The 113515-nt window shown below is 60.6% G+C and carries 103 protein-coding genes, 3 pseudogenes and 2 riboswitches (2 of these 108 only partly in view); of the genes and pseudogenes, 65 read left to right on the top strand and 41 right to left on the bottom strand.

All coding sequences use genetic code 11. The features are described from left to right. Positions 1 to 465: the 5' portion of a hypothetical protein gene (locus tag OPU96_RS02780; RefSeq protein ID WP_498558606.1), read on the bottom strand. 405 nt of this gene lie to the left of the window's left edge; the window shows 465 of its 870 coding nt (coding positions 1–465); it begins with the start codon at positions 463 to 465; the stop codon falls past the left edge of the window. 255 nt (positions 466 to 720) lie between these two features. On the opposite strand from OPU96_RS02780, the pseudogene OPU96_RS02775 reads away from it, so the two are divergent. Both OPU96_RS02775 and OPU96_RS02770 read left to right on the top strand, forming a co-directional pair. Continuing rightward, positions 721 to 849 (top strand): annotated as a pseudogene (locus tag OPU96_RS02775) (oxidoreductase); the annotation flags it as partial. 29 nt (positions 850 to 878) lie between these two features. After that, positions 879 to 1289, top strand: coding sequence for an SRPBCC family protein (locus OPU96_RS02770; RefSeq protein WP_305392520.1), 411 nt, complete (start codon positions 879 to 881; stop codon positions 1287 to 1289). 75 nt (positions 1290 to 1364) lie between these two features. Here the strand turns inward: OPU96_RS02770 and OPU96_RS02765 are convergent, their stop codons facing one another. Further along, a complete protein-coding gene (locus tag OPU96_RS02765; protein ID WP_226457179.1) occupies positions 1365 to 2756 on the bottom strand; it encodes a sensor histidine kinase in 1392 nt (463 codons plus the stop codon). Further along, positions 2734 to 3417 (bottom strand): response regulator transcription factor, encoded by a 684-nt coding sequence (locus OPU96_RS02760; protein WP_010564812.1) that lies wholly within the window; start codon positions 3415 to 3417, stop codon positions 2734 to 2736. The genes OPU96_RS02765 and OPU96_RS02760 overlap by 23 nt, the downstream gene beginning before the upstream one ends. Positions 3418 to 3829: 412 nt before the next feature. On the opposite strand from OPU96_RS02760, the gene OPU96_RS02755 reads away from it, so the two are divergent. Beyond that, positions 3830 to 4714, top strand: a complete 885-nt coding sequence (locus OPU96_RS02755) for a hypothetical protein (RefSeq protein WP_498558605.1) — start codon at positions 3830 to 3832, stop codon at positions 4712 to 4714. Positions 4715 to 4813: 99 nt separating this feature from the next. Here OPU96_RS02755 and OPU96_RS02750 read toward each other — a convergent pair whose 3' ends face one another. Beyond that, a complete protein-coding gene (locus OPU96_RS02750; RefSeq protein WP_498558604.1) occupies positions 4814 to 6037 on the bottom strand; it encodes a multidrug effflux MFS transporter in 1224 nt (407 codons plus the stop codon). A 92-nt stretch (positions 6038 to 6129) separates the two neighbouring features. On the opposite strand from OPU96_RS02750, the gene pdxR reads away from it, so the two are divergent. From pdxR to OPU96_RS02735, 3 genes and pseudogenes are all read left to right on the top strand, one after another. Beyond that, a complete protein-coding gene (gene pdxR / locus OPU96_RS02745) occupies positions 6130 to 7581 on the top strand; it encodes a MocR-like pyridoxine biosynthesis transcription factor PdxR (protein ID WP_305392522.1) in 1452 nt (483 codons plus the stop codon). A 282-nt stretch (positions 7582 to 7863) separates the two neighbouring features. After that, a complete protein-coding gene (locus OPU96_RS02740; RefSeq protein WP_498558603.1) occupies positions 7864 to 8763 on the top strand; it encodes a hypothetical protein in 900 nt (299 codons plus the stop codon). Positions 8764 to 8847: 84 nt separating this feature from the next. Next, a pseudogene (locus OPU96_RS02735) lies at positions 8848 to 8946 on the top strand (MurR/RpiR family transcriptional regulator); the annotation flags it as partial. A 344-nt stretch (positions 8947 to 9290) separates the two neighbouring features. Here the strand turns inward: OPU96_RS02735 and OPU96_RS02730 are convergent. Then, positions 9291 to 10187: a hypothetical protein gene (locus OPU96_RS02730; RefSeq protein ID WP_498558602.1), complete on the bottom strand. Its 897-nt coding sequence runs from the start codon at positions 10185 to 10187 to the stop codon at positions 9291 to 9293. Positions 10188 to 10682: 495 nt separating this feature from the next. Next, positions 10683 to 10982: pseudogene (locus tag OPU96_RS02725) on the bottom strand (hypothetical protein); the annotation flags it as partial. Positions 10983 to 11073: 91 nt separating this feature from the next. Between OPU96_RS02725 and OPU96_RS02720 the strand changes: the two are divergent. Continuing rightward, positions 11074 to 11988 (top strand): hypothetical protein, encoded by a 915-nt coding sequence (locus tag OPU96_RS02720; RefSeq protein ID WP_498558601.1) that lies wholly within the window; start codon positions 11074 to 11076, stop codon positions 11986 to 11988. Positions 11989 to 12053: 65 nt separating this feature from the next. On the opposite strand, the gene OPU96_RS02715 is transcribed toward OPU96_RS02720, so the two are convergent. Then, a complete protein-coding gene (locus OPU96_RS02715) occupies positions 12054 to 12950 on the bottom strand; it encodes a MurR/RpiR family transcriptional regulator (protein WP_192299745.1) in 897 nt (298 codons plus the stop codon). 284 nt (positions 12951 to 13234) lie between these two features. Between OPU96_RS02715 and OPU96_RS02710 the strand changes: the two genes are divergently transcribed. From OPU96_RS02710 to OPU96_RS02655, 12 genes are all read left to right on the top strand, one after another. Next, a complete protein-coding gene (locus OPU96_RS02710; RefSeq protein WP_498558600.1) occupies positions 13235 to 15172 on the top strand; it encodes a bifunctional 5-dehydro-2-deoxygluconokinase/5-dehydro-2-deoxyphosphogluconate aldolase in 1938 nt (645 codons plus the stop codon). A 169-nt stretch (positions 15173 to 15341) separates the two neighbouring features. After that, entirely contained in the window at positions 15342 to 16235 is an 894-nt protein-coding gene (gene iolE / locus OPU96_RS02705) for a myo-inosose-2 dehydratase (protein ID WP_226457187.1), read from the top strand. Then, positions 16232 to 17020, top strand: coding sequence for a 5-deoxy-glucuronate isomerase (iolB, locus tag OPU96_RS02700; protein ID WP_192299742.1), 789 nt, complete (start codon positions 16232 to 16234; stop codon positions 17018 to 17020). Before iolE ends, iolB begins: the two co-directional genes overlap by 4 nt. Positions 17021 to 17030: 10 nt before the next feature. Next, positions 17031 to 18962: a 3D-(3,5/4)-trihydroxycyclohexane-1,2-dione acylhydrolase (decyclizing) gene (gene iolD / locus OPU96_RS02695; protein ID WP_305392527.1), complete on the top strand. Its 1932-nt coding sequence runs from the start codon at positions 17031 to 17033 to the stop codon at positions 18960 to 18962. A gap of 19 nt (positions 18963 to 18981) precedes the next feature. After that, a complete protein-coding gene (gene iolG, locus OPU96_RS02690; protein WP_192299740.1) occupies positions 18982 to 19992 on the top strand; it encodes a bifunctional inositol 2-dehydrogenase/D-chiro-inositol 1-dehydrogenase in 1011 nt (336 codons plus the stop codon). 158 nt (positions 19993 to 20150) lie between these two features. Continuing rightward, positions 20151 to 21179 carry a Gfo/Idh/MocA family protein gene (locus OPU96_RS02685; RefSeq protein WP_226457189.1) on the top strand — a complete coding sequence of 343 codons (1029 nt, stop codon included), beginning with the start codon at positions 20151 to 20153 and terminating at the stop codon, positions 21177 to 21179. Between the two features lie 128 nt (positions 21180 to 21307). Further along, complete coding sequence (locus OPU96_RS02680; protein ID WP_192299738.1) at positions 21308 to 21484, top strand: hypothetical protein; 177 nt, start codon at positions 21308 to 21310, stop codon at positions 21482 to 21484. Between the two features lie 48 nt (positions 21485 to 21532). After that, positions 21533 to 22462: a sugar ABC transporter substrate-binding protein gene (locus tag OPU96_RS02675; RefSeq protein WP_226457191.1), complete on the top strand. Its 930-nt coding sequence runs from the start codon at positions 21533 to 21535 to the stop codon at positions 22460 to 22462. Positions 22463 to 22518: 56 nt separating this feature from the next. Beyond that, complete coding sequence (locus OPU96_RS02670) at positions 22519 to 24072, top strand: sugar ABC transporter ATP-binding protein (RefSeq protein ID WP_192299737.1); 1554 nt, start codon at positions 22519 to 22521, stop codon at positions 24070 to 24072. Between the two features lie 27 nt (positions 24073 to 24099). Further along, complete coding sequence (locus tag OPU96_RS02665; RefSeq protein WP_192299736.1) at positions 24100 to 25122, top strand: ABC transporter permease; 1023 nt, start codon at positions 24100 to 24102, stop codon at positions 25120 to 25122. A 412-nt stretch (positions 25123 to 25534) separates the two neighbouring features. After that, positions 25535 to 25939, top strand: coding sequence for a TraR/DksA family transcriptional regulator (locus OPU96_RS02660; protein ID WP_010564800.1), 405 nt, complete (start codon positions 25535 to 25537; stop codon positions 25937 to 25939). 94 nt (positions 25940 to 26033) lie between these two features. Then, positions 26034 to 27704, top strand: a complete 1671-nt coding sequence (locus tag OPU96_RS02655; RefSeq protein ID WP_498558599.1) for a methyl-accepting chemotaxis protein — start codon at positions 26034 to 26036, stop codon at positions 27702 to 27704. Positions 27705 to 27732: 28 nt separating this feature from the next. On the opposite strand, the gene OPU96_RS02650 is transcribed toward OPU96_RS02655, so the two are convergent. Continuing rightward, positions 27733 to 27963 carry a hypothetical protein gene (locus tag OPU96_RS02650; protein ID WP_226457194.1) on the bottom strand — a complete coding sequence of 77 codons (231 nt, stop codon included), beginning with the start codon at positions 27961 to 27963 and terminating at the stop codon, positions 27733 to 27735. Between the two features lie 111 nt (positions 27964 to 28074). Beyond that, the gene (locus OPU96_RS02645) at positions 28075 to 28344 is read right to left on the bottom strand and encodes a hypothetical protein (RefSeq protein WP_226457195.1); all 270 of its coding nucleotides are present in this window, start codon (positions 28342 to 28344) and stop codon (positions 28075 to 28077) included. 416 nt (positions 28345 to 28760) lie between these two features. On the opposite strand from OPU96_RS02645, the gene OPU96_RS02640 reads away from it, so the two are divergent. Next, a complete protein-coding gene (locus OPU96_RS02640) occupies positions 28761 to 29210 on the top strand; it encodes a hypothetical protein (protein WP_064452050.1) in 450 nt (149 codons plus the stop codon). Positions 29211 to 29341: 131 nt separating this feature from the next. Continuing rightward, on the top strand, positions 29342 to 30358 hold the full coding sequence (locus OPU96_RS02635; protein WP_498558598.1) for an ABC transporter substrate-binding protein: 1017 nt from the start codon (positions 29342 to 29344) through the stop codon (positions 30356 to 30358). 47 nt (positions 30359 to 30405) lie between these two features. On the opposite strand, the gene OPU96_RS02630 is transcribed toward OPU96_RS02635, so the two are convergent. Together OPU96_RS02630 and OPU96_RS02625 are read right to left on the bottom strand one after the other, a co-directional pair. Next, a complete protein-coding gene (locus OPU96_RS02630; RefSeq protein ID WP_498558597.1) occupies positions 30406 to 32532 on the bottom strand; it encodes a TonB-dependent receptor in 2127 nt (708 codons plus the stop codon). Between the two features lie 95 nt (positions 32533 to 32627). Next, entirely contained in the window at positions 32628 to 33017 is a 390-nt protein-coding gene (locus OPU96_RS02625) for a DUF2946 domain-containing protein (RefSeq protein ID WP_498558596.1), read from the bottom strand. A 93-nt stretch (positions 33018 to 33110) separates the two neighbouring features. On the opposite strand from OPU96_RS02625, the gene OPU96_RS02620 reads away from it, so the two are divergent. The 3 genes from OPU96_RS02620 (at position 33111) to OPU96_RS02610 (ending at position 36604) form a co-directional block, all read left to right on the top strand. Continuing rightward, positions 33111 to 33548: a DUF3995 domain-containing protein gene (locus tag OPU96_RS02620; RefSeq protein ID WP_305392531.1), complete on the top strand. Its 438-nt coding sequence runs from the start codon at positions 33111 to 33113 to the stop codon at positions 33546 to 33548. Positions 33549 to 33695: 147 nt separating this feature from the next. Continuing rightward, complete coding sequence (locus tag OPU96_RS02615) at positions 33696 to 36194, top strand: TonB-dependent siderophore receptor (protein WP_498558595.1); 2499 nt, start codon at positions 33696 to 33698, stop codon at positions 36192 to 36194. 80 nt (positions 36195 to 36274) lie between these two features. Next, positions 36275 to 36604 carry a hypothetical protein gene (locus OPU96_RS02610; RefSeq protein ID WP_192299727.1) on the top strand — a complete coding sequence of 110 codons (330 nt, stop codon included), beginning with the start codon at positions 36275 to 36277 and terminating at the stop codon, positions 36602 to 36604. A gap of 5 nt (positions 36605 to 36609) precedes the next feature. On the opposite strand, the gene OPU96_RS02605 is transcribed toward OPU96_RS02610, so the two are convergent. After that, a complete protein-coding gene (locus tag OPU96_RS02605) occupies positions 36610 to 37509 on the bottom strand; it encodes a LysR family transcriptional regulator (RefSeq protein ID WP_226457200.1) in 900 nt (299 codons plus the stop codon). A gap of 107 nt (positions 37510 to 37616) precedes the next feature. On the opposite strand from OPU96_RS02605, the gene OPU96_RS02600 reads away from it, so the two are divergent. Together OPU96_RS02600 and OPU96_RS02595 are read left to right on the top strand one after the other, a co-directional pair. Beyond that, entirely contained in the window at positions 37617 to 38666 is a 1050-nt protein-coding gene (locus OPU96_RS02600; RefSeq protein WP_226457201.1) for an AbrB family transcriptional regulator, read from the top strand. Between the two features lie 93 nt (positions 38667 to 38759). Beyond that, the gene (locus OPU96_RS02595) at positions 38760 to 39020 is read left to right on the top strand and encodes a hypothetical protein (protein WP_305392533.1); all 261 of its coding nucleotides are present in this window, start codon (positions 38760 to 38762) and stop codon (positions 39018 to 39020) included. A gap of 277 nt (positions 39021 to 39297) precedes the next feature. On the opposite strand, the gene OPU96_RS02590 is transcribed toward OPU96_RS02595, so the two are convergent. Then, the gene (locus OPU96_RS02590; RefSeq protein WP_192299723.1) at positions 39298 to 40242 is read right to left on the bottom strand and encodes a GGDEF domain-containing protein; all 945 of its coding nucleotides are present in this window, start codon (positions 40240 to 40242) and stop codon (positions 39298 to 39300) included. Between the two features lie 243 nt (positions 40243 to 40485). Between OPU96_RS02590 and OPU96_RS02585 the strand changes: the two genes are divergently transcribed. Beyond that, positions 40486 to 40734 carry a DUF1652 domain-containing protein gene (locus OPU96_RS02585; RefSeq protein WP_498558594.1) on the top strand — a complete coding sequence of 83 codons (249 nt, stop codon included), beginning with the start codon at positions 40486 to 40488 and terminating at the stop codon, positions 40732 to 40734. Here OPU96_RS02585 and OPU96_RS02580 read toward each other — a convergent pair. Next, the gene (locus tag OPU96_RS02580) at positions 40731 to 40871 is read right to left on the bottom strand and encodes a hypothetical protein (RefSeq protein WP_226457204.1); all 141 of its coding nucleotides are present in this window, start codon (positions 40869 to 40871) and stop codon (positions 40731 to 40733) included. The two genes, OPU96_RS02585 and OPU96_RS02580, sit on opposite strands and share 4 nt — an antisense overlap. Positions 40872 to 41096: 225 nt before the next feature. Between OPU96_RS02580 and OPU96_RS02575 the strand changes: the two genes are divergently transcribed. The 4 genes from OPU96_RS02575 to OPU96_RS02560 are packed head-to-tail and all read left to right on the top strand — an operon-like array spanning position 41097 to position 42910. Continuing rightward, on the top strand, positions 41097 to 41408 hold the full coding sequence (locus tag OPU96_RS02575; RefSeq protein WP_226457205.1) for a YXWGXW repeat-containing protein: 312 nt from the start codon (positions 41097 to 41099) through the stop codon (positions 41406 to 41408). Positions 41409 to 41445: 37 nt separating this feature from the next. Then, a complete protein-coding gene (locus tag OPU96_RS02570; protein WP_226457206.1) occupies positions 41446 to 42024 on the top strand; it encodes an RNA polymerase sigma factor in 579 nt (192 codons plus the stop codon). Next, positions 42021 to 42452, top strand: coding sequence for a hypothetical protein (locus OPU96_RS02565; protein ID WP_192299719.1), 432 nt, complete (start codon positions 42021 to 42023; stop codon positions 42450 to 42452). Before OPU96_RS02570 ends, OPU96_RS02565 begins: the two co-directional genes overlap by 4 nt. Continuing rightward, positions 42449 to 42910: a periplasmic heavy metal sensor gene (locus OPU96_RS02560; protein ID WP_226457207.1), complete on the top strand. Its 462-nt coding sequence runs from the start codon at positions 42449 to 42451 to the stop codon at positions 42908 to 42910. The genes OPU96_RS02565 and OPU96_RS02560 overlap by 4 nt, the downstream gene beginning before the upstream one ends. A 3-nt stretch (positions 42911 to 42913) precedes the next feature. Here OPU96_RS02560 and OPU96_RS02555 read toward each other — a convergent pair whose 3' ends face one another. Then, complete coding sequence (locus tag OPU96_RS02555; protein WP_226457208.1) at positions 42914 to 43276, bottom strand: NUDIX hydrolase; 363 nt, start codon at positions 43274 to 43276, stop codon at positions 42914 to 42916. Between the two features lie 127 nt (positions 43277 to 43403). Here OPU96_RS02555 and OPU96_RS02550 point away from each other — a divergent pair, with 127 nt between their 5' ends. Both OPU96_RS02550 and OPU96_RS02545 read left to right on the top strand, forming a co-directional pair. After that, the gene (locus OPU96_RS02550; RefSeq protein WP_305392535.1) at positions 43404 to 44384 is read left to right on the top strand and encodes a Gfo/Idh/MocA family protein; all 981 of its coding nucleotides are present in this window, start codon (positions 43404 to 43406) and stop codon (positions 44382 to 44384) included. A gap of 36 nt (positions 44385 to 44420) precedes the next feature. Further along, positions 44421 to 45050, top strand: a complete 630-nt coding sequence (locus OPU96_RS02545; RefSeq protein WP_226457210.1) for a ribonuclease T2 family protein — start codon at positions 44421 to 44423, stop codon at positions 45048 to 45050. Between the two features lie 22 nt (positions 45051 to 45072). Here OPU96_RS02545 and OPU96_RS02540 read toward each other — a convergent pair whose 3' ends face one another. Then, entirely contained in the window at positions 45073 to 45771 is a 699-nt protein-coding gene (locus OPU96_RS02540) for an SDR family oxidoreductase (RefSeq protein ID WP_226457211.1), read from the bottom strand. A 108-nt stretch (positions 45772 to 45879) separates the two neighbouring features. Between OPU96_RS02540 and OPU96_RS02535 the strand changes: the two genes are divergently transcribed. Continuing rightward, complete coding sequence (locus OPU96_RS02535) at positions 45880 to 46314, top strand: winged helix-turn-helix transcriptional regulator (protein WP_226457212.1); 435 nt, start codon at positions 45880 to 45882, stop codon at positions 46312 to 46314. 88 nt (positions 46315 to 46402) lie between these two features. Continuing rightward, positions 46403 to 46990, top strand: coding sequence for a LysE family translocator (locus OPU96_RS02530; protein WP_192299714.1), 588 nt, complete (start codon positions 46403 to 46405; stop codon positions 46988 to 46990). Here the strand turns inward: OPU96_RS02530 and OPU96_RS02525 are convergent. The 8 genes from OPU96_RS02525 to gloB form a co-directional block, all read right to left on the bottom strand. Beyond that, positions 46932 to 47807 carry an AraC family transcriptional regulator gene (locus tag OPU96_RS02525; RefSeq protein ID WP_192299713.1) on the bottom strand — a complete coding sequence of 292 codons (876 nt, stop codon included), beginning with the start codon at positions 47805 to 47807 and terminating at the stop codon, positions 46932 to 46934. The genes OPU96_RS02530 and OPU96_RS02525 overlap by 59 nt on opposite strands. A gap of 359 nt (positions 47808 to 48166) precedes the next feature. Then, on the bottom strand, positions 48167 to 49768 hold the full coding sequence (locus OPU96_RS02520) for an ABC transporter ATP-binding protein (RefSeq protein WP_498558593.1): 1602 nt from the start codon (positions 49766 to 49768) through the stop codon (positions 48167 to 48169). Between the two features lies 1 nt (position 49769). Then, a complete protein-coding gene (locus OPU96_RS02515) occupies positions 49770 to 50789 on the bottom strand; it encodes an ABC transporter permease (RefSeq protein ID WP_192299711.1) in 1020 nt (339 codons plus the stop codon). Position 50790: 1 nt separating this feature from the next. Then, positions 50791 to 51864, bottom strand: coding sequence for a microcin C ABC transporter permease YejB (locus OPU96_RS02510; RefSeq protein ID WP_226457213.1), 1074 nt, complete (start codon positions 51862 to 51864; stop codon positions 50791 to 50793). Then, a complete protein-coding gene (locus tag OPU96_RS02505) occupies positions 51865 to 53697 on the bottom strand; it encodes an extracellular solute-binding protein (RefSeq protein WP_226457214.1) in 1833 nt (610 codons plus the stop codon). After that, complete coding sequence (locus OPU96_RS02500; RefSeq protein WP_226457215.1) at positions 53694 to 55523, bottom strand: extracellular solute-binding protein; 1830 nt, start codon at positions 55521 to 55523, stop codon at positions 53694 to 53696. Before OPU96_RS02500 ends, OPU96_RS02505 begins: the two co-directional genes overlap by 4 nt. A 236-nt stretch (positions 55524 to 55759) precedes the next feature. After that, positions 55760 to 57175 (bottom strand): lytic transglycosylase domain-containing protein, encoded by a 1416-nt coding sequence (locus tag OPU96_RS02495; protein ID WP_192299707.1) that lies wholly within the window; start codon positions 57173 to 57175, stop codon positions 55760 to 55762. A 98-nt stretch (positions 57176 to 57273) separates the two neighbouring features. Next, on the bottom strand, positions 57274 to 58041 hold the full coding sequence (gene gloB, locus OPU96_RS02490; protein ID WP_498558592.1) for a hydroxyacylglutathione hydrolase: 768 nt from the start codon (positions 58039 to 58041) through the stop codon (positions 57274 to 57276). A 65-nt stretch (positions 58042 to 58106) separates the two neighbouring features. Between gloB and OPU96_RS02485 the strand changes: the two genes are divergently transcribed. The 5 genes from OPU96_RS02485 (at position 58107) to OPU96_RS02465 (ending at position 63224) form a co-directional block, all read left to right on the top strand. Further along, positions 58107 to 58865, top strand: coding sequence for a class I SAM-dependent methyltransferase (locus OPU96_RS02485; RefSeq protein ID WP_192299705.1), 759 nt, complete (start codon positions 58107 to 58109; stop codon positions 58863 to 58865). Positions 58866 to 58894: 29 nt separating this feature from the next. After that, a complete protein-coding gene (gene rnhA / locus OPU96_RS02480) occupies positions 58895 to 59347 on the top strand; it encodes a ribonuclease HI (RefSeq protein ID WP_192299704.1) in 453 nt (150 codons plus the stop codon). Between the two features lie 70 nt (positions 59348 to 59417). After that, on the top strand, positions 59418 to 60158 hold the full coding sequence (gene dnaQ, locus OPU96_RS02475; RefSeq protein ID WP_226457239.1) for a DNA polymerase III subunit epsilon: 741 nt from the start codon (positions 59418 to 59420) through the stop codon (positions 60156 to 60158). A 220-nt stretch (positions 60159 to 60378) separates the two neighbouring features. Then, complete coding sequence (locus OPU96_RS02470; RefSeq protein WP_226457219.1) at positions 60379 to 62634, top strand: Orn/Lys/Arg family decarboxylase; 2256 nt, start codon at positions 60379 to 60381, stop codon at positions 62632 to 62634. An 8-nt stretch (positions 62635 to 62642) separates the two neighbouring features. Continuing rightward, positions 62643 to 63224 carry a GNAT family N-acetyltransferase gene (locus OPU96_RS02465; RefSeq protein ID WP_192299702.1) on the top strand — a complete coding sequence of 194 codons (582 nt, stop codon included), beginning with the start codon at positions 62643 to 62645 and terminating at the stop codon, positions 63222 to 63224. On the opposite strand, the gene OPU96_RS02460 is transcribed toward OPU96_RS02465, so the two are convergent. Continuing rightward, complete coding sequence (locus tag OPU96_RS02460) at positions 63221 to 64114, bottom strand: LysR substrate-binding domain-containing protein (protein WP_226457220.1); 894 nt, start codon at positions 64112 to 64114, stop codon at positions 63221 to 63223. The genes OPU96_RS02465 and OPU96_RS02460 overlap by 4 nt on opposite strands. Before the next feature lie 109 nt (positions 64115 to 64223). Here OPU96_RS02460 and OPU96_RS02455 point away from each other — a divergent pair, with 109 nt between their 5' ends. Continuing rightward, entirely contained in the window at positions 64224 to 64568 is a 345-nt protein-coding gene (locus OPU96_RS02455) for a hypothetical protein (RefSeq protein ID WP_226457221.1), read from the top strand. 61 nt (positions 64569 to 64629) lie between these two features. On the opposite strand, the gene OPU96_RS02450 is transcribed toward OPU96_RS02455, so the two are convergent. Further along, positions 64630 to 64866, bottom strand: coding sequence for a hypothetical protein (locus OPU96_RS02450; protein WP_122310093.1), 237 nt, complete (start codon positions 64864 to 64866; stop codon positions 64630 to 64632). 218 nt (positions 64867 to 65084) lie between these two features. On the opposite strand from OPU96_RS02450, the gene OPU96_RS02445 reads away from it, so the two are divergent. After that, entirely contained in the window at positions 65085 to 65642 is a 558-nt protein-coding gene (locus OPU96_RS02445) for an NADPH-dependent FMN reductase (RefSeq protein ID WP_498558591.1), read from the top strand. A gap of 114 nt (positions 65643 to 65756) precedes the next feature. Here the strand turns inward: OPU96_RS02445 and poxB are convergent, their stop codons facing one another. Together poxB and OPU96_RS02435 are read right to left on the bottom strand one after the other, a co-directional pair. After that, a complete protein-coding gene (gene poxB / locus OPU96_RS02440) occupies positions 65757 to 67481 on the bottom strand; it encodes a ubiquinone-dependent pyruvate dehydrogenase (RefSeq protein ID WP_498558590.1) in 1725 nt (574 codons plus the stop codon). Between the two features lie 77 nt (positions 67482 to 67558). Beyond that, the gene (locus OPU96_RS02435) at positions 67559 to 68791 is read right to left on the bottom strand and encodes an NADH:flavin oxidoreductase/NADH oxidase family protein (RefSeq protein ID WP_498558589.1); all 1233 of its coding nucleotides are present in this window, start codon (positions 68789 to 68791) and stop codon (positions 67559 to 67561) included. A 72-nt stretch (positions 68792 to 68863) separates the two neighbouring features. On the opposite strand from OPU96_RS02435, the gene OPU96_RS02430 reads away from it, so the two are divergent. Beyond that, positions 68864 to 69268, top strand: coding sequence for a MerR family transcriptional regulator (locus tag OPU96_RS02430; protein WP_226457224.1), 405 nt, complete (start codon positions 68864 to 68866; stop codon positions 69266 to 69268). A gap of 40 nt (positions 69269 to 69308) precedes the next feature. Here OPU96_RS02430 and OPU96_RS02425 read toward each other — a convergent pair whose 3' ends face one another. Together OPU96_RS02425 and OPU96_RS02420 are read right to left on the bottom strand one after the other, a co-directional pair. After that, positions 69309 to 69803, bottom strand: coding sequence for a DUF934 domain-containing protein (locus tag OPU96_RS02425; RefSeq protein WP_192299694.1), 495 nt, complete (start codon positions 69801 to 69803; stop codon positions 69309 to 69311). Continuing rightward, positions 69787 to 71445: a nitrite/sulfite reductase gene (locus OPU96_RS02420; protein ID WP_192299693.1), complete on the bottom strand. Its 1659-nt coding sequence runs from the start codon at positions 71443 to 71445 to the stop codon at positions 69787 to 69789. The genes OPU96_RS02425 and OPU96_RS02420 overlap by 17 nt, the downstream gene beginning before the upstream one ends. A gap of 423 nt (positions 71446 to 71868) precedes the next feature. Between OPU96_RS02420 and OPU96_RS02415 the strand changes: the two genes are divergently transcribed. Further along, entirely contained in the window at positions 71869 to 72936 is a 1068-nt protein-coding gene (locus OPU96_RS02415; RefSeq protein ID WP_498558588.1) for an ABC transporter substrate-binding protein, read from the top strand. Here the strand turns inward: OPU96_RS02415 and OPU96_RS02410 are convergent. Both OPU96_RS02410 and metH read right to left on the bottom strand, forming a co-directional pair. Continuing rightward, entirely contained in the window at positions 72933 to 73151 is a 219-nt protein-coding gene (locus tag OPU96_RS02410; RefSeq protein WP_192299691.1) for a DUF2970 domain-containing protein, read from the bottom strand. The genes OPU96_RS02415 and OPU96_RS02410 overlap by 4 nt on opposite strands. 216 nt (positions 73152 to 73367) lie before the next feature. Then, positions 73368 to 77078 carry a methionine synthase gene (metH, locus tag OPU96_RS02405; RefSeq protein ID WP_463983968.1) on the bottom strand — a complete coding sequence of 1237 codons (3711 nt, stop codon included), beginning with the start codon at positions 77076 to 77078 and terminating at the stop codon, positions 73368 to 73370. Positions 77079 to 77245: 167 nt separating this feature from the next. Here metH and OPU96_RS02400 point away from each other — a divergent pair, with 167 nt between their 5' ends. The 3 genes from OPU96_RS02400 to nfuA all read left to right on the top strand — a co-directional run bounded on the left by OPU96_RS02400 (position 77246) and on the right by nfuA (position 81293). Continuing rightward, positions 77246 to 79537, top strand: a complete 2292-nt coding sequence (locus OPU96_RS02400) for a fatty acid cis/trans isomerase (RefSeq protein ID WP_498558587.1) — start codon at positions 77246 to 77248, stop codon at positions 79535 to 79537. Positions 79538 to 79623: 86 nt separating this feature from the next. Further along, the gene (locus tag OPU96_RS02395; protein ID WP_226457228.1) at positions 79624 to 80649 is read left to right on the top strand and encodes an acyltransferase family protein; all 1026 of its coding nucleotides are present in this window, start codon (positions 79624 to 79626) and stop codon (positions 80647 to 80649) included. 59 nt (positions 80650 to 80708) lie between these two features. Continuing rightward, positions 80709 to 81293 carry a Fe-S biogenesis protein NfuA gene (gene nfuA, locus OPU96_RS02390; RefSeq protein ID WP_003190728.1) on the top strand — a complete coding sequence of 195 codons (585 nt, stop codon included), beginning with the start codon at positions 80709 to 80711 and terminating at the stop codon, positions 81291 to 81293. 129 nt (positions 81294 to 81422) lie between these two features. Here nfuA and cobM read toward each other — a convergent pair whose 3' ends face one another. The 4 genes from cobM to OPU96_RS02370 all read right to left on the bottom strand — a co-directional run bounded on the left by cobM (position 81423) and on the right by OPU96_RS02370 (position 83527). Further along, positions 81423 to 82169, bottom strand: a complete 747-nt coding sequence (cobM, locus tag OPU96_RS02385) for a precorrin-4 C(11)-methyltransferase (protein WP_226457229.1) — start codon at positions 82167 to 82169, stop codon at positions 81423 to 81425. Between the two features lie 70 nt (positions 82170 to 82239). Then, positions 82240 to 82632 carry a cobalamin biosynthesis protein gene (locus OPU96_RS02380; RefSeq protein WP_498558586.1) on the bottom strand — a complete coding sequence of 131 codons (393 nt, stop codon included), beginning with the start codon at positions 82630 to 82632 and terminating at the stop codon, positions 82240 to 82242. Further along, a complete protein-coding gene (locus tag OPU96_RS02375; RefSeq protein WP_498558585.1) occupies positions 82629 to 83327 on the bottom strand; it encodes a CbtA family protein in 699 nt (232 codons plus the stop codon). The genes OPU96_RS02380 and OPU96_RS02375 overlap by 4 nt, the downstream gene beginning before the upstream one ends. Positions 83328 to 83338: 11 nt before the next feature. Next, complete coding sequence (locus OPU96_RS02370; protein WP_192299684.1) at positions 83339 to 83527, bottom strand: CbtB domain-containing protein; 189 nt, start codon at positions 83525 to 83527, stop codon at positions 83339 to 83341. A gap of 97 nt (positions 83528 to 83624) precedes the next feature. After that, positions 83625 to 83825: riboswitch (cobalamin riboswitch) on the bottom strand. A gap of 700 nt (positions 83826 to 84525) precedes the next feature. Further along, positions 84526 to 84725, top strand: a riboswitch (cobalamin riboswitch). 93 nt (positions 84726 to 84818) lie between these two features. On the opposite strand from OPU96_RS02370, the gene cobW reads away from it, so the two are divergent. The 7 genes from cobW (at position 84819) to OPU96_RS02335 (ending at position 95705) form a co-directional block, all read left to right on the top strand. After that, a complete protein-coding gene (gene cobW / locus OPU96_RS02365; protein ID WP_305392550.1) occupies positions 84819 to 85880 on the top strand; it encodes a cobalamin biosynthesis protein CobW in 1062 nt (353 codons plus the stop codon). Positions 85881 to 85883: 3 nt separating this feature from the next. After that, positions 85884 to 89645, top strand: coding sequence for a cobaltochelatase subunit CobN (gene cobN, locus OPU96_RS02360; RefSeq protein ID WP_498558584.1), 3762 nt, complete (start codon positions 85884 to 85886; stop codon positions 89643 to 89645). Further along, a complete protein-coding gene (locus OPU96_RS02355; protein ID WP_498558583.1) occupies positions 89645 to 90643 on the top strand; it encodes a magnesium chelatase ATPase subunit I in 999 nt (332 codons plus the stop codon). Before cobN ends, OPU96_RS02355 begins: the two co-directional genes overlap by 1 nt. Positions 90644 to 90696: 53 nt before the next feature. Further along, positions 90697 to 91299 carry a vWA domain-containing protein gene (locus OPU96_RS02350; RefSeq protein ID WP_226457234.1) on the top strand — a complete coding sequence of 201 codons (603 nt, stop codon included), beginning with the start codon at positions 90697 to 90699 and terminating at the stop codon, positions 91297 to 91299. Positions 91300 to 91526: 227 nt separating this feature from the next. Beyond that, positions 91527 to 93563: a lipase family protein gene (locus OPU96_RS02345; protein WP_498558582.1), complete on the top strand. Its 2037-nt coding sequence runs from the start codon at positions 91527 to 91529 to the stop codon at positions 93561 to 93563. After that, complete coding sequence (locus tag OPU96_RS02340; RefSeq protein ID WP_498558581.1) at positions 93556 to 94614, top strand: hypothetical protein; 1059 nt, start codon at positions 93556 to 93558, stop codon at positions 94612 to 94614. Before OPU96_RS02345 ends, OPU96_RS02340 begins: the two co-directional genes overlap by 8 nt. A gap of 68 nt (positions 94615 to 94682) precedes the next feature. Continuing rightward, complete coding sequence (locus OPU96_RS02335; RefSeq protein WP_498558580.1) at positions 94683 to 95705, top strand: hypothetical protein; 1023 nt, start codon at positions 94683 to 94685, stop codon at positions 95703 to 95705. A 112-nt stretch (positions 95706 to 95817) separates the two neighbouring features. Here the strand turns inward: OPU96_RS02335 and OPU96_RS02330 are convergent, their stop codons facing one another. Then, complete coding sequence (locus OPU96_RS02330) at positions 95818 to 96765, bottom strand: DUF1853 family protein (protein ID WP_498558579.1); 948 nt, start codon at positions 96763 to 96765, stop codon at positions 95818 to 95820. 145 nt (positions 96766 to 96910) lie between these two features. On the opposite strand from OPU96_RS02330, the gene OPU96_RS02325 reads away from it, so the two are divergent. The 8 genes from OPU96_RS02325 to OPU96_RS02290 all read left to right on the top strand — a co-directional run bounded on the left by OPU96_RS02325 (position 96911) and on the right by OPU96_RS02290 (position 105179). After that, entirely contained in the window at positions 96911 to 97801 is an 891-nt protein-coding gene (locus OPU96_RS02325; RefSeq protein WP_003217892.1) for an NAD(+) kinase, read from the top strand. Further along, entirely contained in the window at positions 97801 to 98772 is a 972-nt protein-coding gene (locus tag OPU96_RS02320; protein WP_226457164.1) for a metallophosphoesterase, read from the top strand. The genes OPU96_RS02325 and OPU96_RS02320 overlap by 1 nt, the downstream gene beginning before the upstream one ends. Beyond that, positions 98769 to 99638, top strand: a complete 870-nt coding sequence (locus OPU96_RS02315; protein ID WP_226457163.1) for a rhomboid family intramembrane serine protease — start codon at positions 98769 to 98771, stop codon at positions 99636 to 99638. The genes OPU96_RS02320 and OPU96_RS02315 overlap by 4 nt, the downstream gene beginning before the upstream one ends. A gap of 13 nt (positions 99639 to 99651) precedes the next feature. Beyond that, positions 99652 to 99912 (top strand): YeaC family protein, encoded by a 261-nt coding sequence (locus OPU96_RS02310; protein ID WP_065927897.1) that lies wholly within the window; start codon positions 99652 to 99654, stop codon positions 99910 to 99912. Continuing rightward, positions 99909 to 100739 (top strand): DUF2797 domain-containing protein, encoded by an 831-nt coding sequence (locus tag OPU96_RS02305; protein WP_192299674.1) that lies wholly within the window; start codon positions 99909 to 99911, stop codon positions 100737 to 100739. The genes OPU96_RS02310 and OPU96_RS02305 overlap by 4 nt, the downstream gene beginning before the upstream one ends. A 13-nt stretch (positions 100740 to 100752) precedes the next feature. Beyond that, positions 100753 to 103410: an aminopeptidase N gene (gene pepN, locus OPU96_RS02300; RefSeq protein WP_498558578.1), complete on the top strand. Its 2658-nt coding sequence runs from the start codon at positions 100753 to 100755 to the stop codon at positions 103408 to 103410. 5 nt (positions 103411 to 103415) lie between these two features. Continuing rightward, positions 103416 to 104522 carry a cell division protein ZapE gene (gene zapE / locus OPU96_RS02295; protein ID WP_226457160.1) on the top strand — a complete coding sequence of 369 codons (1107 nt, stop codon included), beginning with the start codon at positions 103416 to 103418 and terminating at the stop codon, positions 104520 to 104522. Between the two features lie 165 nt (positions 104523 to 104687). Beyond that, complete coding sequence (locus OPU96_RS02290; RefSeq protein ID WP_226457159.1) at positions 104688 to 105179, top strand: GNAT family N-acetyltransferase; 492 nt, start codon at positions 104688 to 104690, stop codon at positions 105177 to 105179. Positions 105180 to 105276: 97 nt separating this feature from the next. Here the strand turns inward: OPU96_RS02290 and OPU96_RS02285 are convergent, their stop codons facing one another. From OPU96_RS02285 to OPU96_RS02270, 4 genes are all read right to left on the bottom strand, one after another. Next, on the bottom strand, positions 105277 to 105498 hold the full coding sequence (locus tag OPU96_RS02285; RefSeq protein WP_226457158.1) for a hypothetical protein: 222 nt from the start codon (positions 105496 to 105498) through the stop codon (positions 105277 to 105279). Between the two features lie 154 nt (positions 105499 to 105652). Beyond that, entirely contained in the window at positions 105653 to 107890 is a 2238-nt protein-coding gene (locus OPU96_RS02280) for a TonB-dependent siderophore receptor (RefSeq protein WP_498558577.1), read from the bottom strand. Between the two features lie 128 nt (positions 107891 to 108018). After that, positions 108019 to 109761 carry a phosphoethanolamine transferase CptA gene (locus OPU96_RS02275; RefSeq protein ID WP_498558576.1) on the bottom strand — a complete coding sequence of 581 codons (1743 nt, stop codon included), beginning with the start codon at positions 109759 to 109761 and terminating at the stop codon, positions 108019 to 108021. A 140-nt stretch (positions 109762 to 109901) separates the two neighbouring features. Then, the gene (locus tag OPU96_RS02270) at positions 109902 to 110078 is read right to left on the bottom strand and encodes a DUF6026 family protein (protein ID WP_268945373.1); all 177 of its coding nucleotides are present in this window, start codon (positions 110076 to 110078) and stop codon (positions 109902 to 109904) included. Positions 110079 to 110348: 270 nt separating this feature from the next. Between OPU96_RS02270 and gnd the strand changes: the two genes are divergently transcribed. The 3 genes in view from gnd to OPU96_RS02255 are tightly spaced (each overlapping or abutting the next) and all read left to right on the top strand, a layout consistent with a single transcriptional unit that may run on beyond the window. Then, positions 110349 to 111332 (top strand): phosphogluconate dehydrogenase (NAD(+)-dependent, decarboxylating), encoded by a 984-nt coding sequence (gene gnd / locus OPU96_RS02265; RefSeq protein WP_192299666.1) that lies wholly within the window; start codon positions 110349 to 110351, stop codon positions 111330 to 111332. Continuing rightward, complete coding sequence (gene zwf, locus OPU96_RS02260; RefSeq protein WP_192299665.1) at positions 111329 to 112852, top strand: glucose-6-phosphate dehydrogenase; 1524 nt, start codon at positions 111329 to 111331, stop codon at positions 112850 to 112852. Before gnd ends, zwf begins: the two co-directional genes overlap by 4 nt. Further along, positions 112849 to 113515, top strand: the 5' portion of a protein-coding gene (locus OPU96_RS02255; RefSeq protein WP_226457154.1) for an HAD family hydrolase. The gene runs 164 nt beyond the window's last position; only the first 667 of its 831 coding nucleotides appear in the window; it begins with the start codon at positions 112849 to 112851; its stop codon lies beyond the right edge, outside the window. The genes zwf and OPU96_RS02255 overlap by 4 nt, the downstream gene beginning before the upstream one ends.

Raw genomic sequence — 113515 nt, 5'->3', positions numbered from 1 at the left:
CGAAGGGGGGCTGCTTGGCGTGTTCCAGAATGCGGTTTGCCCTGTGTTCGAGGCCGTTCCCGGAAACACGCAGGTACCGACGAATTGGCCCTGATTATTCATGTCTACGGCAAAGCAGTAAGTGGCTCCTGCCGGTAATGCCGGTACAAGAAGGCTGTATCCTCCACCGCTCCACTTAGCAACCTTGATAACGGGCGGCCCGTCTGGTCCTGGGCAATTCATCAGAATAAGCGGGCGACCATCGAATAAGGTGTCGGTCAAATCAACTCCCGCGCAATTGTCGCCCCAGCCTGACACCCGTTCTGGTGTTGCGCTGCCAGCGGTGTAGGTCACCACCGTTGGGGCTCCGTTTGCGCTCAGGCTCCGCGCCAGAACCACGCCGTTCTGATTTTGTGCGGTGGGCATCGTTTGTTTGTCAGCCGGGCGCAACAGCGGGAACAGCAAGGTTCCTGGCAGCGGGCTCATAGATATCGGGGGCGCGGCTGGCGTAGCCGCGGTCCAAAAAACGGCGTAGAAGATACCGGCGTTGGCTGAAAGAATCATCTACTGAGGGGAAACCCCGCAGTCCCTGAACGCCAGTAAACGCCCGGATCGAAGGCGGCACAACTGTCACTTCTGACAGGTACAGGACGAGTTGCCACAAGGCTCGGTGAGTGCCTGGCGGAACCTCTCCACCCACCGCCACAGGTTCGCTTCGAAAACCCGCGAGCCAGCCCTGCAATCCTGCGGGCGACGAATGTGGGTGAAGTCGCCGATCGTGTGGCGTACATTGCTTCACGGCTTTTTTTTGCGACAACCGGTGCCGCGTTGCGGGGCGACGGCGGTGGGGGCGTCAGCATGGCGATCTGAATTGTTTTCCATTTTCTGGAGTATTTATCGTGGCAACAGCGTCTTCTGTGATTGAAATCCCTGTATCGGCCGATCAGGTCTGGCAATTGGTCGGCGGCTTCAACAGCCTGCCGGACTGGTTGCCGTTGATCGTCAAGAGTGAGCCGAGTGAAGGCGGGCGTCTGCGTCACCTGACGACCGCCGACGGTGGCGTGATCGTGGAGCGTATGCAGACGTTTGATAACGTCGGGCGTACCTACAGCTACACCATCGAACAATCGCCGTTCCCGGTCAGTGCTTACCTGGCGACGTTGCAGGTTGAAGCCTTGACTGACGCGTCGGCCAAAGTCACCTGGTCGGGTGTGTTCACGCCGGTGGACGGTGTGACGGATGCCGCGGTGGAAGAGCTGTTTGCCGGTGTCTACAAGGGTGGGGTTGAGGCGCTGCGGGCGAACTTCTGACCTGATCTAGCTGGCGCTGCAAGTCCAATGTGGGAGCGGGCAAGCCCGCTCCCACAGGGTTTTGTGGTGCCTGGGTTACTCGGGCATGAGCTGCTGCCGGCACTCCAGCACCAACCGCGCACCGCCGCTTTCACTGCTGCCCACTTCCAACTTGAACCCGTGCAAGTTGATGATCGCCGCGACAATCGACAAGCCCAAGCCAAACCCGCCTTGCTGGTCATTTTCATCCACGCGATAGAAGCGCTGGAACACCGCGTTGCGTTCGGCAATCGGGATGCCGGGCCCGGAGTCGTGCACTTCGATGCGGGTGCTGCCGGCGTCGTTCAGCGCACGCAAGATCACTTCGCCGCCTGGCGGGGAGAACTTGATCGAGTTGCTCAGCAGGTTGGCCAGGGCCTCGAACAACAGGGCACGGTCGCCGGTGATCCACGGCAGCGACTCCGGCGTATCGAGCACCAGTTGCAGCTCGCCTTCTTCGGCCAGCGGCAGGTAGAAGTCATGCAGTTCGCGCAGCAGCGGCAGCGGGTCCATCACCAGGAAGCCCGAGCGGCGCTGGTGGTCTTCCAGCTCCGAGATGCGCAGCAAGCCGCGAAAGCGCGCCATCAGGGTGTCGGTTTCGGTGATCGCATCGTCCAGTTTTACCGCGTAGTTGGAGTCCTGTTCGGCCTCTTGGCGGATGCGATAAAGCTGCGCACGCAGGCGGGTCAGCGGGGTGCGCAGGTCGTGGGCGATGTTGTCGCACACGCCCTTGACCTCGTTCATCAGCTTTTCGATGCGGTCGAGCATGGCATTGACGATGGCGGCAAGCATGTCCAGTTCGTCACGCCGATTCGACAGCGGCAGGCGGTGGGTCAGGTCGCCGGCGACGATGGCCTCGGCGCTGGCCTGAATGCCGCGAATGCGCCGCAATGGGCGGCGGCGCAGCAGGTGCCAGCCAGCGGCACCGGGGATGATGGTCAACGACAGCGCCCATAGCAGCGCATGCCAGATGATCCGGGTCACGCCAAACAGCGAACCATTGGCGCGCACCAGCACCAGCCAGCGGCCGTCGTCGGTGTGGGTGGCGACGGCGTCGCAGCTGTCCTTGGGCAACTTGGGGTCGTTGGAGTCGACGCAGTTGGCCAGGGTGTGGATCTTGCCGTCCAGCGGCAGGTCGGGCGGCACGGCGCGGATCGGGCCACTGAGCGGGTTGAATTGCTCGTCGAACAGGCCGTAGGCGTCCACGCCCTTCATGTCGAAGGTCATGCTGGTGGTCAGCGCTTCCACCAGTTCCTCACCGTCGAAGCGCTGGAACAGGTGCTGGCGTTGCATCAGCGAGTGGCGCGACAAGTCGCTCAGGTAACCGGACACTTCGTAATACAGCACCCCCATGAGGATGCAACTCCAGGCCACGAACAGCGAGCTGTACAGCGCCAGCAAGCGGCTGCTGGACGAGCGCCAGCCCTTAGAGGGGTTCAGCAATGACATAACCGGAACCTCGTACCGTGCGGATCAGCGGCGTGAGGCCCGGTGGATCGATTTTCTTGCGCAGACGGCCGATGTGCACGTCGATCAGGTTGGTGCCGGGGTCGAAGTGATAGCCCCAGACTTCCTCGAAAATCATCATCCGCGAGAGGATCTGCCCGGTATTGCGCATCAGGAATTCGAGCAACTTGTATTCGGTGGGCAGCAGGCTCAACGGCTGGTCGGCGCGGCTGGCTTCGCGGCTGATCAGGTTCAGCTCCAGGTCGGCCACGCGCAGTGCGGTTTCGAATTCCTTGACCGTGCTCTTGCGTCGCAGCAGCACCTCGACGCGGGCGGCCATTTCATCGGAGGCGAAAGGTTTGGTCAGGTAGTCATCACCGCCGGCGCGCAAGCCGCGCACACGCTCGTCGACGTCGGAGAGGGCGCTGATCATCAGGATCGGCGTCGACACCCCGATGGTGCGCAGGGTGGTGACGATGGCCAGGCCATCGAGCTCCGGGAGCATACGGTCGAGGGTGATCAGGTCGTAATCGCCGCTCACGGCGCGGACCAGGCCTTCGCGGCCGTTATCTACCCAATCTACGTCCAGTCCATGGCTACTCAGCTCGGCAACGATCTCGCGGGCTGTTACGGCGTCATCCTCGATGGTCAAAATGCGGGTCATAGGATTACCTGGTGAGCGATTCACACTAGAAGTGCGGACATTTTGCCAAGAAATGCCTGAACGCTTCCTAAATTAAACTTCATGTTGGCGCAACCAACGGGTTTTTTACTGGCTGGCGCTGGTCAATGTGGGAGCTGGCTTGCTCGCGAAAGCGGTCTGCCAGCCAACACACTTGTTTCCGAAAGACCGCATTCGCGAGCAAGCCCGCTCCCACACTGACCGAGTTCGGCTGGAGGTTGCATAACGCCTGCCCGGAGGAGGCTGTTCTTGCAAGTTGCATGGTCCTAGGAAGTTCAAGTTATTTAACTTGTTGAATATATTAGGTATTTAATTTTCAGGCGGCTGGCATGGTGCCTGCACTGTCCCTCCCGAGACATGTAACACCATTTTTCCTGCCGGGAGCAAAACAACAATGATCACATCCTCATCCACGTTGCAAGAATCGAGCACGCGCTCCGGGGTTTCCTGGGGCGCGATTTTTGCCGGGGCCGCCGCTGCGGCGGCATTTTCCCTGATCCTGGTACTGCTGGGCTTCGGCCTGGGCTTTTCGGCGGTATCGCCGTGGGCCGACAGCGGTATCAGTGCCAAGGGACTGGGCATTTCCACGATTATCTGGCTGGCCTTTACCCAGATCGTCGCGTCGGGCCTGGGCGGTTACATCGCCGGTCGGTTGCGGGTGAAGTGGGCCAATATGCATGGCGATGAGGTGTACTTTCGCGATACCGCCCATGGCTTCCTGTCCTGGGCCGTCGCCACGCTGGTGGCGGCAACCTTGATCGTCGGCTCCGTCAGCAGTGTCGTCGGCGGTGGCCTGAAAGCCGGTGCCAGCGTGGCCTCGGGCATGACCCAGGCGGTCGGTACGGCGGTGAAGGGCGACGACTTCGGCTATTACGTCGACAGCCTGTTCCGCGACAACCGCCCGGTTGCCGTCAGCGATGACGCGGCCCACGGCGTGGTAGCGCGCATCTTCGCCCGCACCCTGAGCAACGACGGCCAGCTCGCCGCCGAAGACCGTGCCTACCTGGCCCAGTTGATCAGCCAGCGCACCAACCTCAGCCAGGCCGACGCCGAAGCGCGGATCGACAAGGTCTATGGCGATGCCCGTAAAGCCGTTGAGGACGCCAAGCTCAAAGCCAAGCAGGCCGCGGATACTGCTGCGAAGGTGGCTGCCTATACCTCGCTGTGGACCTTCATTGCCCTGCTGATCGGCGCGTTCTTTGCCAGCTTCGCTGCCACCTACGGCGGTCGCCGTCGCGATGCCGTGGTGTACGTCGAAACCGAACACTTTGTCCGTTAATTCAAGGAGAACATCATGCGCTCATTACTGCTGTGGTTCCTCGGGGTGCCTATCCCGGTCATCATCCTGATTGCGATTTTCATGCACTAATCCTGAGCCTTACTCGCTCAAAATGTGGGAGCGGGCTTGCCCGCTCCCACATTGGGTTTTGCGCAGGGTCAGCCAACTGACCACCAGTAGTGCACTCGCCAAAGCGGTCATGATCACCAAGGGCTTGGATGTACCATCGGACAACATCCCCGTCGCCCAACTGCTCACCGCCGTCAACAACATCTGGGTAAAAAAGAACAATCCCGACGCCGTCCCGGCAATCGCGCCGTAAGGCTGCAACACCGCCAGCTGACAGGCTGGAATCACCATCCCCACCGACACCATTATCACCACCATCGGCGACACGATCGCCAGCCATTCGCCCGGCAACACGGTGGTCGCCGCCGCGAGCATCATGCTGCCCAGCACATTCAACGCGATGGCGCCAGCGATCAACCGGTCTGGTTCGAACCGTAGCACCAGCCGGCGAAACAGGTTCGCGCCGAGCATGTAGCCGCTGATGGTCGCCGCAAACACCAGGGCATAGGCCGTGGCAGACAGGCCGTAGCCCCGCTGCAACAACGCCGATGACTCTGCAATGAACGGGAAATATGTGCTGTACACGCAGCCGATGGCCAGGGAATAGCGCAGGAAATATCGGTCGCGCAGGAGTTGGCTGTAAATGCGCAACAGATTGCTCGGCGGCGCGGCGGCGACGGCTGGCGGACGGGTCTCGGGCAGGCGGCGATACACCGCCAGGCACAGCACGGCGCCAATCACGGCCAGCAGCACAAACAAGCCGCGCCAATCGATGAAGGGCAGCATCAGGCTGCCCAGCACCGGTGCGGCCATCGGCGAGACGGCCATGGCCATGGAGATCAGCCCCAGTAAGCGCGCCTGCTCGTGGCGGTCGAAGTAGTCACGCACGATCACGCGGCCGATCACCGTGGTGCAGCAACCGCCGAGGGCCTGGAACAGCCGGGCGATGATCAGCACCGTGAGGCTGTCGGCCAGGGCACAGGCCACGGTCGCGACGACATACAGCAGCAGCCCCGCCAGCAGCACCGGGCGGCGGCCGAAGTGGTCGGTGAGCGGGCCGGCCACCAGCAGGGAAATCGCCGAACCGAGGGTGTACAGGGTCAAGGTCAGTTGCAGTTGGCTGTCGCTGCTGTGGAAGTAGTCGGCCATGGCCGGCAGGGCAGGCAGGTGCATGTCCAGGGTGATGCGCGGCAGGGCGATCAGTACCGTCAGCAGCACCAGCCAGAAGCTGGTGGAAAGGGCGCGTTGGGTCATGGGAAGTTTCTTCGCAAGGGGGAGGACTAAAACTCTAGCGGCATTGTGGTTTAATCCTGAGAGCCACTTACGGCTGAACTGACTGGACCACTATGAGCCGCGGAAAAGCTGCACCTGCCCTGGACCTGCCGCGCCCCGACAGCCTGGACACCGGGAAACAGCAGGGCGCCTACGATGCCCTGCGCGCGGCGATCCTCAATCGGCAGTTGCCGGCCGGCAGCCGCTTGCCATCCACCCGCAGCCTGGCGCAGCGTTGGCTGGTGTCCCGTGGCACATTGGAAGCGGCATTTGATCGGCTGCACAGCGAAGGCTATGTGCAGCGGCTGGCCGGCTCTGGCACGCGGGTGTGTGCGGTGATCCCGGAGCAATTTATTGCAGCCCCCGTGACGAGTGCCGCGCCGCGCCGCGAGGCGGTGCCCGATCAACCGGACGCCGGCGTGCAAAGCCATGTGCCCTTCGTTGCCCGGCGCCCGGATGCCAGCCTGTTTGACTTGAAGGCCTGGGCCCGCTGCATTTCCCGTGGCGTGCTGACGGCGGGCCCGGGCGTGCTCGAAGCGGCCCATCCCGCTGGCCTGCCTGAGTTGCGCGCACAGATCGCCGCCTACCTGCGCAGCTATCGCGGCATGCAGTGCGAGGCGGATGAAGTGGTTGTCACCAGCGGTATTCGCCATGCCCTCGACCTGATTGCCCGCACCGTGCTCAAACCGGGTGACACCGCGTGTGTGGAAGACCCCGGTTATCCGCCGGCGCGACGCTTGTTCGGTCTGGCGGGCGCGTATGTCCACGGCATTCCCGTTACCAACGACGGTCTCGACACCGACCAACTCCCTGATACGGCACGCCTGGCCTACGTCACGCCTGCCCATCAGGCGCCGCTGGGCATGACCCTGTCAGTCTCGCGGCGCCTGGCCCTGCTGGACTGGGCCGCCCGCGCCGATGCCTGGGTGGTCGAAGATGACTACGACAGCGAATACAACTACAACGCCGCACCGCTGGCGGCACTCAAGTCCCTGGACAGTGGCGACCGGGTGATCTACTGCGGCAGCTTCAACAAGAACCTGTTCCCTGGGTTGCGGGTCGGCTTCATGGTGGTGCCCAAGCGACTGCGCCGCTCGCTGCTGCGCACGTTGCAACTCACCGGGCATTCGGTGGGGGCCACGGATCAGTTGGGGTTGGTGGAGTTTCTGCGCAGCGGCGCCTTTGTGCGGCATTTGCGTGCTTCACGCCAGGCGTATCAGGCGCGGCGCGATGCGCTGCTCGCGTGCCTGGTGGAGCATTGTACGGTCAGCGGCCAGCAGGCAGGGTTGCACTTTGTGTTGTGGTTGCCCACGGGTGTGCAGGAGGGCGTGTTTTGCACACGTGCCGCCGAGGCGGGTTTAACACTGCAACCGCTGGGCAAGTTCTGTCATGAAGCGGCATTGCCACCAGCGGTGATCATCGGCTACACCGCGTTGACGCTGGCGCAGATCCGTTTTCACGGCGATGCGTTAGCTCAACTGTTAAGAGGGGGTCAAGATTCACTTGGACCAGCTTGCGCGCCGTGATTGGCGGGATGTTAACGACATTCAAATTGTCATACCTATCAGGCCCTGGCCCTACGCCATGGCGCATCGGTGAGCTTGATCCCGGTACCGATGATCTACTGGGTTCGCGCACGGATTCTCGATCAGCTGCGCAATTTGTCATTCCAGCAGCGTACACCTGATGTGCCGCTGTAATACCTGTCAGGTTTCACAGTAGACACGTTTTACGGGGGGCTACTAGCATGGGCCGTAGGGTGATGTCCCCTACACAAAGGTAACTTACTGGCGGTAACGGAGGCGCAGATGACTCATTCAGCGAGTGTGACGAATAATCAAACCATCGGAACGGCACAGGCGGATATACACAATATTGAAATTTCGCCTCCCACCTATAAGTTTAAAGATGATGGTACTAATACACGGATGTGGAGGCGTGATGGAAGAATTTATATAAGTGTTCGGCAAAGCCTTTCGCATATTGGTATGACGGGTCATTTTTTGACGTTTAGGTTTCGCGACTTAAATCCCGGGGAAACTAATGTAACGTTTGATTTTTCAAGCCCGTCTGAGATTTTTTCCACCTACACAGTCAATAACCATCAATCCAGTAAACCCCACACGTTCGCCTCCGGAACGATGACGGTTTCGCTTGCCAGTAGCGGTGATCATTTGACAGCGACGTTTTCCGGCAAGGCCTACTCAGGATTGGGCAATGAGGTAACGATCACAGCTGGCGACTTGGATCTGAAAGGTTTTGAAGCAGTGCCGTCGAGTAGAATGACTCCGTCTGGATCAGTCATCGGAGAAGGGTACATAGCGGGTTTTATCGATGGAGGCCCGGATAGTGTCTCTGATTTTATAGCCACTGATGTGGAGCGGATTTACGTGCCCCAGTGGGGTTCTCAGCCGGCCTACTGGCTAGTTCGCGGGTTTTGGGTTGCCGGGCAACCCGCTGTCACGCGCGTCATCGTTATCACACTCGTTGAGGGTCAGGACGATCCCGAATACGATTTATCCAGTGATGACAAAGCGAGTGTCAGTTATACCATTCACAGCCATTCCCTTATTGGTTCGGCGTACACGGGTGTTTTGAAATTCAGTGCTCTCCCTGGAACGGGGGAAGCTCGAGGTTCCTTCGATTGCCGCATGCGTGGGAATGCCGCCACTGATTATCAAGTGATTGCAGAATTCTTAGTCCGGTAGTCATTTGGTTTTTATGGCAGCGGTGCTTAAGGATGCCGGGAGGTCGTCTCCCGTTGAATTAATCATCAAACCCAACTTGTTCATGCGACGTTGTGTTTGTGCCAGGCGTTGTTTATGGCGGTGGCGTACCGCTTGGAATTGAAGGTGGATGAGATTCACGAGCAGGTGGGATTCGAGAATTGATCGTCCTCAATCAATAAACGTCTGGCTTTGAATTTTCGTAGGAAAGCCAGGCTCATAAATCCGGTATACCTGGGTCGCATTGAAACCTGACCCCAACCTGGCCCATCCTTAAACATCGCGCTTAACGTAGTAATGACCAACCATCTGAGCAGGGTCCGAAAAGTCAAACGGCCGCGTCCCCCCCTGAGCCATATCCGCAATTGCTAGCGCACAACAATCCGACGCAGCCCCATTGAAAAACGGCCATGATCATCAACTATTATAGGACCGAGGATCCCACCCCATTGCAGACTTACTGCCATGAAGGATAACTCGGGGTGATCGGTAAAAGTATCAAACTGGCCTTATGAAATTTTAAACGTGAATTTTACCGAAAAATCCGGATAGCCAGCCCCGCTTAATGTGCAGTCAACCGTGCCTTCCGCTGTGCCGGTTTCGGGGCGCGTGACAAAATTGAGTATTCCACTGAAACTTTGGCCATAGTATGAATTGCTCCAGTTAAGGTAAGAAACATATACCTTGTCATTGGGAGATAAATCAAACGAACTGCCAGTTTGATCAGCGTCGAGTTTAATAGCGATAGAATTCACTGCGTGGGGAAAGGAGGCATTTTTCCATTGCCCGGTTATGGTCCACCGCGCCTTGTTTTCAGGCAAAGAAGTTTCCGGCCAGTACTTCAGTTCAACGTCAGTGGCCGTAAAGCTGGGATGAGGGAAGGGGCCACCTCCCACGCTGCCGTGCATAGTGCCTGTACCAGGAAGAGCGGCGCCTTGATAACCGAACGCTGAATCAGGCGTGATAAAACCCTTTAGACTTATCTGGCCAAAGGTAAAAACAGCGTGTTCCTCATTCCAACGAGCCACACCCTGAAAATTACCGTTTAAAGTGTCGCTTGGATCAAGTGCAACGCTCAACGTGCCCTCTTCGAACCTAAATGTTTTATACACCCCACCCCGAGTAGCAGCGTAACGCGCCCTGACGTCGGTGGAGTTTGAAAGGTCATAAGTGGCCTGTCCGCCGGGCAGCATATCGGGAACCTCAATGTAAATACTATGGGACTCCAAGTGACCGCTTGAAAAGCGCTCAATAACAAATATGTTTATATTTCCATTGTCACGATACATGCTCACTTCCGCACCCGATTTAAACTTGAAATAAGGCGGAATACTATTGGGGCTGTGAACGTCCGCGGTGACTAGACCTATTGTCTGTCCTCCCTTTTGGTTCGTTGACTGCGTCATCTCATACGTCCTCTATCAGGTTAAACAATGATGTGTCGTCCACACGTCAGATCAACGATACCCCACAAAGAAAACCAAAAGACACTGTCAACATTGACAGGTATAAAACTATCGGTTATCTCGAACGCCAGTTATAAGCCACCCTGCATGCAAGTTCGCATATCATTCAGCCCGGTTTTTGGGTAGAACCGTATGATCACGCCGAGCGCCGCCGCCGACATCAACCCTTTCAGGCGCTGAACCCTTTGTTTCACTCGCGGCTGCCTGTGTCATATCAACACCTCGCTTATGAGAGACTTAAATCCGCAACCTCAGCTCGACTATAGGGACTGCGGAAACCTCTGAATACTGCTAACTATGAAAGGTATGAGAAGAAGATTTTTTACTACCCATTGAACTAACAAACCGTTGTACGTTGGATTTCGTGCACTTGGGAATGGCCGTTTGAATCACTGGTGATAACTCCAAGGCTGCGTGGCCCCCTCCGCACCCAAAGGCAGCGATGCAGCCCATGAACGCGCCGATCAGCAGGGTAATGAAGGTCCACAGCGAGGCATAGGCAGCCACCTTCGCAACAGTATCCTCGGCCTGCTTGGCTTTGAGCTTGGCATCCTCAACGGCTTTACGGGCATCGCCATACACCTTGTCGATGCGCGCCTCGGCGTCCGCCTGGCCGGCCTGCACGCTGTCGCCAACGACACTGCTGACAGAACCGACGATCAGCGTTGCGGCCACCAACGTGGCAACGGCCCAGGCCAGGAAGCCATGGGCGGTATCGCGGAAATACACCTCATCATACCTGTCAGAGTTGACAGTAGGCACGCACGGACCTTGTTGATAGGTTGGAGATGAAACTCCAATGCTCCGGAACAGTGAGATTAATCCCATGAACCAGTCCAGCGTTGCTCAATCACTTGAAACTTCGGGCTATGTCAAAGCTCAGGTTGAAAATCTTCAAGTCCCTCCCGGCAGTCACCGTTTCGATTCGGCGACCGGGCAAAATTTTTTATGGCAATCGGGTAATTCGTTCACCGTGCTAAGCCGTCAAGTGTTTCCAGCAGGGCTGTTTAGTGCCCACACGTTCTTCTTTGAATTCTCAGACTTGACTCCCGGAGGAGGGAGTCGGGTATATGATTTTTCAGACTCGACGTCGGTGAAAGGTGATTACTCGGCCACTTATCTGGGTGAGCTGAAGATCTATACGTTCTATGAAGGCACCGTCACGGTAGCCCTGGACAACAATAATCATCTGACGGGCAGTTTCACTGGCGTAAAAGGGCGGTGGAATAATGAGGTGATCGCGAGTGACAACGGCACCTTGGATCTCGCCGGTTTGACAAGGTCGGTCGTGAGTCTTCCCTTCGGCGATCCATCCGTTCTAGGGGTGGGCCAGATGCATGGCAACTTTTCAGGCGGGCCCTTTCCGAGCCTGAGTTTCAGGTCCGATGAGGTGCAAATATCCCGGCTGGAGGGAGACCCAGATATTCCCCTTCCTCCCTACAGTTGGACAAAGGCCAGGCAATTTGATCAGGACCTACCGGTTTATAACACCCTTGTCGGCGTGTTCCTCTCCACGGATGCACTAGGCGATACATTTGATCTTGCGCAACCCGGCGGGGCGCGGATCGAGATTCATCGTATTGCAGACCGACTCTTCGCCCGAAGTATATCTGGGGTACTGAGCTTTACCTCGCGCCCAGAAAACGATAGGTCAGCGGGTAGTTTCGACGCATCATTCGAGCTGTCTGACGGCACTCGCTTTTCCATGAAGACGCAATTCGATATCTATGATCCTAAATGACGTTCTTGCGCTGACTGCGGGGAGGTGCAATATCTTCTTGCAGTCAGGCTGCAGTATCGCCAGGGTCAATCGTCGAACCCAACCTGCTCATGAATCTCATCCACCTTCAACTCCAAGCGATACGCCACCGCAATAAACAACGCCTGGCACAAACACAACGTCGCGCTCAATGAGCGGAAGGCAAATGACGACCCCTCATTCACCAGCAGCACCGCGTTCGCCCGCTTGGCCAGAGGCGACAGGTTGCTGTCGGTGATGATCAACGTCTTGGCCTGATGGTGCTGGGCGATACGCAGGCAGTGCTGGGTCTCTTTGCCGTAGGGCGTGAAGCTGATGGCGATCACCAGGTCATTGGCGCGCACGCTGCGCATCTGCTCGCGGTAGCTGCCGCCCAGGCCCGAGATCAAGTGGATGCGCTTGTTGGTGTGCTGCAGGTTGTAGACCAGGTAGTCGGCCACCGCGAACGAGCGGCGCACGCCGACCACGTAGATGTTGTCGGCATTCACCACCAGGTCCACGGCTTTTTCGAAGGCCGCGTCGTCCAGTTCCAGGCCCAGGCGCTCGATGCCGGACAAGGTCGCGTTGACGCACTCGCGCGCCAGGTCGCCGCCGCTGGCCTTCTGGGATTTGTTGGCGATCATGCTGCGGATGCGCTGCTGGTAGTTCTGTACCGGCGTGGTCTTGTGGGTGTAGGCCTCGCGGAACAACGCCTGCATCTCACTGAACCCGCTGAAGCCAAAACGCTGGGAAAACCGCACGATGGCCGAAGGGTGCACTTCGCATTCGCGGGCGATGTCGCTGATGCGGTCCACCATGATGCGGTCGCTCTGTTGGCTCATATAGCTGGCGATGCGCTTGAGCTGGCGCGGCAGGCTTTCGTATTCGTCGGTGATCAGCTGCAACAGGCGCTCGGCATTGATCGGAGGGCTGGCGAGAGCGTCTTGTGAAGGGGTCTCGGGCATGGGCAATCCTTCTGTCTTGTTCGTCTGTTGCGCTGATGGGTGGCGCAAGTCTACAGGGTAGGCGCAAAAAAATACCCCGGCATCACGGCCTGCGTGGCCTGCTGAAACGATGCACGGTGGCTGGCGTGCCCCTATGCTGACGTATTGGAAAAAATATTCCACTAAAAATAATTCTAGAATAAATATTGATTGCTGCCAGCGGACGTTCTAGTCTGCACCCACCAAGAGCGTTTGCCGTCGCCACGGCGGCACAACGCAGGCTGATAAAAATAACAGGAGCCAGCATGGGCCAGACTCGTTTTGCCAGTGGGCGTCAATTGGATCTGATTTGCCTCGGGCGCCTGGGCGTCGACCTCTATGCGCAGCAAGTAGGTGCGCGGCTTGAGGACGTGTCCAGCTTTGCCAAATACCTCGGCGGTTCCTCCGCCAATATTGCGTTCGGCACCGCACGGCTTGGGCTCAAGTCAGCGATGTTGAGCCGGGTCGGGGACGACCATATGGGTCGCTTCCTCGTGGAGTCCCTGGCCCGTGAAGGTTGCGATGTCAGCGGCATCAAGGTCGACCCGGAACGTCTCACCGCGCTGGTGTTGCTCGGGCTCAAGGATCGCGAGACCTTCCCCCTGGTGTTCTACCGCGAAAACTGCGCCGACATGGCCCTGCGCGCCGAAGACATCAACGAAGCCTTTATCGCCTCCAGCAAAGCCTTGCTGATCACCGGCACGCATTTCTCCACCGACAGTGTGTACAAGGCCAGCATCCAGGCCCTGGATTACGCGGCCAAGCACAACGTCAAGCGTGTGCTCGACATCGACTACCGCCCGGTGCTGTGGGGCCTGGCGGGCAAGGCCGATGGCGAGACGCGGTTTGTTGCCGACCAGAATGTCAGCGCCCATGTGCAGAAAATCCTGCCGCGGTTCGACCTGATCGTCGGCACTGAAGAAGAATTCCTGATCGCCGGCGGCAGTGAAGATTTGCTCACTGCGCTGCGCCGAGTGCGTGAACTGACCCCGGCGACCCTGGTGGTCAAGCTTGGCCCGCAGGGCTGCACGGTGATCCACGGGGCGATCCCTGCGCACCTGGAAGACGGTGCGATCTACCCCGGCGTGCGCGTTGAAGTGCTCAATGTCCTCGGCGCCGGCGATGCGTTTATGTCGGGTTTTCTCAGCGGCTGGATCAATGACGCCAGCGACGAACGTTGCAGCCAGTTGGCCAACGCCTGCGGCGGCCTTGTGGTGTCGCGCCACGCCTGCGCCCCGGCCATGCCGACTCCGGCCGAACTCGAATACCTGTTCAACAGCCCGGTGCCGATTACCCGTCCCGACCAGGACGAAACCCTGCAACGCCTGCACCGCGTCACGGTGCCGCGCAAGGCCTGGAAGCAGTTGTTCATCTTTGCTTTCGATCACCGCTGGCAATTGGTCGACCTGGCGCAACGCGGCGGCCAGGACACCACGCGCATCAGTGCGATCAAGCAACTGTTTATCCAGGCCATCGAACGCGTGGAGCGCAAGCTCGCCGAGCAGGGCGTCGACGCCGATGTGGGCCTGTTGGCAGACCAACGTTTCGGCCAGGATGCGCTCAACGCCGCCAGCGGTCGCGGTTGGTGGATCGCGCGTCCGGTGGAGGTGCAGAACTCGCGGCCCCTGGCGCTGGAACACGGCCGTTCGCTCGGCAGCAACCTGATCGCCTGGCCCCAGGAACAAATCATCAAGTGCCTGGTGCAATACCACCCGGACGACGAACCGCTGCTGCGCCTGGAGCAGGAAGCGCAACTCAAGGCGGTGTATGACGCGTCCGTGGTCAGCGGCCATGAGCTGTTGCTGGAAGTCATCCCGCCCAAGGATCACCAGTCCACTTACCCGGACGTGCTGTATCGCAGCCTCAAGCGCTTGTACAACCTGGGCATCTACCCGGCGTGGTGGAAGATCGAGGCGCAATCGGCCGAGGACTGGAAACAGCTCGACGAACTGATCCAGGAACGCGACCCGTATTGCCGTGGGGTGGTGTTGCTGGGGCTGAATGCGTCGGCCGAATGCCTTGCCGATGGCTTCCGGCAGGCCAGCCAGAGCAGCACCTGCCGTGGTTTCGCCGTGGGCCGCACGATCTTCCAGGAGCCGAGCCGTGCGTGGCTGGCCGGGGATATTGATGATGAGACATTGATTCAGCGCGTCCAGGCGACGTTCGAACAGCTAATTAACGCCTGGCGCAGTGCCCGAACCTGAACCCAGTTTCAAATGTGGAATGCAATCAAATGTGGGAGCGGGCTTGCTCGCGAAAGCGGTGTATCAGTCACAGCATCTTTATCTGACACACCGCATTCGCGAGCAAGCCCGCTCCCACATAAAGCAAATCTCACCCGGCTTAAGTTAGATAAAAACAAAAGGTGCAGCCATGCCCGCAATCCGAATTGGCATCAACCCGATTTCCTGGAGCAACGACGACCTGCCGGCCCTCGGCGGTGAAACGCCCCTGAGCACCGCGCTGAGCGAAGGCAAGGAAATCGGCTACGAAGGTTTTGAACTCAACGGCAAATTCCCCAAGGACGCCAAGGGCGTCGGCGATGTGCTGCGCCCGTATGACCTGGCGCTGGTCTCCGGCTGGTACTCCAGCCGCCTGGCGCGGCGCTCGGTGGCAGAAGAAATCGAGGCCATCGCCGGGCACGTCGAGTTGCTCAAACAAAACGGCGCCACGGTGCTGGTGTACGGCGAAGTCGCCGATTCGATCCAGGGGTCACGTATCCGCTTGATCGAACGCCCGCGGTTCCACAGCGAACAAGCCTGGCAGGACTACGCCGACAAGCTCACTGAGCTGGCGCGTTTTACCCTGTCCCAGGGCGTGCGCCTGGCGTACCACCACCATATGGGGGCTTACGTTGAATCCCCGGAAGACATCGACCAGCTGATGCAACGCACCGGCCCGGAAGTCGGCCTGCTGTTCGATTCGGGCCATTGCTACATGGGGGGCGGCGAGCCGCTGGAAGTCCTGAAAAAGCACATCGACCGTGTCTGCCACGTGCACTTCAAGGACGTGCGCAAGCCGGTGGTGCAACTGGCGCGCAACCAGATGTGGAGCTTCCCGGATTGCATCGTCAACGGCACCTTTACCGTGCCCGGCGATGGCGACATTGAGTTTGGCGAGCTGCTCGACGTGCTGCTGGCCGCCCGCTACGCAGGTTGGCTGGTGGTCGAAGCCGAGCAGGACCCGGCCGTCGCGCCCAGCTATATCTACGCGAAAAAGGGCTACGACACCCTGCGTGCGCTGCTCACCGAGAGGACAAAAGCATGAGCCTGTTGGTCAAGAGCCACAAACGCGGGCAAACCATGGTCGCCCTCGAAGACGGACGCCTGGAGTACGTGGGTTTCAAAGCCTACCGCTTGAGCTTGGGCGAAACCCTGCCGGTCAGTGCCGGGGACAAGGAGCTGTGCCTGGTGCTGCTCAGCGGCCGGGTGAATATCCAGGGCGAGGGCTTCAACTGGCAGAACCTCGGTGATCGCCAGTCGGTGTTTGAAGACAAATCGCCGTTCGCCGCCTACTTGCCACCCGGCACCGTGGCCCAGGTCACCGCGTTGAGCGATGTGCAGATTGCCGTGTGCGCCGCCCCCGGTGCCGAAGGTTACGAACCGCGCCTGATCCGCCCCGAACAGTGCAAGCGCAGTGTGCGTGGCAAGGGTGCCAACACCCGCTACGTGTGCGACATCCTGCCGGACAGCGAGCCGGCCCATTCGCTGCTGGTGGTGGAGGTGCGTACGCCGTCCGGGCATTCGTCGAGCTACCCGCCGCACAAGCACGACACCGACGACTTGCCGCACCAGAGCTTTCTGGAAGAAACCTATTACCACCAGATCAACCCGCCCCAGGGCTTTGTGTTCCAGCGCGTGTACACCGACGACCGCAGCATCGACCAGGCCATGGCCGTGGAAAACAGCGACCTGGTGGTGGTGCCCAAGGGGTATCACCCGGTCAGCGTGCCGTACGGCTACGAGTCCTATTACCTGAACGTGATGGCCGGCCCCAAGCGCGCCTGGCATTTCCACAACGACCCGCAGCACAGCTGGCTACTGGACCTTTAAGGGGCGCGACATGACCACAACCCGACTGACCATGGCCCAGGCCCTGGTGAAGTTCCTGGACAACCAATACATCGAAGTCGATGGCGTAGAGAGCAAGTTTGTCGCCGGTGTGTTCACCATTTTCGGCCACGGCAACGTGCTGGGCCTCGGCCAGGCGCTGGAGCAGGACAGCGGCGACCTGGTGGTGCACCAGGGCCGCAACGAGCAGGGCATGGCCCATGCCGCCATCGGTTTTGCCAAGCAGCACCTGCGGCGCAAGATCTACGCGTGCACCGCGTCGGTCGGCCCCGGCGCGGCGAATATGCTGACCGCCGCTGCCACTGCCACGGCCAACCGCATCCCGCTGCTGCTGTTGCCCGGCGATGTCTACGCCAGCCGCCAGCCTGACCCGGTGTTGCAACAGATCGAACAGTTCCATGACCTGAGCATCAGCACCAACGACGCGTTCCGTTCCGTGAGCAAATACTGGGACCGCATCAACCGCCCTGAGCAATTGATGACGGCGGCGATCCACGCCATGCGCGTGCTCACCGACCCCGCCGAAACCGGCGCGGTGACCCTGGCGCTGCCCCAGGATGTGCAGGCCGAAGCCTGGGACTATCCCGACTATTTCCTGCAAAAACGCGTGCACCGTATCGACCGTCGCCCGGCCACTGCGGCAATGATCGGCGATGCACTGGCCGCGTTCCGTGGCAAGCGCAAGCCGCTGATTATCTGTGGTGGCGGGGTCAAGTACTCCGGCGCGAATGCTGCGTTGCAGGCGTTCGCCGAGCGCTTCGCGATTCCCTTTGCCGAAACCCAGGCGGGCAAGAGTGCGGTGGTTTCCAGCCACCCGCTGAACGTCGGCGGCATTGGCGAAACCGGCTGCCTGGCGGCCAACCTGCTGGCACCGCAGGCCGACCTGATCATCGGCATCGGCACGCGTTATACCGACTTCACCACCTCGTCCAAATCGCTGTTCAAGCATGCCGATGTCAAGTTCCTCAACCTCAACATCAGCCCGTGCGATGTGTTGAAACTCGACGCGGTGCAAGTGCTGGGCGATGCGCAACTGGCCCTTGAAGCCTTGGCGGATGCGTTGGGCGATTACCGCAGCGGCTGGGGCGAACAGGTGCGCGAGGCCAAGGCGCAGCTCGACGCCGAAGTCGAGCGCGTGCATCAGGTGGAGTACAGCGGCGACGGCTTCGTGCCCGAAGTCGACGACCACCTCGACCGCGCCGTGCTGCGTGAATTCATCGAGCTGACCGGCTCGTGCCTGACCCAGAGCCGCGTGCTCGGTGTACTCAACCAGACCCTGGCCGACGACGCGATCATCGTCGCCGCTGCCGGCAGCCTGCCCGGCGACTTGCAACGCGCCTGGCGCAGCAAGGGCGTCAACACCTACCACGTCGAATATGGCTATTCGTGCATGGGCTACGAGATCAACGCCGCGCTGGGGGTGAAACTCGCCGAGCCAAGCAAGGAGGTGTATGCGTTGGTCGGCGACGGCTCCTACATGATGCTGCACTCGGAGCTGGCCACCTCGATCCAGGAGCGGCGCAAGATCAACGTGGTGCTGCTGGACAACATGGCCTTTGGTTGCATCAACAACTTGCAGATCGGCAATGGCATGGACAGCTTCGGCACCGAGTTCCGCTACCGCAACCCCGAGAGCGGCAAGCTCGACGGCGGCCTGGTGCCGGTGGACTTTGCCATGAGCGCGGCGGCCTATGGCTGCAAGACCTACAAGGTCAGCACCGTGGCGCAACTTGAAGCGGCGCTGGCCGATGCGCGTACGCAAACGGTGTCGACGCTGATCGACATCAAGGTGCTGCCAAAAACCATGGTGCACGGCTACCTGTCGTGGTGGCGGGTCGGCGTGGCGCAGGTATCGACCAGCGAACGCACGAATGCCGCGGCAAAGAAACTCAATGAACAGCTGGCGAAGGCCCGGCAGTACTAATAACAAGAGGAGTTTTTACATGTCGTTGAAGCTTGGAGTCATCGGTACTGGGGCCATTGGCCGGGACCATATCCGTCGTTGCAGCCAGACCCTGCTCAACAGCCAGGTGGTGGCGGTGACCGACATCAATCTCGAGCAGGCCGCCAAGGTGGTGGCCGATTTGAAGCTGGACGCCGAGGTGTACCCCGACGGCCACGCGCTGATCAACTCGCCGCAGGTCGAGGCGGTGCTTGTCACGTCCTGGGGCCCGAGCCACGAGGAATTCGTGCTCGCCGCCATCGCCGCCGGCAAGCCGGTGTTCTGCGAAAAACCCCTGGCAGTCACCGCTGCCGGCTGCCGCAAGATCGTCGACGCCGAAGTCGCCTACGGCAAGCGCCTGGTGCAAGTCGGGTTCATGCGTCCGTATGACGAAGGCTATCGCGCACTCAAGGCGGTGATCGACAGCGGCCAGATCGGCGAGCCACTGATGCTGCACTGCGCGCACCGCAACCCGACAGTGGGCGAGAACTACAAGACCGACATGGCGATCACCGACACCCTGATCCACGAGTTGGATGTGTTGCGCTGGTTGCTCAACGACGACTACGTGTCGGTGCAAGTGGTGTTCCCGCGCAAGTCGAGCAAGGCCCTCGCGCACCTGCGCGACCCGCAGATCGTGCTGCTGGAAACCGCCAAGGGCACGCGCATCGACGTGGAGGTGTTTGTGAACTGCCAATACGGCTACGACATCCAGTGCGAAGTGGTGGGGGAGACCGGCATTGCCAAGCTGCCGGAGCCGTCCCAGGTGCAGCTGCGCAGTGAAGCGAAGTTGTCCAATGCGATCCTGATGGACTGGAAGGATCGGTTTATCGGCGCCTATGACGTGGAGTTGCAGGCGTTTATCGACAGCGTGCGTGCCGGCCAGGTCGGCGGGCCGTCCGCGTGGGATGGCTTTGCGGCGGCGGTGGCGGCGGATGCATGTATCGAAGCGCAGAGCAGTGAGCAGATTGTGAAAGTCAGCTTGCCTGATCGCCCGCACTTCTACGGCTAACCCCAACCCCAAAGGTGGAATGCAGTCAAAAATGTGGGAGCGGGCTTGCTCGCGAATGCGGTGTCTCAGATACAAAATTTTGGCTGACACACCGCATTCGCGAGCAAGCCCGCTCCCACATTTAGATTGGGCTTTCACTTTGAAAAAGGAGTGTCTGTATGCGAATCGGACTAGTCGGCTACGGCCACGGAGGGCGCTTTTTTCATGCGCCGCTGATTGCAACCTTGCCCGGCGCCACGTTTGTCGGCGTCGTCACACGCTCCCCCGAGCGCCGCCAGCAGTTGGCGAGTGATCATCCCGGCCTCAAGGCGTTTGACTCCATCGGCCAGATTGTCGAAGCCGGCGTCGACACCCTGGTCATCTCCACCACCCTCAAGGGCCGCCCGGCGCTGGTGCTGGAAGCCATCGAGCACGGGCTGACGGTGGTCAGCGACAAACCCTTCGCCGCCAACACCGAACAGGCCCAGGCGCTGATCACCGCTGCCGAGCGCCATGGGGTGAAGCTCAGCGTTTATCAGAACCGACGTTGGGACTCGGACTACCTGACCCTGCGCAAACTGATCGACGCCGGCGCCCTGGGCACCATTACCCGCTTTGAATCCCGCGTGGAACGCTACGCCCCCCACGCCGTCGGCAATGCCAGCGGCGGCGGTTGGTTGCGTGACCTCGGCAGCCATCTGGTGGACCAGGCGCTGCAACTGTTCGGCCCGGTGGACCGGGTGTTTGCGCAATTGCAGTTCAGCCACGAACACCCGACCGTCGATCACGGCTTCTTTGTGTCCCTGACCCATGCCAACGGGGTGATTTCCCATTTGTGGGGCAGTGCCCTGCAAAACAGCCAGGCCCCGCGTTTTCGCGTGAGTGGCACCCTCGGTTGCTACACCGTCGAAGGGCTGGACGGCCAGGAGGAGGCGCTGTTGGCCGGCAAATCGCCGAAGACCGAAGGCGAGCACTGGGGCGCCGAAGAACATCGGCGCTGGGGCTGGTTCGAACAAGGCGAGGAGCGCGAGCGGGTGCCAGCGGAGAAGGGCTGCTGGACGCAGTTCTATCGCCAGTTGCAACGTGCCGTGGACAGCCAGGAAGCACTGCCGGTGGACGTCTATGACGCGCTGGAAACCACCCGTATATTGGACGCCGCACGCCTTAGCGCGGGGCGTCAGCAGGTGGTTTCAACAAAAATAGAATAAAATTCTAAAACAGGTTGATATGGAAATTATTTTCCAATAAAGTCTTTTCCAGGTTGCATAAAGTACGTCTTGGGCTCGACCCCGGCGACTCAACAAAAACAAGATCAAAAACAACCAGGTACCGTCAGATGAAAATCTTCAACGCTGTACTGCGAGTTTTACGCCCAGCCTCCACGCCACGCGGTCTGCCCCGCGCCCGGCCGTTCTACTTCTCTTTCCTCAATGTGTTGTGCGTCGAAAACCAAGGCGCGCTGGTGTGCTGCATTCCAGGTGCACCCGTCGTCCGGCTGCCTGCCGAGCTCTGATAAACGCAACGTCCAAAAAACCAACAAGAAAGTGGAGACAGACCGTTCATGAAGACCCCGATCCGTTTTACCGCGCTAGCCCTGTCGCTGTTGCTGGCCAGTGGTGCTGCTTCGGCTGCCGATCTCAAGATAGGTGTGAGTATGTCCGCCTTCGACGACACCTTTCTTACCTACCTGCGCGAAGACATGGACAAACAAGCCAAGTCCTACCCAAAGGGTGACGGCGTGCAACTGCAGTTTGAAGATGCCCGCGCCGATGTGGTGAAGCAACTTAGTCAGGTCGAGAACTTTATCAGCCAAAAAGTCGATGCAATCATCGTTAACCCGGTTGATACAGCCTCGACTGCGAACATTATCAAGGCTGCCACTGCGGCGAAAATCCCGCTGGTATTCGTCAACCGTCGCCCTGACAGCGCAACATTGGCCCCCGGCGTAGCGGCGGTAACCTCCGACGACGTCGAGGCGGGCAAGCTGCAAATGCAGTACATCGCGGAGAAGCTCGACGGCAAAGGCAATATTGTGATCCTGCTGGGTGACTTGGCGAATAACTCCACTTCCAACCGTACCAAAGGAGTGAAGGAAGTCCTGGCCAAATACCCTGGCATCAAGATCGAACAGGAGCAGACCGGGATATGGCTGCGTGACAAGGGCATGACCCTGGTCAACGATTGGCTGACCCAAGGGCGCGACTTCCAGGCGGTGCTCTCGAACAACGACGAGATGGCGATTGGTGCTTCCATGGCCCTGAAGTCGGCAGGTAAGAAAGGCGTGCTGATCGCCGGTGTCGATGGCACGCCGGATGGTTTGAATGCGATCACTAAGGGTGACATGACTGTGTCGGCTTTCCAGGATGCCAAGGGCCAAGCGGACAAGTCGGTTGAGACAGCGCGCAAGATGGCTAAGAACGAGCCTATCGAGCAGAACGTGGTGATCCCGTTCCAGCTGATCACCCCCGAAAACGTCAAAGACTTCAAATAACAACAATAAGCCAGCAGGGCAGCTGTGCGGTTGCCCTGCCGATGGAGTACCTCCCTATGCTTGCTCAAGCCACTCTCTCGCAGCCTCCCGGTATCCAGCCAGTAGAACTGGAAGAACCCTACCTGTTGGAAATCAGCAATATCAGCAAAGGCTTTCCCGGCGTCGTGGCCCTGGCCGATGTGCAACTGCGAGTGCGCCCGGGTACGGTGCTGGCGCTGATGGGCGAGAACGGTGCGGGCAAGTCGACGCTGATGAAAATCATCGCCGGCATCTACCAGCCCGACGCCGGGGAAATCCGCCTGCGCGGCAAGCCGATTGTGTTTGAAACCCCACTGGCGGCACAAAAGGCCGGGATCGCGATGATCCACCAGGAGCTCAACCTGATGCCGCACATGAGCATCGCCGAGAACATCTGGATCGGCCGCGAGCAGCTCAACGGCCTGCACATGGTCAACCACCGCGAAATGCACCGCTGCACCGCCGAGTTGCTGGCACGCCTGCGCATCAACCTGGACCCGGAAGAACACGTCGGCAACCTGAGTATCGCCGAGCGGCAGATGGTCGAGATTGCCAAGGCGGTGTCCTACGACTCCGACATCCTGATCATGGATGAACCGACTTCGGCCATTACCGACAAGGAAGTGGCCCACCTGTTTTCGATCATTGCCGACCTCAAGGCCCAGGGCAAAGGCATCGTCTACATCACGCACAAAATGAACGAAGTGTTTGCCATCGCCGACGAAGTGGCCGTGTTTCGCGACGGCCATTACATCGGCCTGCAACGCGCCGACAGCATGAACAGCGACAGCCTGATCTCGATGATGGTCGGCCGTGAGCTGAGCCAGTTGTTCCCGGTGCGCGAGACGCCCATCGGTGCGCTGCTGATGTCGGTGCGCGAGCTGAGCCTGGATGGCGTGTTCAAGGACGTTTCGTTCGACCTGCATGCCGGGGAAATCCTCGGCATCGCCGGGCTGATGGGCTCGGGCCGCACCAATGTGGCCGAAACCATTTTTGGCATCACCCCCAGCAGCAGCGGCCAGATCACCCTCGACGGCAAGGCGGTGCGCATTACCGACCCGCACATGGCGATCGAGAAGGGCTTTGCGCTGTTGACCGAGGACCGCAAGCTCAGCGGCCTGTTCCCGTGCCTGTCGGTGCTGGAGAACATGGAGATGGCCGTGCTGCCGCACTATAGCGGCAACGGTTTTATCCAGCAGAAAGCCCTGCGTGCGCTGTGCGAAGACATGTGCAAGAAGCTGCGGGTGAAAACCCCGTCCCTTGAACAGTGCATCGACACCTTGTCCGGTGGCAACCAGCAAAAAGCCTTGCTCGCGCGCTGGTTGATGACCAATCCACGCTTGCTGATCCTCGATGAGCCGACCCGTGGCATCGATGTGGGCGCCAAGGCCGAGATCTACCGTTTGATTTCCTTCCTCGCCAGCGAAGGCATGGCGGTGATCATGATCTCCTCGGAGCTGCCCGAAGTGCTGGGCATGAGCGACCGGGTGATGGTGATGCACGAGGGCGAACTGATGGGCACCCTGGATCGGTCCGAGGCGACCCAGGAAAAAGTCATGCAGCTGGCTTCCGGTATGACCGTAGTCCACTGACGTACAGAATAAAAAAGGTGATGGGTTATGAACGCAATAACGGATAACAAACCGGCCACTGTGCCGACCAAGACACGCCGGCGCATGCCGACCGAGCTGAGCATCTTCCTGGTGCTGATCGGTATCGGCCTGGTGTTTGAACTGTTCGGCTGGATCGTGCGTGACCAGAGCTTCCTGATGAACTCCCAGCGCCTGGTGCTGATGATCCTGCAAGTGTCGATCATTGGCCTGCTGGCGATTGGTGTGACCCAGGTGATCATTACCACGGGTATCGATCTGTCATCCGGTTCGGTGTTGGCGCTGTCGGCGATGATCGCCGCCAGTTTGGCGCAAACTTCAGACTTTTCGCGGGCAGTGTTTCCAAGTCTCACGGATTTGCCGGTGTGGATCCCGGTGGCAATGGGGCTGGGCGTAGGGCTGCTGGCGGGGGCGATCAACGGCAGCATCATCGCCGTGACCGGTATCCCGCCGTTCATTGCCACCCTGGGCATGATGGTGTCGGCCCGTGGGCTGGCGCGCTACTACACCGAAGGCCAGCCGGTGAGCATGCTCTCGGACTCGTACACGGCCATCGGCCATGGTGCGATGCCGGTGATCATCTTCCTGGTGGTTGCGGTGATCTTCCATATTGCCCTGCGTTACACCAAGTACGGCAAGTACACCTACGCCATCGGCGGCAACATGCAGGCGGCGCGGACCTCGGGGATCAACGTCAAGCGGCATCTGGTCATCGTCTACAGCATCGCCGGCCTGCTGGCGGGCCTGGCCGGTGTGGTTGCCTCGGCACGTGCGGCGACGGGGCAGGCCGGGATGGGCATGTCCTATGAACTGGACGCGATTGCCGCCGCCGTGATCGGCGGCACCAGCCTGGCGGGCGGGGTAGGGCGCATTACCGGCACGGTGATCGGCGCGCTGATCCTGGGCGTGATGGCCAGCGGGTTTACTTTTGTCGGTGTGGATGCGTACATCCAGGACATCATCAAGGGGCTGATCATCGTGGTGGCCGTGGTGATCGACCAATACCGCAACAAGCGCAAGCTCAAACGCTGACCTGGATGCGGGGCTAAATGGGGGAGCGGGCTTGCTCGCGAAAGCGGTGTCTCAGTACAGAATGTACCGGCTGACACGCCGCTTTCGCGAGCAAGCCCGCTCTCGCATGGGGTCTATCGCTGATCCGTTCCAACCGTTTGTCTTCTATATAGCTCCACAACACTGAATTTCTTGCTATAAACGCACTCCGATAACCAATCGCCAAGCCCGTCCTGGTGCTTTTAGGGGTTATCTCGGAAAAATTGCCTGTCTTTTCAGTTGCTGCGCCCTCAAGTCGGCCTTAGACTGCCGCCCCTCGTAAATTGAGTGCCGGGTGGCGCTTGAAATGGACGGCGCCCTTCCGAGACCTGCAGAGGTCGGCCGGAACGCTCCCTTATTCGCCTTAATGCACGTATTTTTTATAGAGAAATCAATGACAAAGGAAAAGTTGCTGGCCATGCCGGCGGATGACTACATGAATGCCGAACAGCACGCTTTTTTTGAGCAATTGCTGCAAGACATGAAAGTGGAACACCACGAGCGCATTGAACAGAACCGTATCGCCATTGAAAGCCTGGACACCCCGGCCGATCCGGCCGACGCCGCTTCGGTCGAAGAAGAGCGTACCTGGCTGGTGAACGCCATCGACCGCGACCAGCGCATGCTGCCGCAACTCGAACGCGCGTTGGAACGCATCAAGGAAGACTCCTTTGGCTGGTGTGACGACAGCGGCGAGCCTATCGGCCTCAAGCGCCTGCTGATCAGCCCGACCACCAAGTACTGCATCGAAGCGCAAGAGCGCCACGAGCAGATTGACAAGCACCAGCGCCAAGCCTGATGCGCTGAAGCTGGGGGGCGCGCCTGCGTCCCTCCAGGCGATACCCGTTACGCCCCGTCTATTGATCTGCTGCAACGCACCCCACTAAAGGCCCATGGATAATGGCCTGATAGTGGCGTCTAATGCAGTGACAATAATGACAAGCAGTGGGGTGACGAAGATGGCTGGAGACGGATCTCTGATGGGCGCAGCAGTACCACCGCAGACGGTGGTGCGCGGGCTGCCCGGTTGGCTGACGCCGCTCTTGCAGAGCACCGCCTTGGTGCTGGTCCTGCTGGGCCTGGCGTTTGCCGGCCTGTCGATATACCTCTGCCTGCCACTGGCCTTGCTGGTGATCTGGCTGCCTCGCCTGAAAACCCGCACGCCTGCGGTCGCACCTTCCACGGACAGCGACGCCATCGGTGAGCTCACGCGTGACCTGTCCCACACCACCAGCCATAACGCGCTGTCTGCCGCCGGCGTGGCCTATGCGGTCAAGCAACTGGCTGCGCGCCTGCAATCGCAGTTAAGTGCGGCCAAGCAGATCGTCAGCAGCGCCGAAGTGATGATCGGCACGGAGCAGGTCACCTCACAGCTCAGCCGTCAGGCGCTCGGTGCAGCCAGCCAGGCTCATCAACGCAGCACCGAAGGGCGTGAGGTGTTGGCGCAGTCGATCACGCGCATGCATCAGCTCAGCGACCGGGCCAACGCCAGTCGCGAGTTGATCGAAGCGTTGAGCCAGCGCAGCGAGGAAATCCAGCGAGTGACGTTGGTGATTCAGTCCATCGCCAGCCAGACCAACCTGTTGGCCTTGAACGCGGCCATTGAAGCCGCGCGTGCCGGCGAGCACGGGCGCGGGTTTGCCGTGGTTGCCGATGAAGTGCGCGGGCTGGCCGGGCGGACCGCCACCGCGACCGATGAGGTCGGGGTGATGGTCGCCGATATTCAACAACGCACCGCCCAGGTGGTGGAGCAGATTCGCCAACTGTCGACCGACCTCAATACGGGTGTGGAGCAGGTCGAGCATGCCGGTGAACAGCTGTCGAGCATCGCCAGCCTGGCGGCGGATGTGGAAGGGCAGGTCAATGAGATCGCCCAGGGCACCGACACCAACCGTGCCCAGTTGGACAGCCTGTTCCATGCCGTGGAACAAATGCGCAGCGACCTGACCGTGAGTGACCAGCAAACCCGTCAGCTGGCCGACGCCGCCGTACAGATGGAAGGCCAGGCCGAAATCATCAGTGAGCGCTTGGCCGAGGTCGGGCTGGATGACTATCACCAGCGCGTCTACGACCTGGCCCGTGAAGGCGCCAGCCGCATTGCCGCGCAGTTCGAGGCCGATGTGGAGCAAAACCGCATCAGCCTGGATGACCTGTTCGACCGTAGTTACACGCTGATCCCGAATACCCATCCGAGTAAGTACCACACGCGGTTTGACGGTTATACCGATCAGGTGTTGCCGGGGATTCAGGAGGCGTTGTTGCCGCGTCACGAAGGGTTGGTCTTCGCTATTGCCTGCACTCCCCAGGGCTATGTGCCGACGCACAACAAGGCGTTTTCCCAGGCCTTGACCGGGGATGCCCAGGTGGATGCGGTGCAGAACCGCACCAAGCGCAAGTTTGACGACCGCACCGGGATTCGCTGTGGCAGCCACCAGCAAGCGGTGCTGCTACAGACGTATACCCGCGATACCGGCGAATTGATGCATGACTTGTCAGTGCCGATCATGGTCAAGGGCCGGCACTGGGGTGGGTTGCGGCTGGGCTACAGGCCGGAAGGCGTGTAGGCGCGGGGAGGGGGCCGTCGAGCGGGGTTCAGGAGGTCAATGCCCCTGAATCGACGGCAGTCTTGAGGGCCAGGGCGGATTCTTTGCCCGCGACGGCGGCAGCTTCTGCAGTCTTGAACCAGCGGTCCTTTTCCACCTGATGCGTGGTGACCGTTTTCAGCGGTGGCTTGGCGCGCATCACGATGACCGCCTGGAATTCTCCGTCTATTTCCCTCGCATCGCCATGGATGAAAAACTCGCCAATATCAAATTCCGTCACGTATAGCCTTCCCTTCAAGGTAACTGCACAGATGAGACCTGACCCGCAGAGGGGCAAACTTCAATCGACGGGCCAGTATGGCAGTTGTTGGTGGGTGGCGGCGCGGTAAAGTCATCCAGGTGACGAAACGAGGCCGCCCCGTTGCAGTGTGGCTTCCAGTTCCTTGGCCAGTTGGCAGGCCTTGATATGGTCGCTGCGAAACCCCAGCACACGGCCGCTGGTGATTTCGCGGATATGAAAGAAGTTACGCCCCGCCGGCACAACTTGGTAAAGAACCGAATTCGAGTACCCGTATAGGCCTTGCACGCAGTAGTATTGGCGCTCGTCATGCAGTGTCGAGCGAGTGTGGCAAGACGTAGCATCGTGTTGACGTCGTTGCATGGTCAGCTCCTGTCGATCGATTGTGTTGATGCAACTGCAGCGTTTCGGGTGGTTTTGACCCGTGTTGCTGTTTTAGTATTGTCGTCGGCGAACGATGTCTGGTTCCCCACCTGGGTATTTTGTTTAAGGTGGGCTGTCGGAAACCGCGTTTTTTATTTGGGTTATTCTCTGAAGCGGTGCGGTCTCTATTCTCGAGCCGTCAAACCTGTGATCTGCTGTGATACATGGTGTCCTCGCCCGAGGTTCATTGGGTACGTCTGTACCAGCCGTATGGCTCAGCAGCGGGATCTTCTTCAGTTTTTCAATGAATGTGTTGTGTGATCGTGCCGTAACGGCCGGATTTTTGTGCTGCCCGCTGTGGCGGTCAGCACTTCTTTTGATGTGGGGGCGTTTCCTTGGCAGTCAGTAATCTGGATATGCACGCGTTATTCGTGCTGGGTGATTTACGCGCAAAGTTGGTCAAGCAGTTTCAATCCCGTTTTGTTTACATCACTGAACAAACGCCGGAAGGTATTTACATCGCCGAAATCGATACCGAAACCGCATTGGTTGTCGATGACAAACCGCGCCTGGAACTCAAGGTCGGCGACCATTTTCGTGCGGCCGTGCTGCCCAGCCGTGAAGGCGGCAAGTTTGAATTGAAGTTCCGCGACATTAAGTTGACGGTATATGGCCTGGGCGATTACGCCTTTGTTTCGTCGGCTGAAGGCCAGGGTATCGTGTTCAAGGAAGGCCATAGCGTCATGCTGGTGTTTGCCGCCAATGAACAATTGCAGGAAGGTCTGACCAAAACCCTCAAGGCCGTGACCGGCAAGGCCGCCAAGTGGCGCAAGGGTGAGCTGGTGACCTTCAAGGCCAGCGAGTAGTTTGTAAACGCAATGTGTAATCCGTTTCTCCCGGAACCTCTACTACAGTTGAGTTGACTTAACTATTCAGAGGCTTCGCGCGTTGGCAGCAAAGCCGTCCGCTATGGCTGCTAAACATGAGGTGCGAAGGCATGAAAGGATTGAGATCGCTGTTGGCCGTGTCGCTGGCGACACTGGGCCTGTCAGTTGCAGCATTGCCGGTGTCGGCGGCCCAGGCGCCGATTCATTTCGCCGACCTGAACTGGGAGAGCGGCAGCCTGATCACCGAAGTACTTCGGGTTATCGTCGAGAAGGGCTATGACTTGCCTACCGACACCTTGCCCGGCACCACCATTACCCTGGAAACCGCACTGGCCAAGAACGACATCCAGGTGATCGGCGAAGAGTGGGCCGGTCGCAGCCCGGTGTGGGTCAAGGCCGAGGCCGAAGGCAAGGTGGTGGGCCTGGGCGATACGGTCAAGGGCGCCACCGAAGGCTGGTGGGTGCCGGAATACGTGGTCAAGGGCGACGCCGCCAAAGGCCTCAAGCCCCTGGCACCGGACCTCAAGCGCGTGCAGGACCTGGCGCGCTACAAGGACGTGTTCAAGGACCCGGAGTCTCCCGGCAAGGGGCGCTTCCTAAACAGCCCGATCGGCTGGACGTCCGAGGTGGTCAATGCACAGAAGCTCAAGGCCTACGGGCTCAGCGACAGCTACGTGAACTTCCGCAGTGGCTCAGGCGCGGCGCTGGACGCCGAGATTGCTTCGTCGATCCGCCGGGGCAAGCCGGTGCTGTTCTACTACTGGTCGCCGACGCCGTTGATGGGGCGCTACAAGTTGATCCAGTTGGAAGAACCGCCATTTGATGCCGAGGCATGGAAGACGCTGACGGATGCGGACAATCCCGAGCCGAAACCGACACGGTCGTTGGCGTCCAAGCTGAGTATTGGCGTGTCGACGCCGTTCCAGAAAGAGCATCCGCAGATTGCCGCGTTTTTCAGCAAGGTCGAGTTTCCCATCGGGCCACTCAATCAGGCGCTGGCAAAAATGAGCGAAAACCACACGCCTCCACGGGACGTGGCCCAGGCGTTCCTCAAGGAGCACCCTGAGGTGTGGAAGGCGTGGTTGACCGAAGAGGTGGCGCAGAAGGTCGAGGCAAGCCTGAAGTAAGTGTGGGAGGGGGCTGGCCCCCTCCCGTATTGGCCTGTGTTCCGGGCTCAGAACTGAGTGTTTACGGCCAGTTCGAAGGTCCTTGGCGACCCCAGGTAATACGCCGGTGACACATGGGCAAACTCGGCATACACCTCATTCGTCAGGTTGCGCACCCGCGCCGTCACCGAGGTGTGCTGATCCACCTTGTAGCGCAGGAACGTGCCGAACAACGTGTAGGCTGGCACTGTCTGGGTGTTGGCGTTATCCGCATAAACCTCGGCGACATACCGCGCGTCCACACCCCCTTGCCAGTCCTCGGCAATATCGTAGGTCAGCCACAGGTTGCCCACGCGCTTGGGGACGTTGGTCGGCGTATTGCCCTTGCGTGACACCACGGCACCGCTGGCGAGCTTCTCGTTGAACTCGTCGTATTCGGCGTCCACCCAGGCGAAATTGCCTTCGGCGAGCAGCCGTGGAGTGATGCGCATTGAACTGGCCAACTCAATGCCTTTGGACGACTGCGCACCCACCGGGATGCTGTTGGTCGGGTCCAGCGGGTCGGTGACGGCGAAGTCCTTGCGTTCGATCCTGTAGGCGGCAACGGTGGCCGCGCCACGTCCATCCATATAGTCGAACTTGCTGCCCACTTCCCATTGCTTGCCGGTCGACACATCGAACACCTGGGTCGTGGTGCTTGGCTGCTCGGCGGCGGTGCTGTATTGCACGTACACATTCGCTGACGGGATGAACTGGTAGGTCAGGCCGACGCGCCCGGTGAGCGGCTCCCAGCTGCGCTTGAAATGCCGTGGACTGGTGGCAGTCAGCGTGCCGTGGTTGGTCACGTCCAGGTTGATGGCGTCATAACGCAGGCCGGTGAGCAGCGACAATTTGTCGGTGAGGCCCAGGCGGTTTTCCACGAACAGCGCCTTGGTGGTGACCTCGTTGGTCTTGTCCTTGTTGAAGCCGGGCCTGGTGCCGGGGATGGCATAAAAATGCCCGGGATCGAAGTTGTTCGGGTCGACCGCACTGTTGCCCGCCGCGCGCAGCGGGCTGTTGGTGGTGCTGTTGAGCTTGTACTCGAAACCGCCAGACCAGGTGGTGGAAAGGCCGAAGACGCTGGCGTCGTGGCGCAACTCGAACTGGTTGCCCTGCTGCTCGCCCTGATGGCGCACCTGATAGGCGGTCGAGCGGTTTACCGCGCTGTTATCGGCGTTGTACTGATAGGTCTCCAGGTTGCGGTAATCGCGCTGGCTGTCGAGGTGATAAAGGGTGTTTTTCAGCGTGGTGCTGTCGTTGAGTCGGTAGTCGATGATCGAGCGCAGCCACACCGTGCGTTGCTCGTAACGTCCGTCGCCGACGTTGTAGTTGTTGAAGCGGTTGTGCTTGTCGATCTTCAACTCGCCGGCCTTGGGGTTGAGCACCGGAGTGCCCCAGTAGGGACTGTCCTCATGTTCGTCCTGGTATTCCACCGCCAGGGTGTGGGACAGGTCCGGCGTGAGGTCACTGAGCAGGGAAAACGCCATGCTCCAGGCGTCCCGTTTATCACGGTCGATGTAGCTGTGGTTGGTGTTGCGGCTTACATCCAGGCGCGCGTAGTGCTGCACCTCACTGCCTGGCTCGGTCAGGGCGTGGTTGAGGCCCAGGGCCATGCCAGCGGTGTCGTAGCTGCCGTAGCTGAGTTGGCCTTGCGCGGCCTGTTCTTCCCGGCCGGCGAGCTTGGTCACGTAATTGAGCGAGCCGCCCACGGAGCCGGCGCCGTTGATCAGCGAGGAGGGGCCGCCGACCAGTTCCACGCGGTCATAGATCCAGGCATCCACCGGGCGTGCCAGGCCGGTGGCGACGTTGATGCCGTTGAACATCTGGGTGATCTGGCTGCTGGTAAATCCACGATAAGAGACAAACCCGCCAAACCCCGGCGGTGCACTGGCATTGACGCCGGGCAGGGTGTTGGCCGCATCGCGGAACGTCTTGGCACCGTGGCGTTCGATGTCGTTGCGCTTGGCGATGGCCACCGATGCTGGAGTTTCCCGGACGCTCAGCCCGAGCCTCGAGGCCATGCCGCTGGATTGATCCAGGGTCAGGCCGGGGTCGGCGCTTGGTTCGCCAGTGACAGTGGTCGGTGCCAGCTCGACGGCCCAGGCGCAGAAGGGCAGGCAGCCGAACAGGCCCGCCAACAGGGGTAAATGTTTCATGGTTGAATCCTGAAAAACTTGGCTTGAAAACAATGCACGACTGTCCGTCACCCCTTGGGGATGCGGTGGTCAGTGCTGATCAGATAGCGAAGGTGTCAGGCAACAGCGGGCGGCGCGCGGGGATGCGCCGTGGGCCAGGTAAAGCGGGCAGGGATGTCAGCGGCGAGTACCACGGCCGGTGGTGGCGCGTGGGGTTGTGGCAACACCGCCACATTCAGGCTGGAATTGAGCGCCGGGCCCATGCCTCCACTGGAACACAGCGGGCAACCGAACGCCTTGGACAGCGTCGGCAGGCTCTCATCCGTGGAGTTGGCAGGCGTGGGCGCCTGGGTGCGCGGGTCTACCGTGCAGAACTGGCCGTCGATGCCGTTGAGTTGCATCCCGACCATCTGCCCGTGACCGATACTGCAGGCGAACACATTGAACAGGACGCAGCAATAGAGCATCCAGGCAATGAGCGAGCGGTCGGTGCGGGCGAATTTCATGGGGCGGCACTTTACCATCAGCCACCGACGAAATACCTGCAAAAAAACGCAGGGCGACTATCCTTGTTCGCACATTTTCAGGGAGAGCCAGCCATGAGCTTTGTCATTGCACGATGGATCGTCGCTATTTTCACGGGTATCAGTATGGTGCACCTGTACTGGGCGGCGGGTGGCAAACTCGGGTTCCAGGCCGCCATTCCCGAGCTGCCCGGCGAATTCGCCAGCGGGCCGCGACCGGCTTTCATACCGTCGGCACTGATGACATTCCTCGTAGCGATGGGCCTGGTGGCGATTGCCTTGCTCGTGTGCCTGCGCGCCGGTTTGTACTTTTCCGCGGTGTCCCATGGCGCGTTGCAATGGGGCATCAGTGCGATAGCGCTGGTCATGTTTGCCCGGGCGATTGGGGACTCGGAGCTGGTGGGTTTTTTCAAAAAGGTCGGCGGGTCGCGGTTTGCCAGGTTGGATACCTATGTTTATTCGCCGTTGTGTCTGGTGTTGGGGCTGGGGTTGTTGGTCGTTGCGTGGGGGTGATCGCGCTGTGTGGGGGTGAAAGGCCACGCAAAAAGTCGATCCAAGCGTTTGCGGCAGCACCCGGCGAATAAAAACGCCTCTCATTCTTGCCCGATTTGCCGAGCTGCCCGTCATGGTTAATAGAACCTCTATTACCCAGGACCTCCCATGTCGCTTGCTCGTCCCTTGCACCCACTGGCCCTGTCAGTGGCGATGGCTTTTGCCGCTATGCCGCTGCTGAATACCCCGTCCGCCTTTGCCGCAGACAGCCGCAGCAGCGTGCGCAGCTTCTCGATTCCCGCCAGTGATTTGAGCCAGGCGCTCAACAACTTGGCCGAGCAGGCAGGCCTGGTGCTGGCGTTCGATGCGGGCTTGACCCGTGGTAAACGCAGCGCTGCGTTGAGCGGGCAGTACGACACTGAGGTGGCGCTGACCCGATTGCTCGCTGGCAGCGGCTTGCAGGCGCTGAAGATCGCCAATGACCGCTATCGCCTGGAGGCCCTCCCCGATAACAGCGGGGCGGTGGAGTTGCAGGCCACCACGATCAGCGGCGGCTATCAGGCCCAGAGCCCCGTGGGGCCGGTGGCGGGTTATGTGGCCACCCGCAGCCTGTCAGGCACCAAGACCGACACCGCCGTGATCGAAACCCCGCAGTCGATCTCCATCGTCACCAAAGACCAGATGCGCGCGCAAAACGCCGAGAGCCTCAACCAGATCCTGCGCTACAGCGCCGCGGTGGTCCCGGAGAGCCGTGGCGCTACGGCTTCGCGGCTGGACCAGTTGACGATCCGGGGTTTCTCGCCGGCCACCTACCTCGACGGCTTGCGCATGCCCTCCAGCCGTGACGCTTCGCCGCAAAAGGACGCCTTCGACCTGGAGCGCGTGGAAGTGCTGCGCGGCCCGGCGTCGGTGCTGTACGGGCAGGGCACACCCAGCGGGGTGATCAACATGGTCAGCAAGCGCCCGCTCGACACGCCGTTTCATGAGGTCGGCGTGGAATATGGCACCTTCAACAAGAAGCGCACCACCTTCGATCTGAGCGGCCCGATTGATGATCAGGGCGTGTATTCCTACCGTGTGGCCGGGCTTTTCGACGACGCCGACGGGCAGGTGGAACACACCGAAACGCGTCGCCAGTCGCTGTCGACGGCCTTTACCTGGCGCCCGGACGACGCCACCTCGCTGACCCTGCTGGGGCACTTCCAGAAGGACCCCAAGGGCGCGTCCTACGGCTCGGTGCCCGCCTGGGGCTCGGTGTTGCGCAGCCCCACCGGGCGCAAGATCGATGTGGATTTCTATGACGGCGAAAAAGACTTCGAGAAAAGCGATCGCGAGTACTACTCCATCGGCTACGCCTTCGAACATCACTTCAACGATGTGTGGACCGTGCGCCAGAACGCCCGTTACCTGCGCAGCGAGGGCCGCTACCGTAGTCTCTACAGCAACAACCTGCTGAGCGATTACCGCACCATGCAGCGCGCCACCATCGCCAGTGACGTCAACCTGGACGCCTACACCCTCGACAACCAGGCCCAGGCCAGATTCGACACTGGCCCGCTGCAACACACCTTGTTGATGGGCGTCGATTACCAGAACACCAGCACCGACACCCTGCAAGGCTCGACCCGTGTCGGTGCCGGGCCGACCCAGGATATTTTCGACCCGGTGTATGGTCGTCCGGTCGCGACCCCGGCGTACACCACCGACGGTACCTCCCGCAGCGAGCAGACCGGCGTTTATCTGCAAGAGCAAATGAAGTGGGACAACTGGGTGCTGCTGCTGGGCGGCCGCTATGACTGGGCCAGTACCGACAGCACTACCAAGACCCTGAGCAGCGGCGCCAAGAGCCAGTCGTCCCTGGACAGCAAGGCGTTCACCGGCCGCATTGGCCTGGTCTACCTGTTCGACAACGGCCTGGCACCCTATGCCAGTTATTCGGAGTCCTTCAGCCCGCAGTCGGGTACCGGCTACGGCGGTTCGGTGTTCAAACCGACCGAGGGCAAGCAGTATGAAGTCGGGATCAAATACCAGCCGCCGGGCAGCAACAGCTTTATCACCGCCGCGATCTTCGACCTGCGCCAGACCAATGTACTGACCACCGACCCGGACCCCACGCACTTGTGTGGCAGTGGCCGCTGCCAGAGCCAGGACGGCGAAGTGCAATCCCGTGGCTTTGAGCTGGAAGGCAAGGCCAGCCTCAACGATAACCTGGACATCAGCGCGGCATATGCCTACCTGGATAACCGCATCAGCCAGTCCAACAACACCGTGCAATACACGCCCGTCACCGACATCGGTGTAGGCCCGGCCCTACCGGCCAAAGGCACCAGCACCTACGGTGTGCCACGCCATACCGCGTCGGCGTGGGCGGATTACACCTTCCGCGACGGCCACCTCAAGGGCTTCGGCGTCGGGGCCGGGGCGCGTTATGTCGGCTCGTCCTGGGGCGACACGGCCAACACCCTGAAAGTCCCGGGCTACACCTTGTTCGACGCGGCGGTGCACTACGACATCCCGAACCTCGCCAACCTCAAGGACAACCTGCGCCTGGCGCTCAACGCCACCAACCTGGCGAATAAGGAGTACGTCGCCTCGTGCTATTCCTACTCGTGGTGCTGGTATGGCTCACAGCGCACGGTACAGGCGAGTGCGACTTATCAGTGGTGATAAGGCAATTTAATGGCCCCTCTGTAACCAAATCCTCGCCAGAATCGCTTTTATTTTCAGGTGGTTAGGTGGGGATGCAAATGCGCACTGTTGGAATCATGCTTGTCGCCTGCTCGTTGGCCGGCGGCGCGGCTGCCGTGCAGGCCCGGGAGCTGCGTGAAGGTGACAAGTACATGTGCAGTTGGGGCGCGGGCACGGCCGCCAGGGCCCAGGAGTTGAAGCTCTCGGGTGTGTCGCTGTATGCGGCGCGGCAGAAAATCCAGACCCTCAAATTCAACAAGTCGTGGATGCGCATGATGGCCATGGGCATCACCGAGCAGACCTACGACAGTCGCTCCCGGCTCAAGCCAGAAGCGATTCGCCAAAGTTTCTATCAGGATTGCGTGCGCTACAAAGTGGCGCGCAAATGACCGGCTCAGTGCGACAGCGGTGAGCTGACGTCTTCCTGGAAATACACCTTCGCCGTTTCAATAAACCGTCGATTGGCCTGGGACAGGTATTCGCTGCCTCTCCAGCACAGGTTGAAGTGCATGAACTGCGCGGGCTCGAACGACACCCCGGCCACGCCCGGTTCCTGTTGTTGCACCGAGCGCAGCAGGGTGGAAACCCCCATGCCATTGCGGGTGGCGGCGATCACCAGCGGCACGAAGTTGCTTTCCAGGGCGATGTTGAAGCGCACGCGGGCAGCGTCGCAAAAGGCGTCGAGCAAGTGCCGTTGCAGGAAGGTATTGTCGAACACCAGCAACTGCTCGCCACGCAAACCCTCGGCCGTGACCGACGCCGCGCTCGCCAATGGATGCTGCTCATGCATGCACAGCACCATCTCATCGCTGCCCAGCAAGACCGACTCCCAGTCCGGGTCGACGCGACGTGACTCCAGCAACGCTACATCAATATCCCGCGTTGCCAGGCGTGCGCTGATGTCATCGGCGCTGCCTTCCACCACATGCATGGCGATGCCGGGGTAGTGCGCGCGAAATTGCATCAGCAACTCCGGGATATGCCGGATGCCGTACATCGGCGGGATGCCGACGCGGATTTCACCGCTGTGCAATTGCGTCAGGTCCTGCAACTCGCGGCGGGCCCCGGCCAAGCCTTGCAGGCAGGCTTCAGCGCGGGTGAGGAACAGTTGGCCTTCCGCCGTGACACTGATCTGCCGTGTGGCGCGGTTGAACAGCGCCACCCCCAGCTCATCTTCCAGGCGGCTGACTGCCATGCTCAGCGCCGGTTGCGCCACATGCAACGCCTGCGCGGCCTTGGTAAAACTGCCTTGGCGGGCGATCTCGACGCAGTATTCCAGGGCTTTCAGATTCATCGGCTCTCGCATAACAATGTGTGATGTTGATGTTCACAAATGGATATTTTTTGTGATGAGCGCGAGTCTATAACCTGTCGGCACACTTCTCCATGCCGGATCTCAACATGACCTTCAACCTTCGCCAGTATTGGCTTGTCACCCTGATCGCGGGCACCTTGGGCGGCAGTTTTGCGCAGTGGCTCGGCTGGCCGCTGCCCTGGGTGATAGGTGCTTTGCTGGCTGTGCTGATCGGCCGCTGCGGCGGCGCGAGGATGGCGCAAATTCCCCATGGGCGCCAAGCGGGCCAGTTGATTGTCGCGGTGGCGATTGGCTGTTATTTCACGCTGCCGGTGATGCAGCAGGTGGCGGCGCACCTGGGGCTGATTGTCACGGCGGTGCTGTTGACGCTGGTGCTGGCATTGGGCTCGGTGTGGCTGCTGAACCGCTCTGGCGTCGCCTTCGGCACGGCGTTCTTCGCGCTTATGCCGGCCAACTCTACGGAGATGGTTCACCTCGGTCGTCAGCGCCAGGCGGACACCAGCTTTATCGCCGCCGCCCATAGTCTAAGGCTGCTGCTGATCCTGCTGGCCGTGCCTGCGCTGGCCAGCCTTGGCCTGGCTCATCCTGTGATGGCTGCGCCATTGCCGGTGATCTGGCCCTGGTTGATCTTTCTGCTGGCTATGAGCCTGTTGGCCGCTATCGGCTTCAAGCGCTGCAACCTGCCCAACCCTTGGACATTCGGGCCGTTCCTGATCTGTGCGGTGGGGGTAGGGTGTAACAATTTGTCGATGAGCATGCCCGGTTGGCTCAGTGGTGTCGGCCAGTTGCTGATCGGGTGTGCGCTGGGCGCCGCCTTCGAGCGGGATTTTTTCCGCCGCGCACCGGGGTTTCTCGTCAAGGTGCTGGCGTTGTTGATTGGCTCGCTGGTTGCGACCGCAGCCGCCGCGTGGGCGTTGGGCACGTGGCTGCAGATGCCATGGTTGTCGCTGGCCCTGGGCATGATGCCCGGCAGCGCACCGGAGATGAGCCTGACCGCTGAGGCGCTGGGGCTGGCGGTTACATTGGTGACGGCGATGCAGGTGATCCGAATGCTGCTGATCCAGGCCGCGTGCCTGCCGGTGTATCGGCTGTTGAAGGGGCATGCAAGCGCCAACGAAAAGCCTGTGTCTGTGTGAGGCCGGCGCTTTACAAAACCACGACAATTGCTGTGTTTCTATTTGCATACAATTGCACGCTTCGTCGCAGATAGAACAGGTCGTCACGGGGCCATGTACCAGCCAGAGCCTTCATCGCCAAACAGCTTGCGCCACTATGCGGTCGGCGTGCTGTGTGTCGCGGTGCTGTTGGGCGGCTACTTTATGCATATCAACGCCAGCGCCGATCGCCATCGGGCCGAGGCGGCCGAGCGTCTGCTGCTTTGTCGGCAAATGGAGCGAGTCGCCAGCGCGACGATGACCGACGCTATGAAACTGGGCGACAGTTGCAGGCAATTGGGTGCACAAGCGCCAGAGAGTGTCACCGCGCCTTAGTTAATAACCATTTTTTATAAGGGGGAATATAGGTCGCAAGTATCACGCTTACTTGCACCAAAAAGTGGCATTTGTATGTCGGCCGCCTTAAAAAATGTGTGGTTATTGAATGACTTACGACTGTTTTAATCCGACGAAAGGATTAAAACAGTCTTGTTACAGCTTTTTACAATCGCTACTATAGTCGGGCGTTCACCTCCCACGGTTTATGCATTTTTAAATCCCAAGTTTCCATCAGCTACTTGGGATTTTTTTTGCCCGCGATTTGACCTCGGCGTCAAACTTCAATATCGGCGAACTCTGCGCGCATCCGTCCATTGTGTTTGGCCTTGTAGAGTAATTTGTCGACCTGCTCGACAAACCCCAGCATCGAACTGGCAGGCCTGACGATATGAGTGCCAACCCCGAGGCTCAAGGTCAGCAGCCTGGACACCGGCGAAAACCCGTGTTCGATCTGGCGTTGACGCATCAGGTGCAGGCAGCGTTGCGCCACCAGCCTGGCCGAGGTTGCATCGGTCTCCGGCAACAGCCACACAAACTCTTCACCGCCGATCCGTGCGATGAAATCCCGTGGACGGTTGGCCGCCTGCGCCAGTGTATTGGCCACCTGGCGCAGGCATTCGTCACCCTTGATATGGCCGTAGTGGTCGTTGTACTGCTTGAAAAAGTCGATATCGAGAATGATCAACGACAGCGGCAACTGGCTGCGTTGGGCGCTGGTCCATTCGCGTTCGAGCACGGTGTCGAACATGCGGCGGTTGGCGATGCCGGTGAGGCCGTCCTGGAAGGAGTATTCCTCCAATTGTTTTTGCAGGCGGATCAGGTGTTCCTCGGTCTTCTTGCGCTCACTGATGTCGAACATGAACCCGATCAGCGCCTCCACTTCGCCATCCTTGCGCACCACATGCACCACATCGCGGATCCACACATAGTCGCCGTTCACCGTCAGCGCACGGTAATCGGCCTCGTGGTCTACGCCGGCGCGCGATTGCGACACGCAAAAATTCACTACGTACTCGCGATCGTCCGGGTGCATGCGCGCGACCCAGTCATCCACACTGACCCAGCTTTGCGGCGTCCAGCCCAGCAGTGTTTCGATCTGCGGACCGATGTAGCTGAAGGTCATGCTCTGCCAGTCGATCCGCCAAGGGATCGCCTTGGTCGATTCCAGCAGGGTTTTGTAAACGTCGCTGTCGGGCGGGCTCGGGGGATCGATGCTCATGGTCGGCTGCTCGGGGAGTGGCATAAAGCCAGAGCGTCTGGTGATCGCGGGTGGGAGTCAAGTTTTCGTCAGGGCAACAGACGAGAGGTCACGTGCTGGCTTTCTGGCGCCTGCCCGCCAGCGCTTGGCGGGAAAATATGAGACGTGGCTGGCACTTTGAAGCAATTGCCTGGCGCTGCCGAAAAGCTCATCTACGCTTGCGCCATCGAACAGCAGGGTAGAACCCAGGGAAGGGGGCTTATCATGATCTCAATCGCCGAATTCAATCGCATCATGGCTTCAGGCTTTGTACCGCTTTCCTGTGAGTGCACCCTCAATAGCGATGGCTCGCTGCGCATCAGCGTGTTCGAGCCGGTCTCCGGTCGCGTCGAGTTGCTGCTGACCTGCGTGTCCCCCGAAGGTCTGGACAGCATCCGTTCCATCTCAAACCTTATCGGTGAGCTGCGCACTGAACTCAAGGCCGGGCGCCGCGGTTTTGCGGCGGTGGGTTAGCTGTTGACGCTGGCGGTGGTGGTCGACACCGCGCCGTAATAGCGCCAGCAGCAATGCCGGTGCTCGGGCACGATCACGCAGCCGCTCAGGCTTGCGATCAATAGGGCGGCAACGAGCATGTAAAGGCGACGGGACATGGCATTTCCTCTTGGTGTGGGGTGCGTCATCTATTGAACGTCGCCACCGGCACACATCCGTCGCACACCTTTCAAACATTTCATCCAGCGTTGCCGGCCCGTGGGCAATACTTCCTCTTACGCACTGTGCGGAAAAAACCTGAGTGTCCTGCGACGGATTCTGCAGCACGTGCCGTTCAACCCATCAGCAGCGGACATTTTCGTTCGTCACCTGAAGGAGTTGCCATGAGCACACTGGCCCGATTGCGTTATGCCTTGCTGATCCCGCTGACGTTCGCCGCGTTTGTCAGCACCCCGACGTTTGCCCAGACCGAGATCATCATTCGCCAGGCGCCGCCGGTGGAGCGGGTCGAGGTGATTCCCGCCGGGCGCCCCGGTTATGCCTGGGACCGTGGCCACTGGCGATGGGAACGCGGCGCCTACGCCTGGGTACCGGGCCACTGGCAGCCGGTGATGCGCAACGCACGTTGGCAGCCAGGGCATTGGGAATCCCGCGGGCCGAACTGGGTCTGGCGTGAAGGACGTTGGATGCGTTGAAACCTGCCACTTAGCCTGCGGACCGAGAATTACCCGATTGAAAGACACTGATCCGGACGTAGAGCTGCTGGCGCGTATCGGCAACAACGAACCTGCGGCCGTCAACGAAATGGTGACGCGCAAACTCCCGCGTTTGCTCGCGCTCGCCAGCCGGATCCTGGGGGATGCCGACGAGGCCAAGGACGTGGCCCAGGAGAGTTTCCTGCGGATCTGGCGCCAGGCAGCCAACTGGCGAGTGGGCGAAGCGCGGTTCGACACGTGGTTGCACCGGGTAGCGCTGAACCTGTGCCGGGACCGCTTGCGCCGGCGCAAGGAGCGCCCGCTGGACGCGGATGAGGCGCTGGAGCTGGCCGACAGCGCCCCGTCGCCGGAGGAGCAACTCGAAGCCGCCGACCGCAGCACGCAGATGGCCGCCGCGTTGGCCGCGCTGCCCGAGCGTCAGCGCGAAGCGATTGTGTTGCAGTATTACCAGGAGCTGTCGAACATCGACGCCGCCGCGCTGATGAACATCAGCGTCGAGGCACTGGAGAGCCTGCTGTCACGGGCTCGCCGTCAGTTGCGCAATAGACTTGCCGACACACCAGGGCTTGCCCGCCCAGGAAGGGAAAAACCATGACGCCCGAACGATTCGCCCACTTGGCCGACGCCTACGGCGCCAGCCTGCACCGCTGGCCGCTCGCTGAACGAACGGCCGCCCAGGCCCTGCTCGACAGTGGCAACGCCCACGCCCGCGCAGTGTTGCGTGAAGCCAGCTGGCTCGACGGGCAGTTGGATGCCCATCAACTGGCACCTGCCGATCCGGCGCTGGCGCGGCAGATCCGCCGCTCCGCACCGCCACGGGCGTCATTGCTGTCGCGTTACGCCAACTGGTGGTCATCCGCCAGCCTGGTGGGCGCGGGTATCGCGGGCATCGTCGCCGGCGTGCTCGTGGCGTCGATGAGCGTGCCGCTGCCGATGCTGTCCTCGGAGGTGCTGCCCAGCGTGTTCGATCAGGGCGATGCTGAAGTGGTGTTTTCCGTCAACGCCGAGGAAGCCGAGCAATGACCTCAAAGTCGCTTAAACCGTGGTTGCTGGTCTCGGTGTTGCTCAACGTGTTTTTGCTCGGTGGGGTGGGCGGTGGCCTCTACCATTGGATCGCCATGGCCAAACCTGCCGAGGCCGTGGTCAACCAGCATGGGTTGCGCCAGGCGATGTTCAAGCTGCCGCCGGAGCGTCGCAGGGAGCTGCGTCAACTGTTGCGGCACAACCGCGCCGACAGCCAGCCGTTGATCATGGCCGGTCGCGAAGCACGGCTGGGGGTGATCCAGCAACTGCAAGCGCCGACGTTGGACCGCGAGAGGCTGGTGAGTGAGTTGGCCAAGGCGCGTGAGGCCGATGCGGCATTGCGGGCGTTGGTGGATGCCACGCTGGCTGAGTTCGCGGGCAATTTGCCCCAGGACGAGCGGCAGAAACTGGTGGAAGCACTGTATTCGCGAGGGCAGGCCAAAGCCAAACAGAAATGAAGACTACAGGCGTCGCAAGAAGGATTTGACGATATGGCGGGTGGCGTCGGTGGTGTCCAGTTGATCCATCGCGGCATAGGCGTGCCAGAGGCAATCGACTATTTCATTACAAGGTTTTGCATCGGCGACGTTGACTACCGAGGCCTCGAACACATGATGCAGGGTGTCGCGGGCCTTGAGTTCCTGTAAGTACAGCAACCCGTCCACGTTCAAGCCGGTCTCTTCTTCCAGCTCCCGCGCGGCTGCGCCGACCGGGCGCTCGCCACGTTCGACCTTGCCGCCAGGCAGTGCCCATTTTGATCTGGCCTTGCGCACGAAGAGGATATGCCCCTCGTGTTCGCAAATGACCGTTGCGCGAATTTTCATCGTCTGTGCCCCCGCAGGTGGATGATTGTCATAAAAGTGTAATGCAATTGTCATGCTAAGTGCGGCTGGCGTGGGCCTCGGGGTATGTGGATACTGCGCCCTTGATGAAAACGGACGAGGAAAACAGATGAACACCGTGCGGTGGGGCATGATCGGTTGCGGCAGTGTCACTGAGTTAAAGAGTGGACCCGCTTTCTACAAAGCGCCAGGTTCGGCCTTGGTGGCCGTGATGGGGCGCCGTGAAGCGGCGGTGCGCGATTATGCAACACGCCACGGCATTGCGCGTTTTTATACCGACGCCCAGGCGCTGATCGACGACCCCGAGGTGGACGCGGTGTACATCGCCACGCCGCCTGCCAGCCACCTTGAATACAGCCTTATGGTGGCGGCGGCCGGCAAGCACTGCTGCGTCGAGAAGCCCATGTCGATGAATGCCGAGCAGAGCGCGTTGATGCAGCGCACGTTCGAGCGCGCCGGGTTGCATCTGTTTGTGTCGTACTACCGCCGCTCCTTGCCGCGTTTCCAGCAGGTACGCGATTGGCTGCAAGCAGGACGCATCGGCGAGTTGCGTCACCTCACCTGGACCCTGTGCAAGCCGCAGGCCGTTGCGGACGCCCACGCCGACAACTGGCGCACCGATCCGGCGATTGCCGGTGGCGGCTACTTTGCCGACCTGGCCAGCCATGGCTTCGACCTGTTCCAGTACCTGGCTGGCGACATCATCGAAGTGGCCGGTTTTACCTCGCGCCAGGCCGGCCGTTATGCCGCGGAGGATGCGGTGACCGCCAGCTGGCGTTTTGCCTCGGGCGCATTGGGCATGGGCTGCTGGAATTTTGTCGCGGACCGACGTGAAGATCGTGTCGTGTTGATCGGCAGTCAGGGGCGTATCGAGTTCTCGGTGTTCGATGACCAACCCTTGCGGCTTGAGGGGGATACGTGCGAGGTCCTGGAGGTGCCGTGCCACGCACATATCCAGTGGCACCACGTGCTGGCCATGAACGCGCATATCCGTGGTGAGGCGCTGCATCCATCGTTGGCGATCGAGGCATTGAAAACCGACCGGATCCTGGATGCGGTGCTACAACGCAACCCCCATCACCCTGGGTAAGCACGATAGGGTTTATTTTTTCAAGGAAACACACCGATGAAATACTGGATGCTGTTGTGGCTGGCACTCGCCACAAGCGCAGGCGCGGCTGCGCGTAGCCAAGGCACGCCTGGGGAGTTTGATTTTTATGTGTTATCACTGTCGTGGTCGCCGACGTTTTGCCTGACCCACCCGGACAACGAGCAGTGTTCGGGCAAGGGCTACGGCTTTGTGTTGCATGGTTTGTGGCCGCAGTACGCGCGGGGCGGCTGGCCGGCGTCGTGTGCGCCGCAGTCGCGCTTGAGCCGCGAGGAATTGGACAAGGGCGCGGCGTTGTTTCCCACACGAGCGCTGCTCAAGCACGAATGGGCCAAGCATGGCACCTGTTCCGGGCTTGAGCCGCTGGACTACCTGGCCAAGACCGACCAGGCGCTGGGCGTGGTGGTGATTCCGCCGCAATTGCAACCGTTCAACACGCCACCGGCGTTGCCGGCCCGCGAGATCGAGGCGTTGTTTCGCGAGAGCAACCCGCGCCTGGGCAACCATGGCCTGGCGGTGATCTGCAAGGGCAAGGTGTTGTCGGAAGTGCGCGTGTGCCTGACCAAGGATCTGGCGTTCGCCGGTTGCCCGCGCAGCGTCAAAAGCCAATGCCGCGACGGCGACATCCGCATTCCGGCGCAGCGCTAAGGCAACCCGCACATTCCCTTGATCAATGGTTGAGATACACCGGGCTGTCCGTGGACAGCGACGCCTTCACCCCGTGGCTGGTGTCGCTGACCAGCACTTCTTCACGGCCTTCGGCCAGTGCTTGCAGCGTGAGGGCGACCACTTCCTGGGGCGTGCTCTTGGGGGCCTGCACGTCGGCGACCATGTCGGTGTCGATGTAGGCGGGGTGCACGCCGATGACCAGGGTGCCCTGTTCGCGCAACTCGCCGCGCAGGCCGTTGGTCAGGCCCCACTGGGCGGATTTTGAGGTGCTATAGCCCCCGGCGCCCGGTGGGCTCAGCCAGCTCAATACCGAGAGCACGTTGATCAGCGCGCCGCCGCCCTGGCGGGCCAGGATCGGTGCGAACGCCCGGCTCACGCGCAGGGTGCCGAAGGTGTTCACGTCAAAATGCTGTTGCAGGTTTTCGACGCTGTCGTCGGCCAGCAGCGAGCCGTACTTGAGAAAGCCCGCATTGTTGACCACCACGCTCACATCGGTGCACTGCGCGGCAGCCCGTTGCACACTGGCGGCGTCGGTGATGTCGAGGGCAATCGGCGTGCTGCCGGGGATGTCGACGCTGGCGGGATCACGCGCACCGGCGTAGACCTTGGCTGCACCCGCTGCCAGCAACGCGGTGACGAACGCTTTGCCCAGGCCACGATTGGCGCCGGTGACCAGTACCACTTTTCCACGAATGTCCATGCTGAACTCCACGCTGCAAAATAGGTTTAATGATGAAACCGTTTTTATCCTGCGGCTATCGGTCCTATAATGCAACCATATTTTTTTCAACTGGCTGGAGGCCTGACCATGAAACGCAAATGCCTGGAAGGCGACTGCTGCCCGGTGGCCCGTGCCCTTGACGTGGTGGGCGACTGGTGGACGCTGCTGATCATCCGCGACGCGTTTGCCGGCGTGACGCGCTTCGGTGATTTCCAGAAACACCTGGGCGTAGCAAAAAATATCCTCGCCGCCCGGCTCAAGGAGATGGTTGAGCAGGGCCTGTTGCAGCTCAACGAAGTCGGCGCGCGCAACGAGTACCAACTCACCGACAAGGGGCGCGCGCTGATGCCGGTGCTGGTGACGCTGGCGCAATGGGGTGAGGCCCACACTCAGCCGCAACTGCTCGGCACGCGGCTGCTGGATGCGCATTCGCTCAAGCCGCTGCGCAAGGTCGAGATCGTGTCTGAGGACGGCCGCGTGCTGGGTGTTGACGACGTCGTCACCCAAGCGCCTGCGCCGTAACGCCCCGAGGGGCATTTTGTTCAATACCTGGCGCGTGCCGCCCTTTACCGTGACGTCATCCTCACCGTCACAGAAAAAGGGAATTGCAATGAGCTTGATCATTTCCATGGCCGCCTTCGCCCTGGCCACCTCCATCACACCGGGCCCGGTCAACGTGGTGGCCCTCAGCTCCGGTGCGCGCTTTGGCTTTGCCGCCAGCCAGAAGCATGTATTCGGCGCCGCCGCAGGGTTTACCTTGTTGCTGGTGTTGATCGGCCTGGGTTTGCACGAAGTGCTGGTGCGCTGGCCGTTGCTGACCCAGTTGATCCAGTGGGGCGGGGTGGTTTTCTTGCTGTGGATGGCTTGGAAACTGGCGTGCGACGATGGCCGCCTGCAAGCCGATAACGCCGCCACCGCGCCGTCGATGCTGTACGGCGCCATTATGCAATGGCTCAACCCCAAGGCCTGGCTGGCCTGCGTGGCAGGGATGGGGTTGTTTGTGGCGGATGGCGACGCCGCTCAAGTGTGGCTGTTTGCTGCGCTGTACCTGGTGATCTGCTACCTGTCGGTGGCCTGCTGGGCGTATGCCGGGACCTTTTTGCGGCGCTACCTGGGCAACCCGCAGGGCGTGCGCGTGTTCAACCGTTCAATGGCCGCGTTGCTGGTGGCCAGTGTGGGTTATTTGCTGATGGCTTGAGCACATCGCGGTATTGCCCCGGCGTCGCCGCAAAATGCTGTTTGAACGCCCGCTGGAAATGCGCCTGGTCGGCGAAACCTGCGGCCAGGGCCACATCGGCGATCAGTTCGCCCTGACGCAGTTGCGTGCGGGCGAACTGGATACGTTGGTTGATCAGGAACGCATGGGGCGTCAACCCGTAATACTGCTTGAACGCACGGATCAGATAGGACGGCGACAGTTCGGCGGCCAGGCAGATGTCTTCCAGTTTCAAGGCGCAGGTGCAGTGCGCGCGGATGTACTCGGCGGCGCGCTCCAGCTTGTGGTTGACCTCGCGCAACGGTGCGTCGGACGGGTTCAGGCGCTGCTGCACCTCAGTGAAGAAACCCACCAGCGCGCTTTGCTTGTGCAGGTGCTCGGCCTGGGTATCCACCAGAACCCGGTACAGCTCCAACAGCCCAGCGTAGAGCGCTTCATCGCGCACGTAGGGGATGTCGAACGGCCGGTAGCCCTGGTCGGTGCTGAAGCCCAGTTGGTGCTGCAATTCGGTCAGCCAGGGCGTATCGATGTACAGCATCTGATAGGACCAGGCCTCGTTACGGATCGGATTGCACGCGTGCACATCGCCAGGGTTCATCAGTACCACCGTACCGGCGCTGATCTCGAAGGTGTCCGTGCCGTAGTGGTAATAGCTGCGCCCGCTGGTGATCGCGCCGATGGAAAAATGCTCATGAGCGTGCCGCGCGTAGGTGACCTTGCGCCCGTCGGCGATGGTGCGCGCTTCGATAAACGCCAGCGCAGGGTCACGCCAGAAGTGCGGGGCGGTGGAAGGGGTCATGGCGGGCATTCCCTGGCGAAGAACCGTATAGGCGGACCGGCAGCGTTATACAAAATCGCGCAATGTTCAAGGCTTCAAGATTGCGCGAGTGTCATCCGGTGCAGGTCGTCGGCCCTGGGGTATTGGCTTCAGGTCAGAAGTCCCATTTGGTCGCCCGTTGCAGGCTGCGTGGCTCGCCATAGAAGCCCGTGCCGAATCGCCGCCGTTGAGGCTGTCGTTCAGGTTGGGCACGGTCAAATGTGGGAGCGGGCTTGCCCGCGATGGCGTCCTGTCAGTGCTGAATCTTTCGAATGACACACTCCAATCGCGGGCAAGCCCGCTTCCACACAAGCCAACTGCCAAAGGTTGAACCGTACGGGTCAGGCCGGTACGAGGAAGGCGGCTTCCAGCAACTGTCGGGTGTAGGGGTGTTGCGGGTCGGCGAAGATTGCCTTTGCATCGCCTTGCTCCACCACCTGGCCTTGTTTCACCACCATCAACTGATGACTCAATGCTTTCACCACCGCCAGATCATGGCTGATAAACAGGTAGGTCAGGTTGTACTTGGCCTGCAAGCTGCGCAGCAGTTCCACTACCTGGCGTTGCACCGTGCGGTCCAGCGCCGAGGTGGGTTCGTCCAGCAGGATCAACCGTGGCTTGAGCACCAGGGCGCGGGCGATGGCGATGCGTTGGCGCTGGCCGCCGGAGAACTCGTGGGGATAGCGATGCCGGGATTCCGGGTCCAGCCCGACCTCCTTGAGCGCCGCGATAATCGCCGCTTCCTGCTCGGCCGGCGTGCCCATCTTGTGAATGCGCAGGCCCTCACCGACGATCTCGCTCACGCACATACGCGGGCTCAAGCTGCCGAACGGGTCCTGGAACACCACCTGCATTTCCCGGCGTAGCGGGCGTACCTGCTGTTGGGTGAGTGAGTCCAGTTGCTGGCCTTCGAAGCGAATGCCGCCCTTGCTAGCGATCAGCCGGAGGATCGCCAGGCCAAGGGTGGATTTCCCCGAGCCGCTTTCGCCAACGATGCCCAGGGTTTGCCCTTGGGGCAGGCTGAAGTTGATGCCATCCACCGCCTTGACGTAATCCACGGTGCTGCGCAGAAAGCCTTTCTTGATCGGGAACCACACCTTGAGGTCATTCACTTCCAGCAGGGGTGGGCCGACCACATTGGTGGCCGGTCCGCCACTTGGTTCAGCCGCCAGCAATTCCTGGGTGTAGGGATGCCGGGGCGACTGGAACAGCGTTTCGCACTCGGCCTGTTCAACGATGCAACCCTTTTGCATCACGCACACGCGGTGGGCAATCCGCCGTACCAGGTTGAGGTCGTGGCTGATCAGCAGCATGGCCATGCCCAGGCGCGCCTGCAACTCCTTGAGCAATTCCAGGATTTTCAACTGCACCGTCACATCCAGCGCAGTGGTCGGTTCATCGGCGATCAACAGCTCCGGCTCGTTGGCCAGCGCCATGGCAATCATCACCCGCTGGCGCTGGCCGCCGGACAGCTCGTGGGGCAGGGCCTTGAGGCGCTTGTGCGGTTCGGGGATGCCGACCAGCTCGAGCAACTCCAGGGTGCGCTGGGTGGCGACCTTGCCTTGCAGGCCCTTGTGCAGGCCGAGCACTTCGTTGATCTGCTTCTCGATCGAGTGCAGCGGGTTCAACGAGGTCATCGGCTCCTGGAAGATCATCGCGATGCGGTTGCCGCGAATATGCCGCAGGGATTTTTCCTTCAGGGTCAGCAGGTCTTGCCCCGCATACCCAATGGTGCCAGACGGATGCCGCGCCAGCGGGTAGGGCAGCAAGCGCAGGATCGAGTGGGCGGTCACCGATTTGCCGGAGCCGCTTTCGCCGACCAGGGCCAGGGTTTCGCCGCGCTTGATGTCGAAGCTGACGTTGTTCACCACGCAGTGAGCGTGTTCGCCGGTGACGAACTCGACGCTGAGGTCGCGGATTTCGATCAGATTGTCCTGATTCATCTCATTTCCTCGGGTCGAAGGCATCGCGAGCGGACTCGCCGATAAACACCAGCAAACTCAACATAATCGCCAGCACGGCGAACGCACTCATGCCCAGCCACGGCGCTTGCAGGTTGGATTTGCCCTGGGCGACCAGTTCGCCCAGGGACGGCGAACCGGCCGGCAAGCCGAAGCCGAGAAAGTCCAGCGCAGTCAGGGTGCCGATGGCGCCGGTGAGGATGAACGGCATGAAGGTCATGGTCGAGACCATTGCGTTGGGCAGGATATGGCGGAACATGATCGCGCCGTTCTGCATGCCCAGCGCCCTGGCTGCCCGCACGTATTCAAGGTTGCGCCCGCGCAGGAACTCGGCACGTACCACGTCCACCAGGCTCATCCAGGAGAACAGCAGCATGATCCCCAGCAGCCACCAGAAGTTGGGCTGCACAAAACTGGCGAGAATGATCAGCAGGTACAGCACCGGCAGCCCCGACCAGATCTCCAGGAAACGCTGCCCGGCCAGGTCGACCCAGCCACCGTAAAAGCCCTGCAAGGCCCCGGCGATCACGCCGATGATCGAGCTGAGGATGGTCAGCGTCAGGGCGAACAGCACCGACACGCGGAAGCCGTAGATCACCCGCGCCAGCACATCGCGGCCCTGGTCATCGGTGCCCAGCAGGTTGACGCTGGATGGCGGCGCCGGCGCGGGCACTTTCAGGTCGTAGTTGATGCTCTGGTAGCTGAACGGGATCGGCGCCCACAAGGTCCAGGCGTCCTTGGCCTTGAGCAGCTCCCGGATGTACGGGCTCTTGTAGTTGGCTTCCAGGGGGAACTCGCCACCAAAGGTCGTCTCCGGGTAGCGCTTGAGCGCGGGGAAGTACCAGCCGCCGTCGAAGTGCACCGCCAGCGGCTTGTCGTTGGCGATCAGTTCCGCGCCCAGGCTCAGCACGAACAGGATCAGGAACAGCCACAGCGACCACCAGCCACGCTTGTTGGCCTTGAATCGTTCGAACCGGCGGCGATTGAGGGGGGATAGGTTCATCTCAATGCTCCCGGCTGGAGAAGTCGATACGCGGATCGACCAGGGTGTAGGTGAGGTCGCCGATCAGTTTCACGATCAAGCCCAGCAGGGTGAAGATGAACAGCGTGCCGAACACCACCGGGTAGTCGCGGTTGATCGCGGCTTCAAAGCTCATCAGGCCGAGGCCGTCGAGGGAAAAGATCACTTCCACCAGCAGCGAGCCGGTGAAGAAGATGCCGATGAACGCCGAAGGGAAACCGGCGATCACCAGCAGCATCGCGTTGCGGAACACGTGGCCGTAGAGCACGCGGTGGTTGGTCAGGCCCTTGGCCTTGGCGGTGACCACGTACTGCTTGTTGATCTCGTCGAGAAAGCTGTTTTTGGTCAGCAGGGTCATGGTCGCGAAGTTGCCGATCACCAGTGCAGTGATCGGCAGGGCCAGGTGCCAGAAGTAGTCGAGGATCTTGCCGCCCCAGCTCAACTCGTCGAAGTTGTTGGAGGTCAGCCCGCGCAACGGGAACCAGTCGAAATAACTGCCACCGGCAAACACCACGATCAACAGGATCGCAAACAGGAACGCCGGGATCGCATAGCCGACGATGATCGCCGAGCTGGTCCACACATCGAAGTGGCTGCCGTGGCGCGTGGCCTTGGCGATCCCCAGGGGGATCGACACCAGGTACATGATCAGCGTGCTCCACAGCCCGAGGGAAATGGACACCGGCATCTTTTCCTTGATCAGGTCGATGACTTTGGCGTCACGGAAGAAACTGTCGCCGAAATCCAGGCGCGCGTAATTCTTGACCATGATCCACAAACGTTCCGGCGCCGATTTGTCGAAGCCGTACATCTTTTCGATTTCCTTGATCAGCGCCGGGTCCAGGCCCTGGGCGCCGCGGTAGCTGGAACCGGCCACGGCGACTTCGGCACCGCCACCGGCGATGCGGCTGGTGGCGCCGTCAAAGCCTTCGAGCTTGGCGATCATTTGCTCCACCGGGCCCCCGGGGGCGGCCTGGATGATGACAAAGTTGATCAGCAGGATGCCGAACAGCGTGGGGATGATCAGCAACAGGCGGCGAAAGATATAGGCCAACATTTAATCGCCTCCGCTCGCCGGATCGGCGCTCGTCTGGGGGGGAACGGGCGGTTGCACATTCGGTTTGCTCCACCATGTGGAGATACCGACGTCGTACAGCGGCGAAACCTTTGGATGACCGAGATTGTTCCAGTAGGCCACGCGGAAGGTCTTGATGTGCCAGTTGGGAATCACGTAGTAGCCAAATTGCAGCACGCGATCCAGGGACTTGGCGTGGGCGATCAGGCTGGTGCGGGTGTCGGAATCGATCAGTTGCTCCACCAACTGGTCGACGGCCGGATCTTTCAGGCCCATGTAATTGCGGCTGCCGGGCTTGTCGGCGCTGGTCGACTTCCAGAACTCGCGCTGCTCGTTACCTGGCGAGGAGGACTGCGGGAAACTGCCCACCAGCATGTCGAAGTCCCGCGAGCGCAGGCGGGTGACGAATTGGGAGACGTCGACCCGGCGGATCACCAGGTCTATGCCCAAGTCCGCCAGGTTGCGCTTGAACGGCAGCAGGATGCGTTCGAATTCGGTCTGGGCCAGCAAGAACTCGATGACCACGGGTTTGCCGTTGGTGTCGACCATCTTGTCGTCGACGATCTTCCAGCCGGCTTCCTGTAACAGTTGGTAAGCCTCGCGCTGCTGCGCACGGATCATGCCGCTGCCATCGGTCTTGGCCGGTTCGAAGGCCTCGGTGAAGACTTGCGGCGGGATCTTGTCGCGCAGCGGTTCCAGGATCGCCAGCTCATCCGGGCCGGGCAGGCCGGTGGCGGCCATGTCGGAGTTTTCGAAGTAGCTGCGGGTACGCGTATAGGCACCGTTGAACAGCTGCTTGTTGCTCCACTCGAAATCCAGCAACAGGCTGATGGCCTTGCGCACGCGCACGTCCTGGAACATTGGCTTGCGCACGTTGAATACGAAGCCCTGCATGCCGGTGGGGTTGCCGTTGGGGATCTGTTCCTTGATCAGGCGTCCTTCGGTCACGGCCGGGACGTTATAGGCGTTCGCCCAGTTCTTGGCGCTGAACTCGGCCCAGTAGTCGAATTGCCCGGCCTTGAGCGCTTCCAGTGCGACGGTGGCGTCCCGGTAATAGTCGGTGATGCGCTGGTCGAAGTTGTACAGGCCCTTGTTGATCGGCAGGTCCTTGCCCCAGTAGTCCTTGACCCGCTCGTAGCGTACGGAACGCCCGGCCTTGACCTCGGCCACCTTGTAAGGACCGCTGCCCAGCGGGAATTCGAGGTTGCCCTTGGTGAAGTCGCGGGTGGCCCACCAGTGTTTTGGCAATACCGGCAGTTGGCCGAGGATCAGCGGCAGTTCGCGGTTGTTGGTGCGCTTGAATTTGAACAGCACGCGCAGCGGGTCTTCGGCGACCACTTCGTCGACATCGGCGTAGTAGGTGCGATAGAGCGGGGTGCCGTCCTTGATCAGGGTCTGGAAGCTGAACACCACGTCATCGGCGCGCATCGGGTGGCCGTCGTGGAAACGCGCTTCGGGGCGCAGGTAGAAACGCACCCAGCTGTTGTCCGGGGCCTTCTCGATCTTGCCGGCGACCAGGCCGTATTCGGTGAACGGTTCGTCAAGGCTTTGGGTGGCGAGGGTGTCGTAGATCAGGCCGATGTTGTCGGCAGGCACGCCTTTGCTGATGAACGGGTTGAAGCTGTCAAAGCCGGCCAGGCTGGATTCCCGGAAGGTGCCGCCCTTGGGGGCGTCGGGGTTGACGTAGTCGGTGTGCTTGAAGTTTGCAGGGTATTTGGGCGGTTCGTTGTAGAGCGTCAACGCATGTTGCGGGGCGGCGTGGGCCGCGCTGCAGAGCAGCAGGCCGGCGAACAGTGCAGGTCGCAAAGACATCATTGGGCTTTCTCCGAAGCTTTCAGCCACCACGCGCTCAAGCCCAGGCTGTAGGGTGGCGTGGTGACAAAGGCGAACCGGTTGCGGTACGCCAGGCGATGATAGTTGAGATACCAGTTGGGAATGCTGTAGTGCTGCCACAGCAGCACCCGGTCCAGGGCGCGGCCGGCGGCCAGTTGCGCGTCGCGGGTCTGCGCGGCCAGCAGTTGTTCCAGCAGGTGATCGACAATCGGGTTGGCGATGCCTGCGTAGTTCTTGCTGCCCTTGATCGTGGCCTGACTGGAGTGGAAGTACTGCCACTGCTCAAGGCCCGGGCTCAAGGTCTGGTTGAGGGTGATCAGGATCATGTCGTAGTCGAATTGATCCAGGCGCTGCTTGTACTGGGCGCGATCGACGGTGCGCAGGCGCGCGTCGATGCCGATGCTGATCAGGTTCTCGACATAGGGTTGCAGGATGCGTTCCAGGTTCGGGTTGACCAGCAGGATCTCGAAGCGCAGCGGTTGCCCGTCCGCGTTGAGCAGGCGTTGGCCGGACAGCTTCCAGCCAGCCTCGCCGAGCAGGGCCAGGGCGTGGCGCATGGTGTCGCGGGGGATGCCGCGCCCGTCGGTCTGCGGCAGGCTGAACGGCTGGGTGAAGAGGTCAAGCGGCAACTGGTCGCGGTAGGGCGAGAGCAGCAGCCATTCATGCCCGATCGGTACACCCGTCGCCGAGAATTCGCTGTTGGGGTAGTAGCTCAGGGTGCGCTTGTAGGCGCTGCTGAACAGCGTGCGGTTGGTCCATTCAAAGTCGAACATCAGGCCAAGGGCTTCGCGGACCTTGGCCTGGCTGAAGGTCGGGCGCCGCGTGTTCATGAACAGGCCCTGGCTCTGGGTCGGGATCTGGTGGGCGATCTGCGCCTTGATCACCTCGCCACGGTTGACCGCCGGGAAGTTGTAGCCGGTCGCCCAGTTCTTGGCCTGGTGCTCGATATAGATGTCGAATTCGCCGGCCTTGAAGGCTTCGAAGGCCACATCGCTGTCGCGGTAGAACTCGACTTCGACCTTGTCGTAGTTATACAAGCCCTGGTTGACCGGCAGGGCCTTGCCCCAATAATCCTTGACCCGTTCGAACACCAATTGCCGGCCCGGGGTGACTTTGGTCACGCGGTATGGCCCGCTGCCCAGCGGTGGCTCGAAGGTGGTGGCCTTGAAATCGCGGTCTTTCCAGTAATGCTGGGGCAGTACGGGTAACTCGCCCAGGCGCAGGATCAGCAGCGGATTGCCGGCGCGCTTGAACACGAAACGGATGCGATGGCGGTTGAGGATGTCGACCCGCGCCACCTCTTGCAGGTTGGTGCGGTATTGCGGATGGCCTTCGGTCAACAGGGTGCGATAGGAGAATGCCACGTCATAGGCGGTAATCGGGTGGCCATCGTGGAAGCGTGCTTCCGGGCGCAGGTTGAACACCACCCAACTGCGGTCTTCGCTGTATTCCACCGATTGGGCAATCAGCCCATAGCTGGAGGTGGGCTCATCGCCGGAGGGCGCGTACTGGCCGGTGCCGACCATCAACGGTTCGTTCAGCTCATTGACGCCGTATTGCAGGAAGTTGGGCGTGGAAACCGGGCTGGAACCCTTGAACGTGTAGGGGTTGAGCGTATCGAAGGTGCCAAAGGCCATGACCCGCAAGGTTCCGCCTTTCGGCGCTGCGGGGTTTACCCAATCGAAGTGGGTGAATTTGGCCGGGTATTTGAGTACGCCGAACTGCGTGTAACCGTGGCTCTCGGTAATCGTCGCGTTCGCGGCAAAGCTCAAGGCCAGACTTATTAGTAGAAGGAGGGGACGCTTCAAATCAGGGATCCGATCCAGGCAGCTTGGGCTTTATGATCGGTACAGTAACAGCTTGTTCCGGTTGGAAAAAGGTTGTTGGTAGGGCGAGCCGAGGGCTTGATCTATGTGAAAAGCATATGTGAGAGCTGACTTGCCTGCGATGGCATCGGCACGGTACATCTGAAGCACCGAGGTGATGCCATCGCAGGCAAGCCAGCTCCCACACAAGCCAGCGTACATATAGTCAGTAGGCGGGCTTAGCGTGGGCCTGAAACCACCAGCATCTGCCCCGGCTTCAACGCCTGGCCAGTGCGCGGGTTCCAACGCTTGAGGTGTTGCATCTCGACGTTGAAGCGCTTGGCGACGATGTACAGCGAGTCGCCTTTCTTGACCTTGTATTGCACCGGTTTCTTGCCGTCGGCCTTGGCCACCAGCTTGCGGGTGTCCTGCATCACCAGGGTCTGGCCGACCTTGAGCTGCTGGCCATTGAGCTTGTTCCAGCGCTGCAGGTCATGCACGTCGACCTTGTTCGCCTTCGCGATCAGCGTCAGGTTGTCGCCACTGCGTACTTTGTAGCTGCGGGTACGGCCAGCAACGCGCGCGGTCTCGACTTCGTCGAACACCTGCTTTTTCGGCCGCATCGCCAGCAACTCTTCTGGCTTCATCGTCGAAAGGGTGCTGGTGAGCAACTGCGCCTTGGAACTCGGCACCAGCAAATGCTGCGGGCCATCCAGGGTGGTGCGTTGTTTCAGCGCGGGGTTGAGCTGGAACAGTTCGTCTTCGTCGATCTCGGCCAGCGCCGCGACCCGGGACAGGTCCATGCTCTGCTTGACTTCAACCACTTCGAAGTACGGCTGGTTGGCAATCGGGTTCAGGTTCACGCCGTAGGCTTCGGGCGCCAGCACCACTTGGGACAGTGCCAGGAACTTGGGCACGTAGTCCTTGGTTTCCTGGGGCAGCGGCAGGTTCCAGTAGTCGGTCGGCAGGCCAAGCTTCTCGTTACGCTCGATGGCCCGGCTCACCGTGCCTTCGCCAGCGTTATAGGCGGCGAGTGCCAGCAGCCAGTCGCCGTTGAACATATCGTGCAGACGGGTCAGATAGTCCAGGGCGGCGGTGGTGGAGGCGGTGATGTCACGGCGGCCGTCGTAGGCGCGGGTCTGGCGCAGGTTGAAGTAGCGCCCGGTGGAGGGGATGAACTGCCACAAGCCGACCGCATCGCTGCGCGAATAGGCCATTGGGTTGTAGGCACTTTCGATCACTGGCAGCAGCGCCAGCTCCAGGGGCATGTTGCGTTCTTCAAGACGTTCGACGATGTAATGAATGTAGAGGCTGCCGCGTTCCCCGGCGCTCTCCAGGAAGGATGGGTTACTGGCGAACCATAGGCGCTGTTGCTCGATGCGCGGGTTGACGCCTACGCCGTCCTGCAGTTGGAAGCCTCGTCGCATACGCTCCCAAACATCCTGGGGCACTTCGGGAGCCGGCTTTTCCGAAAGCCAGATGACGGGTTTCTGTTTGATCTTGGCGCTAAGATTTGGCTTGGGTTGCACGGTGGATTGTGCGGTGAAATTGCTTGATTGGCAGCCCGCCAGCGTGGCGGACACAGCCACCGCCACAGCTTGAGCCAGGCGGGTCAATGCGTCTGAATGGTTGGATTTACGAATAGATGACGACATTGGCTGGAAGTAAGTTCCGGGCAAAAATGTCGGGCGATTCTAGAAACCCGTTTGGTTCCGGTCAACCATTCAGAAATTACGTATCAGATTGCGTTGGCTTAGAACTTATCTTTCCAAGCCCTCAAGCTAGCAAACACCTCGGCCCCAGAGCGGTTGTCACGCCCGTTCCGTTCGTCTGCTTTTTGTTTAACGGATGTTTCAGCGGTGCGCAAAAAAGGGTTGGTGCGTTTTTCCAGCGCCAGGTTGGAAGGCAGCGTGATCTCGCCACGAGCGCGCAGTTGGCGAACGTTTTCCACCCGTTCGGCGATGTCCGCGTTGTGCGGTTCCACCGCTTGGGCAAACTTGAGGTTGCTTTGGGTGTATTCGTGGGTGCAGTACACCAATGTATCGGCGGGCAGGGCGGCCAGGCGTTCCAGAGAACTGTGCATTTGCTCCGGCGTGCCTTCGAACAGGCGCCCGCAGCCGGCGGCGAACAGGGTGTCGCCACAGAACAGTACGCCTTGGTGATAAAAGGCGATATGGCCGAGGGTGTGGCCGGGCACTGCATAAACTTCGAAGTCCCAACCCAGCGCCGTGATGCGGTCGTTATCGTGGAGGGCCACATCCCGCGCCGGGATATTTTCGTTGGCCGGGCCGTAGACCTTGGCCCCTGTAACACTTTTCAGTTGCTCGACACCACCGACATGATCATGGTGATGGTGGGTGATCAGGATGTCGCTGAGCTCCCAGCCGGGGTTACGTTCGAGCCAGTCGAGCACGGGCGCGGCATCGCCGGGATCGACCACGGCGCAGCGTCGGGTCCGGGAGTCTTGTAACAACCAGATGTAGTTATCGGTGAAGGCGGGCAGGGCACTGATCTGTATCATTCTTCGATTCGCCAAGCTGAACACATTGGTGCATCTTAGAACGTCTAGGCGAGTTGGAGAATGCAATGACTGATAAAGCGTTCGCCCAGGCCGATCCTGAGTGGCTGGCACTGATCAGCGCGGCCCGCGAATGGCTGTCCGGGCCGATCGGGCAATTTTTGCTGGATGAAGAACGGCGCATGCTCGAAGACGAGTTGGGCCGGTTCTTTGGTGGCTACCTGGTGCATTACGGCCCGTCGGCCGAGACTCCGCCCTCGGCGCCGCAGGTGCAACGCAATGTACGCCTGGGCGCGCCGCTGCCGGGGGTGGAGATTGTCTGCGAGGAGCAGGCCTGGCCGCTGAGCGAGCATGCCGCCGATGTGGTGGTGTTGCAGCATGGCCTGGATTTCTGCCTGTCGCCCCACGGCCTGTTGCGTGAAGCGGCGAGCAGCGTGCGCCCGGGTGGGCATTTGTTGATTGTCGGCATCAATCCCTGGAGCAGTTGGGGGTTGCGCCATGTGTTCGCCCACGATGGGCTGCGCCAGGCGCGCTGTATCTCGCCCCAACGGGTGGGCGACTGGCTGAACCTGCTGGGCTTCGCGCTGGAGAAACGCCGCTTCGGGTGCTATCGTCCGCCGCTTGCCTCGACCAAGTGGCAGGCTCGCCTGGCCGGCTGGGAACGCCGTGCGGGTACCTGGCAACTGTCGGGTGGCGGCTTCTATTTATTGGTCGCGCGCAAGATCGCGGTGGGCCTGCGGCCGGTGCGCCAAGTGCGACGCGAGCCCATGGGCAAGCTGGTGCCGATGCCGATGGCCAAGGTCAACCGCAAGCAGAGCGAACCGTAAACCTTTTTTGATTTCAGACCGAGCAACCGATGACCGATAGCGTAGAACTCTTCACCGATGGCGCCTGCAAAGGCAACCCGGGCCCTGGCGGCTGGGGCGCGTTGCTGGTGTGCAAAGGCGTGGAGAAGGAACTGTGGGGCGGTGAACCGAACACCACCAACAACCGCATGGAGCTGATGGGTGCCATCCGTGGCCTGGAGGAGCTCAAGCGCCGTTGCAACGTGCTGCTGGTGACCGACTCGCAATACGTGATGAAAGGCATCAACGAGTGGATGGTCAACTGGAAAAAACGCGGTTGGAAGACCGCCGCCAAGGAGCCGGTAAAAAATGCCGACTTGTGGCAGTTGCTCGACGAACAATGCAATCGCCATGACATTACCTGGAAATGGGTGCGCGGCCACATCGGTCACCCCGGCAACGAACGCGCCGACCAACTGGCCAACCGGGGTGTGGACGAAGTGCGGGGCTACAAGCAGGGCTGATGCCGGCTCACGTGTTAACATCGTGCCCTTTGACACACACCACACCGTTGAGAGCTGAACCCTGATGGCCATCCGATCTGTTGTACTCGATACCGAAACCACCGGCATGCCGGTGACCGACGGCCACCGGATCATTGAAATCGGCTGTGTCGAACTCATGGGTCGACGCCTGACCGGTCGTCATTTCCACGTCTACCTGCAACCGGACCGTGACAGTGACGAAGGCGCGATCGGCGTCCACGGCATCACCGACGAATTCCTCAAAGGCAAACCGCGCTTTGCCGAAGTGGCCGATGAGTTCTTCGAATTCATCAACGGCGCCCAGCTGATCATCCATAACGCGGCGTTCGACGTAGGCTTCATCAACAACGAATTCGCCCTTATGGGCCAGACGGATCGTGCGGATATTTCCAAGCACTGCTCGATCCTCGACACCCTGATGATGGCCCGTGAGCGGCACCCGGGCCAGCGCAACAGCCTCGATGCATTGTGCAAGCGTTATGGCGTCGACAACTCCGGCCGTGAACTCCACGGCGCCTTGCTCGACTCCGAGATTCTTGCCGACGTCTACCTGACCATGACCGGCGGGCAGACCAGCCTGTCCCTGGCCGGTAACGCGTCCGATGGCAGTGGTTCGGCGGAAGGTTCGGGCAACCGCCCTTCGGAAATCCGCCGCCTGCCGGCGGATCGCAAACCGACCACCATCATCCGCGCCAGCGAGCAGGATCTGGCCGAGCATGCCGCACGGTTGGAAGCGATTGCCAAGTCGGCGGGTGCGCCGGCGTTGTGGACCCAACTGAGCGAACAGTAAGCCCAGGCGGAATGCCATCCAACATGTGGGAGCTGGCTTGTGTGGGAGCGGGCTTGCTCGCGAATGCGGTGGATCAGTTACAGGGTTGTTAACTGACACACCGCATTCGCGAGCAAGCCCGCTCCCACATTTGATCTATATCGGCTTCGAAATCTTCATTCGCTACATCCGCTCCCAGCTTCTACCCTTGAGTGCATACCCCCCTGGACTAAGCGCACTCATGTACAAAGACCTGAAGTTCCCTGTCCTTATCGTGCACCGCGACATCAAGGCCGATACCGTTGCCGGTGACCGGGTCCGCGGCATTGCTCGGGAGTTGGAACAAGAAGGCTTCAGTATTTTCTCTGCAACGGATTACGCCGAAGGCCGGCTGGTGGCTTCTACCCATCATGGCCTGGCGTGCATGCTGATCGCCGCCGAAGGCGCCGGGGAAAACACTCACCTGCTGCAAAATATGGTCGAACTGATCCGCCTGGCACGGCTGCGTGCGCCCAACCTGCCGATCTTTGCCTTGGGCGAGCAAGTCACCCTGGAAAACGCTCCGGCCGATGCGATGAGCGAACTCAACCAGTTGCGCGGCATTCTCTACCTGTTTGAAGACACCGTACCGTTTCTGGCCCGCCAAGTGGCCCGCGCTGCCCGTGGCTACCTGGATGGCCTGTTGCCGCCATTCTTCAAGGCGCTGGTGCAGCACACGGCCGACTCCAACTATTCCTGGCACACTCCCGGCCATGGCGGCGGCGTGGCTTATCGCAAGAGCCCGGTGGGGCAGGCGTTTCATCAGTTCTTCGGGGAAAACACGCTGCGCTCGGACTTGTCGGTCTCCGTCCCGGAGCTGGGCTCGCTGCTGGACCACACCGGCCCCCTGGCCGAAGCCGAAGCCCGCGCTGCGCGTAACTTCGGCGCCGACCACACGTTCTTTGTGATCAACGGCACATCTACCGCGAACAAGATTGTCTGGCACTCCATGGTCGGCCGTGACGATCTGGTGCTGGTGGACCGCAACTGTCACAAGTCGGTGCTGCATTCGATCATCATGACCGGCGCGATCCCGCTGTACCTGTGCCCCGAGCGCAACGAACTGGGGATCATCGGCCCGATTCCCTTGAGTGAGTTCAGCCCGGAGTCGATCCGCGCGAAGATCGATGCCAGCCCGCTGACCCGTGGCCGTGCGCCGAAAGTGAAGATGGCAGTGGTTACCAACTCCACCTATGACGGCCTGTGTTACAACGCCGAACTGATCAAGCAGCAACTGGGCAACAGTGTTGAGGTGTTGCACTTTGACGAAGCCTGGTATGCCTATGCGGCGTTCCACGAATTTTTCGCCGGGCGCTACGGCATGGGCACTTCGCGCACGCCGGACAGCCCCCTGGTGTTCACCACCCATTCAACGCACAAGTTGCTGGCCGCATTCAGCCAGGCGTCGATGATCCATGTGCAGGACGGCGGTGCGCGACAGCTGGACCGCGACCGTTTCAATGAAGCGTTCATGATGCATATCTCCACTTCGCCGCAGTACAGCATCATCGCTTCGCTGGACGTGGCCTCGGCCATGATGGAAGGCCCGGCCGGGCGTTCGTTGCTGCAAGAGATGTTCGATGAGGCCCTGAGTTTTCGTCGCGCCCTGGCCAACCTGCGCCAGCATATCGCCGCCGAAGATTGGTGGTTTTCCATTTGGCAGCCGCCCTCCGTCGCGGGCATCGATCGGGTTGCAACCGCCGATTGGTTGTTGCATCCCGGGGATGATTGGCACGGCTTTGGCGATGTTGCCGAAGATTACGTCTTGCTTGACCCGATCAAAGTCACGCTGGTGATGCCCGGCCTCAATGCCGGCGGCGCGTTGAGCGATTGCGGGATTCCCGCTGCAGTGGTCAGCAAATTCCTCTGGGAGCGTGGGCTGGTGGTGGAAAAGACCGGGTTGTATTCCTTCCTCGTGCTGTTTTCCATGGGCATCACCAAGGGCAAGTGGAGCACCTTGCTCACCGAGTTGCTCGAATTCAAGCGCAGCTACGACGCCAATATCAGCCTGGCCAGTTGCCTGCCATCGGTTTATGCCCAAGGTACGGCGCGCTACCAAGGGCTGGGATTGCGCGACCTGTGCAACCAATTGCACAACTGCTATCGCAGCAACGCCACCGCCAAACACCTCAAGCGCATGTACACCGTGTTGCCGGAAATTGCGATGAAACCGGCCGACGCATACGACCAATTGGTTAGAGGTGAAGTGGAAGCGGTATCCATTGACGCCTTGCCAGGACGCATTGCAGCGGTAATGCTGGTGCCTTACCCGCCGGGCATCCCGCTGATCATGCCGGGGGAGCGCTTTACCGAGTCGACGCGGTCGATCATCGACTACCTGGCGTTTGCTCGCACGTTCGATAGCAGCTTCCCTGGTTTTGTCGCGGATGTTCACGGGTTGCAACACGAAGACGACGGCAGTGGTCGTTGTTACACCGTCGATTGCATCAAGGGTTAAGGATGTTTATGCAAGCTGTAATGAACCCGAAGTATCCAGGGCTCAGTGTGCGGGTCGCCGACGAAGGCTTCGATGCCTACGTGTGGGGCAATGACTTCAGCTTTGAGGTCAGCGGCTACAGCGTGCCAGAGATGGGCGCGCGGGTCGATCAATGGCGTGTGGAGCGTATCCTGCCGTACCGCAAGTGTTATGGCATCGATCCGGAGGAGTTCGCCAGTTTCCGCGATGCGCCCGACAGCGCGGTCTTCATGGCGTACCTCGACGACCGGGCGGTGGGGCATATCGTGGTCAGCACCAACTGGAATGGTTTTGCCCATGTCGATGAGCTGGCGGTGGCCTTGCCTGCGCGGCGCCACGGGGTGGCCAAGGCGTTGCTGGATGTGGCGCAGTTCTGGAGTCGCAAGAAAAACCTGCCGGGCATGATGCTGGAAACCCAGAACAACAACCTCGGGGCTTGCCGCTTGTATGAGCGTTGCGGCTACGTAATGGGCGGGATCGACCACTTGCGCTATCGCGGCATTGATCCGCAGACCCGTGAGGTGGCGATTTTCTGGTATCGGCTGTTCAAGACCGAAGTCGACAAACCTTAACCGGCCAACAGGCTTTCAGCCTTCTGCGTGACGATCTCCAGCAGTGCGTTCAGTGCTGGGGACGTCACGCCGTCCTTGAGGGTCAGCGCATACAGGTTGACCATCACGGGCGGTGACAGCGGGCACGCATCCAGGCCCGCGTCGCGTGCGCCGTACGCGGTGAAGGGGTCGACAATCGCCAATCCTTCTCCCGCTTCCACCATGCTGCGCATCATCTGGTAGGTCTGCACGCGGGTCTGCACCACGGGCAGCGGGCGCAAGGCTTGCAGCTTGGCGTCCAGCAGACGGCTCAGCGGGTCCTGGCCTTCCAGGCCGATCATTGACTGGCCTGCCAGATCTTGCAGGGCGATGTACTTCTGCTTGGGCTTGAGCCAGCCGTGTGGCGCGAGCAATTGCAACTTGCCCTGGGCCAGCACGCTGCTGTGGATTTGCGGGTGTTCGGGGTCATGCAGGCTCAGGCCGACCTCGGCCTCGTGCAACAGCAGGCTGCGGACGATGTCGCGGGTCGGCTGGCTGGACAGGTTGCACGGGGTGTCCTGGAAGCGTCGGCGCAGCAGCGCGATGCTTTGCGGCAACAGCTGATTGGCCAGCGGTGGCGTGCACAGGGCGCGCAGGGGTGGGGCGTGATGGTGCTTCAAGCGGCTGGCCAGGCGTTGCAGCGGCTCCAGCGCTTCATATACATGGGCGATTTCGGCTTGCAGTTCCAGGGTTTCCCGGGTGGCCTGCAAGCGTCCGCGCACACTGGCGAACAACATGAAACCAAGCTGTTGCTCGGCGTCCTTGAGCGCTGCGTCCACATCGCCCACGCAGAGTTGCAACCATTCGGCGGCCGTGCCGAGGTGTCCGGTCTGCAAGATGGCCTGAATCACTTCGATATGACGTAAACGCATCGCCGGAGTCTATGTGCAGCGCGCCGGGGATTCAATAGAATGGCTGCGCTGATCAACAACGACCAAAGCCGGCTAGCGGCACTTACAACAAGAACAGGTCTGGTCTCATATGCCTCTACCCTCGATATTCTTCGGGGTAACGGCCAAGCAGCTGGTGGTCCTGGTGACCGTTGGGTGCGTGGCTGCTTATCTCTTCAACAATCATGACGACACTGCGCCGGACAACCTGGCCCTTGAAGCGTTTGTCCGCTCTGAGGAGCAGGTGATCGAGCAGGTAGGCGCGGTGCTGGATATTGCGCTGGTCAGGCAGGTGGTCGCGCACCCCAGCAATAACGCAGCGGGCTACACGCGTTCGATGTATGCGGTGGAGGGCGAGCGGGGCAAGTTGCTGGTGACGCTGAAGGAGGCAGCAGGGGGCCGGGAAATCGAAGTCACGGAGATCCGCCGCCCCTGATAACCCCAGCCCAGCCAACGCCATGCATGGCCAGGACTGGGCTGGTAGGCAGGGCGAGGTCTTACGAAGCGAGGGTAGTTTGCGACTCGCGCACGATAATGATGCCCGACTGAATCAACTTGAACTCATCGCCTTCCAGCTTTTCTACACGGTCGCCAATGGCCAGCTTGTAGGTAGTGGTGGGCGTCGAGCCTGCCAGGTCGCCCTGCGCCGGATTGGATTCCTGGAACTCATGCACCGAATACACGCGTCCCTCTGCGTCTCTGGCATGAAACTGTCCGACTAGTACTGCTGCCATCTGTTTAGAACCTCTGGAGATAATCACTCGATTTGCGGTTCTGTAGACCGTTATGGAGCGGTGTAGTTTACCTACGTTAAAAAAATACTATTCGCTGGCGATTTCGGATGAATCCTACAAGGTGGGGCGTTTGGAGGATTATCAAAAACCTTCTGGTGAACCCGCCGCGAAGACTCTATAACTACAAGCTCCTTTATTCAGACGTCGGGAAAACCTCCATGAGCAAGGTCTACACGATTGCCGTCCTGGTTGGCAGCTTGAGAAAAGAGTCGATCAACCGCAAGGTCGCCCTGGCCCTGGCCGAACTGGCCCCTGCCAACCTCAGGTTGAAGATTGTCGAAATTGGCGATTTGCCGCTCTACAACGAGGACATCGACGGTGCAACACCGCCGGCAGCCTACAGCACTTTCCGTCAGCAGGTGAGTTCATCCGACGCGGTGTTGTTCGTGACCCCGGAATACAACCGTTCCGTGCCTGCGCCGTTGAAGAACTCGATTGACGTGGGCTCCCGTCCATACGGCCAAAGCGCCTGGAGTGGCAAGCCGGGTGCGATCATCAGTGTGTCGCCAGGAGCCGTCGGTGGTTTCGGCGCCAACCATCACCTGCGCCAATCCCTGGTGTTCCTTGATGTACCGTGCATGCAGCAGCCGGAAGCCTATGTGGGCGGCGCGGGAAGCTTGTTTGATGAGGCCGGAAAACTGTCGGAAAAGACCCGGCCGTTCTTGCAGGCGTTTATCGACGCTTATGGCAAGTGGGTAGCCAAGCAAACAGCCTGACTTGGCAATGAGATGAGAAAGTGGGAGCGGGCTTGCTCGCGAATGTGCTGTGTCAGTCAACGATGCGTTCACTGATCCACCGCATTCGCGAGCAAGCCCGCTCCCACATGGGGTTTAGCGCAGCCAGTTCGTGCGTGCCAGCTCAATGACCTCATCGCCACGGCCACTCATGACCGCCTTGAGCATGTACAGGCTGAACCCCTTGGCCTGCTCCAGCTTGATCGTCGGTGGCATCACCAGTTCCTGAGTCGCGGTTACCACATCCACCAACGCCGGCCCATCATGGGCCAGTGCGCGACGCAGTGCCGGTTCCAGATCTTCGGACTGCTCCACGCGAATCCCGAGGATGCCCATGGCGTTGGACATGGCGGCAAAGTCCGGGTTTTTCAGTTCGGTGCCGGCGTCCAGATAACCTGCGGCTTTCATCTCCATGGCGACAAAACCCAGGGATGAGTTGTCGAACACCACCACCTTGACCGGCAGTTTCAGCTGGGCCAATGAAATGAAGTCCCCCATCAGCATGGCAAAGCCACCGTCGCCGGACATTGAAATAACCTGCCGACCTGGAAACGCCGCCTGCGCGCCAATTGCCTGGGGCATGGCGTTGGCCATCGAGCCGTGGTTGAACGAGCCGATCAGTCGACGCTTGCCATTCATCTTCAAGTAACGCGCGGCCCACACGGTGGGCGAGCCGACGTCGGCGGTGAAGATCGCATCGTCGTCCGCCAATTCGCTGAGCAGGCGCGCCACGTATTGTGGGTGGATCGGCCGATCGGCCTTGGACGGTTGCGCCAGGTCGTCGAGGCCTTGGCGGGCTTTCTCGTAATGCTTGAGCGAGGTCTCGAGAAAGCTGCGGTCGGCCTTGCGGGTCAGGCGCGGCAGCAGGGCAGCGATGGTTTCGCTGACGTCGGCGCAGATGCCCAGGTCCAGGGTGGTACGGCGCCCCAGCGCTTGTGGGTCGCGGTCGACCTGGATGATCTTCGCATCGGTGGGGTAGAACTGACGGTAAGGGAAGTCCGTGCCGAGCATGATCAAGGTGTCGCAGTCGAGCATCGCATGGTAGCCGGAACTGAAGCCGATCAGGCCGGTCATGCCCACGTCGAACGGGTTGTCCCATTCCACATGCTCTTTGCCGCGCAGGGCGTGTACCACGGGAGCGCCGAGGGCGTCGGCCAAGGCGACCACTTGATCATGGGCACCGGCACAGCCGCTGCCGCATAGCAGGGTGGTTTTCTGACTGCTTTGAAGGATTTCGCTGAGGCGTAGCAGGTCTTGTTCCGCTGGCAAGGTGCGCGGTGCGTGCAGGGCCGGCCACGGTTTGAGCTTGTCTTCCACTTCCAGCAGCGACACGTCGCCCGGAATCACCACCACCGCGACGCCGCGATTGAGGATCGCCGAGCGCATGGCGCGATGCAGCACGTGGGGCATCTGCTCGGGGCTGGTCACCAGTTCGATAAAGTGGCTGCATTCCTTGAACAGTTCCTGGGGATGGGTTTCCTGGAAGTAGTTCAGGCCAATCTCGGTGGAGGGAATCTGCGCCGCGATCGCCAGCACGGGTACGTGGTTGCGATGGCAGTCGAACAGGCCGTTGATCAAATGCAGGTTGCCGGGCCCGCAACTGCCGGCACACACCGTCAACTCGCCGGTGGCAGCGGCCTCGGCACCCGCCGCGAAGGCCGCGACTTCCTCGTGGCGCACATGCATCCACTCGATACTCTCCATGGTGCGCAGAGCGTCGGTGAGGCCATTGAGGCTGTCACCGGTCAGGCCCCAGATGCGCTTGATACCCGCCTGTTCAAGCGTGGTCGCCAATTGCTGGGCCAGGTTGATTTTCGCCATGAAAAACTCCAATCGTCAGTGAGGTTAAAAACTGCTGATCAATAGGGGACAGTTCGATCACGGCGAATGCTCCGCCTTTATTGTGAAGACTGCGCCATGGCCGCACGGTACTGCCGAGTGCGCCTGGCCAGAAACCATTGGTCACGCACCAGCGCCATGCACGGCGCTACCTTGGCGCTTGGCGCGCGACCGTGGCTGAGGCGGCGCATCTGGTGGCGCACCACCGCAAGGATGGCCAGGGACGCCAGAGGCTTGCGCCTCCAGTCCATGGGCTCGAGTTGCGGGTTGGGGTCGCGCCCTTCACGCCAGTGCTGGATCAACTGCGGCTCCAGGGTCAGGGCGGTGGCGATGCCGGCCATGGCGATGCCGCTGTCGAGCACCTGTTGCACGATCGGCAGGCGGCGGATGCCACCGGTGACCATTACCGGCATCTTGGCGATACTTGCCAGTTCAGTGGCCATGTCCAGGAAATACGCTTCACGGGCCAGCGTGCGCCCGTCCCGCGCTTCGCCCTGCATCGCCGGCGCTTCATAGCTGCCGCCGGACAACTCCAGCAGGTCGATGGGCAACGGGTTGAGCATCTCGACCACGGCGCGCGCATCGGCCTCTGCAAAACCACCGCGCTGGAAGTCCGCCGAGTTGAGTTTGAGCGCCACGCAAAACGCCGGGCTGACGCTGGCGCGCACCGCGTGGATCACTTCCAGCAGCAGGCGTGCACGGTTTTCCAGCGAGCCACCCCAGCGGTCGTTGCGATGGTTGCTCAACGGCGAGAGAAATTGGCTCAGCAGGTAGCCGTGGGCGCCGTGGATTTGTACCCCGGTAAACCCGGCCTTTTCGGCGAGGCGGGCGCTGGTGGCAAAACGCTTGATTACCTCCTGGATGTCGTCTTCGGTCATGGCCTGTGGCTTGGCGAACATCTTCGAGAATCCACCCAGGTCGAGGGCTACCGCAGACGGTGCCATGGCTTGCTGGTGCAGGTTGGCCGGGGTCTGGCGTCCGGGATGGCTGAGTTGCATCCAGAACTGCACGCCCCTGTCGCGTGCCACAGCGGCCCATTCGCGAAAACTGTCCAGTTGCTGCTCGTCTTCCAGGGCCACGCCACCGGGGCCGGTCATGGCGCGGCGGTCGATCATCACGTTGCCGGTGATCAGCAAGCCGGGCTCGCCCTCGGCCCAGGCCTTGTACAGTTGCTTCAATTCGCGGGACGGGGCCTGTTGCGCATCGGCCATGTTCTCTTCCATCGCGGCTTTGGCGATGCGGTTGGAGATGATCTGGCCATTGGGCAGTTGCAGGGCTTCAAAGGGTGACATGGGTTGACTCCTGAGCGGGGGAGGCCTCAGGCTAAGCTTAAAGTTAACTTTAATGTCAAGCAGGTGATGGTGATGAATATTGGCGAGCTGGCAAAGCAGAGTGGGTTGGCGGCGTCACGCATCCGCTTTTATGAAGCGCAAGGCCTGATCAGTCAGGTGGGGCGCCAGTCCAACGGCTATCGACGTTATTCGGCCGAGGCGTTGCAGACCTTGCAACTGATCCAGAGCGCACAACAGGCGGGCTTCACCTTGCAGGAACTCAAGGCGTTGATGCCGGCGCCGGGCGAACACAAGCGTGAAGAGCTGATCGAGGCATTGGAGCGCAAGGTGGCGCAGATTGAGCAGATGCAGGCGCAACTGGCCCACAGCAAGGCCCAGTTATTGGGTGTGATCGAAGCGGTTCGGGCGCAGCCGGAAGGCGTGCCGTGCTCCATGGGGCAGAAGCAGGTGCTGGCGTCGATCCAATTCAATGGATAAAAAAGCCCTGGCAGGCCAGGGCTTGATCATGCGCTGAAACTCAGCGGCGACGGAACAGTGGCAACGGTTCATCCGTTGCAGCCTGGTACGTCACCGAGAAGTCCTTGAGGCTTTCCAGCGCTTCGTACGGGTCTTTGTCGGCGCGCAAGGCGAAGGCATCGAACCCGCAACGGTGCAGGTAGAACAACTGATCGCGCAGGATGTCGCCAATCGCACGCAGCTCGCCTTTGTAACCATAGCGGTCACGCAGCAGGCGCGCGTTGGAGTAGTTGCGCCCGTCGGTGAAGGCCGGGAAGTTCAGGGCGATGACCTGGAAGTGTTCCACGTCGTCGCCGATTTCTTCAGCTTCTTCATCGGCGTCCAACCATACACCCAGGCCGCCGTCGCGGGCCTTGAGTGCATGAGCGTGCTCGCGCCACAGGGCCAGCGGCACGATCAGGTCGTCGCAGTTGGAGATGCCGTCGAAGCTCGCGTCCTTGGGCAGCAGGTGCCAGGTTTCGTCGAGGACTTCGTTGTTCTTAATGATTCGCTGCATAGACGCGCTCCTTGAACAGGTCAATGCCGATGCGCTGGTAGGTGTCGATGAAACGCTCATCTTCGGTGCGCTGTTCGATGTACACGTCGATCAGCTTGCCGATCACCTCGGGCATGGCTTCCTGGGCGAAGGACGGGCCGAGGATCTTGCCCAGGCTCGCGTCGCGGCTGGCGCTGCCACCCAGGGACACTTGGTAGAATTCTTCGCCTTTCTTGTCCACGCCCAGGATGCCGATGTGGCCGACGTGGTGGTGGCCACAGGCATTCATGCAGCCGGAGATGTTCAGGTCCAGCTCGCCGATGTCGAACAGGTAGTCCAGGTCGTCGAAACGGCGCTGGATCGATTCGGCAATCGGGATCGACTTGGCGTTGGCCAGGGAGCAGAAGTCGCCACCCGGGCAGCAGATGATGTCGGTCAACAGGCCGATGTTCGGCGTGGCAAAACCACCTTCGCGCAGTTCGCCCCACAGGGTGAACAGTTGGCTCTGCTCAACGTCCGCGAGAATGATGTTCTGCTCGTGGGAGGTGCGCAGTTGGCCGAAGCTGTAGCGCTCGGCCAGGTCGGCGACGGCGTCCAGTTGCTTGTCGGTGATGTCACCCGGCGCAACACCCGTAGGTTTGAGCGACAGGGTCACGGCAACGTAGCCTGGCTTCTTGTGCGCCAGGGTATTGCGGCCACGCCAGCGGGCGAAACCCGGGTGCTCTGCGTCGAGGGCGGCGAGTTCGGCGTCCTGATTGGTCAGGGCCTTGTACTCGGGGTCGACGAAGTGCTTGGCGACGCGATGTACTTCGGCTTCGGTCAGAGTGGTCTGGCCGCCGCGCAGGTGTTCCATTTCAGCGTCGACTTTCTGGGCGAACACCTCAGGGGTCAGCGCTTTTACCAGGATCTTGATCCGGGCCTTGTACTTGTTGTCACGACGGCCGTAGCGGTTGTAGACCCGCAGGATGGCGTCGAGGTAGCTCAACAGGTCCTGCCACGGCAGGAACTCGTTGATGAACGCGCCGACCACCGGGGTACGGCCCAGGCCGCCACCCACCAGCACACGGAAGCCCAACTCGCCAGCCGCGTTGTACACCGGCTCCAGGCCGATATCGTGTACTTCGATGGCAGCACGGTCCGAGGTCGAGCCATTGATGGCGATCTTGAACTTACGCGGCAGGTAGGCGAATTCCGGGTGGAAGGTGGTCCACTGGCGGACGATTTCACACCAGGGGCGCGGGTCGATCAGCTCGTCGGCGGCAACGCCGGCGAATTGGTCGGTGGTCACGTTGCGCAGGCAGTTGCCGCTGGTCTGAATGGCGTGCATCTGCACGGTGGCCAGTTCAGCCAGGATGTCCGGCACATCTTCCAGCGCCGGCCAGTTGAACTGTACGTTCTGGCGCGTACTGATGTGCGCGTAGCCTTTGTCGAAGTCGCGGGCAATCTTGGCCATCATGCGCACCTGACGCGAGGTCAGTTGGCCATAAGGCACGGCTACCCGCAGCATCGGCGCAAAGCGCTGAACATAAAGGCCATTTTGCAGGCGCAGAGGGCGGAACTCTTCTTCGCTCAGTTCACCTGCTAGGTAGCGTCGGGTCTGATCACGGAACTGCTTGACGCGGTCCTCGATGATGCGCTGATCGTATTCGTCGTATACGTACATATAGGTCCTGTTCTCGGCAAATCTGCGCGCACGGCCGCGCACTCCCAACGGAGCCGCCGCACGATACCAGTTTGCGTTTATGCGCAAAAGTGATGTTTGAGTATATGCAAATAACCAAATCGACTAATGAGAACTGTTATCGCTATACCCACATTTGTCATGCGGGCAATCTTGAACTTTACTGTGGTCGAGTCTTGATGCAGTCACCTAATAAAACCGATAAGAGGCGATGCGATGAGCAACCCAACCAAAGCCCGTAAGCCCGACAGTACCGTTGATGCCTGGGCCATTCTGTTTCTGATAATCCTGGTGGTCGGCACCGCTGTATTCTGGGTGAGCCACCAATAAACGACGTTGATTGAGCCTCGATTGAGCGGTTAATTGCCACTATCATGGCGGCCACTCTTCAAGGCTTGGATAACGATGCTGAAGGTTCTGATTACGTGCATGTGGTTGCTGGGGGCTGCGTATGGCGCAGCGGCCCATGCGACGTCCGTGGTGTTTCTCAACCCTGGTACGTCGACGGAAACCTTCTGGGTCAGCTACACGCAATTCATGCAGGCCGCGGCCAAGGACCTCGGCCTGGATTTGCGTGTGCGTTATGCCGAACGTGATTCCGGCAACACCCTGGCGCAGGCCAGGGACACGCTGCAAGGCCCCGTACGACCCGATTATCTGATGCTGGTGAACGAGCAATATGTAGCCCCACAGATTCTGCGCATGGCCCAAGGCAGCGGGGTCAAGCTGTTGATCGTGAACAGCACGCCAACCCCCGACCAAGTGCAGATGCTCAATGAGCGCAACGACGCTCACTGGATCGGCAGCCTGGTGCCCAACGACGAAGAAGCGGGCCATATGATGCTCGTCGATCTGGTGCACAAGCATGGGCCGATAGCCCCCGGCCAGACCCTCGACCTGCTGGCCTTTTCCGGCGCGAAGAACACGCCGTCCGCACAGTTGCGTGAACAAGGTTTGCGCCGTGCATTGGCGCAGTATCCGCAAGTGCGCCTGCGTCAGTTGGTTTATGGCGAGTGGAACCGTGAGCGGGCTTTCGAGCAAGCCACTCAGTTGTTCAAGCGCTACCCGCAGACGGCGCTGGTGTGGTCGGCCAACGATCAGATGGCGCTGGGCGCGATGCAGGCGCTGCAAGGCAGCGGGCGGGTACCGGGAAAGGACGTGTTGTTCAGCGCGGTAAACAGTTCACCCGAGATATTGCGGGCACGCCTGGACGGGCGTTTGACGACGTTGGTGGCCGGGCATTTCACCCTGGGCGGATGGGCGCTGGTCTTGATCAGTGACGATGCCAAGGGCGTGGATCTGGCCTCCCACGGCGGGCGCGATCGTCAGGCCGCGCTGTTCCAGTTGATCGATGGCGTGCAGGCCCAGCAACTGTTGGGGCCGTTGCCGGCGGTGAATTTTCGCGCACTGTCGGCCAAGGGCAAGCCCGAGTCCTACCGCTACCCGTTCAGCCTGCAACTGCTGCTGCATTAAACCCCGGCCAGTAGCAGTACCAGTTTGACGATGCCAAACAGCGTCAGTGCAAACACCGCCGTGAACAGGATACCCAGCAGCACAAAGTGACTGGGCTTGCCGTGGGTAAAGTCGCGGGCGCGGTTCTTGCCACTCTGCACGCCAAAGGCCGCCGCCATGACGCTGTGCAGCATCTGCCAGAAGGTTGGAGGCTTGTTGTTGACTGGATCGTCCATACATCCCTCGACACAAGGTGTGTGAGGGACAGCATAGCCGACGATCCTGCGAATGTAGTGAGCGGGCTTGCCCCGCGCTGGGGGGGCGAAGCCGCCCAAAATCCAGGCGCCTCGGTCTTTCTGATACACCGAGTTGCCTGGGTTTGGGGCGGCTTCGCCACCCAGCGCGGGCAAGCCCGCTCACTACAAGGGCGTGCCCAGGAGTTGGGCGGGAGATCAGTTGTCGTAACCCAGGTTTGGCGCCAACCAGCGCTCGGTCACGGCCAGGTCCTGGCCTTTGCGTGCGGTGTAGCTGGTGACTTGGTCCTTGTCGATCTTGCCCACGGCAAAGTACTGCGCCTGCGGGTGCGCGAAGTACCAGCCGCTGACTGCCGCCGCCGGGAACATCGCATAGTGCTCGGTGAGGAACACGCCGCTGCGGCCGGCCTCCATCTCACGTGCCTCTGGGTCGAGCAATTGGAACAAGGTGCCTTTCTCGGTGTGATCCGGGCATGCCGGGTAACCCGGGGCAGGGCGGATGCCGCTGTACTGTTCCTTGATCAGCGCTTCGTTGTCCAGTTGCTCATCCTTGGCGTAACCCCAATAGTCCTTGCGCACTTGCTGGTGCAGCCACTCGGCGCAGGCTTCGGCCAGGCGGTCGGCCAGAGCCTTGACCATGATCGAGTTGTAGTCGTCGCCCGCGTCTTGGTAAGCCTTGGCGACTTCTTCGGCGCCGATGCCGGCGGTGGTGATAAAACCACCCACGTAGTCGGTCACGCCGCTGTCTTTTGGCGCCACGAAATCGGCCAGGGAGAAGTTCGGCTTGCCGTCGGTCTTGATGATCTGCTGGCGCAGGTGATGCAGGGTCGCCAGCGGCTGGCCGTCGTCGCCGTAGACCTCCAGGTCATCGTCCTTGACCTGGTTGGCCGGCCAGAAACCAAACACCGCGCGGGCGCTGATGAGTTTTTCGTCGATCAGCTTCTTGAGCATTTCCCGGGCGTCGGCGTACAGCGTGGTAGCGGCTTCGCCTACCACTTCATCGGTCAGGATGCGCGGGAACTTGCCTGCCAGGTCCCAGGAAATAAAGAACGGCGTCCAGTCGATGTACTCGGCCAGAACGTTGAGGTCGATGTTGTCCAGCACCTTGGCGCCAGTAAATGTCGGCGTCACCGGGGTGTAGCTGCTCCAGTCGAACTGCGGCTTCTTGGCAATGGCCGCCGCGTAGCTCAGGCGTTCGGTGCGGGCACTGCGGTTGGAGGTGCGTTCGCGCACTTCCACATACTCTTCGCGGGTGCGCTCGACAAAACCGGCCTTCAGCTCCTTGGACAGCAACTGCGTGGCCACACCCACCGCACGCGAGGCGTCGGTGACGTACACCACGGCGTCGTTGCTGTACTTGGGCTCGATCTTCACCGCCGTGTGCGCCTTGGAGGTGGTCGCGCCACCGATCATCAGCGGCAGGTGGAAGTCCTGGCGCTGCATCTCACGGGCCACGTGCACCATCTCATCCAGCGACGGCGTGATCAGGCCAGACAGGCCGATGATGTCGCACTTCTGCTCCTTGGCCACCTGCAGGATCTTCTCCGCCGGCACCATCACGCCCAGGTCGACAATGTCGTAGCCGTTGCAACCAAGCACCACGCCAACGATGTTCTTGCCGATGTCATGTACGTCGCCCTTCACCGTGGCCATCAGGATCTTGCCCTTGGCTTCCGGCTTGTCGCCTTTTTCCAGTTCGATGAACGGGATCAAGTGGGCCACGGCCTGTTTCATCACGCGGGCGGATTTAACCACCTGCGGCAGGAACATTTTACCGGCGCCGAACAGGTCGCCGACGATGTTCATGCCGGACATCAGCGGGCCTTCGATCACTTCGATCGGGCGCGCGAACGATAGGCGCGACTCCTCGGTGTCTTCGACGATGTGGGTGGTGATGCCCTTGACCAGTGCATGCTCCAGGCGCTTGTTGACTTCCCAGCCGCGCCACTCCTCGGTCTCGGCTTCTTTTACGCTGCCGTCGCCCTTGTACTTGTCGGCGATGGCGAGGAGGGCATCGGTGCCGTCCGGGGTGCGGTTGAGCACCACGTCTTCCACGGCGTCACGCAGCTCGGCCGGGATCTGGTCGTAGATCTCCAGCTGGCCGGCGTTGACGATACCCATGGTCAGGCCGTTGCGAATCGCATGCAGCAGGAACACCGAGTGGATCGCTTCGCGCACCGGGTTGTTGCCACGGAACGAGAACGACACGTTGGACACGCCACCGGAGGTCAGCGCATACGGCAGCTCATCGCGGATGTAGGCGCAGGCGTTGATGAAGTCGACGGCGTAGTTGTTGTGTTCTTCGATACCGGTGGCGACCGCAAAGATATTCGGGTCGAAGATGATGTCTTCCGGCGGGAAGCCGACTTCATTCACCAGGATGTCGTAGGAGCGTTTGCAGATTTCCTTCTTGCGCGCTTCGGTGTCGGCCTGGCCGGCTTCATCGAAGGCCATCACCACCACGGCGGCGCCGTAGCGCTTGCACAGCTTGGCGTGGTGGATGAACTGCTCGACGCCTTCCTTCATGCTGATGGAGTTGACGATGCCCTTGCCCTGGATGCACTTCAGGCCGGCTTCGATCACGTCCCACTTGGAGGAGTCGATCATGATCGGCACGCGGGAGATGTCTGGCTCGCCGGCGATCAGATTGAGGAAGGTCACCATGGCCTTCTTCGAATCGAGCATGCCCTCGTCCATGTTGATGTCGATCACCTGGGCGCCGGCTTCTACCTGCTGCAGGGCGACTTCGAGGGCTTCGGTGTAGTTGTCTTCCCGGATCAGCCGGGCGAACTTGGCCGAACCCGTGATGTTCGTGCGTTCGCCGACGTTGACGAACAACGAGCTGCGATCGATGGTGAACGGTTCCAGGCCCGACAGGCGGCAGGCCTTGGGGATGTCCGGAATCGGGCGCGGCGCATAACCGGCCACGGCCTGGGCGATGGCCTCAATATGGCCTGGCGTGGTGCCGCAGCAGCCGCCGACGATATTGAGGAAGCCACTCTGGGCGAATTCTTCGATGACCTTGGCGGTTTGCGACGGCAGTTCGTCGTATTCGCCGAACTCGTTGGGCAGGCCGGCGTTCGGGTGCGCGGAGACGTGGGTGTTGGCTTTGTTCGACAACTCTTCCAGGTACGGACGCAGCTCACTGGCGCCCAGGGCGCAGTTGAGGCCCACGGAGATCGGCTTGGCGTGGGCCACCGAGTTCCAGAACGCTTCGGTGGTCTGGCCCGACAGGGTGCGGCCGGAAGCGTCGGTGATAGTGCCGGAAATCATGATCGGCAGTTCGAGGCCCAGTTCTTCGTACACCCCTTGCACGGCAAAGATCGCGGCTTTGGCGTTGAGGGTGTCGAAGATGGTTTCGATCAGGATCAGGTCGGCGCCGCCCTCGATCAGGCCTTTGGTGGCTTCGGTGTAGTTTTCCACCAGCTCATCAAAGGTCACGTTGCGGTAGCCGGGGTTGTTCACGTCCGGCGACAACGAGCAGGTACGGCTGGTGGGGCCCAGCACGCCGGCGACGAAGCGCGGCTTGGCCGGGTTTTCCAGGGTCTTGGCGTCGGCGATCTTTCTCGCCAGGCGTGCGCCTTCTACGTTCAGCTCGTAGGCCAGTGCTTCCATGCCGTAATCGGCCATGGAAATACGCGTGGCGTTGAAGGTATTGGTCTCAAGGATGTCGGCGCCGGCATCCAGGTAGGCTTTTTCGATACCGCCGATCACGTCCGGACGGGTGAGAACCAATAGGTCGTTGTTACCCTTGACGTCGCTCGGCCAGTCGGCGAAGCGTTTGCCACGGTAGTCTTCTTCTTCCAGTTTGTAGCTCTGGATCATCGTGCCCATACCGCCGTCGAGGATCAGGATACGTTCCTTGAGGGCTTGATGAAGGGCTTGCAGACGAACGCTACGATCGGACATGGGACTACTCTAGGTCAGGCATTACGGAGGGCGTGAATCATAGCAAACCTGTGCCGATTTGGAGCATGTGCAGGTTTTGCATGAATATCGTTCATGTTGGCAGGGGGTGTGGCCCGGTAGAATCACCGGCAAATTTTCAGCGCACGCATTGAATCGGGACCGGATACATGTCACTTCGTCTTATCGTCAGCGCCGTTCTGGCCTTGATCGCCAGTACCGCCCAGGCTCAAGGGCCCGCCCCGGCGATTTCCTATACCCGTGATGTTCAGCCGATCTTCACCGAGAAATGTGTGGCGTGCCATGCCTGCTACGACTCGGCCTGCCAGCTCAACCTGGGCAGCGCCGAGGGTGCGGCGCGTGGGGCGAGCAAAGTGCCGGTGTATGACGGCGAGCGCAGCCAGGCCACCCCGACCACCCGATTGTTCTATGACGCCTTTGGCAAAGCCGCTTGGCAGCAGAAAGGCTTCCATTCGGTGCTGGACGCCCAGGGCAGCCAGGCCGCGTTGATGGCGCGCATGCTCGAACTGGGCCACAACGCGCCGCTGCAGCCCAATGCCAAATTGCCTGAAGAGATCGTGCTGGGGCTCAACCGCGAAAACATGTGCGCCATGCCCGGCGAGTTCAATGCCTATGCCGGCGCCCATCCCAAGGAAGGCATGCCATTGGCTGTCACCGGCCTGACCGATCAGCAATACCAGACCCTGCAGCGCTGGCTCGCGTCCGGCGCGCCGATTGATGAGCAGGGCTTGGCGCCGAGTGCCAAGGAAGCTCTGCAAGTGCAGCAGTGGGAGAACCTGCTCAACCAGCCAGGCGCCCGTGAGAGCCTGGTGGCGCGCTGGTTGTTCGAGCATTTGTTCCTCGCTCATATCTATTTCGAGAACGGCGAGCCGGGGCATTTCTTCCAGTGGGTGCGTTCGCGCACGCCCAGTGGCCAGCCGATTGACCTGATCGCCACTCGCCGGCCGAATGATGACCCGGGCACCCGCGTGTATTACCGCCTGTGGCCGGTGCAGGGGGTAATCGTGCATAAGACCCACATCACGTACCCGTTCAGTGCCGAGAAAATGGCGCGGATCAAGGCGCTGTTCTACGCCGGCGACTGGCAGGTCAATGCCTTGCCGGGTTACGGGCCGGGCCGTCGCGCCAATCCGTTCGAAACGTTCGAGGCCATACCGGCCAAGGCGCGTTACCAGTTCATGCTGGATAACGCCGAATACTTCGTGCGCACCTTTATCCGCGGGCCGGTCTGCCGTGGACAAATCGCCACGGACGTCATCCGCGACAACTTCTGGACCCTGTTCCAGGACCCTGACCACGACCTGTACATCACCGATGCGCGCTATCGTGGCCAGGCCACGCCACTGCTGGCCATGCCGGGGCAGAACGACGACGTCGGCAGTGTGCTCAGCCTGTGGCTGGCCTACCGCGACAAGCGCAACGAATACGAGGCCCTGCGCCGTGACAGTTATGCCGATGTGCCGCCGCCGAGTTGGTCGAGCCTGTGGGCCGGTAATGACAATGCGTTGCTGAGCATCTTCCGCCACTTCGACAGCGCCTCGGTGAACAAGGGCTTGATCGGTGAAGTGCCGCAAACGATGTGGTTGTTCGACTATCCGTTGCTGGAGCGCACCTATTACCAGTTGGCGGTGAACTTCGACGTGTTCGGCAACGTTTCGCACCAAGCCCAGACACGCCTGTATTTCGACCTGATCCGCAACGGTGCCGAGCAGAACTTCTTGCGGTTGATGCCGGCGAACTCCCGCGACGATTTCCTCGATGACTGGTATCAGAACAGCGGCAAACTCAAGTTGTGGCTGGACTACGAAGCTATTGACGACGACAAGCCGAGCGGCTTGCACCTGGACGCCAAAGACCCGAAACGCGACTTCGCCAACCAATTGCTCAGCCGCTACGGCGACCTCAACGCCAGCCCGGACCCGATCAACCGCTGCAACGGCGCCTACTGCTCGCGTGACGGCATCAATCCGGCACTACAGGATGCCGAGCAGGCCCTCAGCCGATTGACCTCACGCCCGGCGGCGGGGCTCAAGGTGATCGACCAATTGCCGGAAGCGACGATGCTGCGCATCGAAACCAGCAATGGCAAGCGCGTGTTCTACAGCATGCTGCGCAACCGTGCCCACAGTAACGTGGCGTTCCTGCTGGGTGAGGCCTATCGCTACCAGCCGGGCCTGGACACCGTGACCATCTATCCCGGCGTGCTGAGCAGCTACCCGAACTTCATGTTCAATATTCCGGCGCAGGATGTGCCTGAGTTCGTCGCCGAAATGGAGCGGGCCAAGGATGCCGATCGCTTTGAAAAAATCGTCGATCGTTGGGGTGTGCGTCGCAGTCATCCATTGTTCTGGCAGTACTTCCACGATTTATCGCAGTACATCCGCGAAACCACGCCGGTGGAAGAGGGCGTGCTGGACATGAATCGCTATGAAAACCTATAAAGGTGTCAGTGATCCGCTCATCCCTCTAGGCGGGTGCTGAAGCAGTCGGATATCTACCATGCAGCAATGGAAAAGGTACCCCGAAGATGCTGGTTTCAGTGCAGGCACTACGCGCCTTGGCGGCTTGGGTTGTGGTGGGGCATCACTTCATCCAGGTGTTTTTCAACTTTGAGGTCGATACCCCGCTGGCCTATTTGTTCGCCGATAAAGGTGCCATCGGCGTGGACGTGTTCTTTGTCATCAGTGGCCTGGTGATTTTTCTCGCAACAGCCGACAAGGCGCTGACACCAGGGCGTTTCATGCTCATGCGCGTGGCCAGGATCGCTCCCGCGTATTGGTTCTATACGCTGCTCATGGCGTTACTGGTCATGACGGTGCCTTCGATGTTTCCAGAAACGTATGTGGTGCCCAGCCATGTGCTGCAGTCGCTGCTGTTTATTCCGGCTGAACACCCCGGCGGCTTTGGGCGTTATCCGCTAGTGGATGTCGGCTGGACCCTTAACTTCGAGATGCTGTTTTATGGGCTGTTCGCCCTGACCTTGTGGTTTCGCAGGGCCTACCGGTTGTGGATAGTCGCCACACTGCTGTACCTGGTGTGTGGCGGAGTCAGCCCCGCCTTTGACCTGTTTGGCGGTTTTTACCGCAACGACATTGTCCTCGAATTCCTGATGGGCATCGTCATCGGCATGCTGTATCACCGTGGCCTGTGCCGAGCCCCGGCGTGGTTGCCGTTGCTGGGTATCGTGGCGGCCTTGGCCGCGATTTATCACGGCGCGGACGTTCCGCGCGCGCTGGAGTGGGGGGTGCCCAGCGCGATATTGGTCATCTGCTTTGTCACGCTGGAGCCTTTTTTTCGTCATTCGCGTGTCCTGAAGATGCTCGGAGATTGCTCCTACTCGGTGTATTTGCTCCACACCATGGTGCTGTGCGCCGGGCGATGGTTTGCCGAGCGCACGGGCGTTGATCCCTACGTGATGCTGCCCGTTTGCATCCTGGTGACGGCGTTCGCCTCATTTGGCAGCTACCACTGGCTGGAAAAAGCGGCGTACAGCAGGCTCAAGCAGTGGTTGGGCATTGATCAGCCGCCCATCCTTTCCCGACAAAAATACTAGGACTTTGTACCTGCGTAATATTTTGGCGTAAACTGCCGGCAAGCCTGTGAGGAGTTTCCATGACTGCCATAACCATTACCGACGCCGCCCACGATTACCTGGCTGACCTGCTGTCCAAGCAGAACACCCCAGGTATCGGTATCCGCGTCTTTATCACCCAGCCTGGCACCCAGTACGCCGAGACGTGCATTGCCTACTGCAAGCCAGGTGAAGAGAAGCCTGAAGACACCGCGCTGGGGCTGAAAAGCTTTACCGCGTATATCGACGCCTTCAGCGAAGCCTTCCTCGACGACGCCGTAGTCGACTACGCCACCGATCGCATGGGCGGCCAATTGACCATCAAAGCGCCCAACGCCAAGGTGCCAAATGTCAACGCTGACAGCCCGGTGAACGAGCGTATCAACTACTACCTGCAGACCGAGATCAACCCGGGGCTGGCCAGCCACGGCGGCCAGGTCAGCCTGATCGATGTCGTGGACGACGGCATCGCGGTGCTCAAGTTCGGTGGTGGTTGCCAGGGCTGCGGCCAGGCGGACGTGACCCTGCGCGAAGGTATCGAGCGCACCCTGCTGGAGCGTATTCCAGAGCTTAAAGGTGTACGTGACGTGACCGACCACACGCAGAAAGAAAACGCCTACTACTGAGTCAGGTGTTCACTGCGAAGAAAAAACGGCGCCCCGTGAGCGCCGTTTTTTTATGCATTATTTTCAACGCCTTACGCTGTTTTTCTAACAAATTGGTTTAGGTGTGGGAGTGGGCTTGCCCGTATTCCGTCAAGGGCGGTAAAGGTGTGCGTGGCCTGCCCGGTACAGCGACGACTCGCTGAAACTGTCACTGGCCAACACCCGGCCCACCACAATCAGTGCGGTACGCCGAAACCCCTTGGCTGCGACCTTCTCGGCAATGTTACTCAAGGTCCCGACCGCCCAATCCTGATCCGGCCACGTCGCCCGGTGCACCACCGCAATCGGGCAATCAGCGCCATAGTGCGGCAGCAGTTCAGCGACGATTTTCTCCAGATGGTTGACCCCCAGGTGAATCGCCATGGTCGTGCCGTGCCGCGCAAGGCTGTCGAAGTCCTCGCCGGGGGGCATGCTGGTCTTATCCGCATAACGGGTCAGGATGACGCTCTGGGCGATGTCCGGAAGCGTCAGTTCGGTCTCCAGTAGCGCCGCGCAGGCGGCCACGGCGGTGACGCCAGGGATGATCTGGAAAGGGATGCCCAGCTCGCGCAAACAGCGGATCTGCTCGCCAATCGCGCCATACAGGCTCGGATCGCCGGAGTGCACGCGTGCCACATCCTGGCCTTTGGCGTGGGCGGTTTTGATCAGTTCGATGATCTGTTCCAGATGCAACTCAGCGCTGTTGACGACGATTCCTGCCTGGTGACCTTCCAAAACCGCCGCTGGCACCAGGGAGCCGGCGTAGATGATCACCGGGCAACTGCGGATCAGCCGCTGGCCTTTTACGGTGATCAATTCCGGGTCGCCGGGGCCTGCGCCGATGAAGTAGACGGTCATGGGGAATTCCTGTTGAAAAGCGGGCGAGCATGAAGATTGCTCATGATCGGGAAGGGCGATTATCGGGATTTTAGTCGGCGCAAGCCAACGCAAAGGTGGCCTGGGAGGTTTTTTTGCGGGTGATCAGCAGGCGCGCAGGGGCGCCAGTGAGGTGCTCGGCCAGTGCCAGGGCGGCGCTTTCGGCGATGCCGTAACAGCCGGTATGGGCGAAAGCGACAGCGGATCTGTGGCTCAGGCGGTCGGCATAAACCCCTAGCCCGGCCGCGCTGAAGCAGTGCAGTGGCAGGTTCAACAGCGCGGCCAGGGCGAGTAATCCGGGTTCATCACGTTTGCGATCAATACTCGCCAAGGCCGTAACGTGCCGGCGCTCGATACCACCCTCGGCGAGGGCGGCGTCGAACAGGCTCAGCAGGGTGTGAACATCACAACCCCGCTGGCAGCCCAGGCCGACCACCAGGGTCATGCCGAGTATTGATCGTCACGGTTGCGGCGGAACAGCCAGGCGCTGATCAGGCCCAGAGCCAGCCAGAACGCCACGTTGGTCAACTGCGATGCGATCTTGAACTGCGCTTCCAGCGCTTCTGGTGCCAGCATCGAATGCACTTCCGGTTGCGGTGCGCCAATCACGTGGGGAACCACCAGGATTGCCGCCCCCAGTGCTTTGAGCAGCCAGTTGCGACCGAATACGATCAGCGCGATACCGGCGGCGGTGGACGCTGCGGTACCGATCCACCACGTCTGGCGCAGTGCGAGGTCGGCGGCAGCCGTGCCCGGTAGCTCAGGCGGCAACCCCAGGGTCGGTGCCAGTACGAAGGTCGCGTAACCAGCCAGCCCCCACAGCAGCCCTTGGGCGGTGCGGGTTGGCGCGCGCAGGGTGTACAGGCCGGCGAGCATCAGTGCGAAACCGACCGCCACTACCAGGTTGCCACCTGTGGTAGAGAGCACGCGCTGCCAGCCGTCTTCCGGCTCCCAGGCTTCGGCGTCGTGGGTATGGGCAGCGGTGCCGGCGGTATGCTCGTGCATCACCTCGGCAGGGGCTTTTTCAAAGGTTTCCGCCTGCAAAATCAGCGGGGCGACCCAGAAACTTTGCAGCAGGGTCAGCAGCAGGGCGGCCAAAAGTCCGGTGAACCCTGCGGTTTGCGCAATACGCTTGATCATGTCGGCAGGTCTCAATGGCACGGGAACGCGGCGCTGTGGCGGGTATCGTGGGCAGCGTTGTGCACCGCCTCGATATGCGAGAAACCGGCGAAATACACCAGGCACGCGCCGAGGATCGACGCACCGATGGCGGCGGTCAGGCGTTGGCTCAGGGTAGAGGTGCGGCTGGCGGAGTGCGAGGTGCTGCTGATGATCGACATGGCGCGTCCCTTTCAGGTGTCTGGGTGAAACGAGCGCATGAAAACCCCGCGAGCCAGGCACGCAGGGTTCTGAACAGCGCCCGCCCACCGCGGGTTTGTTATCTGATTTTTTCGGGCCGGTCTCCGGGCTTGCGAGGGGCTCAATGCCTGAAAACGTCGCCTTCCCATGCCTTGGGCACAGTGGATATGACGTTTCGCTCGCTTACCGTTGCGGGGGCAGCACCGGACTGTCATGCGTACATGAGTCACCGGTTTCCCGTTTCACCCTTTGCAGGGCACCCGAAACAAGATGTGTAGGAGAGCATGGGGGTGGGAGGGGAGTCAATTGGGATGTGGTTTTTGGTGGTGGTGGTGGTGGTGTACATATCCGTTTCTTCGGTAACGGCCGCTTATGGTTCCGCTCTTACAGCGGGTCACTTTGGAAAAGCCCCAAAGTAACCAAAGGGCTCTTGCCCCAACACTCGGCACCTCGCCTAGGCTCGGTGTGCCCTCACTCCGGCTTGAATCCGTGGGCCGCCGTCATGGGCCATCCCTGGCCCAGGACGGCTAACCCGGCGTCCTGCCGGGTTGCCCACGGATTCAAGCCTGCGTTCGGCCAGCGTGTTTAACGGGGCAAGTGAGATCAAAAGCCAGAGCGCGGCGGCCTTAGAGCCGACCGGTATTTTTTATGGTGTTCACCCTCGACTGTGGGATCTGGCTAGCCTGCGATGCAGGCGACTCGGTACATCAGACGCACCCAGTTGATGCCATCGCAGGCAAGCCAGCTCCCACAGGGGAACCCGCCCGCTTTCTCGATCAGGCCGGCTGTCAGGCCGCCCAAATCCATGTCGGATTAAGGGCGCACCGAGCCTGGGTGAGGTGCCGAGTGTTGGGGCAAGAGCCCTTTGGTTACTTTTGGGCTCTTTCCTAAAGTGAGCTGCCGTAAGGAGTCGCCGTTACCTAAATAACGGATATGTACACGAACCCAACCCCATCATTGACCATCCCCCAAGCACTGCGTAGCCTTGCACCCTCGAGGTTCTTCGGCCCAGGCCGAAGCTAAGAAGGGAACGCGGTCCAAGCCGCGGCTGCCCCCGCAACTGTAAAGGGTCCAGTTGACTGCCACGCCACTGCCGACAAGGCGGGAAGGCGCAGCCAGCGCCGGTCGCAAGACCTGCAAGCCCCAAGCCAGGAGACCTGCCTCGCAATCGATTTTTCAATTCAACCGGGCGGGGTGATCCGGTGACGAAATCCGCTGCTGCGCACTGTCGCAGGGCCTATCGTCCCGTATGCCCGCCCCCAAGGGCATCCGATGAAAACACTGGCCAAACTCCCCGTCACCATCGTTACCGGCTTTCTTGGCTCGGGCAAAACCACCTTGCTGCGCCATATGCTCGACAACGCCCAGGGCCGTCGCATCGCCGTGATCGTCAACGAATTCGGCGAGTTGGGCATTGACGGTGAAATCCTCAAGCAGTGCTCCATCGGTTGCACCGAAGAAGAAGCCAACGGCCGTGTCTACGAGCTGGCCAACGGCTGCCTGTGCTGCACCGTGCAGGAAGAGTTCTTCCCGGTGATGCGCGAGCTGGTTGCCCGGCGCGGCGACCTCGACCATATCCTCATTGAAACCTCCGGCCTGGCTCTGCCAAAACCCCTGGTACAAGCCTTCCAATGGCCGGAAATCCGTAGCGCCTGCACGGTTGACGCGGTGATCACCGTGGTCGATAGCCCAGCCGTGGCCGCCGGCACCTTCGCCGCATTCCCGGACCAAGTCGACGCCCAGCGCAAACTCGACCCGAACCTGGACCACGAATCGCCGCTGCACGAGTTGTTCGCCGACCAACTGGCCAGCGCCGACTTGGTGATCCTCAACAAATCCGACCTGATCAGCCCGGAAGACCTGGCCCGTGTGCGCCTGGAAGTCGCCGAAGAACTGCCGCCAGCCGTGAAGATCATCGAAGCCAGCAGCGGCCGTCTGCCGCTGGACGTGCTGATTGGCCTGGGCGCCGGCGCCGAAGAGCATATCGACGCTCGCCACAGCCATCACGATCATCACCACGAAGGTGAAGACGACCACGACCACGACGCCTTCGACTCGATTTCCATCGACCTGCCGCAAGCCGACGAGGCGCTTTTGCTCGACGCCCTGACCCAGTTGGTGGTGCAACACGGCATCCTGCGCGTCAAAGGCTTCGCCGCGATCCCGAACAAGCCGATGCGCCTGCTGATCCAGGGCGTAGGCACGCGTTTCGATAAGCACTTCGATCGCGCCTGGGCTGCCGACGAAGCACGCATCACACGTCTGGTACTGATCGGTCAGGACCTCGATGCGGCGGGTCTCGAAGCGCAACTGCGCGCTGCGCTCAGCGTTTAACCCATGCACCTGCTCAGGACCCAGCCCGGTGGTTTCGTCTCGGACGACAATATTGCCGACCTTGGCCAAACCCCCGCTGAACTGGTGATCCTGTGCAGCGGCGACTCCAGCCTGGCGCTGCTGGCCGAAGCGGCCCAGCAGTTGCCCGACGATTACCCGAGCCTGCGCCTGGCCAACCCCATGCAGGTGCAGAACCACGCCTCGGTCGACCTGTATGTCGACGAGGTGTTGCGCCACGCCAAGGTCATCCTGATCTCGCTGCATGGTGGCATCGGCTATTGGCGTTACGGTATCGAGCGTCTGGTGGAGCTGGCCGAACGCGGTGTACAACTGATCCTGGTGCCGGGCGACGATCGCCCCGACCCGGAACTCAGCGGTTTGAGCACCGTTGGCGCACAAGAACGTGATCGCCTGTGGCACTTCCTGCGCCAGGGTGGCTTGGGCAATGCGCTGGATTTCTATCGCTGCCTGGCCAGCGCTTACCTGGGGCGCGACTATGCCTGGGCCGAGCCGCAAACCCTGCCGCGCACGGCGATTTATCACCCGCACAAAGCCAACCCCCGTTTGAATGACTGGCAGGTGGATTGGCAGGCCGAGTTTCCGGTGGCCGCGGTGCTGTTCTACCGCTCTCACTTGCAGGCTGCCAATACCGGTTTTATCGATGTGTTTTGCCAACGCTTGCAGGCTGCGGGCCTGAACCCGTTGCCGATAGCGGTGGCCAGTTTGAAAGAGCCCGGCTGCCTGACGGTTGTCGAGGACCTGCTCGATGAGGTCGGCGCGGGGCTGATCCTGAACACCACCGGGTTTGCCCAATCCAGTCCGGAAGCGCCGCATTTGCGCCCGTTTCGCCGCAATATCCCGGTGATCCAGGCGATTTGCGCCCAAGACAACGAGCCGGGCTGGCAGGCCAGTGAACAGGGCCTGGGCCCGCGCGACTTGGCGATGCACATTGCCTTGCCGGAGCTGGACGGGCGCATCATCAGCCGGCCGATCAGCTTCAAGGATCTGGCCTGGCGCAGTGAGCGCAGCCAGTCGGATGTGGTGTGTTACCGCGCCGCGCCCGAGCGCATGGATTTTGTTGCCGAACTGGCGCGCCGTTGGGTCGAATTGGCACGGGTACCGAATGCGCAGAAACGCATCGCGCTGATCCTCGCCAACTACCCGACCCGCGACGGCCGTATCGGCAACGGCGTGGGCCTGGACACACCGGCGGCGGCGCTGAACATCCTGCGTGCCCTGCAAGCCGAAGGGTATCCGCTGCCCGCCGAATTGCCCCCGAGTGGAACGGCCCTGATCCATGACCTGCTCGGTGGCGTCACCAACGACCTCGACAGTATTGATCTGCGTCCCTGTCACCAAAGCCTGGGCCTGGACGACTATGAGGTGATGTTCAAACGCCTGCCCGAAGCCAATCGCCAGGCGGTTATTGAGCGTTGGGGCGCGCCCCATAACGATCCGATGTTCCGCGACGGCCGCATGATGATCGCCGGCCTGCGCCTGGGCCTGACTTTCGTCGGCATCCAGCCTGCGCGGGGTTATCAGGTGGACGCCAGCGCGGTGTACCACGATCCCGATCTGGTGCCGCCTCATGGCTACCTGGCGTTCTACTTCTGGCTGCGTCACACCTATGGCGCCCACGGCGTGATCCATGTGGGCAAGCACGGCAACCTGGAATGGCTGCCGGGCAAGGGCGTTGGCCTGTCGGAAAACTGCTGGCCCGATGCGCTGCTGGGGCCGTTGCCGAATATCTACCCGTTTATCGTCAACGATCCGGGCGAGGGTGCCCAGGCCAAACGCCGCACCCAGGCGGTGATCATCGACCACCTGATGCCGCCGCTGACCCGTGCCGAAACCTACGGCCCATTGCGCGACCTGGAACTGCTGGCGGACGAGTATTACGAAGCGCAACTGCTCGATCCTCGCCGCGCCCTCGAGCTGCAAAAGGACATCCTCAAGTTGGTGCGCGAAACCCGCATCGACCAAGAGCTTGAACTGGATAAAGCAGCTGACGCCGCCATCTGGCTCCCGCGCCTCGACACTTATCTGTGTGACTTGAAGGAGTCACAGATCCGCGACGGCCTGCACATTTTTGGCGAGTCGCCTGACGGCCGTTTGCGCATCGACACTTTGCTCGCGCTGCTGCGTATCCCCCGTGGTGATGGGCGCGGTGCGCAGTCGAGTTTGCTGCGGGTATTGGCCAAGGCCTTCGAGTTGGGCTTCGATCCGTTGGATTGTGCACTCGCCGAACCTTGGACTGGTCGCCGTCCCCTGGTGTTGCAGAAGATCGACCCGCAGTTGTGGCGTACCGCCGGCGATACCCGCGAGCGCCTGGAGCTCTATGCGGCGCGCTTGATCGAACAGGCTCTGGAAGGCCCGCTTGAGCAACTGGAGGAGCCTGGCTGGGAAGGCGTGAAGGCCGTCATTGAAAGCCTGCGCATCGTCGTTGCGCCGCGCCTGGATGCCTGTGGTCCGGCGGAAATGCGCGGCCTGCTGGATGCCTTGAGCGGTCGGTTCGTGCCGGCGGGGCCGAGCGGTGCGCCGAGTCGCGGGCGCCTGGATGTACTGCCCACCGGGCGTAACTTTTTCACGGTGGACGTGCGCAACCTGCCGACCACCACGGCCTGGCGCATCGGTTTTCAATCCGCCAACCTGATCCTTGAGCGGCACTTGCAGGATCACGGCGATCACCTGCGCCAGCTCGGTTTGTCGGTATGGGGCACGGCCACCATGCGCACCGGCGGCGACGATATTGCCCAGGCCATGGCCTTGATGGGCGTGCGCCCGGTCTGGGCCACGGGCAGCCAGCGGGTGGATGACTTTGAAATCCTGCCGATCAGCCTGCTGGACCGCCCGCGTGTTGACGTCACGCTGCGGGTGTCGGGGTTCTTCCGTGATGCCTTCGCCAACCTGATCCGCCTGTTCGATGCGGCGGTGCAGGCGGTGGCGGCGTTGGACGAGCCGGACGATCTGAACCCGTTGGCGGCCAAGGTGCGCAGTGAGCGCGAGGCGTTGCTGGCGTCTGGCCTGGACGCAGAAGCTGCGGCGAAACAGGCCGGCTGGCGCATCTTCGGCGCCAAGCCCGGAGCCTATGGCGCGGGCGTGCAGGGTGCGATCGACGGGCGCCTGTGGCAAAGCCGCGAGGACTTGGCCGAGGTCTACCTGAACTGGGGCGGCTATGCGTATGGCGGCTCCGACGAGGGCACCGCCGCCCGTGGGCAGTTTGCCCAGCGCCTGAGCCAGGTACAGGCGGTATTGCAGAACCAGGACAACCGCGAGCATGACGTGCTCGATTCCAACGACTACTACCAATTCCAGGGCGGCATGCTCGCTGCCGTGGAAACCCTGAGCGGCGACAAGGCCGCCAGTTACCATGGCGACCACAGCCAGCCGGACTTGCCGAAAATCCGTACCTTGAAGGAAGAGCTGAACCGGGTGATCCGCTCCCGCGCCGCCAACCCCAAGTGGATCGAAGGCGTGAAACGCCACGGCTATAAAGGTGCGTTTGAAATGGCTGCGACCGTGGACAACCTGTTCGCTTTCGACGCCACCACCGCGCTGATCGACGATCACCAATACGCGCTGCTTGCCGACGCCTATTTGCTCGACCCCGACACCCGCGCCTTTGTGCAGCAACACAACCCCGCCGCCCTGCGTGACATGGCCGAACGCATGCTTGAAGCCCAGCAGCGCGGCATGTGGCAGGAGCCGGGGGCTTACCGTGAGGCGTTGGAAAACCTGTTGCTGGATATAGAAGAAGACAGCTGATGACTGATATCCCCCATTTCCCGCTGTCCGCCGTGGTCGGCGCCGACGCATTGAAACTGGCGCTGTGCCTCACCGCCATCGACCCGAAGATCGGCGGTGTGCTGATCGAAGGCCCGCGTGGTATGGCCAAGTCCACCCTGGCGCGGGGCTTGGCGGACCTGCTGGTCAGTGGCCAGTTTGTCACCTTGCCGCTGGGCGCGACGGAAGAGCGTCTTGTTGGCACGTTGGATCTGGACGCGGCATTGGGTGAGGGGCGGGCGCAGTTTTCGCCGGGGGTGTTGGCCAAGGCTGATGGCGGCGTGCTGTATGTCGATGAAGTCAATCTGCTGCCCGACCATCTGGTGGATCTGTTACTGGACGTGGCTGCCAGCGGCACCAATCTGATCGAGCGTGACGGCATTTCCCATCGCCATTCGGCGCGTTTCGTACTGATCGGCACGATGAACCCGGAGGAGGGCGAACTGCGCCCGCAACTGCTTGATCGCTTCGGCTTTAACGTGGCGCTGAGCGGGCAGACCTTGCCCACGGAACGCGGGCAGATCATCCGTCGGCGCTTGGATTTTGACACTGACCCCGCGGCGTTCTGCGCGCAGTGGGCCGAGCAGCAAGCCGCTCTGCAGAGGCGCTGCACCGAGGCGCGAGCGCGGCTTGAGGCTATTGCGCTGGATGACCAGACCTTGGCGCAGATCACCGAGCGTTGTTTCGCCGCCGGCGTCGACGGCTTGCGCGCGGACCTGGTCTGGCTGCGCGGCGCCAGGGCCCATGCGGCCTGGCGTGGTGCCAGCGCCATTGGCGAAGAGGACATCGAGGCCGTCGCCGACTTTGCCTTGCGCCATCGCCGCCAAGAGCAATCTCCGCCGGCCAGCCCGCCGAATCAAGGGCAATCCCCCAAGTCCTCTGACACCTCTCCCGGCCAAGGCCAATGGGGCGACATGCCCGCCGCCGCCTTACCCATGGGCGCCCGGCGGGAAGTCCCCACCTGGCCAAAAAAGCCGTAGGCATTCGCCCTCGACCTGACGCGGGGGCGGATGCCCGACCCAAGGCAGGACGCGTGGACAAAGGCCGGCACGGCAAGGCGCGTAGCGCGCAGTACGGCTCGATCAACTGGCCGGGCACCCTGCTCGGCGGCCGCCCGCAATCACGGGAGGACTTGCTGTTTCACCTGCGCAGCCGCTCGGCCCATGAGCTGTGGCTGGTGATCGTCGATGCCTCGGCCTCCACCCGCCGCCATCAAGCATTGACCGACGCCAAGGGCTTACTGGCCCAGTTGTTTGACGACGCCTATCGCCAACGTGCGCGCATGGCATTGCTGACGGCCAGTGGGCACGCGCCCACGTGGCAAGTGCAGGGTCTGAAGGCCGCCAAAGGCTTGGCGGGCTGGCTGGCCCAACTCGGCGCTGGCGGAGGCACGCCGCTGCTCGCCGCACTGACCGAGGCCGGACATTGGTTGGCGGCGCGGCGTAAACGCTATCCGGCTGAGCAACAGCGCTTGTTGCTGATTACTGATGGGCGACTCAAGGCTATCGACGGGTTGCCGCTGTTGGAGTGCCCTGGGTTGCTGGTGGATATCGAGCGCGGGCCGATCAGGTTGGGTCGGGCGCAAGCGCTGGCTGCGGGGCTGAAAATTGATTACCGGCATATCGATGGTTTGTAGGTCTTGAAGGGAGATCGGGAAGGGTCGCTCTTGTAAAGTCGAATCTTCCGACATTCATCGTTGATAGCAACTCTTTACTCTGTGGGCCTTCACGCGTTCAGGGGTAAAGGGATGAATTCCTGCGTAATACAGGGTGTTTGTTATTGTCAGGTCTTGGCAGGCAAGACGCTCCGTTCAACTCGCCACTCGACTGCCCCCGCGCGTACCACTCTCGATCAAGGGCTGGTATGAACGACTCACTGCATTACACGGATACGCTCAATCCCTTCAAGGACTTTATTGGCGGCAAGCAGATCCAGCATTGGGTCGAGTTCCAGTTGGTTGACGAACTAGGCCAACCTTTGGCGAGTCTGCCTTATCGTGCGGCGAACGAGGCTTCGCGTGGGGGCTATGTGCCTGAGTTCGCGGGGTATACCGATGCTGAGGGTGTGATTCGTCTCGAGGGTCTGCATCCCCTGCCCATTACGTTGTGGGTGGGAGCAGACCTGCTGGCCGAGCAACTGCAAACCCGGCGCCTACGTGCTGTACGTGCAGAGCCACCCCGCCCGGGAATAGGCGACCGTACGCCGTTGTATGGGCCGCAACTTCCGGGGTTTTCGCCGATTGAGGAGGAGGCGCTTGCGAAAGGTCACGACTACCACTATTTACGGATCGGGCAGTTATGCGATCGGCGGCCCACCTTTCAACCACCGTTGGCTGATCCGAGTGAGCTTCCTGCGTTTCACTTTCCTGATGAGACGTTCGGTGGTTTTACTGTGAGCGGCGATCACCTGGACCGTCGGCATGTACTGGAAGTCTGCCCGTTTCGCGCGTGGTCGCTGGTTTTGCATCATCAGGAGGAGTACAGCCTGGTGAATGCTTACAACCTGGGGTTGATGAGTATTTTGGCGTATAGCAACCGGGGCGAGGGTGATCTGGGTTCCGTCAAAGAGCTTTTCGAACGGCAATGTCTGGATTTATCGCGGACTCCGCGTGTTTGGGATAGTGGTCAGGCGTGGCCTTGTGTTGTGGTAGATGTGCCTTTCAGTGATCGTTACACAGCGGTCAAATCTCTGGATACGGATAAGGCTGATCCGCCGGAAGGCCATACTCAGCTGTTTTACGCGATTAGTGCATCCCAGGTATTAGTGGCTTGGCGCGGTACTGAAATGGAGGGGCTCGCTGACCTGATCACTGATGTGACCTTTCGTCCTGTAAAGCCTGAGATTACGGCGCTTTGTGAGCCCAAGGTTCCTTGCCTGGACCTTACCTCGCTGGGCAGTGTGCACCTTGGTTTTCGTGATGCCTTTGAAGTTGCGCGAAGAATTTATGCAAATGACCTTGGCAAGGTGATTCCAGAAAAGGCGGTCGACAGAAAGCTATTCATTTGTGGTCACAGCCTCGGTGGTGCTCTGGGCCTAATCCACGCGGCCTCGCTGCTAAACCACAACCCGCTGCTTTACACCTACGGCATGCCCCGCACCTTCACCCTGCTCGCCGTGCAATACCTGGGCGACCTTTGGCACTTCCGTCATGTCAACGACACTGATTTGATCCCACGCGTGCCCCCCGAGGCTGCGCTGGACAACGACCTGTATGACCGATACGGCCCATTTGGCACCGTATTTGGGTTTCAACGCTCATTAGGCAAAGCGCTTCATGGCCTGGTGTACAAGCACGAGAATGCGTTCAGCCATCACGGCAAGATCGCCATGTTCTTCAAGGCTGAACAACACCATTATCAAGAGTTCGGGTCATACCCCGCCTATCGAAAGCCGGATGGCACACCCATTCGCGGCACGATCACAGCTGAATTACCTGAGAAAGCCAAGCTGTATTTGGTGCCCAGTCTCAGTGAAACCGATGAACAAGAAGCCGAGGAGGCTACGCGGCGTTTCAACGCTTCGCTGAGTCCTGAAAACCGTGCCCGGTACTTTCCGCACTACAGCAACACCCCAGTGGGCCGCGTGTTGCGGATTGGCGACCACTTCATGTCGCAGTACCAACCCTATATCCACAACCAACTGCTGGAGTCCATCAATCCAGCGCGCGAACCCTTGCTGGAACGCCAGATACAACGACGCAAATTCGAACAACAGATCAAGGATTACTACGGGCGTGTTCCTGAGGATGAGTTGGCTCGCAACCGTGTGTTTCTCGACTTGCAGCGTTTGGTGGATAAAGCCCTGCGTGTCACAAAACAAGCCGATGGGGGCAAAGAAGCACTAGAGCGTTTTGATGCCATCGCCGATCCACGGGCCTATTACGAGAAAACCTATGGTTAAGCAAATCAATGCGCTTAAGAACTCAACCAGCGCCCTCCGACTGGCCGTGGTCATGTGCACACTTCTTTTCACTGTTGGTGGTTGCCGTCAGGACTACAGCCTGTCACCGCCTGCTGATAGTGAAAAGATAACCGTGACGGTGAAACTGCCCAAGGAACTTAAAACCGAAACTATGTGGGTCATGTATCGCTCGGCCATTTGTAAACGCATCAGCTCGGGCGCCAGCGGCCAGCGTATAGAGCAGGATGGTCATCACTCAATTTACAAAGAATTTGAGCGCCAAGGCCAGAGTGACCTTTACCAAGTGGAACTGCCAAAGGATGGGGGCGGTGCGTGTCGCTGGCATCTGGCGAATGTGACATTCGGCGTGGAGTTTGTCGATCCAACGCGTTATGGCGAGGGCGTTACTTATGGCGCAGGGGGGGGCGTGATCGCGATGTTTGACTATAACAACTCTCCACGGGGCGGCGCGGATTTCAAAGTGGATGGAGATCTGACGATTAGACGAGATTATTACCCTTGGGTGCATGAAAGCTTTTTAAGCGGGAACCGTAAGACCGTAAATTTGGCGGGTGAGGGTCATATATATCTGAGTTATCGGGCGTTGCAGGCTCGGCAAGTATACTTCGAGCCAACTGTTCACTCTGGCTTCGTGGTGAGTTCAGAAGGAGTAAAGGAAAAGAGAGAAGGGAACTTTATTAAGTTCAACTACCCCGACGGCAGTGTCGTAGCTGATGGTCGTACGAAGCCCGACTTCTTAAAACTCCAAAGCCTGCGCACCGGCCGCGCCGGCGATTGCCTTTCCCCCTGGACTTACCACAAGTGCCCGGACCGCCGCCCGCAGTTATTACCCGAATGGCTTCCCGTGCCGGACAAACCCGGTTTCGGGCAGTACCTCATTGTGGACGAATGGGGCAACAAGTTGCCGACCTATGACTATCGGCTGGTCGGTAAGGACGGCCGAATAAACAAGTGGAAGACGGATGCCAACGGGCTAACCCACCCGGTCCCGGAAAGCATGCACCCATTGCGCGAAGTGGAGTTTCCCTAATGAATTGGGTGAAGCTGCCAAAGCGAAATTCAACCATCGTACCCGTCGATACCCGAAGGAGCATTGCCATGCTCTATCGCATCTATCTGGTTTTATGCACGCTGTTTTTTGGCCTAAGTGGTTGCCGTCAGGACTACAGCCTGTCGCCGCCTGCTGACAGTGAAAAGATAACCGTCACGGTGAAACTGCCCAAGGAACTGAAAACCGAAACCATGTGGGTCATGTATCGCTCGGCTACCTGTAAGCGCATCAGCTCTGGAGCCAGCGGTCAGCGTTTAGAGCAGGATGGTCATCACTCAATCTACAAAGAATTTGAACGTCAAGGCGAGAGTGACCTTTACCAAGTGGAACTGCCAAAGGATGGGGGCGGTGCGTGTCGCTGGCATCTGGCGAATGTGACGTTTGGCGTGGTCTATGCAGACCCGGCGCGCTTTGGCGAGAACGTAATCGACGGGGGCGGCGGGGGTGTAGTTGTGATGTTCGACTACAACAACTCGCCACGAGGCGGAGCAAACATAAAGGTCGATGGGGATTTGGTGCTACGGAAGGACTATTATCCCTGGTTAAGTGAGGCTTTTCTTGGCGGTTATAAAAAACACATTAGCCTGGCCGGTGAGGGTGAAATTTATCTGATGTACCAGGCGTTGAAAGCCCGCACTGTGTACTTCGAGCCCAGATTGCATTCGGCATTTACTGTCTTCTCCACACAACCAAAGGAGAAGAAAGAAGGTAACCACACTGTCTTCACCTATCCCGACGGCACTGTCGTAGCCGATGGTCGATCACAGCCCGACTTTTTAAAGCTTCAAAGCCTGCGCACCGGCCGCGCCGGCGATTGCCTTTCCCCCTGGACTTACCACAAGTGCCCGGACCGCCGCCCGCAGTTATTACCCGAATGGCTCCCCGTCCCGGACAAACCCGGTTTCGGGCAGTACCTCATTGTGGACGAATGGGGCAACAAGTTGCCGACCTATGACTATCGGCTGGTCGGTAAGGACGGCCGAATAAACAAGTGGAAGACGGATGCAAACGGGCTAACCCACCCGGTCCCGGAAAGCATGCACCCATTGCGCGAAGTAGAGTTTCCTTAATAGGCAGGGTGACGCTGCCCAGCCAAGCCAGTTCCCGGGTTGGCCCGCGCTGCCTATTTGCGGTGTGAGCTGGCTTGCTTGCGTTGGGGACAGAAAACGCGCCACGCAGTTTTCAGCCACCCCCCGGCACATCCGGCCAAAGATCCGCCACCAAAAACAACCGCTCCGCCTCTTCCCAATCCCCGTCCATTTGCACCATCCGCACTAACAACTGCGCCGGCGCCATCGGGTCGAGTTCTTCCAGCCACCCCTGCATCTGCGCTTCACTCCACACCTCACTCGCAGGGTAATGTGCTGGCGCCAGCCAGGCATGGCGGGGCAGGGGTTGCCAGCGGCCGGGTTGGCGGGTGCTGGCGAATGCTTGCCAGTCGCGCTGATGCAGCCAGCGTCCGCGCAAATGTTGAGGGTGGGCGCCAAGGGGTTCGTCGGCTTCGCCGGGCCAGGGGTAGAGCAAGTAGCCACCCAGCCATAAATGCGCGTCGAACTGCTGAATATCCAGAGCGGCCAGCGCTTCGCGGCTCTCCGCCCGCGCAGAAATCGGCAATTGGTGTTGGGCCAGGTGCGTCAGCTTGCGGTCCAGCCGATCATGGCAGCCAGGGCCCAGCCACAAGGCGGTGTCTCTACCGTCGCCAGCTTGAGGGCCGAGGTATAGTTTGATCGCCAATTCCAGGTGATGCACGCCATCGCGGTCGCGCAGCAGCATATCCAGCTCCCCGAGGGTATGTCCGGCACGGCGGATCGGCAGGTTGGCGGCCAGCAATTCCACACCGGGCGCGTGCTGCACGGCGAACTGCCACAACCGCTCGTAGTACAGGCCAAGGCGTCGGGTGCGGGACAGACTCAGCCACTGTTGCAGTGCGCTGCTGTCTTGATCGAGTTGACGTAGCCAGCCTTCCAGCAAATGCGGCGCTTGCACCCAATCGCTGCCCGCCAATGGATGGCGTTGCGGCCACGGCGTCTGGCTGAGCATCGGCGGTGCGAGCATCACCCACGCGAGGTCGCGCACCTCAGGGCGGCGCAACTGGCGGGGCAGGTTGTGCAGATCCGGGAACACAGTCATGGTCCGAGCATAGCCGTTTAACCGTGGTGCAGGTGGCTGAGAACCATTGTCATCAAGGCTTCGCGGCGACAAAGGATTTTGCCTGGGGCGGCCTTTCGCCCATAATCGCGGTTTTCCGCCACGCCGCACACCCCGCAGGAGCCCCATGGAGCAGTTTCGCAATATCGGCATTATCGGTCGCCTGGGCAGTACCCAGGTGCTGGACACCGTCCGCCGGCTGAAAAAATTCCTGCTGGAACGCCACCTGCATGTGATCCTCGAAGACACCATCGCCGAAATCCTGCCGGGCCATGGCCTGCAAACCTCGTCGCGCAAGATGCTCGGCGAAGTCTGTGACATGGTCATCGTGGTCGGGGGCGACGGCAGCCTGCTTGGCGCTGCCCGGGCGTTGGCGCGGCATAACGTGCCGGTGCTGGGGATCAACCGGGGGAGCTTGGGTTTCCTGACGGACATCCGCCCGGATGAGCTGGAAGTCGAAGTGGCCAAGGTGCTCGACGGCCACTACCTGGTGGAAAACCGCTTCCTGCTGCAAGCCGAAGTGCGCCGCCATGGTGAAGCCATCGGCCAGGGCGATGCCCTCAATGACGTGGTGCTGCACCCCGGCAAGTCCACGCGTATGATCGAGTTCGAGCTGTATATCGACGGCCAGTTCGTGTGCAGCCAGAAGGCTGACGGCCTGATCGTCGCCACGCCCACCGGCTCCACCGCCTACGCGCTGTCCGCCGGTGGTCCGATCATGCATCCCAAGCTGGATGCCATTGTGATCGTGCCGATGTACCCTCATATGTTGTCCAGCCGGCCGATTGTGGTCGATGGCAACAGTGAGCTGAAAATCGTGGTGTCCAAAGACATGCAGATCTACCCGCAGGTATCGTGTGACGGGCAGAACCATTTCACCTGCGCCCCCGGTGACACCATCACCGTGAGCAAGAAGGCACAGAAGTTGCGGTTGATCCACCCGCTGGACCACAACTACTACGAAGTGTGCCGCACCAAGTTGGGCTGGGGCAGCCGCTTGGGGGGTGGAGGCGACTGATGCTCGATCCCGCGCGTAGCTACGACCTGATTGGTGACGTGCACGGTTGCGCCCATACCCTTGAGCACTTGCTCGACCAAATGGGCTACCACAAGCTGGGCGGCACCTGGCGCCACCCGTCGCGGATGGCGGTGTTCCTGGGCGATATTATCGACCGCGGTCCGCGTATTCGCGAGGCGCTGCATATCGTCCACGACATGACCGAAGCAGGCCAGGCGCTGTGCATCATGGGTAACCATGAATTCAATGCGCTGGGCTGGAGCACACCGGCGCCGCCGGGCAGCGGCAAGCAGTTCGTGCGCGAACACAACCCACGGCATGCGCGGTTGCTCCACGAGACGCTGACCCAATTCGAACAGCACCCCGGCGACTGGCATGACTTCCTCGGCTGGTTCTACGACATGCCGCTGTTTGTCGACGCCGGGCGCTTTCGTGTGGTGCATGCGTGCTGGGATGACGGCTTCATCCAACCTTTGCGTGCGACGTTCCCGGATGGCTGCATCGACCAGCATTTCCTGCAGGCCGCCGCTGTGCCGGGCAGCTTTGCCTGCAACGCCTTTGATCGCCTGTTGCGCGGTACCGACATGCGCTTGCCGGACGGCTTGACGCTGACCGGCGGTGATGGCCTGACGCGCTCGTTCTTTCGCACCAAATTCTGGGAAGACGACCCGAAAACCTACGGCGACATCGTGTTCCAGCCCGACGCACTGCCCGAACCGGTGGCGCGTACGCCGTTGTCGTCCACCGAAAAGAATTCCCTGCTGCGCTATGGCATCGACGAGCCATTGTTGTTCGTCGGGCATTACTGGCGCAGCGGCAAACCGGCACCGATCCGCGAGAACCTGGCCTGCCTGGACTACAGCGCGGTGCTGTACGGCAAGTTGGTGGCGTATCGACTGGACCAGGAAACCCGCCTGGACCCACGTAAATTCGTATGGGTCGACGTTGAGCGACCCGAGGTGATTGTATGAGTAGCGTGGCGGTATTGCGCTTGCCCCTGAGCGTTGACCTGAGCGGTTTCGTCAAGCTGCTGCAACGCATGCAGGTGCCCCATCGCGTCAGCGAGGAAGCGGGCGAGCAGGTGTTGTGGGTGCCGGAAACCATCAGTGACGACGTGCGCGTGTTGTATCAACGCTTTCCTGCCGGTGACCCGGACCAGCAACTGGATATTCCCGAGCAGGCGCCGGTGACGCGCCCAAGCTTTGTGCAGCAACTGCGCCACAGCCCGGTGACCGCGTTGGTGCTGCTGGCGAGCATTATCGTGGGTGCGGTGACCTTGCTTGGTGAAAACCTGCAGGCCATGGCCTGGCTGACGTTTCTGCCGTTTCGCATCATGGGCGAATACATCCAGTTCACGCCGTTGGCCGACAGCCTTGCGTCGGGCCAGTGGTGGCGCCTGGTCACGCCGATGCTGATCCACTTCGGCATCCTGCACCTGGCCATGAACGGCATGTGGTACTGGGAGCTGGGCCGGCGCATCGAAGTGCGCCAGGGCAGCATCAACCTGCTCGGCCTGACCCTGTTGTTCAGCCTGGTCTCCAACTACGCGCAATACGCTTACGGCGGTCCGAGCCTGTTCGGCGGTTTGTCCGGTGTGTTGTATGGCTTGCTCGGGCATTGCTGGATTTTTCAATTACTGTCGCCCAACCCGGCGTATCGTCTGCCCCGTGGGGTGCTGGTGATGATGCTGGTGTGGCTGGTGTTGTGCATGTCGGGGCTGGTCTCGATGATCGGTTTCGGCGAAATCGCCAACGCGGCCCACGTCGGTGGCTTGGTTATCGGTTGCCTGACCGGTTTGCTGGGTGGTGTGTACAACCGCCGCAAATCTTCTATTTGATAAGGAAGAGCTCATGTCCTCTTTTGCTGAAATGATCGAAAACATCACCCCGGACATCTACGCGAGCCTCAAGCTTGCCGTGGAAATCGGCAAATGGTCCGATGGCCGTAAGCTCAGTGCCGAGCAACGCGAGCTGTCGTTGCAGGCGATGATTGCCTGGGAAATCCAGAACCTGCCGGAAGAGCAGCGCACCGGCTACATGGGCCCGCAGGAATGCCAGTCGAAGTCGACCACCGTACCGAACATCCTGTTCAAGTCGGATGCGATCCATTGATTGAAATCGGTCGTGGTGCAGTCAGCAAAATGTCGGCGCAACTCGGTGAGCCGACCGTTCAATACGCGTTTCGCCTGGGCGATGCCGAGGTGCCGGTCAATCCGTTGATCGGCAGCCATATCCGCCTGGAATACCTTGGCGCCATCCATTGCAGCCATTGCGGCCGCAAGACCAAGACCAGCTTCAGCCAGGGGTATTGCTACCCGTGCATGACCAAGCTGGCGCAGTGTGACCTGTGCATCATGAGCCCCGAGCGTTGCCATTACGACGCAGGCACCTGCCGTGAACCGTCCTGGGGCGAGAAATTCTGCATGACCGACCATGTGGTGTACCTGGCGAATTCGTCGGGGATCAAGGTCGGTATCACCCGTGCCACTCAGTTGCCGACCCGTTGGTTGGACCAGGGCGCGAGCCAGGCGCTGCCGATCATGCGCGTGGCGACCCGCCAGCAGTCCGGTTTCGTTGAAGATGTGTTCCGTAGCCAAGTGGCCGACAAGACCAATTGGCGCGCATTGCTCAAAGGCGACGCTGCGTCCGTGGACCTCAAGCAAGTGCGCGATGAACTGTTCACGTCCTGTGCCGAAGGCATCAGCGCCTTGCAGGAACGCTTTGGCCTACAAGCCATCCAACCCGTTACCGACATCGAGCCGATAGAAATCCGCTACCCGGTGGAGCAATATCCCGCCAAGATCGTCAGCTTCAATCTGGACAAGAACCCGATTGCCGAAGGCACGCTGCTGGGGGTCAAGGGCCAATACCTGATCTTCGATACCGGCGTCATCAATATCCGCAAGTACACGGCCTACCAGCTCGCCGTGCATCAGTAGAAGGACACCAAGCATGCGCACCGAACAACCGAAGATGATTTACCTCAAGGACTATCAGGCGCCGGACTACCTGATCGACGAGACGCACCTGACCTTCGAGTTGTTCGAGGACCACAGCCTGGTCCACGCGCAACTGGTAATGCGCCGTAACCCTGAGCGCGGCGCGGGCTTGCCGCCGCTGGTGCTGGATGGGCAGCAACTTGAGCTGTTGAGCGTGAACCTGGCGGACCAGCAACTTGCTGGCGCCGATTACCAGTTGACCGACAGTCACCTCACGCTGCAGCCGAAAAGTGAGACGTTTACCTTGGATACCACGGTAAAAATCCACCCGGAAACCAACACCGCCCTTGAAGGCCTGTACAAATCCGGCGGCATGTTCTGCACCCAGTGCGAAGCCGAGGGCTTCCGCAAGATCACCTACTACCTCGACCGCCCTGACGTCATGAGCACCTTCACCACCACGGTGATCGCCGAACAGCACAGCTACCCGGTGCTGCTGTCCAACGGCAACCCGATTGCCAGCGGCCCGGGCGAAGACGGCCGCCACTGGGCGACCTGGGAAGACCCGTTCAAGAAACCGGCCTACCTGTTTGCGCTGGTAGCCGGTGACCTGTGGTGCGTTGAAGACAGCTTCACCACCATGACCCAGCGTGAAGTGGCATTGCGCATCTACGTCGAGCCGGAAAACATCGACAAATGCCAGCACGCCATGACCAGCCTGAAAAAATCCATGCGCTGGGACGAAGAAACCTACGGCCGTGAGTACGATCTCGACATCTTCATGATTGTTGCCGTCAACGACTTCAACATGGGCGCCATGGAAAACAAGGGCCTCAACATCTTCAACTCCAGCGCCGTGCTGGCCCGTGCCGAAACCGCCACCGATGCCGCGCACCAGCGGGTCGAGGCGATTGTCGCCCACGAATACTTCCACAACTGGTCGGGCAACCGCGTGACCTGCCGCGACTGGTTCCAGCTGTCGCTCAAGGAAGGGTTCACCGTCTACCGTGACTCGCAATTCTCTGCCGACATGAACTCGGCCACCGTCAAGCGCATTCAGGACGTGGCGTACCTGCGTACGCACCAGTTCGCTGAAGACGCCGGCCCCATGGCTCACGCGGTGCGCCCGGACAGCTTTATCGAGATATCCAACTTCTACACCCTGACCGTGTACGAAAAGGGTTCGGAAGTGGTCGGTATGATCCATACCTTGCTCGGTGCCGAAGGCTTCCGCAAAGGCAGCGACCTGTATTTCGAACGCCATGACGGCCAGGCCGTGACCTGCGACGACTTCATCAAGGCCATGGAAGACGCCAACGGTGCCGACCTGACCCAGTTCAAGCGCTGGTACAGCCAGGCCGGCACCCCACGCCTGGCTGTGAGCGAGTCCTACGATGCCGTGGCAAAAACCTACAGCCTGACCTTCCGCCAGAGCTGCCCGCAAACCCCGGACAAGGTGGAAAAACTGCCGTTCGTGATTCCCGTGGCGTTGGGCTTGCTGGACGCGCGGGGCGCGGCTATCGCCTTGCGTCTGGCCGGCGAAGCCAGCGCTGGTGCTACGTCACGGGTGATCTCGGTGACCGAGGCCGAGCAGACCTTCACGTTCGTCGACATCCCCGAGCAGCCGCTGCCTTCGCTGCTGCGCGGCTTCTCGGCGCCGGTGAAGTTGAGCTTCCCGTACAACCGCGATCAACTGATGTTCCTGATGCAGCACGACAGCGACGGCTTCAACCGCTGGGACGCCGGCCAGCAGTTGGCGGTACAGGTGTTGCAGGAACTGATCGGCCAGCATCAGGCCGGTCAGCCGCTGCAGCTGGACCAGCGCCTGGTCGACGCGCTGGGCACGGTGCTCAGCGATGAATCGCTGGACCAGGCAATGGTTGCGGAAATGCTCGCGCTGCCAGGCGAAGCCTATCTGACGGAAATCAGCGAAGTGGCGGATGTCGATGCCATCCACGCTGCCCGCGAGTTTGCCCGCAAACAATTGGCGGACAAGCTGCATGACGCCTTGTGGCTGCGTTACCAGGCCAATCGCGAGCTGTCGAAGAAGACCCCTTACGTGGCCGCGGCCGAGCACTTTGCCCGTCGTGCTTTGCAGAATATTGCGTTGTCCTACCTGATGCTCAGCGGCAAGCCCGAGGTGTTGGCTGCGACGTTGGAGCAGTTCGACGCCAGCGACAACATGACCGAGCGCCTGACCGCACTGGCGGTGTTGGTCAATTCGCCGTTTGACGCCGAGAAGGCCCAGGCATTGGCGGTATTTGCCGAGAACTTCAAGGACAACCCGCTGGTCATGGACCAGTGGTTCAGCGTCCAGGCCGGCAGCACCTTGCCCGGCGGGTTGGCGCGGGTGCGGGCGTTGATGGAGCACCCGGCGTTCACCCTGAAGAACCCGAACAAGGTGCGTGCATTGATTGGCGCGTTTGCCGGGCAGAACCTGATCAACTTCCACGCGGCAGATGGCTCGGGCTATCGCTTCCTGGCGGATCTGGTGATCCAGTTGAACGGGTTCAACCCGCAGATTGCTTCGCGTCAATTGGCGCCGCTGACCCGCTGGCGCAAGTATGACAGCGCACGTCAGGCGCTGATGAAGGCCGAGCTGGAGCGCATTCGCGCCTCGGGTGAGTTGTCGAGCGACGTGTTCGAGGTGGTCAGCAAGAGCCTTGCGTAAAGCCCATGGCATTTGATTCGCCACTGGCCGCCTATCAGCACGCCATCGCCGAGCAGGGCTTCGTCACCGACGACGCCCAGCGTCGGGCGGTGGAGGCTTTGCAAGCGTGTCACGAGGCGCTGCATCAAGGCCGTTCACACGTCGCCGGGGTTTACCTGTGGGGGCCGGTGGGGCGTGGCAAGACCTGGCTGATGGACCAGTTCTATCAAAGCCTGCGCGTGCCGGCGCGGCGCCAGCATTTTCATCACTTCATGGGCTGGGTGCACCAGCGCTCGTTTCAGCTCACGGGTATCCACGATCCCTTGCAAGCCCTGGCCCGAGAGTTGGCCCGGGAGGTGCGCGTGCTGTGTTTTGACGAGCTGTTCGTCAATGACATTGGTGACGCCATCATCCTGGGTCGCCTGTTCCAGGTGATGTTTGACGAGGGGGTGGTGATGGTCTGCACATCCAACCAGCCGCCCGACCAGTTGTACGCCGGCGGGTTCAACCGCGAGCGTTTCCTGCCGGGTATCGCGGCGATCAAACAGCATATGCAGGTGGTGGCAGTGGACGGCGCTGAGGATCACCGTCTACACCCTGGCACCGGGCTGCAACGTTATTGGGTGAATCGGCCCGAGGCCTTGGCCGAGGTGTTCAAGCACTTGAGTGAAGGGCAAGCCGTCAGCAAGGGGGCGGTCAGCGTCGGTTATCGTTCGATCATGGCAGTGCAGGCCAGCGAGACCGTGCTCTGGTGCCGTTATGCCGACCTATGCGAGCAACCGCTGTCGGCCATGGATTTCATGCAGTTGTGTGATCGTTACCGTGCGATCTTGGTGGGCGAGGTGCCCAACCTGAGCGCGCAGAAGCGTCCGGGACGCATTGCACGTGGCACTGAGGACGGTGCACAGCGGGTGGCGGCGGGGGATCGGGAGCTACCCGAACTGTCGGTACACGATGACAGCGTGCGGCGTTTCATTGCGCTGGTGGATGAGTGCTACGACCGCAAGGTGCCGTTGTTCATCGAGGCGGCGGTGCCTCTGGAGTGTCTTTACACCGAAGGCTACCTGGAATTTGCATTTCGTCGCACACTCAGCCGTTTGCAGGAGATGCAGTTGCAGCGCTTTGGCATGTGAGAAAAATTCCGCGCACTGCCTTGTTGGTGCGTGTGGATGCGCACAACCTGTGCCGTTTCTGTCGGGTATTGGTAGTAAATCTCCTTCATCTATAGCCTGCGCCGCGCATACAATCGTTCGCCTCAAAGGGAGACGATTCCCGTGTTGTGGCGATCGAGGAAGGCAATGGACACTCCAGACATTCTGGTGCTGCAAGCCAGCTACACCAATACCGTGCACGCCGAGGCCATCAGCCTGGTACTCAACCATTACGCCGAAGACCCGATGGGGGGCGGTCACAGCTTGCCTGCCGACCTGTTGCTGCAACTGCCTGGCGAGCTGGCCAAGCGCCCACACGCATTCAGCGTGCTGGCATTTGTCGGCGGTGAGCCGGCGGGGTTGGTCAACTGCTTCGAGGGGTTCTCGACCTTTGCGTGCCGTCCCTTGGTCAACATCCATGATGTGGTGGTGATGCAACAGTTCCGTGGCTTGGGTCTTAGCCAGAAAATGCTGCAGAAGGTCGAAGAAATCGCCCGTCAGCGTGGTTGCTGCAAGATTACCCTGGAAGTACTTGAGGGCAATGCAGTCGCACAATCGGCGTATCGGAAGTTTGGTTTTGACGATTCGAAGTTTGATCCGGCGCACGGCCGCATGCTGTTCTGGAATAAACCGTTGTAAGTAGTGATTTGTTAAGCGTGCAAAAAAAGGCGCCAGAATCTGGCGCCAAGTTTACCTTGGCCAAAGGAGCGGGAAGGCTAAGGGAGTTGCGCGTTGATTAAATCTTCGGTTGTTGCTCGTCGCCGCGTTGAGCCGCTTGTTCAGGCTTTGGTTGTTTTGCGTCATTGGCCGCAGTTTGCTCGGCTTTGCCATTGGACTGCTCTTGCATGAGCTTGAAGTTGGCGTAGAACTCCTTCGAACGCTCGGCGCCGCCTTCGGCAAAAGCGGCAGCAGAGGTCAGGGTCATCAAGCCTGCAAGCATCAGCGTAGAGAGTTTCATCGTCGGTATTCCCAGTTGGTTTTGAGGGGTGTCGGTCCGCTTGGACCAGACTCGTGGGGCCGATTATGTGCAGGCTTTATTAAGAGAGGCTTAACTGAGCGGCGTCGAAACTTAATATTTTTGTTAAGTTTCGAAGCGCCGCAGGGCAGGGGGATTAAAGTTTCCAGTCCAGCGCCAGTGTAATAGAACGTGGATCGCCCCAATACACGCCGTTATAAAAGCCGACGCGTTCGTAGTACTTTTTATCGAATAGATTATTCACGTTCACCGAAGCCGAAACGTGCTCGTCGAACTGGTAGCGCGACATCAAGTTGACGACGGTGTAGGCCTGCTGGGTGATCTTGGCGCGTTCGGTGTTCAGGTAGCCCTCATCGTCCCGGCCACCGCTGGGGCGGTCGGCGAACTGGTAGAAATCACTCTGCCAGTTCACTCCGCCGCCCACTGTCAGCCCGCGCCATTCGCCCGGCAGGCGGTAGGACGTCGATACCTTGAGCATGTTCAGCGGTACGTTGGTGTTGTTGCGTTGCTTATCACCATTGAGCGAGTGCGTGTAGCTGTAGCCCGCCGTGAGGTTCCAGTCGGGCAGCACTTCGCCCGATACCTCGGCCTCGAACCCTTGGACCTTGCTGCCTTTGCCGCTGGATGTGTAGAACTGTTCGCGGGTCACTGGGTCTGGTTCGGCTGCGTTGTCCAGCTCGGCGACGTTGTCCTGGGTGCTCCAGAAATACGCAGCGGCCAGGTTTACGCGCTCGTTGAGCAGGCTGCCCTTGATGCCGAGCTCATAGTTGCTGCCGACCACGGGCTCAAGGTATTTGCGGCTGACATCACGCACGCTTTGCGGGTTGAAGATGTCGGTGTAGCTGGCGTACACGGTGTACTGCGGCGTGATGTCGTACAGCAGGCCCGCGTAGGGGGTCCACATGTCGTTGTGGGTCTGGCTGGTTTTGGTGGCTTTGGTCAGGTTGAAGCTGGCGTCGTACTCCGGCGACACGCTTTCGATGTCCCAACTGCCATAACGGCTGCCCAGCACGGCGTGCAGTTTGTCGGTCAGGCTCAGGCGCGTGGCGAGGTAACCGGCCTTCTGTTTCTTGCGCGAGTGTTCGCCCTGAAGGTTGGTGGTGCGGTCGGGGAACTTGGCGATGGTGCCCATGTGCTTCCAGTCCTCGATGGTTTCGTAGCCGTCAGGCGTGGTGAAGCGCTGGTAGGGCGAAGCATCGCGCTGCTGGGACTCACCGTAACCCACCATCAGCTCATGCTCGCGACCCAGCAGCGCATAGGTGCCGTTGAGATTCAAATCGACCACGTCCATTTTCGAAGTGCCGACCATCTGGTTGGTCCAGGCGGTCATGCCACTGCCATCCGGATTGGGGAAGCCCGCACCGCCGTAATACACCTTGCCGTCGGTATCGCTTTGTCGATGGGTATAAGCGGCTTTGAGACGCCAGTCGGCCGACAGCTTGTGGTCGATGGAGGCAAAGGTGGTCTTGTCCTTGAGTGGCCAGGAGCTCCAATCTGCCGCCAGGTTGGCCGAGCGCGAGAGTCGTGCCTTGCTGCCGTCGCTGTTCCAATAGGGAAGGGTGCCCCAGGAGCTGCCCTGCACATGTTTGTTCTGGTAATCGAAGCCTACGGCGACCACGGTGTCGTCTGTCAGGTCGCCTTCGAGAATGCCGTAGCCGACTTCCCGTTGCAGCGCGTAATTGTCGCGAAACGACTTGCTGTCGCGGTACGCCAGCACCGTACGCCCACGCAGGCGCCCATCAAATGCCAGTGGGCCGCCGACGTCCAGGTAGCTGTAGTAGTTGTCATGGCTGCCACCGCTGACGCCGGTCTTGGCTTGCCACTGGGCGGTGGGACGTTTGCGGATCATGTTGACCGTGGCCGAAGGGTTGCCGGCGCCGGTGGTCAATCCGGTGGCGCCCCGCACCACTTCAATACGGTCGTAGATGATGGTGTCGGCGTCTGACTTCATGCGCCCGAAGGTGTTGAGCATGCCGTCGATCTGGAAGTTATCGATGCCGTAGCCACGCGACGAGTAGCCCGCCCGGTCCGAATCCAGATGCTGGACGGTAACCCCGGTGGTCTGGCGCAGTACATCAGTCAGTGTATTGAGATTGAAATCATCCATCTGCTGGCGAGTCACCACCGAGATCGACTGCGGGGTTTCCTTGATCGACAGGTTCAGCCGGGTGGCGGTGCTCATCGAGCCGGTCGTATAGGCCCCGGTGTGCTCGGTGGTGGTGCCAAGGCCTTCGGCGGTGATGCTGGTGCTGCCCAGCTCCAGGGCCTTGCTCGGCGTGGCGTCGGGGTCGGTTTCAGCCAGCAGGTGCGGGCTCAGTGCGGCACTGAACAGGCCGAGGGAGAAGGTCATGGAACGGGTAAAAGGCGCGAACATCGCGGAAGACTCCTTGTCGTCTTTGAGGCCTTCTCGGTAAGAAAAGGCCTTGGCTCAAAGACGAAAGGAGCGCCCGAACTTTAGGGCTGGATGAGAATGATTGTTATTTTTTTGTTACGAGCGGTCGTTTACTTGGCCACCACATCCGTAGGCTCGGTCTTCTTCGGTTTGATCAAACTGAAATCAATCAACGGCTTCTGCTGGCGCATGTACGGGTTGCCGATCATCTGTGGGCGCGCCTTGAAGCTGTCGCTGACCAGGCTCTTGCTATGGTCCAGTTCGTCGAAACTCAGCCCGGCCAGGTCGGCCCAGGTGTGGATCAACTGCGAGCTGCTGTAGGGCCGCTGCAAGTCGCCGGCAAAGCTCCAGTCGTGGCTTTCGCGCCATTTCGGCGAGGCGTAGGCCATGAACGGAATGGTGTACATCGGTGCCGTCGGCTTGCCTTCGTTGCGCCCCAGGGTGGTGTGGCCGGCGGAATCGAATACGTCTTCGCCATGGTCCGAGAGGTACAGCAAAAAGCCGTTCGGGTCGGTCTTGGCGTAGTCCTTGATCAGGCTCGACACCACGAAGTCGTTGTACAGCACGGCATTGTCGTAGCTGTTGTAGGTCGGCAACTGGTCGTCGCTGATCCCGGCAGGTACGCCCTGGCGGTCGGTGAACTTGTCGAAGGTCGGCGGGTAACGGTACTGGTAGCTCATGTGGGTGCCGAGCAAGTGCACCACGATGAACTTGCGCTCCGCCGGGTCGGCCAGGGCCTTGGCGAACGGTGGCAACACGTCGCCGTCGTACTGGCGGGCGTTCTGGTTGCGGTTGTTGTTCAGGTACACCTGCTCGTCAGCTTGTTCGGAGAAGGTGGTAAGCATGGTGTTGCGCTTGGTCATGGTCTGCTGGTTGGTGATCCAGTAGGTTTTGTAACCGGCCTGCTTCATCACGCTGACGATGGATGGGGTCTTGAGGTACAGGTCCGGGTTCTCTTCGTCGGCGAAGGTGAGGACCTGTTGCAGCGCTTCGATGGTGTAGGGGCGCGGGGTGATGACGTTGTCGAACACCGCCAGCTGATCGCGCAGCTTGTCCAGTTCCGGTGTGGTGTTGCGCGGGTAGCCATAGAGGCTCATGCGCTGGCGGTTGGTGGACTCGCCGATTACCAGCACCAGGGTCGACGGTTGGCCGGCCATGTTGTCCTTCAGATTACGCAGCGGCGGGATCTGGCTGGCGCTGTCGAGCATACCCTGCATGTTGTCCAACTGCTGGGTGTAGCGGTGATAGGCGACGATCATCTGCCACGGCACCGCCGGTTCGATACGGGCTTCGAAGCGATCGAAGGCCTCTTCCAGGGTGTCGCTGCGGGCGATCTGCTTGACCAGTGGGTAGCCGACAATCGCAATTACGATAGCGGCGGCCGCCACCAACGCCTGTCCGCGTGGCAGGTAGACCGGGCGTACACGGGTCCAGAGGAATATGGCCACGGCGGTGTGGGCAATGAACGCCAGCACGATCCACCAGGCGAAGTACTGGGTGGCATATTCGCCGGCTTCAGAGATGTTCGACTCGAACATGATGAAGATGACGCTTTGGGAAAATTCCTGCTGGTAGATGAAGAAATAACCCAGGCTGGCCATGGAGCAGGCCCACAGCACCACGCCAATCAAGGCGGAAAGCAAACGGGTTTGGCGCGGGAATATCAACAACGGGGCCAGCCACAGCGCACTCATGAAGAACGCCTGACGAAAGCCCGCAAAACCGGAAATGCCGGTCAATTGGATCAGAAGTTGAGTAATGCCCGAAAAGTACCAGAAAAACAGGAACAGCCAGCACAGGCCAGCCCAATCAAAGCCTTTCGCAGACTTAGTGCTGCGTTTGAACATCGCCATCCAGCGCTCCAACCCGGTTATTTTTCAGCTGTGTGCAGGGACGCACGCAACACAAGCCACCCTTGCATGGGGTGGCCCTTGGGGGCTGGAGTATCGAGAAGGGGGTGTGAAAACTTTGTGAGTTATTTGTAAGGATTACCTTACGAGGCGCTCAGTGTCGGGGCTGGGGCTTGGCTGAGCTGGCCTTGCAGGTGCGAACGCAGGCGCAGCACTTCCTGCTGCAATTGATCGCGCTCATCCTTCAACTGGCGCAGTTCATCGCGACGGACAGTGACGTAGAGGGTCTGTGGAGGGCGGGTCATCTGTGCTGTGCTCATTGCTTGCCTCGCAAATAGCCGGTGGATCGCGGTGCCAGAACGCTTGATTCGGGGTTCTCGGCATCAGTCGGAAGCAAGTCTGAATTCTTTTTTGCAGCAAGGGAACTTTTTTATTTTTGGTGGTCGTGTGACTTTCGCTGCCGTGATGTTGAAACGATGGCTATTTTTTTGTCATGAAACTGAATGGATCTGTGCGGTTCTGATCCTCATTAGGCGCATTGCGCTATAAACTATGTCACACATTTTTTTAGTAGTTAGGAGCATCAGCACATGCAACTGGGGATTATCGGACTAGGCCGCATGGGCGGGAATATTGCACGGCGCCTGATGCTCAATGGGCATACCACCGTTGTTTTCGACCGTAACGAAGCATTTGTCAAAACCTTGAGCGAAGAGGGCGCCACTGGCGTCGGCGGCCTCAAGGAACTGGTCGCCGGGCTGCAACAGCCGCGTGCCGTATGGGTCATGCTGCCAGCAGGCGCGCCCACCGAAGACACCATCAATGAGCTGAGCACGCTGCTGGAGGCTGGCGATGTGATCATCGACGGCGGCAACACCAACTATAAGGATGACGTGCGTCGCGGCAAGGCACTGGCGGAAAAGGGCCTGCACTACGTTGACGTCGGCACGTCCGGCGGCGTTTGGGGCCTGGAGCGCGGCTATTGCATGATGATCGGCGGCGACACCGAAACCGTGCAGCGCCTGGACCCGATCTTCAAGACCCTGGCCCCGGGCATCGGCAACATCCCGCGTACCAAAGACCGCAAAGACAGCGCTGACCCGCGCGCCGAGCAGGGCTACATCCACGCAGGCCCCGCGGGTTCCGGGCACTTCGTCAAGATGATCCACAACGGCATCGAATACGGGATGATGCAGGCGTTTGCCGAAGGTTTCGACATCCTCAAGACCAAGAACTCGGACAACCTCCCAGAAGATCAACGTTTTGACCTCAACGTCGCCGACATCGCCGAAGTCTGGCGCCGTGGCAGCGTGGTGTCGTCCTGGCTGCTGGACCTGACCGCCGACGCCCTGGCCACCGACCCGAAACTCGACGGCTACTCCGGCTCCGTGGCCGACAGTGGCGAAGGCCGCTGGACCATCGAAGCGGCCATGGAACAAGCCGTGCCGGTGCCGGTGCTGTCCACTTCGTTGTTCGCCCGTTTCCGTTCGCGCCAGCAGAGCACCTACGGTGACAAAATGCTTTCCGCCATGCGCTTCGGCTTTGGTGGCCATGTGGAGACGTCCAAAAAATGACCGCCAACGGCAAGAAGTCCAAGGCCGAACCCGCTCCACCCACCATATTGTTTCTGTTTGGCGCCCATGGCGACCTGGTCAAGCGCCTGCTGATGCCGGCGCTGTACAACCTCAGTCGAGATGGGTTGCTGGGCGATGGCCTGCGTATTGTTGGCGTTGATCACAACGCCATCAGCGACGCCGACTTTGCCAAGAAGCTCGAGGACTTCATCCGCACCGAGGCCGCCAGCAAGGTCAAGGGCAATGCCGACAATGCCCTGGACCCACAGTTGTGGGCCCAGTTGGCCAAGAACATCAGCTACGTCGAGGGTGACTTCCTCGACGACAGCACCTACGTGGACATCGGCAAGAAGATCGCCGACAGCGGCACCGCCAATGCGGTGTTCTACCTGGCCACCGCGCCGCGCTTCTTCAGTGAAGTGGCGCAGCGCCTGGGCAGCGCGGGGCTATTGTCGGAAACCGAGGATGGCTTTCGCCGCGTGGTCATCGAAAAACCCTTCGGCTCCGACTTGGCCACCGCCGAAGCGTTGAACGCCAGCCTGCTCAAGGTGATGAGCGAGAAGCAGATCTATCGCATCGACCATTACCTGGGCAAGGAAACCGTACAGAACATCCTCATCAGCCGTTTTTCCAATGTGCTGTTCGAGGCATTCTGGAACAACCATTACATTGACCACGTGCAAATCACCGCCGCCGAAACCGTCGGCGTTGAAACCCGGGGCAATTTCTTCGAAAAAACCGGCACCTTGCGCGACATGGTGCCCAATCACTTGTTCCAGTTGCTGGCGATGGTGGCCATGGAACCTCCCGCTGCGTTTGGTGCCGACGCGGTGCGCGGTGAAAAAGCCAAGGTGATTGGTGCCGTGCGGCCCTGGTCCCTGGAGGATGCGCGAGCCAACTCGGTACGCGGGCAATACACCGCCGGTGCAATCGGCGGCAAGCCACTGCCCGGTTACCGCGAAGAAGCCAACGTCGCGCCCGACAGCAGTACCGAGACCTTTGTCGCCCTCAAGGTGATGATCGACAACTGGCGCTGGGTTGGCGTGCCGTTCTACCTGCGCACCGGCAAGCGCATGAGTGTGCGCGACACCGAAATCGTCATCTGCTTCAAGCCTGCGCCTTATGCGCAGTTCCGCGACACCGAGGTGGATGAGCTCAAGCCCACCTACCTGAAGATCCAGATCCAGCCGAACGAAGGCATGTGGTTCGACCTGCTGGCCAAAAAACCTGGGCCGACCCTGGACATGGCCAATATCCAGCTGGGTTTTGCCTACAAGGACTTCTTTGAAGTGCAGCCGTCGACAGGCTACGAAACCTTGATCTACGACTGCATGACCGGCGACCAGACCTTGTTCCAGCGTGCCGACAACATCGAAAACGGCTGGCGTGCGGTGCAACCGTTCCTCGATGCCTGGAAGCAGGATGACGGCATCCAGCCCTACAAGGCCGGCGAAGATGGCCCCGCCGCGGCAGACGCGTTGCTGGCCCGTGATGGCCGCACATGGCACTCCCTCGGATGAGTGATGCCGCGATTCATCCCATCCGCTTTATCCTCAGCGACCTGGACGGCACCCTGCTGCATCCCGATCACCGGCCCAGCCAACGCACCGTTGATACGGTTCGTGCGTTGCGCGCCGCCGGGGTGTTTTTCAGCCTGGCCAGCGGGCGTCCGCCCAAGGCCATGCTGCCTATGGTCGAGACTTTCGGTATCGATATTCCGGTGGCCGGCTTCAATGGCGGCACGTTGATCAGTCCTGATGGCAGCGTGCTTGTCGCCCATCATCTGCCTGCTGAAGCGGCGCTGATTGCCCTGGCGCTGTTTTCGGCCGCGCCGGACGTCGAAACCTGGGTGTTTGCCGACGGTGACTGGCTGCGCCGCGACCTACCAGGGCCGATGGTGCAGCGCGAGACCGATGGCTTGGGTTATGGCCCGGTCGTAGTGGAGAGTTTCGAGCCGTACCTGGACCGCATCGACAAAATCGTCGCCGCCAGCCTCGATACGCAACGCTTGATTGAACTGGAAGCGCAGTTGCAGCCCAGGGTGCAAGGGCTGGCGCAGGTCTCGCGTTCACAGCCGGTGTACCTGGACGTGACGGCGATGCTGGCCAACAAAGGCGAGGCGTTGAAGACCCTGGCCGCCCACCTCGGAGTGCCGCTGGAGCAAACGGCGGCGATTGGGGATG

The sequence above is a fragment of the Pseudomonas sp. RP-B7 genome (assembly GCF_059803535.1).
This window is presented reverse-complemented; position numbering and strand designations above follow the sequence as displayed.

What these genes read in the sequence shown, in the direction of transcription:
- OPU96_RS02765 (WP_226457179.1), bottom strand. Translation starts at nt 2,756, where the DNA reads ATGTCATTGCTGAACCCCTCTAAGGGCTGGCGCTCGTCCAGCAGCCGC.
- OPU96_RS02760 (WP_010564812.1), bottom strand. Translation starts at nt 3,417, where the DNA reads ATGACCCGCATTTTGACCATCGAGGATGACGCCGTAACAGCCCGCGAG.
- OPU96_RS02755 (WP_498558605.1), top strand. Translation starts at nt 3,830, where the DNA reads ATGATCACATCCTCATCCACGTTGCAAGAATCGAGCACGCGCTCCGGG.
- OPU96_RS02750 (WP_498558604.1), bottom strand. Translation starts at nt 6,037, where the DNA reads ATGACCCAACGCGCCCTTTCCACCAGCTTCTGGCTGGTGCTGCTGACG.
- pdxR (WP_305392522.1), top strand. Translation starts at nt 6,130, where the DNA reads ATGAGCCGCGGAAAAGCTGCACCTGCCCTGGACCTGCCGCGCCCCGAC.
- OPU96_RS02740 (WP_498558603.1), top strand. Translation starts at nt 7,864, where the DNA reads ATGACTCATTCAGCGAGTGTGACGAATAATCAAACCATCGGAACGGCA.
- OPU96_RS02730 (WP_498558602.1), bottom strand. Translation starts at nt 10,187, where the DNA reads ATGACGCAGTCAACGAACCAAAAGGGAGGACAGACAATAGGTCTAGTC.
- OPU96_RS02720 (WP_498558601.1), top strand. Translation starts at nt 11,074, where the DNA reads ATGAACCAGTCCAGCGTTGCTCAATCACTTGAAACTTCGGGCTATGTC.
- OPU96_RS02715 (WP_192299745.1), bottom strand. Translation starts at nt 12,950, where the DNA reads ATGCCCGAGACCCCTTCACAAGACGCTCTCGCCAGCCCTCCGATCAAT.
- OPU96_RS02710 (WP_498558600.1), top strand. Translation starts at nt 13,235, where the DNA reads ATGGGCCAGACTCGTTTTGCCAGTGGGCGTCAATTGGATCTGATTTGC.
- iolE (WP_226457187.1), top strand. Translation starts at nt 15,342, where the DNA reads ATGCCCGCAATCCGAATTGGCATCAACCCGATTTCCTGGAGCAACGAC.
- iolB (WP_192299742.1), top strand. Translation starts at nt 16,232, where the DNA reads ATGAGCCTGTTGGTCAAGAGCCACAAACGCGGGCAAACCATGGTCGCC.
- iolD (WP_305392527.1), top strand. Translation starts at nt 17,031, where the DNA reads ATGACCACAACCCGACTGACCATGGCCCAGGCCCTGGTGAAGTTCCTG.
- iolG (WP_192299740.1), top strand. Translation starts at nt 18,982, where the DNA reads ATGTCGTTGAAGCTTGGAGTCATCGGTACTGGGGCCATTGGCCGGGAC.
- OPU96_RS02685 (WP_226457189.1), top strand. Translation starts at nt 20,151, where the DNA reads ATGCGAATCGGACTAGTCGGCTACGGCCACGGAGGGCGCTTTTTTCAT.
- OPU96_RS02680 (WP_192299738.1), top strand. Translation starts at nt 21,308, where the DNA reads ATGAAAATCTTCAACGCTGTACTGCGAGTTTTACGCCCAGCCTCCACG.
- OPU96_RS02675 (WP_226457191.1), top strand. Translation starts at nt 21,533, where the DNA reads ATGAAGACCCCGATCCGTTTTACCGCGCTAGCCCTGTCGCTGTTGCTG.
- OPU96_RS02670 (WP_192299737.1), top strand. Translation starts at nt 22,519, where the DNA reads ATGCTTGCTCAAGCCACTCTCTCGCAGCCTCCCGGTATCCAGCCAGTA.
- OPU96_RS02665 (WP_192299736.1), top strand. Translation starts at nt 24,100, where the DNA reads ATGAACGCAATAACGGATAACAAACCGGCCACTGTGCCGACCAAGACA.
- OPU96_RS02660 (WP_010564800.1), top strand. Translation starts at nt 25,535, where the DNA reads ATGACAAAGGAAAAGTTGCTGGCCATGCCGGCGGATGACTACATGAAT.
- OPU96_RS02655 (WP_498558599.1), top strand. Translation starts at nt 26,034, where the DNA reads ATGGATAATGGCCTGATAGTGGCGTCTAATGCAGTGACAATAATGACA.
- OPU96_RS02645 (WP_226457195.1), bottom strand. Translation starts at nt 28,344, where the DNA reads ATGCAACGACGTCAACACGATGCTACGTCTTGCCACACTCGCTCGACA.
- OPU96_RS02640 (WP_064452050.1), top strand. Translation starts at nt 28,761, where the DNA reads ATGCACGCGTTATTCGTGCTGGGTGATTTACGCGCAAAGTTGGTCAAG.
- OPU96_RS02635 (WP_498558598.1), top strand. Translation starts at nt 29,342, where the DNA reads ATGAAAGGATTGAGATCGCTGTTGGCCGTGTCGCTGGCGACACTGGGC.
- OPU96_RS02630 (WP_498558597.1), bottom strand. Translation starts at nt 32,532, where the DNA reads ATGAAACATTTACCCCTGTTGGCGGGCCTGTTCGGCTGCCTGCCCTTC.
- OPU96_RS02625 (WP_498558596.1), bottom strand. Translation starts at nt 33,017, where the DNA reads ATGAAATTCGCCCGCACCGACCGCTCGCTCATTGCCTGGATGCTCTAT.
- OPU96_RS02620 (WP_305392531.1), top strand. Translation starts at nt 33,111, where the DNA reads ATGAGCTTTGTCATTGCACGATGGATCGTCGCTATTTTCACGGGTATC.
- OPU96_RS02615 (WP_498558595.1), top strand. Translation starts at nt 33,696, where the DNA reads ATGTCGCTTGCTCGTCCCTTGCACCCACTGGCCCTGTCAGTGGCGATG.
- OPU96_RS02610 (WP_192299727.1), top strand. Translation starts at nt 36,275, where the DNA reads ATGCGCACTGTTGGAATCATGCTTGTCGCCTGCTCGTTGGCCGGCGGC.
- OPU96_RS02605 (WP_226457200.1), bottom strand. Translation starts at nt 37,509, where the DNA reads ATGAATCTGAAAGCCCTGGAATACTGCGTCGAGATCGCCCGCCAAGGC.
- OPU96_RS02600 (WP_226457201.1), top strand. Translation starts at nt 37,617, where the DNA reads ATGACCTTCAACCTTCGCCAGTATTGGCTTGTCACCCTGATCGCGGGC.
- OPU96_RS02595 (WP_305392533.1), top strand. Translation starts at nt 38,760, where the DNA reads ATGTACCAGCCAGAGCCTTCATCGCCAAACAGCTTGCGCCACTATGCG.
- OPU96_RS02590 (WP_192299723.1), bottom strand. Translation starts at nt 40,242, where the DNA reads ATGAGCATCGATCCCCCGAGCCCGCCCGACAGCGACGTTTACAAAACC.
- OPU96_RS02585 (WP_498558594.1), top strand. Translation starts at nt 40,486, where the DNA reads ATGATCTCAATCGCCGAATTCAATCGCATCATGGCTTCAGGCTTTGTA.
- OPU96_RS02580 (WP_226457204.1), bottom strand. Translation starts at nt 40,871, where the DNA reads ATGTCCCGTCGCCTTTACATGCTCGTTGCCGCCCTATTGATCGCAAGC.
- OPU96_RS02575 (WP_226457205.1), top strand. Translation starts at nt 41,097, where the DNA reads ATGAGCACACTGGCCCGATTGCGTTATGCCTTGCTGATCCCGCTGACG.
- OPU96_RS02565 (WP_192299719.1), top strand. Translation starts at nt 42,021, where the DNA reads ATGACGCCCGAACGATTCGCCCACTTGGCCGACGCCTACGGCGCCAGC.
- OPU96_RS02560 (WP_226457207.1), top strand. Translation starts at nt 42,449, where the DNA reads ATGACCTCAAAGTCGCTTAAACCGTGGTTGCTGGTCTCGGTGTTGCTC.
- OPU96_RS02555 (WP_226457208.1), bottom strand. Translation starts at nt 43,276, where the DNA reads ATGAAAATTCGCGCAACGGTCATTTGCGAACACGAGGGGCATATCCTC.
- OPU96_RS02550 (WP_305392535.1), top strand. Translation starts at nt 43,404, where the DNA reads ATGAACACCGTGCGGTGGGGCATGATCGGTTGCGGCAGTGTCACTGAG.
- OPU96_RS02545 (WP_226457210.1), top strand. Translation starts at nt 44,421, where the DNA reads ATGAAATACTGGATGCTGTTGTGGCTGGCACTCGCCACAAGCGCAGGC.
- OPU96_RS02540 (WP_226457211.1), bottom strand. Translation starts at nt 45,771, where the DNA reads ATGGACATTCGTGGAAAAGTGGTACTGGTCACCGGCGCCAATCGTGGC.
- OPU96_RS02535 (WP_226457212.1), top strand. Translation starts at nt 45,880, where the DNA reads ATGAAACGCAAATGCCTGGAAGGCGACTGCTGCCCGGTGGCCCGTGCC.
- OPU96_RS02530 (WP_192299714.1), top strand. Translation starts at nt 46,403, where the DNA reads ATGAGCTTGATCATTTCCATGGCCGCCTTCGCCCTGGCCACCTCCATC.
- OPU96_RS02525 (WP_192299713.1), bottom strand. Translation starts at nt 47,807, where the DNA reads ATGACCCCTTCCACCGCCCCGCACTTCTGGCGTGACCCTGCGCTGGCG.
- OPU96_RS02520 (WP_498558593.1), bottom strand. Translation starts at nt 49,768, where the DNA reads ATGAATCAGGACAATCTGATCGAAATCCGCGACCTCAGCGTCGAGTTC.
- OPU96_RS02515 (WP_192299711.1), bottom strand. Translation starts at nt 50,789, where the DNA reads ATGAACCTATCCCCCCTCAATCGCCGCCGGTTCGAACGATTCAAGGCC.
- OPU96_RS02510 (WP_226457213.1), bottom strand. Translation starts at nt 51,864, where the DNA reads ATGTTGGCCTATATCTTTCGCCGCCTGTTGCTGATCATCCCCACGCTG.
- OPU96_RS02505 (WP_226457214.1), bottom strand. Translation starts at nt 53,697, where the DNA reads ATGATGTCTTTGCGACCTGCACTGTTCGCCGGCCTGCTGCTCTGCAGC.
- OPU96_RS02495 (WP_192299707.1), bottom strand. Translation starts at nt 57,175, where the DNA reads ATGTCGTCATCTATTCGTAAATCCAACCATTCAGACGCATTGACCCGC.
- gloB (WP_498558592.1), bottom strand. Translation starts at nt 58,041, where the DNA reads ATGATACAGATCAGTGCCCTGCCCGCCTTCACCGATAACTACATCTGG.
- OPU96_RS02485 (WP_192299705.1), top strand. Translation starts at nt 58,107, where the DNA reads ATGACTGATAAAGCGTTCGCCCAGGCCGATCCTGAGTGGCTGGCACTG.
- rnhA (WP_192299704.1), top strand. Translation starts at nt 58,895, where the DNA reads ATGACCGATAGCGTAGAACTCTTCACCGATGGCGCCTGCAAAGGCAAC.
- OPU96_RS02470 (WP_226457219.1), top strand. Translation starts at nt 60,379, where the DNA reads ATGTACAAAGACCTGAAGTTCCCTGTCCTTATCGTGCACCGCGACATC.
- OPU96_RS02465 (WP_192299702.1), top strand. Translation starts at nt 62,643, where the DNA reads ATGCAAGCTGTAATGAACCCGAAGTATCCAGGGCTCAGTGTGCGGGTC.
- OPU96_RS02460 (WP_226457220.1), bottom strand. Translation starts at nt 64,114, where the DNA reads ATGCGTTTACGTCATATCGAAGTGATTCAGGCCATCTTGCAGACCGGA.
- OPU96_RS02455 (WP_226457221.1), top strand. Translation starts at nt 64,224, where the DNA reads ATGCCTCTACCCTCGATATTCTTCGGGGTAACGGCCAAGCAGCTGGTG.
- OPU96_RS02450 (WP_122310093.1), bottom strand. Translation starts at nt 64,866, where the DNA reads ATGGCAGCAGTACTAGTCGGACAGTTTCATGCCAGAGACGCAGAGGGA.
- OPU96_RS02445 (WP_498558591.1), top strand. Translation starts at nt 65,085, where the DNA reads ATGAGCAAGGTCTACACGATTGCCGTCCTGGTTGGCAGCTTGAGAAAA.
- poxB (WP_498558590.1), bottom strand. Translation starts at nt 67,481, where the DNA reads ATGGCGAAAATCAACCTGGCCCAGCAATTGGCGACCACGCTTGAACAG.
- OPU96_RS02435 (WP_498558589.1), bottom strand. Translation starts at nt 68,791, where the DNA reads ATGTCACCCTTTGAAGCCCTGCAACTGCCCAATGGCCAGATCATCTCC.
- OPU96_RS02430 (WP_226457224.1), top strand. Translation starts at nt 68,864, where the DNA reads ATGAATATTGGCGAGCTGGCAAAGCAGAGTGGGTTGGCGGCGTCACGC.
- OPU96_RS02425 (WP_192299694.1), bottom strand. Translation starts at nt 69,803, where the DNA reads ATGCAGCGAATCATTAAGAACAACGAAGTCCTCGACGAAACCTGGCAC.
- OPU96_RS02420 (WP_192299693.1), bottom strand. Translation starts at nt 71,445, where the DNA reads ATGTACGTATACGACGAATACGATCAGCGCATCATCGAGGACCGCGTC.
- OPU96_RS02415 (WP_498558588.1), top strand. Translation starts at nt 71,869, where the DNA reads ATGCTGAAGGTTCTGATTACGTGCATGTGGTTGCTGGGGGCTGCGTAT.
- OPU96_RS02410 (WP_192299691.1), bottom strand. Translation starts at nt 73,151, where the DNA reads ATGGACGATCCAGTCAACAACAAGCCTCCAACCTTCTGGCAGATGCTG.
- metH (WP_463983968.1), bottom strand. Translation starts at nt 77,078, where the DNA reads ATGTCCGATCGTAGCGTTCGTCTGCAAGCCCTTCATCAAGCCCTCAAG.
- OPU96_RS02400 (WP_498558587.1), top strand. Translation starts at nt 77,246, where the DNA reads ATGTCACTTCGTCTTATCGTCAGCGCCGTTCTGGCCTTGATCGCCAGT.
- OPU96_RS02395 (WP_226457228.1), top strand. Translation starts at nt 79,624, where the DNA reads ATGCTGGTTTCAGTGCAGGCACTACGCGCCTTGGCGGCTTGGGTTGTG.
- nfuA (WP_003190728.1), top strand. Translation starts at nt 80,709, where the DNA reads ATGACTGCCATAACCATTACCGACGCCGCCCACGATTACCTGGCTGAC.
- cobM (WP_226457229.1), bottom strand. Translation starts at nt 82,169, where the DNA reads ATGACCGTCTACTTCATCGGCGCAGGCCCCGGCGACCCGGAATTGATC.
- OPU96_RS02380 (WP_498558586.1), bottom strand. Translation starts at nt 82,632, where the DNA reads ATGACCCTGGTGGTCGGCCTGGGCTGCCAGCGGGGTTGTGATGTTCAC.
- OPU96_RS02375 (WP_498558585.1), bottom strand. Translation starts at nt 83,327, where the DNA reads ATGATCAAGCGTATTGCGCAAACCGCAGGGTTCACCGGACTTTTGGCC.
- OPU96_RS02370 (WP_192299684.1), bottom strand. Translation starts at nt 83,527, where the DNA reads ATGTCGATCATCAGCAGCACCTCGCACTCCGCCAGCCGCACCTCTACC.
- cobW (WP_305392550.1), top strand. Translation starts at nt 84,819, where the DNA reads ATGAAAACACTGGCCAAACTCCCCGTCACCATCGTTACCGGCTTTCTT.
- cobN (WP_498558584.1), top strand. Translation starts at nt 85,884, where the DNA reads ATGCACCTGCTCAGGACCCAGCCCGGTGGTTTCGTCTCGGACGACAAT.
- OPU96_RS02355 (WP_498558583.1), top strand. Translation starts at nt 89,645, where the DNA reads ATGACTGATATCCCCCATTTCCCGCTGTCCGCCGTGGTCGGCGCCGAC.
- OPU96_RS02345 (WP_498558582.1), top strand. Translation starts at nt 91,527, where the DNA reads ATGAACGACTCACTGCATTACACGGATACGCTCAATCCCTTCAAGGAC.
- OPU96_RS02340 (WP_498558581.1), top strand. Translation starts at nt 93,556, where the DNA reads ATGGTTAAGCAAATCAATGCGCTTAAGAACTCAACCAGCGCCCTCCGA.
- OPU96_RS02335 (WP_498558580.1), top strand. Translation starts at nt 94,683, where the DNA reads ATGCTCTATCGCATCTATCTGGTTTTATGCACGCTGTTTTTTGGCCTA.
- OPU96_RS02330 (WP_498558579.1), bottom strand. Translation starts at nt 96,765, where the DNA reads ATGACTGTGTTCCCGGATCTGCACAACCTGCCCCGCCAGTTGCGCCGC.
- OPU96_RS02325 (WP_003217892.1), top strand. Translation starts at nt 96,911, where the DNA reads ATGGAGCAGTTTCGCAATATCGGCATTATCGGTCGCCTGGGCAGTACC.
- OPU96_RS02320 (WP_226457164.1), top strand. Translation starts at nt 97,801, where the DNA reads ATGCTCGATCCCGCGCGTAGCTACGACCTGATTGGTGACGTGCACGGT.
- OPU96_RS02315 (WP_226457163.1), top strand. Translation starts at nt 98,769, where the DNA reads ATGAGTAGCGTGGCGGTATTGCGCTTGCCCCTGAGCGTTGACCTGAGC.
- OPU96_RS02310 (WP_065927897.1), top strand. Translation starts at nt 99,652, where the DNA reads ATGTCCTCTTTTGCTGAAATGATCGAAAACATCACCCCGGACATCTAC.
- pepN (WP_498558578.1), top strand. Translation starts at nt 100,753, where the DNA reads ATGCGCACCGAACAACCGAAGATGATTTACCTCAAGGACTATCAGGCG.
- zapE (WP_226457160.1), top strand. Translation starts at nt 103,416, where the DNA reads ATGGCATTTGATTCGCCACTGGCCGCCTATCAGCACGCCATCGCCGAG.
- OPU96_RS02290 (WP_226457159.1), top strand. Translation starts at nt 104,688, where the DNA reads ATGGACACTCCAGACATTCTGGTGCTGCAAGCCAGCTACACCAATACC.
- OPU96_RS02285 (WP_226457158.1), bottom strand. Translation starts at nt 105,498, where the DNA reads ATGAAACTCTCTACGCTGATGCTTGCAGGCTTGATGACCCTGACCTCT.
- OPU96_RS02280 (WP_498558577.1), bottom strand. Translation starts at nt 107,890, where the DNA reads ATGTTCGCGCCTTTTACCCGTTCCATGACCTTCTCCCTCGGCCTGTTC.
- OPU96_RS02275 (WP_498558576.1), bottom strand. Translation starts at nt 109,761, where the DNA reads ATGGCGATGTTCAAACGCAGCACTAAGTCTGCGAAAGGCTTTGATTGG.
- OPU96_RS02270 (WP_268945373.1), bottom strand. Translation starts at nt 110,078, where the DNA reads ATGAGCACAGCACAGATGACCCGCCCTCCACAGACCCTCTACGTCACT.
- gnd (WP_192299666.1), top strand. Translation starts at nt 110,349, where the DNA reads ATGCAACTGGGGATTATCGGACTAGGCCGCATGGGCGGGAATATTGCA.
- zwf (WP_192299665.1), top strand. Translation starts at nt 111,329, where the DNA reads ATGACCGCCAACGGCAAGAAGTCCAAGGCCGAACCCGCTCCACCCACC.